General features: G+C 67.9%; 93 protein-coding genes and 1 pseudogene (2 of these 94 only partly in view). 61 read left to right on the plus strand and 33 right to left on the minus strand.

Going from position 1 to position 115,343, the window contains the following annotated elements; genetic code table 11:
- From ybgF to V5F26_RS08010, 19 genes are all read left to right on the plus strand, one after another.
- Window positions 1-71, plus strand: partial view of a tol-pal system protein YbgF gene (gene ybgF / locus V5F26_RS07920; RefSeq protein WP_394947578.1) — the 3' portion only. Its footprint begins 874 nt before the window's first position; only the last 71 of its 945 coding nucleotides appear in the window; the start codon falls outside the window, past its left edge; it ends in the stop codon at window positions 69-71.
- Window positions 46-1,071, plus strand: coding sequence for a tRNA lysidine(34) synthetase TilS (tilS, locus tag V5F26_RS07925; RefSeq protein WP_394947577.1), 1,026 nt, complete (start codon window positions 46-48; stop codon window positions 1,069-1,071). Before ybgF ends, tilS begins: the two co-directional genes overlap by 26 nt.
- Window positions 1,072-1,361: 290 nt before the next feature.
- Window positions 1,362-3,284, plus strand: coding sequence for an ATP-dependent zinc metalloprotease FtsH (gene ftsH, locus V5F26_RS07930; RefSeq protein WP_234051484.1), 1,923 nt, complete (start codon window positions 1,362-1,364; stop codon window positions 3,282-3,284).
- 980 nt (window positions 3,285-4,264) lie between these two features.
- A complete protein-coding gene (locus V5F26_RS07935; RefSeq protein ID WP_394947576.1) occupies window positions 4,265-4,753 on the plus strand; it encodes a GNAT family N-acetyltransferase in 489 nt (162 codons plus the stop codon).
- Between the two features lie 373 nt (window positions 4,754-5,126).
- The gene (locus tag V5F26_RS07940) at window positions 5,127-5,411 is read left to right on the plus strand and encodes a YtcA family lipoprotein (protein ID WP_394947575.1); all 285 of its coding nucleotides are present in this window, start codon (window positions 5,127-5,129) and stop codon (window positions 5,409-5,411) included.
- Window positions 5,412-5,413: 2 nt separating this feature from the next.
- Complete coding sequence (gene mdtN / locus V5F26_RS07945) at window positions 5,414-6,460, plus strand: multidrug transporter subunit MdtN (RefSeq protein WP_394947574.1); 1,047 nt, start codon at window positions 5,414-5,416, stop codon at window positions 6,458-6,460.
- On the plus strand, window positions 6,444-8,342 hold the full coding sequence (locus tag V5F26_RS07950; RefSeq protein ID WP_394947573.1) for an FUSC family protein: 1,899 nt from the start codon (window positions 6,444-6,446) through the stop codon (window positions 8,340-8,342). The genes mdtN and V5F26_RS07950 overlap by 17 nt, the downstream gene beginning before the upstream one ends.
- Before the next feature lie 230 nt (window positions 8,343-8,572).
- Entirely contained in the window at window positions 8,573-10,099 is a 1,527-nt protein-coding gene (locus V5F26_RS07955) for a TolC family protein (RefSeq protein ID WP_394947572.1), read from the plus strand.
- A 48-nt stretch (window positions 10,100-10,147) separates the two neighbouring features.
- The gene (locus tag V5F26_RS07960) at window positions 10,148-10,663 is read left to right on the plus strand and encodes a hypothetical protein (protein ID WP_394947571.1); all 516 of its coding nucleotides are present in this window, start codon (window positions 10,148-10,150) and stop codon (window positions 10,661-10,663) included.
- 511 nt (window positions 10,664-11,174) lie between these two features.
- Window positions 11,175-12,452, plus strand: coding sequence for an amidohydrolase/deacetylase family metallohydrolase (locus V5F26_RS07965; RefSeq protein WP_234051477.1), 1,278 nt, complete (start codon window positions 11,175-11,177; stop codon window positions 12,450-12,452).
- On the plus strand, window positions 12,449-13,306 hold the full coding sequence (locus V5F26_RS07970; RefSeq protein WP_394947570.1) for an alpha/beta hydrolase: 858 nt from the start codon (window positions 12,449-12,451) through the stop codon (window positions 13,304-13,306). Before V5F26_RS07965 ends, V5F26_RS07970 begins: the two co-directional genes overlap by 4 nt.
- Complete coding sequence (locus tag V5F26_RS07975) at window positions 13,303-15,696, plus strand: xanthine dehydrogenase family protein molybdopterin-binding subunit (RefSeq protein WP_394947569.1); 2,394 nt, start codon at window positions 13,303-13,305, stop codon at window positions 15,694-15,696. Before V5F26_RS07970 ends, V5F26_RS07975 begins: the two co-directional genes overlap by 4 nt.
- Window positions 15,693-16,571, plus strand: coding sequence for an FAD binding domain-containing protein (locus V5F26_RS07980; protein ID WP_394947568.1), 879 nt, complete (start codon window positions 15,693-15,695; stop codon window positions 16,569-16,571). Before V5F26_RS07975 ends, V5F26_RS07980 begins: the two co-directional genes overlap by 4 nt.
- Window positions 16,568-17,752: a xanthine dehydrogenase family Fe-S subunit gene (locus V5F26_RS07985; RefSeq protein ID WP_394947567.1), complete on the plus strand. Its 1,185-nt coding sequence runs from the start codon at window positions 16,568-16,570 to the stop codon at window positions 17,750-17,752. The genes V5F26_RS07980 and V5F26_RS07985 overlap by 4 nt, the downstream gene beginning before the upstream one ends.
- Before the next feature lie 65 nt (window positions 17,753-17,817).
- Window positions 17,818-18,969 carry an ABC transporter substrate-binding protein gene (locus V5F26_RS07990; protein ID WP_394055162.1) on the plus strand — a complete coding sequence of 384 codons (1,152 nt, stop codon included), beginning with the start codon at window positions 17,818-17,820 and terminating at the stop codon, window positions 18,967-18,969.
- Between the two features lie 271 nt (window positions 18,970-19,240).
- Window positions 19,241-20,113 carry a branched-chain amino acid ABC transporter permease gene (locus V5F26_RS07995; RefSeq protein ID WP_394054935.1) on the plus strand — a complete coding sequence of 291 codons (873 nt, stop codon included), beginning with the start codon at window positions 19,241-19,243 and terminating at the stop codon, window positions 20,111-20,113.
- Window positions 20,110-21,141 carry a branched-chain amino acid ABC transporter permease gene (locus tag V5F26_RS08000; protein ID WP_394054933.1) on the plus strand — a complete coding sequence of 344 codons (1,032 nt, stop codon included), beginning with the start codon at window positions 20,110-20,112 and terminating at the stop codon, window positions 21,139-21,141. Before V5F26_RS07995 ends, V5F26_RS08000 begins: the two co-directional genes overlap by 4 nt.
- Entirely contained in the window at window positions 21,138-21,935 is a 798-nt protein-coding gene (locus tag V5F26_RS08005; RefSeq protein ID WP_234051470.1) for an ABC transporter ATP-binding protein, read from the plus strand. Before V5F26_RS08000 ends, V5F26_RS08005 begins: the two co-directional genes overlap by 4 nt.
- Window positions 21,928-22,632, plus strand: a complete 705-nt coding sequence (locus V5F26_RS08010; RefSeq protein ID WP_394947566.1) for an ABC transporter ATP-binding protein — start codon at window positions 21,928-21,930, stop codon at window positions 22,630-22,632. The genes V5F26_RS08005 and V5F26_RS08010 overlap by 8 nt, the downstream gene beginning before the upstream one ends.
- Window positions 22,633-22,775: 143 nt before the next feature.
- Here the strand turns inward: V5F26_RS08010 and V5F26_RS08015 are convergent, their stop codons facing one another.
- The 8 genes from V5F26_RS08015 to V5F26_RS08050 all read right to left on the minus strand — a co-directional run bounded on the left by V5F26_RS08015 (window position 22,776) and on the right by V5F26_RS08050 (window position 32,542).
- A complete protein-coding gene (locus V5F26_RS08015) occupies window positions 22,776-23,579 on the minus strand; it encodes an ABC transporter ATP-binding protein (RefSeq protein ID WP_394055161.1) in 804 nt (267 codons plus the stop codon).
- A 17-nt stretch (window positions 23,580-23,596) separates the two neighbouring features.
- Complete coding sequence (locus tag V5F26_RS08020) at window positions 23,597-24,445, minus strand: ABC transporter permease (protein ID WP_394055159.1); 849 nt, start codon at window positions 24,443-24,445, stop codon at window positions 23,597-23,599.
- Window positions 24,446-24,507: 62 nt separating this feature from the next.
- Window positions 24,508-25,503, minus strand: coding sequence for an ABC transporter substrate-binding protein (locus V5F26_RS08025; RefSeq protein ID WP_394054929.1), 996 nt, complete (start codon window positions 25,501-25,503; stop codon window positions 24,508-24,510).
- Window positions 25,504-25,564: 61 nt separating this feature from the next.
- Window positions 25,565-27,040, minus strand: coding sequence for an aldehyde dehydrogenase family protein (locus tag V5F26_RS08030; RefSeq protein WP_394947565.1), 1,476 nt, complete (start codon window positions 27,038-27,040; stop codon window positions 25,565-25,567).
- Complete coding sequence (locus V5F26_RS08035) at window positions 27,037-28,650, minus strand: GMC family oxidoreductase (RefSeq protein WP_394947564.1); 1,614 nt, start codon at window positions 28,648-28,650, stop codon at window positions 27,037-27,039. Before V5F26_RS08035 ends, V5F26_RS08030 begins: the two co-directional genes overlap by 4 nt.
- Window positions 28,651-29,039: 389 nt before the next feature.
- Window positions 29,040-29,579, minus strand: a complete 540-nt coding sequence (locus V5F26_RS08040) for a MarR family winged helix-turn-helix transcriptional regulator (RefSeq protein WP_394947563.1) — start codon at window positions 29,577-29,579, stop codon at window positions 29,040-29,042.
- Between the two features lie 161 nt (window positions 29,580-29,740).
- Window positions 29,741-31,114, minus strand: coding sequence for a GGDEF domain-containing protein (locus tag V5F26_RS08045; protein ID WP_394947562.1), 1,374 nt, complete (start codon window positions 31,112-31,114; stop codon window positions 29,741-29,743).
- Window positions 31,115-31,642: 528 nt separating this feature from the next.
- Complete coding sequence (locus V5F26_RS08050; RefSeq protein WP_394947561.1) at window positions 31,643-32,542, minus strand: LysR substrate-binding domain-containing protein; 900 nt, start codon at window positions 32,540-32,542, stop codon at window positions 31,643-31,645.
- A gap of 132 nt (window positions 32,543-32,674) precedes the next feature.
- On the opposite strand from V5F26_RS08050, the gene V5F26_RS08055 reads away from it, so the two are divergent.
- The 5 genes from V5F26_RS08055 to V5F26_RS08075 all read left to right on the plus strand — a co-directional run bounded on the left by V5F26_RS08055 (window position 32,675) and on the right by V5F26_RS08075 (window position 36,942).
- Window positions 32,675-33,484: a transporter substrate-binding domain-containing protein gene (locus V5F26_RS08055; RefSeq protein WP_394947560.1), complete on the plus strand. Its 810-nt coding sequence runs from the start codon at window positions 32,675-32,677 to the stop codon at window positions 33,482-33,484.
- Window positions 33,485-33,519: 35 nt separating this feature from the next.
- A complete protein-coding gene (locus V5F26_RS08060) occupies window positions 33,520-34,182 on the plus strand; it encodes an amino acid ABC transporter permease (protein ID WP_394947559.1) in 663 nt (220 codons plus the stop codon).
- A gap of 5 nt (window positions 34,183-34,187) precedes the next feature.
- Window positions 34,188-34,838: an amino acid ABC transporter permease gene (locus tag V5F26_RS08065; RefSeq protein WP_394054918.1), complete on the plus strand. Its 651-nt coding sequence runs from the start codon at window positions 34,188-34,190 to the stop codon at window positions 34,836-34,838.
- Window positions 34,825-35,553 carry an amino acid ABC transporter ATP-binding protein gene (locus V5F26_RS08070; RefSeq protein ID WP_394054916.1) on the plus strand — a complete coding sequence of 243 codons (729 nt, stop codon included), beginning with the start codon at window positions 34,825-34,827 and terminating at the stop codon, window positions 35,551-35,553. The genes V5F26_RS08065 and V5F26_RS08070 overlap by 14 nt, the downstream gene beginning before the upstream one ends.
- A 138-nt stretch (window positions 35,554-35,691) precedes the next feature.
- On the plus strand, window positions 35,692-36,942 hold the full coding sequence (locus V5F26_RS08075) for an allantoate amidohydrolase (protein WP_394947558.1): 1,251 nt from the start codon (window positions 35,692-35,694) through the stop codon (window positions 36,940-36,942).
- Between the two features lie 193 nt (window positions 36,943-37,135).
- On the opposite strand, the gene aptA is transcribed toward V5F26_RS08075, so the two are convergent.
- Complete coding sequence (aptA, locus tag V5F26_RS08080; protein ID WP_394947557.1) at window positions 37,136-38,467, minus strand: omega-aminotransferase AptA; 1,332 nt, start codon at window positions 38,465-38,467, stop codon at window positions 37,136-37,138.
- 156 nt (window positions 38,468-38,623) lie between these two features.
- On the opposite strand from aptA, the gene V5F26_RS08085 reads away from it, so the two are divergent.
- The 7 genes from V5F26_RS08085 to V5F26_RS08115 all read left to right on the plus strand — a co-directional run bounded on the left by V5F26_RS08085 (window position 38,624) and on the right by V5F26_RS08115 (window position 47,656).
- Window positions 38,624-39,172, plus strand: a complete 549-nt coding sequence (locus V5F26_RS08085; RefSeq protein WP_234051679.1) for a cupin domain-containing protein — start codon at window positions 38,624-38,626, stop codon at window positions 39,170-39,172.
- 230 nt (window positions 39,173-39,402) lie between these two features.
- The gene (locus tag V5F26_RS08090; RefSeq protein WP_234051456.1) at window positions 39,403-40,965 is read left to right on the plus strand and encodes a cytochrome ubiquinol oxidase subunit I; all 1,563 of its coding nucleotides are present in this window, start codon (window positions 39,403-39,405) and stop codon (window positions 40,963-40,965) included.
- Window positions 40,931-42,115, plus strand: a complete 1,185-nt coding sequence (gene cydB / locus V5F26_RS08095) for a cytochrome d ubiquinol oxidase subunit II (protein ID WP_394947556.1) — start codon at window positions 40,931-40,933, stop codon at window positions 42,113-42,115. The genes V5F26_RS08090 and cydB overlap by 35 nt, the downstream gene beginning before the upstream one ends.
- An 11-nt stretch (window positions 42,116-42,126) precedes the next feature.
- A complete protein-coding gene (locus V5F26_RS08100; RefSeq protein ID WP_234051454.1) occupies window positions 42,127-42,378 on the plus strand; it encodes a hypothetical protein in 252 nt (83 codons plus the stop codon).
- 83 nt (window positions 42,379-42,461) lie between these two features.
- The gene (gene cydD, locus V5F26_RS08105) at window positions 42,462-44,225 is read left to right on the plus strand and encodes a thiol reductant ABC exporter subunit CydD (RefSeq protein WP_394947555.1); all 1,764 of its coding nucleotides are present in this window, start codon (window positions 42,462-42,464) and stop codon (window positions 44,223-44,225) included.
- Window positions 44,222-45,895 carry a thiol reductant ABC exporter subunit CydC gene (gene cydC, locus V5F26_RS08110; protein ID WP_394947554.1) on the plus strand — a complete coding sequence of 558 codons (1,674 nt, stop codon included), beginning with the start codon at window positions 44,222-44,224 and terminating at the stop codon, window positions 45,893-45,895. Before cydD ends, cydC begins: the two co-directional genes overlap by 4 nt.
- A 138-nt stretch (window positions 45,896-46,033) precedes the next feature.
- Entirely contained in the window at window positions 46,034-47,656 is a 1,623-nt protein-coding gene (locus V5F26_RS08115; RefSeq protein WP_394947553.1) for an ABC-F family ATP-binding cassette domain-containing protein, read from the plus strand.
- Between the two features lie 4 nt (window positions 47,657-47,660).
- Here the strand turns inward: V5F26_RS08115 and V5F26_RS08120 are convergent, their stop codons facing one another.
- Window positions 47,661-48,905, minus strand: coding sequence for an alpha/beta hydrolase family protein (locus V5F26_RS08120; RefSeq protein WP_394947552.1), 1,245 nt, complete (start codon window positions 48,903-48,905; stop codon window positions 47,661-47,663).
- Window positions 48,906-49,734: 829 nt separating this feature from the next.
- Between V5F26_RS08120 and V5F26_RS08125 the strand changes: the two genes are divergently transcribed.
- The 3 genes from V5F26_RS08125 to V5F26_RS08135 are packed head-to-tail and all read left to right on the plus strand — an operon-like array spanning window position 49,735 to window position 55,446.
- The gene (locus V5F26_RS08125) at window positions 49,735-50,991 is read left to right on the plus strand and encodes an efflux RND transporter periplasmic adaptor subunit (protein WP_394947551.1); all 1,257 of its coding nucleotides are present in this window, start codon (window positions 49,735-49,737) and stop codon (window positions 50,989-50,991) included.
- 28 nt (window positions 50,992-51,019) lie between these two features.
- The gene (locus V5F26_RS08130; protein WP_394947550.1) at window positions 51,020-54,169 is read left to right on the plus strand and encodes an efflux RND transporter permease subunit; all 3,150 of its coding nucleotides are present in this window, start codon (window positions 51,020-51,022) and stop codon (window positions 54,167-54,169) included.
- Between the two features lie 53 nt (window positions 54,170-54,222).
- Window positions 54,223-55,446, plus strand: coding sequence for an MFS transporter (locus tag V5F26_RS08135; protein WP_394947549.1), 1,224 nt, complete (start codon window positions 54,223-54,225; stop codon window positions 55,444-55,446).
- Between the two features lie 164 nt (window positions 55,447-55,610).
- Here the strand turns inward: V5F26_RS08135 and V5F26_RS08140 are convergent, their stop codons facing one another.
- The 4 genes from V5F26_RS08140 to V5F26_RS08155 form a co-directional block, all read right to left on the minus strand.
- The gene (locus V5F26_RS08140) at window positions 55,611-56,927 is read right to left on the minus strand and encodes an HlyD family type I secretion periplasmic adaptor subunit (RefSeq protein WP_394947548.1); all 1,317 of its coding nucleotides are present in this window, start codon (window positions 56,925-56,927) and stop codon (window positions 55,611-55,613) included.
- Window positions 56,924-58,651, minus strand: coding sequence for a type I secretion system permease/ATPase (locus tag V5F26_RS08145; protein WP_394947547.1), 1,728 nt, complete (start codon window positions 58,649-58,651; stop codon window positions 56,924-56,926). Before V5F26_RS08145 ends, V5F26_RS08140 begins: the two co-directional genes overlap by 4 nt.
- Before the next feature lie 130 nt (window positions 58,652-58,781).
- Window positions 58,782-61,943, minus strand: coding sequence for a cellulase family glycosylhydrolase (locus V5F26_RS08150; protein WP_394947546.1), 3,162 nt, complete (start codon window positions 61,941-61,943; stop codon window positions 58,782-58,784).
- Window positions 61,944-62,101: 158 nt separating this feature from the next.
- Entirely contained in the window at window positions 62,102-62,851 is a 750-nt protein-coding gene (locus tag V5F26_RS08155; RefSeq protein WP_394947545.1) for a hypothetical protein, read from the minus strand.
- Window positions 62,852-63,126: 275 nt separating this feature from the next.
- Between V5F26_RS08155 and V5F26_RS08160 the strand changes: the two genes are divergently transcribed.
- Together V5F26_RS08160 and V5F26_RS08165 are read left to right on the plus strand one after the other, a co-directional pair.
- Window positions 63,127-64,242: a histidine kinase gene (locus V5F26_RS08160; RefSeq protein ID WP_509210547.1), complete on the plus strand. Its 1,116-nt coding sequence runs from the start codon at window positions 63,127-63,129 to the stop codon at window positions 64,240-64,242.
- Window positions 64,227-64,955 (plus strand): LytR/AlgR family response regulator transcription factor, encoded by a 729-nt coding sequence (locus V5F26_RS08165; RefSeq protein WP_394947543.1) that lies wholly within the window; start codon window positions 64,227-64,229, stop codon window positions 64,953-64,955. The genes V5F26_RS08160 and V5F26_RS08165 overlap by 16 nt, the downstream gene beginning before the upstream one ends.
- Before the next feature lie 288 nt (window positions 64,956-65,243).
- Here V5F26_RS08165 and V5F26_RS08170 read toward each other — a convergent pair whose 3' ends face one another.
- The 6 genes from V5F26_RS08170 to V5F26_RS08195 form a co-directional block, all read right to left on the minus strand.
- A complete protein-coding gene (locus tag V5F26_RS08170) occupies window positions 65,244-65,942 on the minus strand; it encodes a LytR/AlgR family response regulator transcription factor (protein ID WP_234051443.1) in 699 nt (232 codons plus the stop codon).
- Window positions 65,930-66,967, minus strand: coding sequence for a sensor histidine kinase (locus V5F26_RS08175; RefSeq protein WP_394054883.1), 1,038 nt, complete (start codon window positions 66,965-66,967; stop codon window positions 65,930-65,932). Before V5F26_RS08175 ends, V5F26_RS08170 begins: the two co-directional genes overlap by 13 nt.
- A 205-nt stretch (window positions 66,968-67,172) precedes the next feature.
- Window positions 67,173-68,945: a methanol/ethanol family PQQ-dependent dehydrogenase gene (locus tag V5F26_RS08180; protein WP_394947596.1), complete on the minus strand. Its 1,773-nt coding sequence runs from the start codon at window positions 68,943-68,945 to the stop codon at window positions 67,173-67,175.
- Window positions 68,946-69,239: 294 nt separating this feature from the next.
- Window positions 69,240-69,713 carry a Cys-tRNA(Pro) deacylase gene (gene ybaK / locus V5F26_RS08185; protein ID WP_234051441.1) on the minus strand — a complete coding sequence of 158 codons (474 nt, stop codon included), beginning with the start codon at window positions 69,711-69,713 and terminating at the stop codon, window positions 69,240-69,242.
- 142 nt (window positions 69,714-69,855) lie between these two features.
- On the minus strand, window positions 69,856-70,878 hold the full coding sequence (locus V5F26_RS08190; RefSeq protein WP_394054881.1) for an LLM class flavin-dependent oxidoreductase: 1,023 nt from the start codon (window positions 70,876-70,878) through the stop codon (window positions 69,856-69,858).
- Window positions 70,879-71,035: 157 nt separating this feature from the next.
- Window positions 71,036-72,733 (minus strand): methyl-accepting chemotaxis protein, encoded by a 1,698-nt coding sequence (locus tag V5F26_RS08195; protein WP_394947542.1) that lies wholly within the window; start codon window positions 72,731-72,733, stop codon window positions 71,036-71,038.
- A gap of 447 nt (window positions 72,734-73,180) precedes the next feature.
- Between V5F26_RS08195 and V5F26_RS08200 the strand changes: the two genes are divergently transcribed.
- The 6 genes from V5F26_RS08200 (at window position 73,181) to V5F26_RS08225 (ending at window position 81,186) form a co-directional block, all read left to right on the plus strand.
- Window positions 73,181-73,270, plus strand: a complete 90-nt coding sequence (locus tag V5F26_RS08200) for a potassium-transporting ATPase subunit F (protein ID WP_234051438.1) — start codon at window positions 73,181-73,183, stop codon at window positions 73,268-73,270.
- 11 nt (window positions 73,271-73,281) lie between these two features.
- Complete coding sequence (kdpA, locus tag V5F26_RS08205; protein ID WP_394054878.1) at window positions 73,282-74,973, plus strand: potassium-transporting ATPase subunit KdpA; 1,692 nt, start codon at window positions 73,282-73,284, stop codon at window positions 74,971-74,973.
- Between the two features lie 8 nt (window positions 74,974-74,981).
- Window positions 74,982-77,024 carry a potassium-transporting ATPase subunit KdpB gene (kdpB, locus tag V5F26_RS08210; protein ID WP_394947541.1) on the plus strand — a complete coding sequence of 681 codons (2,043 nt, stop codon included), beginning with the start codon at window positions 74,982-74,984 and terminating at the stop codon, window positions 77,022-77,024.
- Window positions 77,025-77,037: 13 nt separating this feature from the next.
- Window positions 77,038-77,628: a potassium-transporting ATPase subunit KdpC gene (gene kdpC, locus V5F26_RS08215; protein ID WP_394947540.1), complete on the plus strand. Its 591-nt coding sequence runs from the start codon at window positions 77,038-77,040 to the stop codon at window positions 77,626-77,628.
- A 121-nt stretch (window positions 77,629-77,749) separates the two neighbouring features.
- Window positions 77,750-80,479, plus strand: a complete 2,730-nt coding sequence (locus tag V5F26_RS08220; RefSeq protein ID WP_394947539.1) for a DUF4118 domain-containing protein — start codon at window positions 77,750-77,752, stop codon at window positions 80,477-80,479.
- On the plus strand, window positions 80,476-81,186 hold the full coding sequence (locus tag V5F26_RS08225; protein ID WP_394054872.1) for a response regulator: 711 nt from the start codon (window positions 80,476-80,478) through the stop codon (window positions 81,184-81,186). Before V5F26_RS08220 ends, V5F26_RS08225 begins: the two co-directional genes overlap by 4 nt.
- Window positions 81,187-81,198: 12 nt before the next feature.
- Here V5F26_RS08225 and V5F26_RS08230 read toward each other — a convergent pair whose 3' ends face one another.
- Genes V5F26_RS08230 through V5F26_RS08255 form a run of 6 tightly spaced genes read right to left on the minus strand, consistent with a single transcriptional unit; the run spans window position 81,199 to window position 85,510 of the window.
- On the minus strand, window positions 81,199-82,398 hold the full coding sequence (locus tag V5F26_RS08230) for an MFS transporter (RefSeq protein ID WP_394947538.1): 1,200 nt from the start codon (window positions 82,396-82,398) through the stop codon (window positions 81,199-81,201).
- Entirely contained in the window at window positions 82,395-83,117 is a 723-nt protein-coding gene (gene arsH / locus V5F26_RS08235; RefSeq protein WP_394054868.1) for an arsenical resistance protein ArsH, read from the minus strand. Before arsH ends, V5F26_RS08230 begins: the two co-directional genes overlap by 4 nt.
- Window positions 83,114-84,169 carry an ACR3 family arsenite efflux transporter gene (arsB, locus tag V5F26_RS08240; protein ID WP_394947537.1) on the minus strand — a complete coding sequence of 352 codons (1,056 nt, stop codon included), beginning with the start codon at window positions 84,167-84,169 and terminating at the stop codon, window positions 83,114-83,116. Before arsB ends, arsH begins: the two co-directional genes overlap by 4 nt.
- 16 nt (window positions 84,170-84,185) lie before the next feature.
- Window positions 84,186-84,608: an arsenate reductase (glutaredoxin) gene (gene arsC, locus V5F26_RS08245; protein WP_394054865.1), complete on the minus strand. Its 423-nt coding sequence runs from the start codon at window positions 84,606-84,608 to the stop codon at window positions 84,186-84,188.
- Between the two features lie 7 nt (window positions 84,609-84,615).
- On the minus strand, window positions 84,616-85,155 hold the full coding sequence (locus tag V5F26_RS08250) for an arsenate reductase ArsC (RefSeq protein WP_394947536.1): 540 nt from the start codon (window positions 85,153-85,155) through the stop codon (window positions 84,616-84,618).
- The gene (locus V5F26_RS08255) at window positions 85,148-85,510 is read right to left on the minus strand and encodes an ArsR/SmtB family transcription factor (protein WP_234051424.1); all 363 of its coding nucleotides are present in this window, start codon (window positions 85,508-85,510) and stop codon (window positions 85,148-85,150) included. Before V5F26_RS08255 ends, V5F26_RS08250 begins: the two co-directional genes overlap by 8 nt.
- Before the next feature lie 295 nt (window positions 85,511-85,805).
- On the opposite strand from V5F26_RS08255, the gene V5F26_RS08260 reads away from it, so the two are divergent.
- Window positions 85,806-87,023, plus strand: coding sequence for an amidase family protein (locus tag V5F26_RS08260; RefSeq protein ID WP_394947535.1), 1,218 nt, complete (start codon window positions 85,806-85,808; stop codon window positions 87,021-87,023).
- 31 nt (window positions 87,024-87,054) lie between these two features.
- Here V5F26_RS08260 and V5F26_RS08265 read toward each other — a convergent pair whose 3' ends face one another.
- Window positions 87,055-89,148: a methyl-accepting chemotaxis protein gene (locus V5F26_RS08265; protein WP_394947534.1), complete on the minus strand. Its 2,094-nt coding sequence runs from the start codon at window positions 89,146-89,148 to the stop codon at window positions 87,055-87,057.
- Window positions 89,149-89,251: 103 nt separating this feature from the next.
- The gene (locus V5F26_RS08270; RefSeq protein WP_394947533.1) at window positions 89,252-89,617 is read right to left on the minus strand and encodes a SpoIIAA family protein; all 366 of its coding nucleotides are present in this window, start codon (window positions 89,615-89,617) and stop codon (window positions 89,252-89,254) included.
- Window positions 89,618-89,893: 276 nt separating this feature from the next.
- On the opposite strand from V5F26_RS08270, the gene V5F26_RS08275 reads away from it, so the two are divergent.
- The 9 genes and pseudogenes from V5F26_RS08275 (at window position 89,894) to V5F26_RS08315 (ending at window position 101,068) form a co-directional block, all read left to right on the plus strand.
- Window positions 89,894-91,216, plus strand: coding sequence for an ATP-binding protein (locus V5F26_RS08275; RefSeq protein WP_394054857.1), 1,323 nt, complete (start codon window positions 89,894-89,896; stop codon window positions 91,214-91,216).
- A 77-nt stretch (window positions 91,217-91,293) separates the two neighbouring features.
- Window positions 91,294-92,955 carry an efflux RND transporter periplasmic adaptor subunit gene (locus V5F26_RS08280; RefSeq protein WP_394947532.1) on the plus strand — a complete coding sequence of 554 codons (1,662 nt, stop codon included), beginning with the start codon at window positions 91,294-91,296 and terminating at the stop codon, window positions 92,953-92,955.
- A gap of 10 nt (window positions 92,956-92,965) precedes the next feature.
- On the plus strand, window positions 92,966-96,109 hold the full coding sequence (locus V5F26_RS08285; protein WP_394947531.1) for an efflux RND transporter permease subunit: 3,144 nt from the start codon (window positions 92,966-92,968) through the stop codon (window positions 96,107-96,109).
- 12 nt (window positions 96,110-96,121) lie between these two features.
- Window positions 96,122-96,508, plus strand: coding sequence for a hypothetical protein (locus V5F26_RS08290; protein WP_394947530.1), 387 nt, complete (start codon window positions 96,122-96,124; stop codon window positions 96,506-96,508).
- A gap of 78 nt (window positions 96,509-96,586) precedes the next feature.
- The gene (locus tag V5F26_RS08295; RefSeq protein WP_509210548.1) at window positions 96,587-98,284 is read left to right on the plus strand and encodes a multicopper oxidase domain-containing protein; all 1,698 of its coding nucleotides are present in this window, start codon (window positions 96,587-96,589) and stop codon (window positions 98,282-98,284) included.
- A gap of 1,040 nt (window positions 98,285-99,324) precedes the next feature.
- Window positions 99,325-99,450: pseudogene (locus tag V5F26_RS08300) on the plus strand (hypothetical protein); the annotation flags it as partial.
- A gap of 28 nt (window positions 99,451-99,478) precedes the next feature.
- Window positions 99,479-99,595: an HD domain-containing protein gene (locus V5F26_RS08305; RefSeq protein ID WP_394947528.1), complete on the plus strand. Its 117-nt coding sequence runs from the start codon at window positions 99,479-99,481 to the stop codon at window positions 99,593-99,595.
- Window positions 99,592-99,798 (plus strand): hypothetical protein, encoded by a 207-nt coding sequence (locus tag V5F26_RS08310; RefSeq protein WP_394947527.1) that lies wholly within the window; start codon window positions 99,592-99,594, stop codon window positions 99,796-99,798. Before V5F26_RS08305 ends, V5F26_RS08310 begins: the two co-directional genes overlap by 4 nt.
- Window positions 99,799-100,516: 718 nt before the next feature.
- Window positions 100,517-101,068, plus strand: a complete 552-nt coding sequence (locus V5F26_RS08315; protein ID WP_394947526.1) for a hypothetical protein — start codon at window positions 100,517-100,519, stop codon at window positions 101,066-101,068.
- 726 nt (window positions 101,069-101,794) lie between these two features.
- Here V5F26_RS08315 and V5F26_RS08320 read toward each other — a convergent pair.
- A complete protein-coding gene (locus V5F26_RS08320; RefSeq protein ID WP_394947525.1) occupies window positions 101,795-102,685 on the minus strand; it encodes a LysR family transcriptional regulator in 891 nt (296 codons plus the stop codon).
- Window positions 102,686-102,782: 97 nt separating this feature from the next.
- On the opposite strand from V5F26_RS08320, the gene V5F26_RS08325 reads away from it, so the two are divergent.
- Window positions 102,783-103,532 carry a sulfite exporter TauE/SafE family protein gene (locus V5F26_RS08325; protein ID WP_394947524.1) on the plus strand — a complete coding sequence of 250 codons (750 nt, stop codon included), beginning with the start codon at window positions 102,783-102,785 and terminating at the stop codon, window positions 103,530-103,532.
- A 330-nt stretch (window positions 103,533-103,862) separates the two neighbouring features.
- A complete protein-coding gene (locus tag V5F26_RS08330) occupies window positions 103,863-104,138 on the plus strand; it encodes a hypothetical protein (protein ID WP_394947523.1) in 276 nt (91 codons plus the stop codon).
- Window positions 104,139-104,370: 232 nt separating this feature from the next.
- Here the strand turns inward: V5F26_RS08330 and pcaF are convergent, their stop codons facing one another.
- The 3 genes from pcaF to V5F26_RS08345 form a co-directional block, all read right to left on the minus strand.
- Entirely contained in the window at window positions 104,371-105,573 is a 1,203-nt protein-coding gene (pcaF, locus tag V5F26_RS08335; RefSeq protein ID WP_394947522.1) for a 3-oxoadipyl-CoA thiolase, read from the minus strand.
- Window positions 105,574-105,660: 87 nt separating this feature from the next.
- Window positions 105,661-106,344 carry a CoA transferase subunit B gene (locus V5F26_RS08340; RefSeq protein WP_394947521.1) on the minus strand — a complete coding sequence of 228 codons (684 nt, stop codon included), beginning with the start codon at window positions 106,342-106,344 and terminating at the stop codon, window positions 105,661-105,663.
- On the minus strand, window positions 106,341-107,063 hold the full coding sequence (locus tag V5F26_RS08345) for a 3-oxoacid CoA-transferase subunit A (RefSeq protein WP_394947520.1): 723 nt from the start codon (window positions 107,061-107,063) through the stop codon (window positions 106,341-106,343). The genes V5F26_RS08340 and V5F26_RS08345 overlap by 4 nt, the downstream gene beginning before the upstream one ends.
- A gap of 143 nt (window positions 107,064-107,206) precedes the next feature.
- On the opposite strand from V5F26_RS08345, the gene V5F26_RS08350 reads away from it, so the two are divergent.
- The 3 genes from V5F26_RS08350 to benD all read left to right on the plus strand — a co-directional run bounded on the left by V5F26_RS08350 (window position 107,207) and on the right by benD (window position 110,682).
- Entirely contained in the window at window positions 107,207-107,968 is a 762-nt protein-coding gene (locus V5F26_RS08350) for an IclR family transcriptional regulator domain-containing protein (RefSeq protein WP_394947519.1), read from the plus strand.
- A 467-nt stretch (window positions 107,969-108,435) separates the two neighbouring features.
- The gene (locus tag V5F26_RS08355) at window positions 108,436-109,788 is read left to right on the plus strand and encodes an MFS transporter (protein ID WP_394947518.1); all 1,353 of its coding nucleotides are present in this window, start codon (window positions 108,436-108,438) and stop codon (window positions 109,786-109,788) included.
- Window positions 109,789-109,878: 90 nt separating this feature from the next.
- Entirely contained in the window at window positions 109,879-110,682 is an 804-nt protein-coding gene (gene benD, locus V5F26_RS08360) for a benzoate diol dehydrogenase BenD (protein WP_234051405.1), read from the plus strand.
- Window positions 110,683-110,817: 135 nt separating this feature from the next.
- Here the strand turns inward: benD and V5F26_RS08365 are convergent, their stop codons facing one another.
- Window positions 110,818-111,756, minus strand: coding sequence for a LysR family transcriptional regulator (locus V5F26_RS08365; protein WP_234051404.1), 939 nt, complete (start codon window positions 111,754-111,756; stop codon window positions 110,818-110,820).
- 164 nt (window positions 111,757-111,920) lie between these two features.
- Here V5F26_RS08365 and V5F26_RS08370 point away from each other — a divergent pair, with 164 nt between their 5' ends.
- From V5F26_RS08370 to benC, 4 genes are all read left to right on the plus strand, one after another.
- Window positions 111,921-113,105, plus strand: a complete 1,185-nt coding sequence (locus V5F26_RS08370) for a muconate/chloromuconate family cycloisomerase (protein WP_394947517.1) — start codon at window positions 111,921-111,923, stop codon at window positions 113,103-113,105.
- 122 nt (window positions 113,106-113,227) lie between these two features.
- Window positions 113,228-114,574: a Rieske 2Fe-2S domain-containing protein gene (locus tag V5F26_RS08375; protein WP_394947516.1), complete on the plus strand. Its 1,347-nt coding sequence runs from the start codon at window positions 113,228-113,230 to the stop codon at window positions 114,572-114,574.
- Window positions 114,575-114,582: 8 nt separating this feature from the next.
- Window positions 114,583-115,071 (plus strand): benzoate 1,2-dioxygenase small subunit, encoded by a 489-nt coding sequence (gene benB, locus V5F26_RS08380; RefSeq protein WP_234051400.1) that lies wholly within the window; start codon window positions 114,583-114,585, stop codon window positions 115,069-115,071.
- 31 nt (window positions 115,072-115,102) lie between these two features.
- Window positions 115,103-115,343 carry the 5' end (the start) of a benzoate 1,2-dioxygenase electron transfer component BenC gene (gene benC / locus V5F26_RS08385; RefSeq protein ID WP_394947515.1) on the plus strand. Its footprint extends 791 nt past the window's final position, so 241 of the gene's 1,032 nt are visible here — the first part of the coding sequence; its start codon is at window positions 115,103-115,105; its stop codon lies off the right edge, out of view.

Raw genomic sequence — 115,343 nt, forward strand, 5'->3', positions numbered from 1 at the left:
GCAAGTATCCGCGCGCGCCATCCGCCATCCGCCAGGCGGTGGAGCGTGAGCAAAAGCGTGTCGGCTGCTGAGGCCGCGCGCGCTCTCGATACCGCCGAGCGCGATCGCCTGCTCGCGGGGTTCAGCTCCTTTCCCTCTATCCTGATCGCTGTTTCCGGCGGGCCGGATTCCACGGCGCTGCTGTGGCTCGCCGCTCATTGGCGCGCCGCGCAGCCCGGGGGGCCGATCCTGTGCGCCGCCACCGTGGACCACGGCCTTCGCCCGGAGGCCGCGGCGGAAGCGCAGGGCGTGGCCCGTTTGTGCGCGGATCTGGGCGTGCCGCACCGGACCCTGGTGTGGGAGGGGCCGAAGCCGGCGCATGGCCTCCAGGCCGCTGCCCGAGACGCGCGCTACCGGCTGCTGTTCGCGGCGGCGCGGGAGGTGGGAGCACCAGCCATCGCGCTCGCCCATACGCAAGACGACCAGGCGGAGACCGTGCTGTTCCGCCTCGCCCGAGGTTCCGGCCTTTCCGGCCTGGCGGCCATGCGGGCGATTTCGGAACGAGAGGGCGTGGCGCTGCTGCGCCCACTGCTGGGGGTCGCCAAGGCGCGGCTCGTCGCGACCCTGGAGGAGCCAGGCGTGCCTTTCGTGCGCGACCCGGCCAACACTGATCCCCGCTTCACCCGCGCCCGCCTGCGCCAGCTCGCGCCGCAACTGGCGCAGGAAGGGTTGGATGCCCGCCGGCTGGGCCAGTTCGCGCTCCGCGTGGAGCGGCTCGACGCGGCCGCCGAGGTCGCTACCGACACGGCGGCGCTCGGCCTGATCCGTGAACCCGAAGCGTGGCACCTGCCCACGGAAGTCTTCTCAAGCCTGCCGGAGGAGGTGGCTTTGCGCCTTCTCGGCCGCTGCGTGGCCGCCATGGGGCGCGAGGGACCGGTGGAGCTCGGCAAGCTGGAGGTCCTCACCGACGCCCTGCGCGATCACCTTGCCGCGGGCGGCGGCGCTTTTCGTCGCACTTTGGCGGGGGCGCTGGTCGCCGTCCGGCGTGGGCGCGTAAGCGTGATGCCGGCCCCGCCACGCCGCGGAGCCTGATTACCGGGGCGATTTTCGCGTGAGGCAAGCGCGTGAGGCCGCCACCCACCCGCCTTCGAGCGGCGGCACCGGCTTGCCGGCCGCATCCTCATCCCTGTCCGGAACGCGCGATCGTCACCGCGATTTCACTCCCGATCGCGCCCCTTTGCCTTGGCAACGCCCGAGTGCGCACCTAAATTAACGGCAAGACGGTGCGGGAGGTGTCGCCGCCACGGGTGTCCTATGGGATATTCATTCCCTAAGGGTAGCTTGAGCGAAGCAGAGCTTTCGGCTGTCCCCACGAGGGTTCAATGAACGCCAACCTACGAAATTTCGCCCTTTGGGTGATCATCGTTCTGCTGCTGCTCGCTCTGTTCTCCCTGTTCCAGAGCCCGGGCCAGCGCACCAGCGCGAACGACATCTCCTTCTCGCAACTGCTCTCGGACGTGGATCTCGGCCGCGTGCGCGACGTGGTGATCGAGGGGCCGAACATCTCCGGCACCTTCACCGACGGCCGCCAGTTCCAGACCTATGCGCCGAGCGACCCCTCGCTGGTGCAGCGGCTGTATGGCAAGGGCGTGCAGATCACGGCCCGTCCCCCGTCGGACAATGTGCCGTGGTTCGTGAGCCTTCTGGTGTCGTGGCTGCCCTTTATCGCCCTTATCGGCGTGTGGATCTTCCTGTCGCGCCAGATGCAGGGCGCCGGCGGCAAGGCCATGGGCTTTGGCAAGAGCCGCGCCAAGCTTCTCACCGAGGCGCATGGCCGTGTGACCTTCGAGGACGTGGCGGGTATCGACGAGGCCAAGAGCGACCTCACCGAGATCGTGGAATTCCTGCGTGATCCGCAGAAGTTCCAGCGGCTTGGCGGGCGCATCCCGCGCGGCGTGCTGCTGGTGGGTCCTCCCGGCACCGGTAAGACGCTGCTGGCCCGCGCCATTGCGGGTGAGGCCAACGTGCCGTTCTTCACCATTTCCGGCTCGGACTTCGTGGAAATGTTCGTGGGCGTGGGCGCCAGCCGCGTGCGCGACATGTTCGAGCAGGCCAAGAAGAACGCCCCGTGCATCATCTTCATCGACGAGATCGACGCGGTGGGTCGCCACCGTGGCGCCGGCCTCGGCGGCGGCAATGACGAGCGCGAGCAGACCCTCAACCAGCTCCTGGTGGAGATGGACGGCTTCGAGGCGAATGAGGGCATCATCCTCATCGCCGCGACCAACCGTCCGGACGTGCTCGACCCGGCGCTGCTGCGTCCCGGCCGCTTCGACCGTCAGGTCATCGTGCCGAACCCGGACGTGGTGGGCCGCGAGCAGATCCTGAAGGTGCATGCCCGCAAGATCCCGGTGGCGCCCGACGTGAACCTGAAGGTGATCGCCCGCGGCACCCCCGGATTCTCCGGCGCGGACCTCGCCAACCTCTGCAACGAGGCGGCGCTGATGGCGGCCCGGCGCAACAAGCGCATGGTCACCATGCAGGAGTTCGAGGACGCCAAGGACAAGGTGATGATGGGCGCCGAGCGCCGCTCGCTGGTGATGACGGAAGAGGAGAAGATGCTCACCGCCTATCACGAAGGCGGGCATGCCATCGTCGCCCTCAACGTTCCGGCCACCGACCCGGTGCACAAGGCCACCATCATTCCCCGTGGCCGCGCGCTGGGCATGGTGATGCAGCTGCCGGAGCGCGACAAGCTCTCCATGAGCTACGAGCAGATGACCTCCCGCCTTGCCATCATGATGGGTGGGCGTGTGTCGGAAGAGCTGATCTTCGGGCATGACAAGGTCACCTCCGGCGCGGCTTCCGACATCGAGCAGGCCACCCGCCTCGCCCGCATGATGGTGACGCGCTGGGGCTTCTCCGCCGATCTCGGCACCGTGGCCTATGGCGACAACCAGGATGAGGTTTTCCTGGGCATGTCGGTGTCGCGTCAGCAGAACGTGTCCGAGGCTACCGCCCAGACCATCGACCGGGAGGTGCGCCGCCTGGTGGACGAGGGCTATGCGGAGGCCACGCGCATCCTGACCGAAAAGAAGCAGGACCTCGAAACCCTGGCCAAGGGGCTGCTCGAATACGAGACCCTTTCGGGCGATGAGATCGTGGACCTGCTGAACGGCAAGGAGCCGAACCGCGAGAGCGTGATCGAGCCGGCCAATCCGCGCGGCTCGGCCATTCCCACGCCGAAGAACCGGCCGCGCCCCGGCGGTGCCGGCGGCTCCATCGAGCCCCAGCCCCAGGCCTGAGGCTGCCTCCCACCGCCGCCCTTTGAGGGCCGTTGGGAGAGGGAATAAAAGGGGGCCGGCGAGCTGCATGCTCGCCGGCCCCTTTTCTTTGTCGCCGCTGTCGCCGCTGTCGCCGCTGTCGCCGCTGTCGCCGCTGTCGCCGCTGTCGCCGCTGTCGCCGCTGTCGCCGCTGTCGCCGCTGTCGCCGCTGTCGCCGCTGTCGCCGCTGTCGCCGCTGTCGCCGCTGTCGCCGCTGTCGCCGCTGTCGCCGCTGTCGCCGCTGATCCCGCGCCTGGCGGTGCGAACGGCGGGCCTTCGGGCGCGGAAGGCAGGAGATGGCCTCAAGCGCCCTTGGGGCACGAGCTCGTCCCGCTACGGCCGTTGGTCAATCGACACTCCGTACCCGAGAGGAGGCGTATTCCGGGCCCAGCTGTTTCCTATGCCGCGCCCCTTTCTTGCTCGCGTGGGAGAGCTGGGGAGGGGCGATATGTCCGGGACGGGGCACGGCTGGCGGCGCGGCGGAAGGGCGATGTGCACGGAAAATAAGCCCGCCCTGAACGCTCATCTTCTGCCCCATCGAGGGGGCCTGTCTCCCGGCCTCACCCTCGTCCGCAAGCTCAGGACGGAACGGGCCCTATGCCGGATCGGGTTCTGGAGTGTCCGTCGAGCCCGACCGCTGGCCCCCGGCGCGGAGGCTCTGCCGGGAAAATTCTTCATGGATTTTGTGTCCCTGAATTTGGGGCGGCGAACCCATGGCCCGCGCGGATGGAAGAATGGCCAAAGGCGCAACGGTGCGAATCCTCGTCCGGAGCAGTGCCGATGCCGTGCGGAAAGGGCCCCTTCTTGCCTTGGATCCGGGTTCCGTCTCCTCGTCCAGAGGCGAGCCTTCGCGCCTGGAATTGGCGGGTTGCCGCGCGTCCCCTGGCGCATCAAGCTCTGCGTCCAGCGCTATGGGATGGTGGGCCGGCCCGGCTGGCCGGGCGCGGCGGGAGGGGGGCGTCATGGAGGCAGGGCAGGCGGCCGGCGAACAGGAGATCACCCTGCGCCCTCTCGAACGGGACGATGCCGAGGGCCTTGCGCTGCTTCTCGCGCGCTATGGGGATGCGCTGCGCCATGCCCGCGAGCCGAGCGCGCCCGATGTGGCGGCCGCGGCGCGCTTGCTGGCGGATCCCGTCGCCGAAATCCTGGGGGCGTTCGTCCATGGCCAGCCGGTGGCGTTCGCCGTGTTCTTCGATCTGCCGGAGGCCATTTCCGGACAGCGGGCCGGGCAGCTGGACGACCTCTTTGTGATGCCCGAAATGCGTGGCCGGCGGCTGGCGGAGCGGCTGATTCAGGCGGTGGCGGCCGAAGGGCTGGCGCGCGGCTGGGTGCAATTGCGCTGGCTCGCGCCGCAGGACAATGACGGCGCCCGCCGCGCCTACGAACGCTTCGCCGAGGCGGCGCCGTGGGCGAGCTATGTGCTGTGGCTGGGCGACGGCGCCCGCTGGTGAGGGCGGCGCGCCGATGCCCGCGGGATGCGCTCCGCCAATGCGTCCCGCCACGAGGCGGCGGCGATTCGCGCGCCCATTCCCTTTGCTGGAGGGGAAGAGCCGGGGTCGGCTTCGGTTCGCCGGGCGGCTTTCAGGCCAGCATTTTCCTTCTGGCATTCGGGCGCTTGGCCCTCGGGGCCTTCGCCGGCAGGGAGGGGCGGCTTGTCCCCCCAGCCGGGTTCCGTTACCAATCCGTTAACGCTTGGCCGTTTTTCCGTCCGTTCATCTCCTGCCGAAGGTGCCTGTCCTGTCCGATCTCGCCCGCCGGGGAAAGCTTGGTGCCGCGCTGCCTGGCGCCGGACCTGAAATCGGGCGCCGCGATCCCGGCGTGCGGTTGAGGCGCCTCGCTCACCGGTTCACCCGCCAGTCGGTGCTGTTCGGCGCCGCGGGCTTCCTTGCGGGCTGCGCGCCGGCGGGGGCGCCATCCCTCCCGTTCTTCGGCGCCTATTTCCCCTCATGGCTTGCTTGCGCGCTCGCGGGAATATTGGGCGCCGTGCTGGTGCGCCTTGTGTTCGTGCGCATTGGGGTTGATGACGCATTGCCCTTCCGCCTGCCCATCTATGTGAGCATCGCCGCCGGCCTCGGCTTCCTGGTGTCCCTCCTGGGCTTCGGACGATAGCCATGGATGAGGACGTGAAACCCCATTCGCGCCGCCTGGGCATCATCATCAGCCTGGCCGCGGTTGCGGCCGCTGTGGTGTTCGGCTGGCGCTACTTCCGCAACGCGGAGTTGAACCCGCTGTCCCAGGATGCGGTGATCACCGCCGATGCCGCGAACATCGCCGCCGCCGTCCCTGGCCGCATCGAGAGTTTCGGGGTGAAGGAGAATGGCGCGGTGCGCAAGGGCGAGCTTCTGTTCGCCCTCGATCCCATTTCCTACCGCCTGCAGAAGGAGCAGGCGGCGGCCGACCTGAAGATGGCGGAAGCTGCCCTTGCCGATCGCCAGCGCGCGGTGGAGGCGGAGCGCTCCAACGCCATCATCGCGCGCGAGCAGGTGACGCGGGCCCGCTCCAACCTCGACCTCGCCACCCAGACCCTGGCGCGGCTCGAGGCATTGCGGCCCAAGGGCTATGTGAGCGCGCAGCAGGTGGACGACGCGGCCACCGCCAAGCGTGATGCCGAGATCAGCCTGAAGCAGGCGCTGCAGCAGCAGGCGGCGGCGGATGCCCTGGTGAGCGACGTGGCCGCTGCGACCGCTTTGGTGGAGGCGCGCCGCGCGGCCCTCGCCTTGGCCGAGCGGGCGCTGGCCAATACGCAGGTGCATGCGCCGTTTGATGGCAAGGTGGTGGGCCTTTCGGTCGCGGCCGGTGAATTCGTTCTGCCGGGCCAGTCGGTGTTCACGCTCATCGATACGGGGGCGTGGTTCGTCTCCGCCGGCTTCCTGGAAACGGAGCTGCCGGGTATCGCGGTGGGCGATTGCGCCACCGTCTATGCGCTGGCTGATCGCACCCGGGCCATTCGCGGGCGGGTGGAGGGCATCGGCTGGGGCGTGGCCTCCGAGGAGCTCATCAACCTGCCGCGCAAGATGCCCATCGTGCCCAAGACCCTGGACTGGGTGCGCGTGGCGCAGCGTTTTCCGGTGCGTATCCGCCTCATGGAGCCACCGGACGAGCTGATGCGCGTCGGCGCCTCGGCCACCGCGACCGTGCATCATGGCGGCGGCTGTTGAATCCCCCTGGCGGGGCGTCGCCCGCCAGGCCTGGCGCGATCTCCAGCCTTTCCCCGGCCGCTTCGCCCTGACCTGGCGGGTGGCGCTGCTGTGCGCCATCGTGGCCGGCATCGCCATGGTCTACAAGGTGCCGGAAGCGGCTATCGGCTGCTATCTGGTCATCTTCCTGGCGCGGCCCAGCGGGGCGGAATGCGTGGGGCAGGCCATCGGCCTCATCGGCCTTGCCAGCGTCGTGGTGCTGGCCATGGCGCCGGTCATCCAGCTCACCGCCGATTTTCCGCTGTTGCGCATCGTGGTCATCGCCCTCACCTCATTCGGCTTTGTGTATCTGGGCGCGGCCTCCCAGCTGGGCGAAACGGGCTCCATCATCGCGCTGGTCATCGGCTTCGTGCTCACCTTGGTGGACCAGCTCCCGGTGGGCGAGGTGGCGACGCGGGGCCTGCTCTATGCGTGGCAAATGGCCGTCATGCCCATGGTGGCGATGATCGCGTTCTATCTGGTGCTCGGCAGCTCGCCCCATCGCCTGCTGCGGGAGCTGGTGGCGCGCCGGCTCGCCGCCGCCGCCGAGGCTCTGGAGCGGCGGGAGCCGGAGCGTCTTGATGATGAGTTGACGGAGGGCCTCGCCGATGGCGACCAGCAGGTGATGCTTGCGCGCCTGTTCCACACTGCGCCGGCGGCCCGTGTGGCGTGGCTCGCCGGCGCGGCCGCCAGCAGCTATCGCCTGCTGCTGGCGGTGGCGGCGCTGCCAGCCGACCTTGCTGCGGAGGCGCGGGCGGGGCTCGCCGAGAGCTGCCGCGCCGCGGCCGCCGCCATTTCCGCTGGTCGCCGCCCGGCCGCCGCGGATGAGCCTGAGGCGGTGGATGCCGATGCCTCGCCCGCCGGCACGGCGCGGCGCCTGCTCGCCGGGTTCTCGCAGCCAAATGGGGGGACGGACGCGGTGGCCGCCAAGCCGCCTTTCCTGGCGCCGGATGCCTTCACCAATCCCGATTACCAGCGCTACGCGCTGAAGACGACGGCCGCCGCCATTTCCTGCTACATCATCTATTCGCTGATCAACTGGCAGGGCATCCACACGGCCATGATCACCTGCTACGTGGCGGCGCTGGGCACCACGGGGGAGACCGTGCACAAGCTGGCCCTGCGCATTTGCGGCTGCCTGGTGGGGGCGGGGCTGGGGTTCGCCTCCATCCTGTTCGTCATTCCCCATCTGTCGTCGGTGGGCGGGCTGATGGCGCTGGTGTTCGCGGGGGTGCTGGTTGGCGCCTGGGTGTCCACCGGCAATGAGCGGATTTCCTATGCCGGGGTGCAGGTGGGGCTCGCTTTCCTGCTCACCATCCTCAGCGGCTTCGCGCCGAGCCTGGACATGGATTCCGGGCGCGACCGGGTGGTCGGCATCCTGTTGGGAAATCTGGTGGTCTATGTGATCTTCACCGGCATCTGGCCGAAGAGCGCGGTGGTGGATGCGCGCGAGCATCTGGCGCAGGCCCTGCGCGGCCTGTCGCGCCTCGCCGCCATGCCGCCGGCCGCCCGCCGGATCGCCACAAACGACGCGGCCCTGGTCGAGACCGAGGTGGATAAGGCCTTCAGCCAGCTGCGCCTTCTGCCGTTCGAGCCGCGCTCGGAGCGCCCTTCGGCGGCGCAGCAGATACGGATGCGGGGGCTGGTGCGCGAGATCAAGGCCATGCTGCCGCCGCTGCTGTTCGCATCGGAGCTGGAGGAGGGGGTGTCGCGGCGTCTGGATCATCTGGCCGCCCGGGTTGCCCCCGGCGGCGGGGCGGAGCGCGGCGACGATGACACCGGCGCGGCGATGCGGGCCGAGACCGCGGAGCCGGGCGGGCCGATGCCGCATCTTGCGCAGATCGAACGGCTGGTGGCGGGGTGATGGCAATGGCGCGATCCGAGGCGCGGCCGTTACGGCGCCCGACGACAGGGAAGGACCCGCGAGGGGGCATCGGCGGATGCGCCGCGACCCCGCTCGGGGGCGCAGAGCGCGAGCGCGGCTGGGCGCTGCTCTGGCGCCAGGGCGAGCGGTTTCGGGCGAAGTGGATGCAGGTTTGCGTGAAGACGCCGCGCCAACTCAAAGCGCTCGGGCGCCTGCTGAGGGCGGGGGCGATGGCGGTTTCGTGCCTGGCGCTCGGGGCCTGCGCGCTGAGCGCGCTCGACAGCGCGCCGCAGTCCCCCTCCGAGCCCTGGACCCCACCGGGGGAGGCCTCCGCCGGGCCGGCGCCGGCCGGCGATGTCGACGCGGCTGCAAATGGCGCGGCGCCTTCCGCTCCGCCGGTGCGCGACTTCTCTGTGCGGCCAGACCCGCAGGTGGGCGAGGTGAAGGCCACGCCGGACATTCCGCGCGACAGGACGCTGAGCCTGCCGGAGCTGATCGATATCGCCCAGAACCAGAACCCGCAGACGCGGGTGGCCTGGCAGCAGGCGCGGCAGGCGGCGCTCGCGACCGGCATGGTGGAAGCGACCTTCCTGCCTTACATCTCGGCCAATGTGATCGGCGGCTACCAGAAGTTTTCGGCGCCCCTGCCGGTGGCGATCGGCGGCGTGAACGAGGCCAGCACCAAGATTAACGGCATCTCCCCGCAGATCGCCCTGCAGTGGCTGGTGTTTGACTTCGGCCAGCGCAATGCCCTGGCCGATGCCGCCCGCCACAATGCCGATGCCACCAACGTGCTGTTCAACGGGCTGCATCAGAAGATCATCTTCGATGTGACCCGCAATTACTTCCTCTATGGCGCCGCCCGCAGCCGCGTGGGGCTGGCCGAACAGAATCTCGCCAACAGCCGCAAGATCGAGGATGCGGCCAATGAGCGGATGGCGAAGGGGCTCGGCACCACGGTGGAGGTGGCCCAGGCCCGCCAGCAGGTGGCTCAGGCGCGCTTCGGCCTGGTGCAGGCGCAGGGGGGCGAGCGCGATGCCTATCAGGCGCTGCTCGCCGCCATGGGCGTTTCCCCCATGACGGACCTGAAGGTGCGGGCCGCGAGCGGGCGGCGCCTGCCGGAGAGCGTTGATGCGCCCACGGAGAAGATGATCTCCGCCGCGCTCGCGCAGCGGCCGGACGTGCTGGCGGCCTTTTCCGCCATGAAGGCGACGCGCTCGGGCATCACGGCGGCCGAGGCGGCCTTCATGCCCAAGGTGTTCCTGGGTGCGGTGGCGGCCACCGGCAACACCAATCTCAGCGCCACGGGCCTGCCCACCATCGGCCAGCAATCCGCCGCCTCGGGCGTGATGCTGGGCGCCACGGTGCCGCTTTATGATGGCGGGCTGCGCGCGGCGCAGCTCAAGAACGCGGAATCCCTCGCCGACGCCACCGAGGCCACCTACCAGAAGGCCAAGGACGCCGCCGCGCGTGAGATTGTGGTGAGCGCCAACACCCTGCGCTCGGCGCTCGCCTCCTACCGCGCCGCCACCGCGCTGGCGGATGCGGCCGCGGTGACCTACGACGCAGCCCTCGATGCCTATCGCACGGGAGTCGGCAACATCACCGTGGCGACGGCGGCCGATAGCGGCCTGCTGACGGCCCGGCAGGCCCAGGCCGATGCCCATGCCGCCTCCCTGGTCGCGGCCGCGAACCTTGCCTTCGTGCTCGGCGCCATGACCTCGCGCGAGGTACCGTCAACCCTGGTGGGGCCGTGAGCGCCCCCCGGCGGCGCCCGTCCGCGCGTGGGCGCGTGGGGAGGCGTCATGCCCGCTGATTCCGCGCCGCGCCGTCGCGGTCGCCGCAACCCGTTGTTCGCGCTGTTGCGGATCGCGTTCCGGATCCTCGTCGGCATCATCATCATCGTTGATGAGATCGTGCGGCCGCTCTACCAGCCGTTGGTGCGGCGCCTTGCGGCGCTGGGGCTGGTGCGCCGGTTCGAGCATTGGGTGTCGCGCCTGCCGCCGCTGGCGGTGCTGGTGCTGATCGGCGTACCCTATGCGGTGGTGGAGCCGGTCAAGTTCCTGGCCATGCTGCATATCGCCAACGGCCATGTGCGCACGGGCACCCTGGTGCTGCTGCTGGCCCATCTGGTGAGCTTCGTGCTCATCGAGCGCGTCTATTCGGCCGGTCGCGCCCAGCTGATGACACTGCCGGCCGCCGCCTGGGTCATCACCACGACCGGGATGGTGCGCGACCGGCTCTATGCCTCGCTGCGCATCGCCGAGCTGAAGGCGCGGGCCCGTGTGATCTGGCGCTGGGTGCGCCGCCACCTGCATTGATCGCGATCCGCTGATCCTGCCAACGCCCCGATCTGACGACCCGTAGGAGAGCATCGCGCCGGCGGGGCCGCGCGCGCGTTTGCCCCAGCCTTTGGCGGGTGTGGCCCGCCGCTGGCGCCGCCGCGACGGCTGGATTGCACGCTGTTCGGCATTGCTGCCTTCCTGGGCGCCAGTTTGCATAAAATTAGAGCAATTCAAGCTGCCCATACCCGCGCCAGCGCGGCTCGAGGCGCGCGTGGAGGGCGATGGCGCTCCGCGTTTGGAAACAATTTGCATGCTTGCGGGGCAAGGGTGCCGTGAGCGCGGGCAGCTGGAGCAAACCCCCGTCACCGCACCACCTTCAGGCCTCCGAGCCCGCCGTCACGTCGGCTGTCGCAGCGTCATCCGCGGCCGGTCTCAGCCCCTTTCGCTTGATTCATGTCAATCGTTGGCATGCCCCCTGCATATTGAGATGCGAAGCATGCTTCGTAATTGAGCGGTCACGGATCGCTCGCCGACGACGGAGAATTTTATGGTTAAGTCAGTGGGTTACGACATCCTTCTGAAGGGTGGGCGGGTGATCTGCCCGGCTTCGGGGCGTGATGGCGTGTTCGATGTGGCTGTGCGCGACGGACGGGTCGCCGCCATTGAGGAGACCATTCTTCCGGCGAGCGCCAACACCGTGATCGACGTCTCGGGCAAGCTGGTGCTGCCGGGCATGATCGATACCCACGGTCACTGCTACCAGTATGTGAGCGGCCGCTTCGGGCTGGATCCGGACATGGTGGGCGTGCACTCCGCCGTCACTTCGGTGGTGGATCAGGGCGGCGCCTCCTGCATGACCTTGCCGGGCTTCCGCAAGTTCATGGTGGAGCCGAAGAAGACCCGCGTTTATTCCTTCCTCTCCGCCTATCTCGTCGGTGGCCTGGAAGGCCATTACTATCCGAACCTCTACAGCCCTGAATGCGTGGATGTGGACGCCACCGTGCGGGCCGCCATCGCGAACCGCGACCTGGTGCGCGGCATCAAGGGGCATGCGGAAATCGGCGGCTTCGCCCGCTGGGGCATCAAGGTGATGGAAATGGCGGTGGAGATCGCCCGCCGCGCCGAGATCCCGCTCTATGTCCATTTTGGCGCCCTGTGGGGCCTGCCGGCGAGCGGCACCAATGGCGAGGATGCGGACACCATCCTGGACCGGGTCATTCCGCTCCTGAAGGAGGGCGACATCCTGGCCCATCCGTTCACGCGCAATCCGGGCGGCTTCGTGAACCGCGACGGCAAGGTGCACGACGTGATCAAGGCGGCCCTCGATCGCGGCCTGAAGATCGATGTGGGCCACGGCAGCCACTTCTCCTACCGCATCGCCAGGAAGGCCATCGCGGCCGGCGTGGTGCCCCACACGCTGGGCGCCGACATGCACGGCTACAACACCTATGTGCCGGCCCCTCCCGGCACCCCCGCCGAGCATCCCGACGACGAGAACCATCCCTTCAAGGGCCAGGCCCGCTTCAGCCTCACCCAGGCGATGAGCTCCATGATGGCCCTGGGCCTGCCGCTGGAGCAGGTGGTGCCCATGGTCACCGCCAACCCTGCCGCCATGCTCGGTCTTTCGGATCGTCTCGGCGCCCTCAAGGTGGGCTATGCGGCGGACATCTCGGTGCTCGACGACAATCGCGGCAGCTTCCTGCTGCGCGACAACGAGGACACCAAGGTGGTCACCGATCGCCTGCTGACGCCGGCCTTCTGCCTGCGCAATGGCGAGCGCTTCGACGCTGATGCGCCGATCCTGCCGGAAGTGGTGGCGGCGTGAGCGCGCCCGCCACGCAGAAGGCTCCGCAAGAGGTCTGGGACACCCTGTCCCAGACCGAGCGGGACGCCGCCTACAACAACAATGCCGCGGTGGCCGACAGCGCGGACTGGGTCGCCGCGCGCGATGTGGCGGCGGCCGCCTATCGCGCCGCGCGTCCGGAGGGGCTCGACATCGCCTATGGCCCCGGCGGGCGCCAGAAGCTGGACCTGTTCTCCGGCGCGGCCGGTGCCCCCACTCTCGTGTTCCTCCATGGCGGCTACTGGCAGCGCAATTCGCGCGAGGTGTTCGCCCATTATGCGCAAGGGCTCGCCGCTCACGGCTGGTCGGTGGTGCTGCCCAGCTATTCGCTGGCGCCTGAGGCGCGGCTGGCCGACATCGTGGCCGAGATTGGCGCCGCGCTCGATTTCCTGGCGCGCGAGGGTGGGCGGCTGGGTGTCACCGGGCCGGTGGTGCTCTCCGGCTGGTCGGCCGGCGCGCAACTGGCGGTGATGCAGCTCGACCATCCGCTGGTGACGGCGGGCCTCGCCATTTCCGGCGTGTATGAGCTCGCCCCCATCCGCGACACCTTCCTGAATGGGGCGCTTCAGCTCTCGGACGAGGAGATTGCGACCCTTTCTCCGCTGCGCCTTCCGGTCTGCAGCAAGCATCTCGCCATTTCCTACGGCACGGCCGAGGTGCCCGCGCTGGTGCACGATTCCGAAGCCCTCGCCGCGCGCCGCGTGGCGGCCGGCGCGCCGGTTTCGGTGCTGCCCATCGCGGGGGCCAACCACTTCTCCATCCTCGAAGAGCTGCGCGACCCGGAAGGTCGCCTGACGCGCGCGGCCCTCGATCTCGTCAGCGGAAGGACGGCATGATGAAGGACGTCACCCAGCCGGGCGAGGGCGTGGGCGCGCGCCTGCCCCGCAAGGAAGACGACCGGCTGATGCGCGGGCGCGGCCAGTATATCGCTGACATCCGCTTGCCTGGCATGCAGGACGTGGCCTTCGTGCGCAGCCCGCTGGCCCATGCGCGCATCCGCGGCATTCACGTGCCGGAGGACCTGAAGGGCCGCGTCTTCACCGCCGCCGACCTCGACGGGGTGAAGAACATCCGTGCCGTGTCCGGCCTGCCCGGCTTCAAGGTGTCGGAACAGCCGGTTCTGGCCACCGACAAGGTGCGCCAGGTGGGTGAGCTCATCGCCATGTGCGTCGCCCCCACCCGCGCCGAGGCGGAGGACATGGCCGCCCGGGTAGAGCTGGACCTGGAGGAGCTGCCGGCCCTCCACGACATGCTGGAGGCGCGGAAGCCCGGCGCCGCTCTGGTGCACGAGCATTGGGGCGACAACGTCTTCCTCGAATCCCTGGTGAATGTGAACATCGAGGCCGCCTTCGACGCCCCGGTGAAGGTGACGCGCACCATTTCCACGGCCCGCCAGTGCATGGCGCCCATCGAGGGGCGCGGCACGGTGGTGCATCTCGACCATCGCATGGACCAGCTTGTGGTCTATACCGCGAGCCAGATGCCCCACATCGTGCGCTCGGGCCTCTCCGAATGCCTGGAGCTGGACGAAGGGCAGATCCGCATCATCTCCCCCGATGTGGGCGGCGGCTTCGGCTACAAGGCCATTCTGCTGTCGGAGGATGTGTGCCTGGCCTGGCTCGCCCGCAAGCTCGGCACCCCCGTGCGCTGGCTGGAAGATCGCCGCGAGCACCTGACGGCCAACGCCAATTGCCGCGAACACCATTACGAGCTGACCCTCTATGCCGAGCGCGATGGCACGCTGCGCGGCATCGATTGCGAGGCCACGGTCGATAGCGGCGCCTATTCTGCCTATCCCTTCTCCGCGTGCCTGGAAGCCGCGCAGGTGGCCTCCATCCTGCCGGGGCCCTACGATTTCCCCTCCTATCGCTGCCGCACCTGGTCGGTGGCCACCAACAAGTGCCCGATCCTGCCCTATCGCGGCGTCGCCCGCACCGGCGTGTGCTTCGCGCTGGAAGTGGCGCTGGATGCGCTCGCGGCGGAGCTGGGCCTGCCGCCGGAAGTGGTGCGCCTCAAGAATCTGGTGCGTCCGGAGCAGATGCCCTTCGACAACATCACCAAGAAGCACTTCGACAGCGGCGACTATCCGGAAGTCCTGAAGCGGGCGCTCATCGCCATCGACCCGGAAAAGGTGCGCGCGCGCCAGAAGGCGGGTGAGCCGGATGGCCGGCGCATCGGCCTTGGCCTGTCCATCTATTGCGAGCAGGGAGCCCACGGCACCTCGGTCTATTCCGGCTGGGGCATTCCCATGGTGCCCGGCCACGAGCAGGCCGGCGCGCGCCTCACCCCCGATGGCGGGCTCGAATTGCGGGTGGGCGTCCACTCCCACGGCCAGAGCCTGGAAACCACCTTGGCCCAGGTGGCCCACGAGATTCTCGGCATTCCGGTCGCCCGCACCCGCGTGTTCTATGGCGACACGGCCATGACGCCCTATTCCACCGGCAGCTGGGGCTCGCGGGTGATGGTGATGGCCGGCGGCGCGGTGGCCACCGCCTGCACGGAGCTGTCCGAGCGCATCCGCCGCATCGGCGCCCACATGCTGCAGGCGGACCTCGCGGATGTGCGGTTCGAGAACGGGCGCGTCATCGGCCCCCATGGCGATGTGGGCGTGAACGAGATCGCCCACACCTGGTATCGCCGGCCCCAGGACCTGCCCGCCGACGTGGATGGTGGCGGCCTGGAGGTGACCTCCGGCTACAAGCCCCTGCGCGACAGCGGCACATTCAGCTATGCCACCCACGCGGTGGTGGTGGCGGTGGATCCCGAGATCGGCGAGGTGGAGCTGCTCGACTACGTCATCGTGGAAGACGGCGGCGTGCTGGTGAACCCCATGGTGGTGGATGGCCAGATCCTGGGCGGCCTCGCCCAGGGCATCGGCACCGCCCTCTATGAGGAAATGGCGTTCGACAGCTCCGGCCAGCCGCTGGCCTCCACTTTGGCGGATTATCTGCTGCCCGGGGCGCCGGAAGTGCCGGCCCCCTTCATCGGCCACATGGAGACGCCTTCGCCCTACACCCGCTTCGGCGTGAAGGGCATCGGCGAGGGTGGGGCCATCGCCCCGCCTGCGGCCATCGCCAACGCGATCAACGACGCGCTGCGTCCCCTGGGCGTGGAGATGATGCGCTCGCCCGTCACCCCCCGGCGGATCGTCGAGCAGGTGCTTGCCGCCCGCGAGGCCGGCCTTGCCGAGAAGCGGGGCGCCTCGGCCAACAGGAGCGCCGCATGAAGCCCGCCCCGTTCGAGATCGCCCGTCCCCGTGAGATCGAGGCCGCCGTGGCCCTGCTGGCGGAGGGCGCAGACGGCGCCAAGGTGATGGCCGGTGGCCAGTCCTTCGGGCCCATGCTCAATCTGCGCCTCGCCCAGCCGTCTCTGGTGGTGGACATCACCGGCATCGCCGCGCTCAAGAGCGTGCGCGAGGAGGAGGGGGCCATCGTCTATGGCGCTCTCGTCACCCATGCGGACGTGGAGGATGGGCGCGCGCCGGATGTGGGCGCCCATGTGCTGAGCCGCGTGGCCGCGGGCATCGCCTATCGGGCGGTGCGCAATCGCGGCACCATGGGCGGCAGCCTCGCCCATGCCGACCCCGCCGCCGACTGGGTGAATGCCCTTTCCGCCCTCGGCGCGGATGTGGAGATCGCCGGCCCCTCCGGTCGCCGCTGGCTGGGGCTGGGGGATTTCCTCACCGGCGCCCTGTCCACGGCGCTCGGCGCGGGCGAGATGCTGGTGGCGGTGCGCGTGCCCAAGGTGCCGGCAAGCGCCCGTTTCGGCTACGCGAAGCACTGCCGCAAGGTGGGTGAGTTCGCCCACGCCACCGGCGCGCTGCTGATCGATCCGCAAAAGGGCACGGCCCGCGCGCTGATGGGCGCCATCGACGCGCCCCCTCTCGTCATCGCCGATGCGCGGGAGCTGTTCGGCGGCCGCGTGGATGCGGCCTTCGCCGGCCGCTTCGATGCCACCGCCGCCGCCATCGCCCTGTTCGACGCGGGGGTGAGCGATCCGGTGGAGCGCCACATTCACGTGGAGGTGCTGCGGCGCGCGGTGCGGCAGGCCGATGGCCTCTTCTCCCCCCAGTCATCCCCCACTTCCAGGAGCGCCGCATGAACGCCCCCTTGCGTGCATCCGGCACCACCCGGACCGTGGCCCTGACCCTCAACGGACGCGCCGTGGCGGCCGATGTGGAGCCGCGCACCAATCTCGCCGATTATGTGCGCGACGCGCTCGACGCCACCGGCACCCATATCGGCTGCGAGCATGGGGTGTGCGGCGCCTGCACCGTGCTGGTGGATGGAGAGCCGGCGCGCGCCTGCCTCTCCTTCGCCGTCACCTGCGCCGGCGCGCAGGTGACCACCATCGAGGGCCTCGACGATGACGAGGTGACGAGCGAGCTGCGCGCCGCCTTCAATCGCGAGCACGCCTTGCAATGCGGCTTCTGCACGCCCGGCATGCTGGTGTCGTCGCGCGACCTGGTGCTGCGCCTGGCCGAGGCGGACGAGACGCGCATCCGCTACGGGCTGGCCGGCAATCTGTGCCGCTGCACCGGCTATGCGGGCATCGTGAAGGCGGTGGCCTCGGTCATCGCCGACCGGCGCGCCCGTGGCATCGCGCCGGTGAGCGACGCGCGGGCTTTGGGGCCGGTGGGTGCGCGCTCGGGCGAGGCGGTGGCGGCCGTGCCGCTGGTGGTGGAGAAGGCCGCGCAGCCGGCCGCCGCCACCGTGGCCATCGCCGCCGATTTCAAGCCCGCCAACAGTTTCGAGCAGAGCTTCGAACTCGCCTTCCCGCCCGAGCAGGTGTTCGCCTTCTTCGCGGACATTCGCGAGGTGGCGGCCTGCCTGCCCGGCGCGGTGGTGGAGGCCATGCCCGAGCCCGAGCGGGTCGAGGGCGGCATGAAGGTGAAGCTCGGCCCCATCTCCACCACCTTCCGTGGCACCGCGCGCGTGACCCGGGACGAGGCGACCCAGAGCGGCGTCATCCTGGGCGCGGGGGCTGACGGGCGCTCCTCCACCCAGGGCGAGATCCGCTACCGGGTGCTGGAGGGCACGGCCCCCGGCACGGCGCGGGTGGACCTGACGGTGGGCTACACGCTGAAGGGCCCGCTGGCCCAGTTCGGCCGTCCGGGCCTCGTTCGGGAGGTGGCGGGCCGGCTGATCGCGGAGTTCGCCGCCCATCTCGAGGCCCGGCTGAAGGGCGCCCCGGCGCCCGCGGCCTCCAGCGGCGGCGTCAATCCGCTGCGCCTCCTGTTCTCGCTCCTCGCCCAGCGCCTGAAGGCACTGATCGGCGGGTAGCGCCTTCATTCCCCTTTTCCAACCAAGTCCCCTTTGCCCCGAGAAACTGGAGTTCAAACATGCAGATGACCCGCAGGACGACGCTGGCCGCCATGGCCTTCGCGCTGATGTGCTCCACGGCCTTCGCCGCCGACGACACCATCAAGATCGGCGTGAACGAGCCGCTGACCGGCGCCTTCGCGGCTTCCGGCACCTATGTGACCAACGGCGCGAAGATCGCCGCCGACGAGATCAACGCCAAGGGCGGCGTGCTCGGCAAGAAGATCGAGCTGGTGATCGAGGACAACAAGAGCAACCCGACCGAGGCCGCCGCCGTGGCCGAAAAGCTCATCACCTCCGACAAGGTTCCGGTGATGATGGGCGCCTGGGGTTCCAGCCTGACGCTGGCCACCATGCCGAAGCTGGAAGAATACTCGGTGCCGATGCTGGTTGAGACCTCGTCCTCCGGCAAGATCACCACCCAGGGCAATCCCTATGTGTTCCGCATCGCCCCGCCGTCGGCGGTGGAGGCGGAGGCGTTCGGCCCCATCGCCACCAAGCTCGGCATCAAGAAGGTGGACTTCCTGGTCATCAACAATGACTGGGGCCGGGGCGCCGCCGCCGACTTCTCCAAGGTGCTGAAGTCCAAGGGCGTCGAGGTGGGTCTCATGGAGACCATGGACCAGTCGTCCCAGGACATGAGCGCCCAGCTCGCCAAGCTGAAGGCTTCCGACGCCGACACCATCATGATTACCGCGGCGGTGGATCAGCTCACCCTGCTGTTCAAGCAGATGGCGGCTCTGGGCCTGAAGAAGCGCATCATCACCACCGGCGGCTCGCAGAACCCGGACCAGATCGTGGCCCAGGCCGGCGCCACCGCCAACGGCACGATGCATCTCGTCACCTTCGCGCCCTGGTGGCCCGAGAAGAGCCCCAACCCGCAGGCGGCCGAATACTTCATCAACGAGTGGAAGAAGCGCGGCTACGACTTCGCCGGCACCACCGAGAGCTTCCGCGGCTATGACGGCATCCGCACCATCGCGGCCGCCATCCAGGCCGGCGGCGCCACCGATCCGGCCTCCATCGTCAAGGGCTTCTGGAAGGTGGACCTGAAGGGTCTCAACGGTCCCATCAAGTTCGAGAAGGCCGGCCCGGCGGGCAAGGAGAGCGGGCAGAGCAAGCCCGAGGTCTATCTGATCGAGATTTCCGAAGGAAAGATCTCGCCCGTCAAGCTCTGAGCCATCGCCGCTTCCCGCTCCCCGAAAGGGAGGGGAATGGGGCGAGGGGCGGCTCCCATGCCAACTGCCTGGCACGCGGCGCCGCCCCCTCGCTCTCCGCATTGCCCTTGCCGGCGCGGTTCAGCCGCCGCGCCGCGCTTGCCCCGAACGACCCTAGAACAGGCTCGGCAAGCACCGGTTCGCCGAACCTGTTCCAACTCACCGTGAGAGCGCAAATCCGAACGCAGCACCGCGTCATGCTTCTGCTGGATTGGCTCTAAGGACAGGCCGGATGGACCAATTTCTACAACACATCGTCAACGCATCGGTGCTTGGCGGCACCTATGCGCTCCTCGGCATCGGCCTCACCTTGATCTTCGGCATCATGAACGTGGTGAATTTCACCCACGGGGCCATTTATACCTTCGGTGCCTACGCCATGTATCTGGCGGCGGTGGCGCTGGGGCTCAACTTCTTCGTGGCGCTGCCGGTGGCGGTGGTGGCGGGCCTCATCATGGGCGCGATCATCGAATTTGCGCTGCTGCGCCCGCTGCGCCGGTCCGACATCGACACCACCATGCTGGTGATGATCGGCACAGGCATCATCCTGCAATCGGGCACCCTGTGGATCTTCGGCGGCGTCGCCAAGGCCGTGCCCACGCCCTTTCCCGCCGAGCCGCTGGTGATCGGGCCGGTCTCGCTCTCCTATGTGCGCCTGTTCGTGTTCTTCGCGGCGCTGGCGCTGATCGTGCTCACCTATTTCACCATCAACGGCACCAAGCTCGGCCGCGCCATGCGCGCCACCTTCCAGGATCATGACACGGCCGCGCTCATGGGCGTGAACGTGTCCCTCATCTACACGGCCACCTTCGCCATCGGCTCGGCGCTGGCAGCTGCGGCGGGTGCGCTGCTGGGCCCGGTCTATGTGGTGTTTCCGCAGATGGGCGACCTGGCCGCGGTGAAGGCGTTCGCCATCGTCATCCTCGGCGGGCTGGGCTCCATTTCGGGCGCCACCATTGGCGGCTTCATCCTGGCCTTCGCGGAGGAGATCGGCGCCGGCTACATCTCCTCGGGCTATCGCGACGCCATGGGCTTTCTCATCATCATCGCGGTGCTGCTGGTGAAGCCCACCGGCCTGTTCGCCCGCGCGGAGCGGATCGGATGACCAAGCTTCTCGCCCCCCTCTTCCTGGTGGCGGCGGCGCTGCTGCCGCTGGTCCTCAAGGATCCGTATCTGCTCAACGCCCTCATCATCACGGGCATCTTCACCATCTGCGCCATGAGCCTCAATCTGCTGCTGGGCTTCACCGGCCAGCTGAGCCTGGGGCACGTCGCCTTCTTCGGCATCGGCGCCTATGTGAGCGCGCTCACGGCGCTTGGGTTCGATGTGGGCCTGCCGTTCGGCCTCCGGGTGACCTATGAGGGCGGGGACCCCATCGTGGGCTTCCTGCTCGCCATCGTCATCACCGGGCTCACCGGCTTTCTCATCGGCCGGCTGTCGTTCCGGGTGCGCGGGGCCTATTTCGTCATCGTCACCATCTCGTTCGCCGAAGTGGTGCGGCTGGTGGCGCTGAACTGGGTGGAGCTGACCCAGGGGCCCCTGGCGCTCACGTCCATTCCCAACATGACGCTGCCGCTGCCCGGCCTCGGCGAGCTTACGCTGCGCTCGAAGGTGGAGAACTATTATCTGGTGCTGGTGGTGGCGGCGCTGAGCTATCTCGTGGTCGGCGGCCTCGTGGCCTCGCGCTTCGGCCGGGCCATGCGCGGGCTGAAGGAGAACGAGTCCCTGGCGCTGTCGCTCGGCATCAATGCCACGCGCACGCTCACCATCGCGGCCACCATCTCGGCGGCCATGGCGGGGGCGGCCGGCAGCCTCTATGCCCACTACATCCGCATCATCGATCCCGACGTGTTCCTGTTCTCCTACACGGTCACAATGGTCATCATGGTGGTGGCGGGCGGCAAGGGCACGCTGGCGGGGCCGCTGGTTGGCGGGCTCATCTTTGGCCTGCTGCCGGTGGCGCTGCGCCCGGTGATGGCGCCTGAGGCGCAGTGGATCGTCTATGGCGCCATCCTGATCGCCATCCTGTTCGTGATGCCCAAGGGCATCGTCCCGGCCCTTGAGGCCCTGACGCGCCGCAAGGCGCCCAAGGCGGCGCCGGGCAAGCCCCTCGAAGCGGGAGCCCGCCCATGAGCACCATCCTCAATGTGGAGCATGTGGGCATGCGCTTCGGCGGGCTCACGGCCATCTCGGACCTGCATTTCGATGTGCATGAAGGCGAGATCCTGAGCCTTATCGGCCCCAATGGCGCCGGCAAGACCACGGCGTTCAACATCATGTCGGGCTTCTTGAAGCCCACCCAGGGCCGGGTGGTGTTCCGCGGCCGCGATCTCGCCAAGACGCGGCCCAATGAGATCACCCGCCTGGGCCTTGCCCGCACCTTCCAGCGCACCAGCGTGTTCGCCGACGACACGGTGCTCGACAATGTGCTGATCGGCCTGCACCGCTTCGGCAGCCCGGGCCTCCTGGACCGCCTTCTGCCCACCCCCGGCGCCCGCGCCGCGGAGAAGGCGGCCCGGGCCCGGGCGGAGGAGATCATCGATCTCGTCGGCCTGTCCCATCGGGCGCAGGAGCTGGCCGGCTCGCTGTCCTATGGCGAGCAACGGCTGGTGGGCTTCGCTTTGGCGCTGGCCACCGAGCCGCGCATGTTGCTGCTGGACGAGCCGGTTTCCGGCATGAACGCGTCCGAGACCCAGGGCTTTGTGCGTCTCATCCGCAAGGTGCGGGGGGAGGGGGTCTCCATCCTCCTCGTGGAGCACGACATGCCCATGGTGATGGAGGTTTCGGACCGCATCGTGTGCCTCAATTACGGCCGCCTCATCGCCGAGGGCTCGCCGGCCGAGATCCGCAACAATCCGGCGGTGATCGAGGCCTATCTCGGCAAGAGCGCGGCGCGGCTGGAAGAGAAGGAAGCGGCCCATGCTTGAGATTTCCGATCTCGTCTGCGGCTACGGCCAGGTGACGGCCCTTCGGGGCATTTCGATCAAGGTCGAGCGGGGCCAGCTGGTGGCCCTGGTGGGGGCGAACGGGGCGGGCAAGTCCACCACGCTGCGCACCATTTCCGGCCTCGTTCCGGCCCGCTCCGGCACCATCCGCCTCGATGGCGAGGACGTGACCCGCGCCAGCCCGCAGAAGATGCTGCGCATGGGGGTTGCCCATTGTCCGGAAGGCCGGCGGGTGTTCCCGCACATGAGCGTGGCCGACAACCTCGCCATGGGCGCCTATCTCCGCAGCGGCGATTCCAGCCTGCGCGAGGACTATGAGCGCATCTATGAGAGCTTCCCGCGCCTTGCGGAGCGGCGCCACCAGATGGCCGGCACCCTTTCCGGCGGCGAGCAGCAGATGCTGGCCATCGGCCGGGCCCTCATGTCCCGCCCGCGCCTGGTACTGTTCGACGAGCCGTCCCTCGGCCTCGCGCCGAACATCGTGGAGCAGATGTTCTCCATCATCGGCGGCATCCGCGATGCGGGCACCACGGTGCTGCTGGTGGAGCAGAACGCCTTCGCGGCGCTGGAGCTGTGCGATTACGCCTACCTGCTGGAAGCCGGCAGCATCGTGATGGCGGGGCAGGGCGCCGAGCTCATCGGCGATCCCCACGTGCGGGCGGCCTATCTCGGCGGGTGACGGCCACGGCCGCGCGGCGCTGGAGCGGAACCAGGGGCGGGAGCGATCCCGCCCTTTTTCGTGCCCGGCCCCCGGCGCAAAAAAAAGCCGGCACCCGAGGGCGCCGGCCAGTCATGGGGGGTGATGAACGCGGAAGAGGGGTGTCAGGATGGCAGCCTTTGGGCCGCCTCGCGGATGGCCCGCAGAACCTTGTGCTGGAGGGCGAGAAAGTCCTCGCTCTCCACGATTTCCGGCGGACGCGGGCGGGGCAGATCCACCTGGAACGTCTCGCGCACGCGGCCCGGGCCGATGCCCATCACCACGATGCGGTCGGAGAGGTAGACCGCCTCTTCCACGTCGTGGGTCACGAACAGCACGGTCAGCTTGTGCTTCTCCCACACCTCGATGAGCAGCTCCTGCATCTGCTGGCGGGTGAGGGCGTCGAGGGCGCCGAAGGGCTCGTCCATGAGCAGCATCTTCGGGCGGTAGGAGAGGGCGCGGGCGATGGCCACGCGCTGCTTCATGCCGCCGGAAAGCTCCGCGGGATAGGCATCGGCGAAGTGCTCCAGCTTCACGAGGGCAATGTGCTCTTCCGCCACGCGGCGGCGCTCGGCCGCCTCCATGCCGGCGGCCTGCAGGGCGAATTCCACATTCTGCCGCGCCGTGAGCCAGGGCAGCAGCGTATAGGACTGGAACACCACGCCCCGGTCGAGCCCCGCCTCGAACACCGGCGCGCCGTCGATGTGCACCGGGGAATAGTCCCCGGTGCCGCTCGTGGGATCATCGAAGGTCTCGAGCCCGGCGACGATGGACAGCAGGGTGCTCTTGCCGCAGCCGGAGGTGCCCACCAGGGAGACGAACTCGTTGGTGGCAAGGTCGAGATTGATGTCGCGCAGGATCTCGATCTGCTGCGCGCCGGCGCCGAAGCTCTTGTTGAGATGGCGGATGGCCAGCTTTGGGGTGGCCATGGAGGTGGCGGGCGCGGTCATCGTCCCCTCGTGGTGTAGCGGAAGAGGTGGGTGGCGGCCGCCTTCATGAGCTGGTCGGTGAGAAGCCCGAGCACGCCCAGAAGCAGGATGTAGCCGAAGATGGTGTTGGTCTGGAAAAACCGCTGCGCCACCACGATGCGGTAGCCCAGGCCCGAGGTCGCGGCCACAAGCTCGGCCACAACCAGCCAGGTCCACGCCCAGCCGAGACTGATGCGCAACGTGTCCCAGATGCCCGGCATGGCGCTGGGCAGGATGATGCGGGTGATGATCTTGCGGTCCGGCAGGCCCAGCGTGCGGCCGAGGCCGATGAAGTCCTTGGGCACCCGCTTCACCACGTCCATCACCAGCAGGACCTGCTGGAAGAAGGTTCCGATCCAGATGATGAGGAACTTCTGCGCGTCCCCGGTGCCCACCCACAGGATGGAGAGCGGCACGAAGGCCACCACCGGCATGTAGCGCACGAAATCCACCAGGGGCTCGATGGCCGCTTCCCAGGTGAAATAGCTGCCCACCAGCAGCCCCAGCGGGATCGCCATCACCGAGGCGATGAGGAAGCCCACCATGATGCGGTAGATGGAAATGCCCATGTCGTTCCAGAGCGTGCCGTCGGCGGCGAGCTTGCCGAGCTGGGCGATGACGCTCATGGGCGAGGGCAGGAAGATGGGGCGCACCACACCCGCCGCCGCCGCCGCGACCCAGCAGAGCGCGATGGCGCCGAACACCAGCACCGCGATGCCGGCGAAGCGCCCACGGCTGATGGGCGCCCGCAACCCTCCGCGCCGCCGCTTGCGACGGCGCGGACCGGGCCGGATGGACGGCGGTGCGGCATTCGGGGTCGGGTTCATGGCGGAATGGGCCAATGTCGCCTCACCTGTGTTGGGGCCGCGAAGGCCGCCGTCCAGGGCCGTCACGGGACGGCCTTCACGAAGTCGACGATGATGAAGTCACCCGCCGCCACCGGCTTGTCCAACAGGCCGGCCTTCTGCGAGGCATCGGCCACGTCGCCCAGGGTCTTGGTGGCGAAGGAGCCGGGCAGGGCGTCCTTGTTCTGGGTCATGGAGTAGAACACCACGCCGTCGAAGGCGGTCTTCAGCTCGTCCACGCTGGCGCCCACCGCCTTGGCGATGATGGCGCGGCCACCGGCGACGTCGGCGTTGTAGTCCTTCAGCGCGGCGTCCCAGGCCTTGAGCAAAGCCAGGACCTGGCCGGGCTTCTTCTTCAGCACGTCCTCACGCACCACCAGCACGTCGGAGATGAGGCCGGGATTGACGCCGGCGGTGTAGAGCAGCTTCAGCTTGGGGTCCTGCTGCATGGCGGTGGACAGATAGGGCTCATAGGTCACCGCTACCGGCACCTGCCCGGCGATGAGCGCGCCACCGGCATTGGCGGCGGGCATGGGCACCTGCTCGATGTCGGTGATGGAAAGGCCGTTGGCGGCCAGCGCGTACTGCAGCAGCACGTCCGAGGTCGCGCCCTGCTCATAGGCCACCTTCTTGCCCTTCAGGTCCTTGATGGACTTGATGTCGGGGCCGGCCAGGATGGCGTCCGCGGTGGTGGAGACGTCGAGCAGCGCCACGATCTTGATGGGCAGGCCGGCGGCCTTCATGCTCAGCGCCGCATTGGTGGGCACCGCCGCCACGTCCAGCGCGCCGCTGGCCACCGCCGCGTTGATGTCCTTCTGCTCGACGAAGTTCTCGATCTTGACGTCGGTGAGGCCCTCTTTCTTGTAGAGGCCCTTTTCCGCCGCGATGTGCAGCGGGCCATAGCCGAGCCAGGGCTGCACGCCCACGGTGAGGGCGCCGGCCTCGGGCTTGGCCGGGATCTCGGCGGCGCGCGCGGGCAGCGCGGCCAAGGCAACGAACGCCGCGAAGAGGGCGCTCTTCATGATCGGGGCAGTCATCATGCGCAACGGTCCTGTGTTGAGGCTGCGCTCGGGCAGCTGGGGAAAGGATTGAGGTCAGGGGTCAGAAAGAAAATTCGCGCTGGCCCATCTGGATGGTGATCCACTTCTGCTCGGTCAGCTCTTCCCAGGACGAGCGCCCGCCTTCGCGGCCGAAGCCGGAATTCTTCACGCCGCCGAACGGCACATGGGGCTCGTCGGAAATGGTGCAGTCATTCACATGCACCATGCCGGATTCCAGCCGCAAAGAGAGGTCGAACGCCTTCTGCAGGTCGTTGGTGATGACGGCGGCGGACAGGCCATAGGCGGTGTCGTTGGCCACCTTCAGCGCCTCCTCGGCATCGGCCACGCGGATGATGGAGACCACGGGGCCGAAGCTCTCCTCGTGGTAGATCCGCATTTCGGGCGTGACGCCGGAGAGCACGGTGGGCTGGAAATAGCGGCCCTCATGGGTGCCGCCGGTGAGCACGTTCGCGCCCTTCTCCTTAGCGTCCGCAAGCTGGGTGTCGATGAAGGCGCACTGGCTCTCGCGGATCAGCGGGCCGATGACGGAGGTGGTGTCGCGCGGGTGGCCCACCGGCACCGTCTTCGCCTTGGCCACGAAGCGTTCCACGAAGGCGTCGAAGATGGGGGCTTCCACGATCACCTTGGAATTGGCCATGCACACCTGGCCCTGGTGCAGGAACACGCCGAAGGCGGCGGCATTCACCGCGTAGTCCAGGTCCGCGTCCTTCAGCACGATGAGCGGGCTCTTGCCGCCCATTTCCAGGCAGAACTTCTTGAGATGCTTGGCCGCTTCCACCGCCAGGTGGCGGCCGGTGCGGGTGGAGCCGGTGAAGGTGACGAGCTTCACCCGCGGGTCGGCCATCATGATGTCGCCCACCTCGGCGGGCACGCCCGGCACCACGTTCAGCACGCCGGCCGGCAGGCCCGCTTCCTCGAACAGATCGGCGATGAGGGCGCCGGAAATGGGCGTCTCTTCCGAGGGCTTCAGCACGAAGGTGTTGCCGGCCGCGAGCGCGAACGCGATCTTCTTCATGGAGAGCAGGAAGGGCGAATTGAACGGCGCGATGCCCGCCACCACGCCCAGCGGCCGGCGCACCGACATGGAGATCTGCCCCGGCTGGGTGACGGGCATGGTCTCTCCCATCACATGGCGCACGTCGCCGGCGGCACTGCGCAGGCAGTCGGTGACGTAGTCGATTTCCCACAGGGCCTTGTTGAACACCGAGCCGCACTCGTCGATCAGCATGTCGCGGATCTCGGGGGTGCGCTGCTCGATCACGTCGGCGACCTTCAGCAGCATCTTCTCGCGGGTGCTGGCGAGGCTGGAGCCCCAGGCCGCGAACGCCTCGTGGGCGGCCTCGATGGCGCACGTCACCTCGGCGGCGCCGGCCTGCTGGGTGCGGGCGAACAGGCTGCCATCGGCCGGATTGATGCTGTCCGCCGTGATGTTGCGGCTGGAAGCGACCCACTCGCCATTGATGAACAGCTTGTAGGTGCGAACGCCGTCGATGACGTCATAGGAAGCGGGATTCATGCGCAGGCTCCGTCGCGTTCCGGGGCTTTCAGGGAGGAGGATGAGGCAAGGTCGCGGGCGATGAGATCGGCCGCGCGCTCGCCGATGAGCACACAGGGCGCCAGCGTGTTGCCGCCGGCGATGGCGGGCATGATGGAGCCATCCGCCACCCGCAGGCCGGCAATGCCGTGCACCTTCAGGGAACCGTCCACCACGGCCATCTCGTCGCGACCCATCTTGGCGGTGCAGGTGGCGTGGAAATAGGTGCCGGCGGCATTGCGCAGGAAGGTCACCATCTCCGCCGGGTCCAGCGGGCCGGGCATCAGCTCGCGTTTCACGAACGGCTTCAGCGCTTCCGAATGGCCCATGGCGCGGCAGATCTCGATGCAGCGGATGAGGGCTGTCACATCCTCTTCCGCGCTCAGGAAATTGGCTTCGATGCGCAGCGGGTCGTCCGGGCCGGCCCCGGTCAGCAGCACCTGGCCCCGGCTCTTGGGCCGCAGCAGGCCGGGCGCGAGGGTGAAGGCGTGGGCGGGGTCCACCGGCAGATTGTAAGCGGGCCGGGTGATCTCGGAGCCGAAGGCGCACTCCTCCAGCATGGGCTGGAGATCCGGCGCGGGCAAAGACGGGTCGCTCTTGCAGAAGAAAGTGAACTCGGCCGAGTTGTTTCGCGGCGGCTCGGGGGTGCGATATTCGAACACGCAGCCCGCCACCAGGATGTGATCCTGAAGATTCTGCCCCACGCCCGGCAGATGCCGGGCCAGCGGAATACCGAATTGCTTCAGGTGCGCGGCATCGCCGATGCCGGACTGCATCAGCACCTTGGCGGTGTTGATGGCGCCTAGGGACAGCACCACCTCGTGCCGTGCCCGCACCGTGTGCACGGCGCCACCCTGATCGAACTCCACCGCCGTGGCGCGGCCATTCTCGATGCTCACGCGCCGCACGCGGGCGCCGGTCACCACAACGAGGTTCGGCCGGTGGCGGCGCGGGGCCACATAGGCCGAGGCGGTGGTGATGCGCGAGCCGTCGCGGGCGATGTTCACATTGGCGATGGCGGCGCAGCCGTCACCGGCCAGGGCCTCGGCATTGTGGTCCGCGACCTTGGGAATGCCCTGTTCCTCGGCCGCGTCCAACAGGCCGTGCACCACCGGAATGGGGTTTTCCGGCAAGGTGATGCGCATGGGGCCGCCCGTGCCGCGCAAAGGCGAGGCGGGGCCGTCCCAATCCTCGATGCGCTTATAGATGGCGACGGCGGATTCATAGCTCCAGCCTGCATCGCCGCTCTCCGCCGCCCACAGGTCGAAATCACTCTTGTGCCCGCGCGCCCACACCAGGCCATTGATGGCCGACCCGCCGCCCATCACCCGGCCCATGGGCAGGGGCGCGCGGCGGCCATTGAGGCCGGTGCAGGGCTCTGAGCGGAAGTCCCAATCGCGCTCCGAGGCGATGTTGCGCATCCAGATACGGGGGTTGCGCACCTCCTCAACGTCGCCTTCACCGCCGGCTTCCAGCAGCAGAACCTTGAGGTGGAGGTCGGCTGCGAGCCGCCCCGCCACCACGCATCCGGCGGCTCCCGCGCCGCAGACCACAATATCGAAGCCTTCCTGGAAGGCCGGCGCATCAAGCATGAGCATTTCCCTGCGCGATGTCCGCGTTCGCGGAAAATCATCAGTATACCGCCGAACTGTTGCATGCAGTGTGCCATTCATCCGGCCGGCGGCTAAAATGTAGATCCGGCAATGGCTTGCGCAGAAAGGTGAGGATGGGGGCCGGCGGCGGCGCTCAGCCGCGCGAGCTGCTCTGCTTACAAGATGCGCATAATGCGTCGCTTTTGCGTGCACGACGCGATGCCGTGGTGAAAACGGCGTCACCAGGCCGGGGCACGACGGCGTCCGCGCAGGGGCGTGGCGGTTGGGAACGCAGGTGGGAGAGCTGGCGGGCAAGCACGCGGCACGCCGCTCCGTTGGCGGTGCGGGGGCGGCTCAAGCCATAAGCGGGCGCGCCCGAAGCCTGGCGCTCAGGGCTCGCCGAGACCGCCCACGGGCGAGCGGCTGATGTCGTTATTGGCGGCCACCAGCAGGCGCAGGGACTTGAGGAAGCGCTCGCGCTCCTCGGGCGGCAGCGCGGCGACAGTGCGTTCATGGGCGCGGGCGGCGCTGTCCTGCACCCGCTCCAGCAAGGCGCGGCCGGTTTCGGTGAGGCTCACCAGCTTCATCCTGCGGTCGCGTGGCGAGATGGTGCGGGTGATGAGGCCGCGCGTTTCAAGGCGCGCCACCACATCGGCAATGTTGGTGCGGTCGAGGCCGACGGCGCGTGACAGGGCGATCTGTTCCACCGTCCCCATCTGGTCGAGGGCGGTGAGCACGGAATATTGCACGGGCGTGATGCGCTCGGCGGAGCATTCCTCGTTGAAAAGGGCCAGGTGGATCTGGTGCAGGCGCCGGATGAGGAAGCCCGGGCGCTCCTCCAGGTCCTGGATGCGCCACTCCCGCTGCGACGGGCCGCCTTTTCCGCCGCTCTTCGGGGTCTCGGCGTCTTCAGGAGAGGATTTCACCATGGGATCATCTTTTCCGCATGGACGGGAAAGGGGCGCGGCCCGCGGGCACTGCCAGGAGGATGAGTCCTGCCGTGCCGACGATGATCCACCGCTACAACGAAATGCCGCCGAGGGCCAGCGCCGCGCCCCTCGCCTGGCGCGGGGCGGCGCTGGCCAGTGGCCTACGCCACGCCGGCGGGAGCCTCCTGGGCGATGATGGTGCGGTTGCGGCCGCTGCGCTTGGCGGCATAGAGGGCGCGGTCGGCGGCATCCACAAGCTGGACGTAATCCGGGTGGCCGCCATAGGTGGCCACGCCGATGGAGGCGGTGACCTGAATGTGGCTGCCATCGGAAAGGCGCAGCTGGCGCTCGGCGAGGCGGGTGCGCACCCGCTCGGCGATGTCGAAGCCTTCCTCCACCTTGGCTTCCACCAGTGCGATGAGGAACTCCTCGCCGCCATAGCGGAAGACGAAATCGTTGAAGCGCACGGTGTCCATCACCACATCGGCCACCTGCTGCAACACCAAGTCGCCGGTGGAATGGCCCCAGCGGTCGTTGATCTGCTTGAAGTGGTCCACGTCCACCATGAGGATGGTGAACGGCGAACCGGTGGTGGCGGCGATGGAGATCTCGCGCCCGAGAATGGTGGGCAGAAAGCGCCGGTTGAGCGCGCGGGTGAGCGGGTCACGCCCGCCCTCGACCCCGGCGATGCCCTGAAACAGGTCTCCCAGCACGAACTTGATCTCATCCACCAGGGCGCGCAGTCGTGCCAGTTGCAGGCGCAGCTCCTCGCCGCCCTTGGTCCGCGCCTCATGCAGCTTGGGCAGCACGATGTTGTCGATCTGCTTCAGGTTGCCATAGATGACCTCAAGCCCCGGCGCACCCTGGAAGATGAGGCCCGCGCGGTGGTGGAACCACAGGCCGAAGGGCGATTTGCCGAGGGGCATAAGGTTGGCATTGGAGCTGGAATCGAGCAGCGGAAACAGCACCGATTGCAGCCATTCCATCAGGGCGGCATTCTGCGTTTCGCGCGTCACCGACACATCCTGCCCTACGGCGAACAGCCGGAACGCCTCGTCCACCTGGGCGCGGCGCATGGAGCCCTGCATGTAGGCCTCGCTCATGAGGCCCATGGCCCAGTCCATCCGCGCATCCACGAAGACCATGGCTGAGGCCAGGCCGGCACGGTCCAGGTCGCTTTTCACCAGAAGGTCGGCCATTTCGGCCTTCAACAGGGCCGCGCCCTTGATGACGAGGCCAAATGGCAGCTTGATGCGGGCATGCACCTCGCCGATCTTCCTCTGGGTCTCGGCCTCCGGGGTCGCGAACAGATCCAGCAGCCATTGCTTGAGGGAATGGACCAAGCGCGTTTCCACCATCTGGTGGCTCAGGAAGTTAGCGCCCTCCGGATCCTCCATGAACGTCTCATAGAAGATGCCCACCAGCTTCGTCGCATGGGTGGACATGAGCTTTTCGATGATGGCGTGCGTGTCCGAGGCGGCCTCCGGGCGCGCGTACCAGTTTGCCACCGGCCCGTTGAGATCGGAGCTCTGCATGGTGATGACCCTTATGTGGAGCGGCGGAAAACGGTGCCGGGCATCCGGAATGCCCCGCGCCACGCCGGTTCAAGTTGCGCAATATTTTCCCCTGACGATAGTTTTGCTCCATGGGGAAGCGCAAGCACCCAGCCGGAGCGCGGAAGGGGCGGCTGGTGGATCTGGTCGCGGCAAGCCGCCCGACCTCGTCCGCGGGTGCTGGGATCGGCTGGCAATGGCTGGTGGTGGCTTCACCCGCGGCCCCGCGTCGTCTTCCGCAGGCGATGTCTTTCGCGCGGCCGCGCCCCACTATGTCACCCGCAACCTTGCCCGGATGCCCCCGTTGCAGCACCATCGGAAAGGGTTGTTGTCGTGTGTGTCATGTTGATGTGGCTTATGTTTTGAGAATATATTTTATTTGATATGGATCAAACAAATATATTGAGTTTTTCCTCGTGTGAAAGTGACCATCTGCGCGCTTGTGTCTCAGGGCGATCACGGTCCATGTGGGTGATTACTTTACGGAAGTCAGCCAAAATTCGCGCCAGCTTAGAGTGATTCACTCCGCCAGCGCAGGAATTCGTGGACGGCGGGGGATTGCTCCCGCAGGCGGTAGATCATGTATACATCTGCCACCAAAACCGGCGTAACTGGGCGGAACACCACCTCGTCGCTGGTGAAGCGCGCGGTGGAGGATGGCACCAGGGCCACCCCGAAGCCGGCGGCGATGAGGCTGGGAATGGACTGGGAATCCACCACCTGCTGCGAAACCCGCGGCAGAAAGCCGGCTTCCACGCAGCTTCTCTGGATATAGCGCGCGAATTCCGAAGATTCAGGGTGCAGCATCACATGTTCGTCGTCGGCCAGATCCGCGAGGGCCACGACGGGCTGCGCGGCGAGCGCGTGGCCGAGGGGCAGGATGACCGAGATGCTCTCGCGCCAGGCGAGCGTGCAGCCCAGCTCCGGATGCCTCGCCACTGAGCGGTCCAGGCCGATGTCGGTGCGGTTGAAGCTGATGTCGGTGCGATGCTCCAGCACGTCTTTCACCTGCAGGGCGGGGGCCTGCTCATAGATCACGGTGCGCACCTGAGGCGCGTGGCGCCGATAGTCGGCGAGCCAGCGGGCGAGGCCGCCGCGCAAAATGGTGCCGGTGGCGCCGATCTCGATCTTGCCAGAGTGGCCCGCGCCCACGGACATCACCTGCTGCTGTGCCCGTTCCGCCTGGGCCAGCAGGGCGCGCGCCTGGGCCTCCATCTCCTGGCCGGCGGCGGTCAGCTCCACGCGCCGGCTGGTGCGGGCGAACAGGCGCGTCTTCAACCCCGCCTCCAATTGGGCGATGGCTTGGGAAAGGGGCGGCTGCGACATGTTCAGGCGCTGCGCCGCGCGGGTGAAGGAGAGTTCCTCCGCCACCGCCAGGAAATAGCGCAGCTGTCTCAGATCAATATCCATGGCATATCAATCTAGTTCAATCATATATTGGACATATTCATACGCCGGAGCGACAGTCGCATCAACGCTCGGCACCGAGGGGCATTCCCCCAGGCGACACGGGCGACCTTCCAGGCTGTTTCGGGGATAAGGATGTCTTCCATGAACATGGTCATGCGCGCTGCCGCCAAATGCACGGCTCTCGCCTTTGCCGGCGCGGTCTTCGCCTCCGCCGCTCTGCCGGCCCAGGCCGATACGCTCGCCGAGATCGAGAAGGCGAAGGTGATCCGCATCGCGGTGCCGCAGGACTTCGCGCCCTTCGGCTCGGTGGGGCCGGACCTTCAGCCGCGCGGCTATGACATCGACATGGCCAATTACATCGCCAAGCAATTGGGCGTGAAGGCGCAGCTCGTTCCCGTCACCAGCGCCAACCGCATCGCCTATCTGCAGACCCACAAGGTGGATCTGGTCATCTCCAGCCTGGGCAAGAATCCCGAGCGGGAAAAGGTGATCGACTTTTCCGTGCCTTACGCCCCCTTCTTTTCGGGCGTCTATGGCCTGAACGGTGACGGCGTGACGGCGGCGGCGGGCCTCTCGGGCAAGACGGTGGGCGCCACGCGCGGCGCCATCGAGGAACAGGAGCTGACCAAGCTCGCCCCCGCTGACGCCACGGTAAAGCGCTTCGAGGACAACAACGCCACCGTTTCCGCCTTCATTTCCGGCCAGGTGGACTATATCGCCACCGGCAATACGGTGGCCGCCACGGTGGCGGAGAAGAGCCCCAGCCGCAAGCCGGAGCTGAAGTTCGTCATCAAGGACAGCCCCTGTTATGTGGGTCTGAACAAGGATGAGCCGGCGCTGCTCGCCAAGGTGAATGAGATCATCACGAAGGCGAAGGCGGATGGCACGCTGGCCAAATTCTCTGAAACCTGGCTGAAGGCGCCCTTGCCCGCCAATTTTTGAGCCCGCACCCCAGCTGATCGCCAGGGAGCGGAGCCGTGATCCAGCAACTGAACTTTGGCGATCTTCTTCCCTATTGGGATGTGTTCGCCCGGGGACTTCTGTTCACCATCGTCCTCACCCTCACCTCCACCGTGGCCGGGCTTGCCCTCGGCACGGCGGGGGCCTGGGCCCGCACCTTTGGGCCCAAATGGGCCGGCGCGGTGACGCGGGTTTATGTGGAGATCATCCGCAATACGCCGTTCATCGTGCAGCTCTTCTTCATCTTCTTCGGGCTTCCGGCCCTGGGGGTGAAGTTGTCGGAAGATGTGGCCGCATTCATTGCCATGGTCATCAATCTCGGCGCCTATTCCACCGAGATCATCCGGGCCGGCATCGAGGCGGTGCCCAAGGGTCATCTGGAGGCAGGCGCCTCCTTGGCCATGAGCCGGAGGGAGATCTTCCGCCACGTCGTGCTGAAGCCGGCGCTCATGAAGGTTTATCCAGCACTGTCCTCGCAGATCGTCATTGTGATGCTCGGCTCGGCGGTGGTGTCGCAGATCTCGGCGGAGGATCTCACTTACGCGGCCAACTATATCCAGTCGCGGAACTTCCGGGCGTTTGAGGTCTATATCGTCGCCGCCTTTCTCTATCTCCTGCTCGCCATTGGCCTGCGCGCGCTTCTGCGCGGCATCGGCCGGGCGATGTTCCCGAAAGGGTGAGGGCCATGAGCGATTTCAGCTTCTGGATCATCCTGCAAAACCTGCTGCTGGCGACGCGCTGGACCATTCTTCTGTCGCTCATCGCCTTCGTCAGCGGCGGCTTCGTGGGGCTTTTGCTGCTGCTGGCCCGGGTCTCCCACAGCAAGACGCTGCGGGTTCTGTCCATCGGCTATATCGAACTGTTTCAGGGCACGCCGCTGCTCATGCAGCTCTTCTTGTTCTTCTTCGGCGTTGCCTTGTTCGGCATCGAGGTGAGCCCCTGGGTCGCGGCCTGGCTGGCGCTCACCTTCTGGACCTCCGCCTTCCTCGCCGAGATCTGGCGCGGCTGCGTGGAATCCATCCCCAAGGGGCAGTGGGAGGCCTCGGAGAGCCTGGCGCTCTCCTATTGGGAGCAGATGCGCTACGTCATCCTGCCCCAGGCGCTGAAGATCGCGGTGGCGCCCACCGTCGGCTTCTCGGTGCAGGTGGTGAAGGGCACGGCGCTCGCCTCCATCATCGGCTTCGTGGAGCTGACCAAGGCCGGCACCATGCTCAACAACGTCACCTTCCAGCCCTTCCTCGTCTACTCGCTGGTGGCGCTGATCTACTTCGCCCTTTGCTTCCCGCTGTCCTGGTATTCCAAACGTCTGGAGGGTCGCCTCAATGTCGCTCGTTAGCATCAGGGACGTGCGCAAGAGCTATGGCGCGCAAGAGGTCCTCAAGGGCGTGTCGCTGGATGTGGGGCGCGGCGACGTGGTGGCCATCATCGGCCGCTCGGGCTCGGGCAAGAGCACGCTCCTGCGCTGCATCAACGGGCTGGAGACCTATCAGGCCGGCGCCATCACGGTGGACGGAATGGCGGTGGGCGACGGCAAGACCGATCTGCGCACCCTGCGCCGCCACGTGGGCATGGTGTTCCAGCAATTCAACCTGTTCCCCCATTTGACGGCCGGCGAAAACATCATGCTCGCCCCGACCGTGGTGGTGAAGGAGCAGAAGGGCGAGGCCCGCGCCATGGCCGAGGCGCTGCTGGAGAAAGTGGGGCTGGCCGGCAAGTTCGATGCCTATCCCAGCCAGCTTTCCGGCGGCCAGCAGCAGCGCGTGGCCATCGCACGCTCGCTGGCCATGCGCCCCACCGTACTGCTGTGTGACGAGATCACATCGGCCCTCGATCCGGAGCTGGTGAACGAGGTGCTCAAGGTGGTGGAGCAACTCGCCAGTGAGGGCATGACCCTGATCCTGGTGACCCACGAAATGCGCTTCGCGCGCGAGGTGGGCACCAAGCTGGTCTTCATGCACCAGGGCCGCGTGCACGAGGAAGGCCCGCCCAAGGCGCTGTTCGCCAATCCCGCGACGCCCGAGCTGGCCCAGTTCGTCGGGCACCAGCACTAGGCGCGAACGACCGCCGGCAGTGCGCTGCCGCTTGAGGCCCAAGACATCGGCATCCGCTCCGCGCCTCACGCGGAGCGGCAAGGAGCCCTCGTGCCCCGAATGGAGAGGCAGGCCATGAACAGGGGAGGATATCGCACCATGGAGCGAGCGCATATGGCGCGGCCCGCCGAAATGGCGGCGCGCATCGTCCGCCGCATCGCGGAACTGGCCCGCATCTCGGAGCGGGAGGGGGAGGTGACGCGCATCGCCTTCTCGCCCGAGCACCGCAGGGCGGCAGACCTCATCCTCGGCTGGATGCGCGAGGCCGGCATGGCCGCGCGCCTGGACGAGATCGGCAATGTGGTGGGCCGGTATGAAGGCGATGCGCCGGGCGCGCCCGCGCTCATGGTCGGCTCCCATTACGATACAGTGCGCAACGCGGGCAAATGGGACGGACCCTTGGGCGTCATCACCGGCATCGAATGCGTGGCGGCGCTGGCGGCAGTGGGCACGCGCCTGCCTTATGCCATTGAGGTGGTGGGCTTTTGCGATGAGGAAGGCGTGCGCTTTTCCTCCACCCTGCTCGGCAGCCGCGCGGTGGCGGGTACCTTCGACGAAGGCACGCTGGAGGCCAAGGACGCCCACGGCGTTTCGGTGCGCGCGGCCATGACCGCCTTCGGCCTCGACCCGGCGCGGGTGGGCCGCGCGGCGCGGCGGCGTTCGGACGTGCTGGCTTATCTCGAACTGCATATCGAGCAGGGGCCGGTGTTGGAGGCGGAGGGGCTGCCGGTGGGCGTCGTCACCGCCATCAGCGGGGCCAGCCGTTTTCGGGTGGAGCTGGAGGGCATGGCGGGCCATGCGGGCACCGTGCCCATGACGCTGCGGCGCGATGCCCTGGCGGGCGCCGCCGAATGCGTGCTGGCGGTGGAGGAGCTGGCGCGCGCGGGGCTCGGCGTGGTGGGCACCGTGGGCCAGATGGAGGCGCTGCCCGGCGCCACCAATGTCATTCCCGGCCGCGCCGTCTTCACCATCGACATCCGCGCCGCCGACGATGCCCAGCGCCGCGAGACGGTGTCCGACGTGGTGGATGCCATTGACGAGATCGCCGCCCGCCGGGGCCTGAAGGCGCGCATCATCAAGACCCATGACAACGGCACCGCCCAGTGCGCCCCCTGGCTGCGCGCCCAGCTCGCCGAGGCGATCCGAGGGGCCGGCCACCGGGTGCTGGAGCTGCCCAGCGGGGCGGGGCATGACGGCATGGCGATGATCGACCTTACCGACATCGCCATGATCTTCGTGCGCTGCCGGGGCGGCATCAGCCACCATCCGGCCGAGCATGTGGATGAAGAGGATGTGGCCGCCGGCGCCGATGTTCTGCTCTCGGCGCTGGCGCATTTCGTGCCGCGATGAACGAAGCCCGGCCGCGTTTCCGCCGCCGGGCTCCAACTCTCACAACGCAGGGCGGGGCGGCTCACACCATCGGCCCCGGTCTTCGACCGTCGCCAGGCGGGTTACGCTCAAGCGCTGCGCGGGCTTAACCCAAGGCCCGAGATGAGAGGCCCATGACCCAAGGCTCATGACTCACGTTCACGGGCCTTTGGCATCAGGCTGTCCGGCGGATGGCGTCGGCCACGCGGTCGGCGATCTCCGCGATCTGCTGCTTCTCAATGATGAGGGGAGGGGAGATGGCCAGCACGTCGCCGGTGGCGCGGATGAGCACGCCCTTCTCGAAGCAATCCAGGAAAACCTCATAGGCGCGCGCGCCGGGCGCGCCGGGGCGAGGCTCCAGCTCGATGCCGGCGACCAGGCCGATATTGCGGATGTCGATGACGTGGGGCAGGCCCTTCAGGGCGTGCATCGTCTCCTGCCAGGTCTCGGACAGCTCACCGCCGCGGGTCAGCAGCTTTTCCTCGGCATAGACCTCCAGCGTGGCAATGCCGGCGGCGCAGGCCACCGGATGGCCGGAATAGGTATAGCCGTGGAACAGCTCGATGGCGTTTTCCGGCCCGGTCATCAGCGCATCGTGCACGCCGCGCTTCACGAACACGGCGCCCATGGGAATGGTGCCGTTGGTGATGCCCTTGGCGGTGGTGACGATGTCGGGCGTGACCCCGAAATAATCGGTGGCGAACGGCGCGCCCACGCGGCCGAAGCCGGTGATGACCTCATCGAAAATGAGCAGGATGCCGTGCCGGGTCGCGATCTCGCGCAGCCGCTCCAGATAGCCCTTGGCGGGCAGGATCACGCCGGCCGAGCCGGACATGGGCTCCACGATGACGGCGGCGATGGTCTCCGCGCCATGCAGCGCCACCAGGCGCTCAAGGTCATCCGCCAGCTCAGCGCCGTGCTCGGGCAGCCCCTTGGTGAAGGCGTTGCGGGAGATGTCGAGGGTGTGGCGCATGTGGTCCGCGGGGATCTGCGGGAACATGCGGCGGTTGTTCACCAGCCCGCCCACCGAGATGCCGCCGAAGCCGACGCCATGATAGGCCTTCTCGCGGCCGATGATGCGGGTGCGGGTGCCCTGGCCGATGGCGCGCTGATAGGCGATGGCGATCTTCAGCGCCGTTTCCACCGATTCGGATCCGGACCCGGTGAAGAACACGCGGTCCATCTGCGCGTCCGGCCCGCCGGGCGCGATGGCGGCCAGCTTTTCCGCGAATTCGAAGGCGATGGGGTGGCCCATATTGAAGCAGGGCGCGTAATCCATAACGGACAGCTGGCGCTCCACCGCCTCGGCGATGCGGCGGCGGCCGTGGCCGGCATTCACGCACCACAGGCCGGCGGTGCCATCCAGCATGCGGCGGCCGTCATCGGTGGTGTAGTACATGCCCTCAGCCGCCGCGAGCAGGCGCGGCGCCGCCTTGAACTGCCGATTGGCGGTGAACGGCATCCAGTAATTCGAGAGGCTCGGCGTGTTGGGCTTGCCGGTGGTCATGATGATCCCCTGGTTCGAGGTGGAGCAGGCAGACCACGCCGCAAAACGCGCAACAAGTCCTTTTTTCAAAATAAATAACCCGTTGAAAATACAAGGCCCAGGTGTAGCCTGTTGCGCATCACGCAACGACTGCAACAGCCGGCGGGGGACTTGGCCGTGGCGGAGGATCTGGGCGGGCGGCTGCGTTATGTGCGCGAGCTTCACAAGCTCTCGCAGCGGGAGCTCGCGAAACGGGTGGGGGTGGCCAATTCCACCATCTCCCTCATCGAAGCGAACAAGAGCAATCCCTCCGTCGGCGCCTTGAAGCGCATCCTCGACGGCATTCCCATCAGCCTGGCGGACTTCTTCGCCATCGTGCCCGCGCCGCCGAAAAAGGCGTTCTACCGGGCGGACGAACTGGTGGAGATCGGCAAGGGGCCCATCTCCTTCCGCTTGGTGGGGGAGAGCCTGTTCGGCCGCAGCCTTCAAATCTTGAAGGAATGCTACCAGCCCGGCGCCGATACCGGGGTGATTCCCCTGGAGCATGACGGCGAGGAGGGGGGCATCGTTCTCAGCGGACGACTGGAAGTGACGGTGGGAGCGGAGCGCCGCATCCTGGGGCCCGGCGACGGCTACTATTTCGAAAGTCGCCGGCCGCACCGCTTCCGCTGCGTGGGCCCGGTGCCGTGCGAAGTGGTCAGTGCCTGCACGCCGCCGACCTTCTGAGCCGCGCCTCTCCCGAAGCCGGCGAACAACCTGTGTTTGAAGCGCTATTTAAACTGCAAGCATCGCGTCGAGGCAAGCCGTCCCGATGACGCAGCTTAAAATGGTGTTAAGTGGTTGACGAATCCGAGAGGTATCACCCATTCTCCCGGTACGATCTGGGAGTCTTGTCATCCGTCCGGGGCCCTTTTTGGTCACCGGCGGGTACGCCGTCGCGCAAGGGGGGGCTTGTGATGGTGAACGACCTTGTCGTGGATTTGTCGCGGATTCAGTTCGCGGCCACGGCGCTCTACCACTTCCTCTTTGTGCCACTGACCTTGGGCCTCACCGTGCTGCTCGCGGTGATGGAAACGATCTACGTGACCACCGGTCGCGAGATCTACAAGTCGATGGCGCAGTTCTGGACCAAGCTGCTGCTCATCAACTTCGCGCTCGGCGTGGCCACCGGCCTCACCATGGAGTTCGAGTTCGGCACCAACTGGTCCTTCTATTCCAGCTTCGTCGGCGACACCTTCGGTGCCCCGCTGGCCATTGAGGGCCTGATGGCCTTCTTCCTGGAATCCACCTTCATCGGCCTGATGGTGTTCGGCTGGGACCGCATGTCGAAGGGGCAGCACCTGTTCGTCACCTACCTGGTGGCGCTGGGCTCCAACCTCTCGGCGCTGTGGATCCTGGTGGCCAACAGCTTCATGCAGCATCCGGCCGGTGCCAGCTTCAATCCGGTGACCATGCGCATGGAGCTCGACAGCTTCGGCGCCCTGTTCTTCAATCCGGATGCCCAGGCCAAGTTCGTGCACACGGTGCTCGCCGGCTACATCACCGCCGCGGTCTTCGTGTGCGGCGTCAGTGCCTGGTACATGCTGCGCGGTCGGCACCTGGAGTTCGCCAGGCGCTCCTTCCGCGTCGGCGCCATTTTCGGCCTGCTGGGCGCTCCCGGCGTCATCACCCTGGGTGACGCGCTCGGCTATGTGGGTGCCCACGTGCAGCCTACCAAGCTGGTGGCGATGGAAGCCCTGTGGACGGCCGACAAGCCGCCCATGCCGCTGACCCTCATCGCCTTCCCCGACCAGGAACAGCAGCGCAACCTGTTCCCGGTGGAGATTCCGGCGATGCTGTCGCTGCTGGTCACCCATTCGCTGAGCGGAACCCTGCCGGCCGCGGACCAGCTCGAAGCCCAGGCCATGGATCGCATCCGCAATGGCATCCCCGCCGTGAAGGCGATGGAGACCTTGAGCGCGAATCCCAACGACGCCGCGGCCCTGGCGCAGTTCCAGGCCCATGCGAAGGATGTGGGCTACGGCTTCCTGGTGCAGCGTTATGCGGCCGACGGCGATGTGATGAAGGCCACCGATGCCGACATTGCCCGTGCCGCGCGCGACACCATTCCCGAAGTGTGGCTGGTGTTCTGGTCGTTCCGCGTGATGGTGGGCATCGCCTTCCTGCTGCTGGCCTACATGGTCCTCGCGGCGCTGATGTCGCTGACCAACAAGGTTCAGACCCAGCGCTGGTTCCAGTGGATCGCGGTGCTCATGATCCCGGTCCCGTACATCGCCTGCGAGTTCGGCTGGGTGGTGGCGGAGGTCGGTCGCCAGCCCTGGACCGTGTATGAGCTGCTGCCCACCTGGCTGTCGGCATCGACCCATAGCGTCGGCTACATGGTCTTCTCGCTGACGGGCTTCGTGCTGCTCTACACGATCTTCGCGATCGTCGAGATCTTCCTGATGGTGCACTTCATCCGCAAGGGCCCCGAGGAGCCCGGGCATGTGGGTGCGGTTCGGCTGGCGGGGGCCTACTGAGATGGAAGGCTTTGCTTTCGAGGCGTATGCCGTTCTCAAGGTGCTGTGGTGGGTGCTGCTGGGCGTCCTGCTCACCGGCATCGGTGCCATGGTCGGCATGGACATGGGCGTGGGCACGCTGCTGCGCTATGTGGGCCGCACCGATGCCGAACGGCGCGTGGCGCTGAACATCATCGGCCCCCACTGGGACGGCAACCAGGTGTGGTTCATCCTCGGCGGCGGCGCCATCTTCGCCGCCTGGCCGCTGGTGTATGCCACCGCCTTCTCGGGCTTCTACATCGTCATGCTCGTGCTCCTATGGAGCATGATCGTGCGGCCTCTCGGCTTCGAGTATCGCAGCAAGATGCCGTCGGAGCGCTGGCGTACCGTGTGGGATGCCACGCTCTTCATCAGCGGCTTCGTGCCCATGCTGGTGTTCGGCGCCGCCATCGGCAACGTGCTGCAGGGCGTGCCCTTCCACTTCGACTGGCGGCTCACCTCCTACTATACGGGCAGCTTCATCTCCCTCTTCAACCCGTTCGCCATCCTGTGCGGGCTGATGTCGGTGTCGCTGGCCATCTATATGGGCGGCAGCTGCCTGGCGAGCGGCTCAACCGACCCGGTCTCGGCGCGGGCCCGCAAGGCCGCGATCACCTTCGGCATCGTGGCGCTGGTGGTCTTCTCCGTCGCTGGCCTGTGGTTCTCGACCATGAGCGGCTACGAGCTGGTGTCGGGTCCGGCGCCGGAAGCGGCGCAGACGCCCCTCCACCAGCAGGTGGCCTATGTACCCGGCGCCGCGCTGGCCAACTATTTCCGCCATCCGGTGCTGTGGGTGTTCCCGGGTCTCGCTTATGCCGCGATCATCGTGGGCGTGCTCGCTCACCTCGGTCGCCGGCCCCTGGTGGGCTGGTGGTTCGGCGTGCTGGCCTGGATCGGCGTCATGGGTACGGTGGGAGCGGCCATGTTCCCCTTCCTGATGCCGTCGATCTCGAACCCGTCGCATAGCCTCAGCATCTGGAACTCGGGTTCGAGCCTGCGAACGCTGTCGTGGATGCTCGGCTTCACGCTGATCTTCATGCCGCTCATCATCTGGTACACCAGCTGGGCGTTCTGGGTGATGCGTGGCAAGATCGATCCGAAGCAGATCGAAGCCTCCGACCACGCGCTCTGAGGAGACCAACCATGCTCCTGAATTACATCATCGCCCTGGTGGTCGCGGGTCTTGCCGTCCTGCTGGGGATCATCATCGGTGATTATGGGCCCTGGTACATGTGCTGGTTTCTCGGCACGGGCTTCATGATCCTCGTCGCCTCTTCCGCCGGCGTGCTGTTCGAGGCGCAGGAAGATGCGGCCAATGCCTCTGCCGAGGGGGATGTGGTGGGCGTCGTGGCGGGCAACGCCCCCACACGTCCGGTTGGCGGAACCCACGCCTGAACACCGCGGATCTCCCTTCCTCGGTCTCGCAGGACGCCTTGTCGGGCGCGGCCTCCGCCGCCGCGCCCCAAAACGCCGACGCCATGGCCGACACTTCGAACCCGCCCCATCGGCCGAGCCGGGTGGTCGAGCGGTGGCTGCGTGGGCAGGCACAGGCTGCCGCCGGCTGCTCGATCCGCCGGGCGGCGGTGCTCGGTGCGCTTGCGGCGGCGCTGGTGGTGCCGCAGGCGTGGCTGCTGGCGCACGCGATCACGCCTGTCGTCATGGCGGGTGCCGGTTTCGCATCGGTCTTGCCGTGGCTGTTGCCCATTCCGGTGATTTTGCTTCTGCGCTTCTTCCTCGCCTCCACGGCAGATCGCGGCGCCCTCGGGGCCGCCGCGCGGCTGAAGGCACAGGTTCGCGCCGACCTGCTGCGGCACCTTCAAGCCCTCGGTCCCGCCCGCCTTGCCGGGCGGGCGTCGGGTGAGGCGGCCACTTTGGTGGTGGAGGGGGTGGATGCGCTTGAGCCCTACGTGGCCCGCTTCCTCGCCCACGCCGGCATCCTGGCGGCGCTGCCACTGATCATCCTCGCTGTGGTGCTCCCGAGCGACTGGATTTCGGGCGTTGTGCTGCTGGTGACGGCGCCGGTCATTCCCCTGTTCATGGTGCTGCTGGGTCTTGGCGCGGAGCATGCGAGCCGCAAGCAATGGCGGCGCCTCACCCGGCTGTCTGCCCAGCTGCTTGATGGCCTGCAAAGACTGACGACCCTGAAAGCGCTCAATGCCAGCGGGCGCGAGGCGGAGCGTCTTGCGCAGGCTTCGGAGGATTATCGTGTCAGCACCATGGCGGTGCTGCGGATCGCGTTCCTGTCGTCGCTGGCTCTGGAATTCTTCGCAACTGTGGCCATTGCCCTGGTTGCGGTGCTGATCGGCTTTCGGCTGCTGGACGGGGATCTGGGCTTCGAGGCGGGTTTCTTCGTGCTGCTGTTGGCGCCTGAATTCTATGCGCCGCTCCGCCAGCTCGGCGTGGACTATCATGCCCGCATGGAAGCCCTGGCGGCCGCCGAGCGGATCGTCGACATTCTGAACGAAGAGCCCGAGCCGGAAGGCACCCTGCAGACGTCTCTTGCCGCGCCGCTCACGCTTGAAATGGAAGACGTCTCCTTCGCCTGGGAGCCCGGGCGGCCGGCGGTCGAGAACGTCTCGCTGCGCCTGGAGGCGGGCGAGATCACCGCCCTTGTGGGGCCAAGTGGGGCGGGCAAAAGCACGCTTCTGGCGTTGCTGCTTGGCTTTATCCGACCGCAGGCTGGGCGCGTGAGCGCCGCGGGCTACGATCTTGCCGCCATAGAGCCGGAATACTGGATGCGCCATGTGGCCCTGGTGCCCCAGCGGCCGCATATGTTCGCAGGCACCGTGCTCGACAATATCCGCCTCGGCGACCCTGCCATTACGGCGGAGGCCGCGCGTGCGGCTGCGGGCCTGGCGGCGGCGGACGGCTTCATCACCGCCTTGCCCCAGGGCTACGACACGCCATTGGGCGAGCACGGGCAGACCCTCTCTGGCGGGCAGGTGCAGCGCATCGCTCTTGCGCGTGCCTTCTTGAAGGCGGATGCGCCGTTGGCCGTGCTGGACGAAGGCACCGCAGGCCTGGACCGCGAGACCGAGGCCGTCGTCACTGAGGCCATTCGCCGTCTCGCGCCCAACCGGACGAGCTTGGTGATCGCCCACCGGCTGGCCACGGTCCAACTCGCGGATCGCGTGATCTTCATGGATGGCGGGAAGATCGTGGAGCAGGGCCGGCGCGAGGCGCTGGAGGCGGATGGCCACCGCTTCGCTCAGCTGTTGCGGGATGCGGGGTTGCAGTCATGAGCGCGGATGTGGCGATCATGCGCCGGCTCATCGGCCTCGCGCGGCCCTATCGTGGCTGGATGGTGCTTGCAGGCGTGGTGGCCAGCATCACCGTGCTGGCCAGTATCGGTCTCATGACCGTCGCCGGGTGGTTCATCGCGTCCATGGCCATTGCCGGGGTGAGCACCGGCATCATGAATTATTTCCTGCCGTCGGCGGGCATCCGGTTATTCGCCATCCTGCGAACCGGCGGGCGCTATGGCGAACGGCTGCTGAGCCACGAGGCGACCTTCCGGCTGTTGGCGGGCTTGCGATTGTGGCTGTTCCAGCGGCTGGAGCCGCTGGCGCCGGCCGAGCTGATGGACAAGCGCGGCGCCGACCTCGCCACCGGCCTTCAGGCGGATGTGGACACGCTGCAGCATGCCTATCTGCGCCTTGGCGCGCCGATCGCGGTGGCGGTGGCGTGCTGTGTGGTCGTGGTGGCGGTGCTGCTGGCGCTGCATCCCGCGACCGGCCTTGTGGTGGGTGCGCTTCTGGTTTGCGCCGGCGCGGTGGGGCCAGTGCTCGCCTGGCGCGCCGCGGCGGCGCCGGGGGCGGACGCGGTGGCGTTGCGGGCACAGTTGCGTGTGGCGGTGGTGGATGCGCTGCAGGGCGCTACGGATTTGCGGGCCGCGGGCGCGGTGGAGCGGCAGCTGGCGGCGATTTCGGCCCAGAGCGAGGCGCTGGTGGAGGCGCAGCGCCGCGCCTCCATTTCCGGCACATGGGCGGAAGCGGCAGTGGGGCTGTGCGCGGGCTTTGCGCTTTGGGCGGCGGCATTGCTGTCCGCGGCGAGTGTCGCGGCCTCGGGACTGGCGCCGGCCATGGTTCCGGCGCTGACCCTGGCGGCCCTCGCGAGCTTCGAGGCGGTGGCCCCGCTTCCGGCGGCCATGCAGCGGTGGGGCGAGGTGATGGCCGCCGCGCGCCGGCTGTTCGATCTTGCGGACCGCACCCCCGCCATCGTCGCCGGCCCGGAGCCTTCGCCGGTTCCGCAGGATGGCGGCCTGCATTTCTCGACGGTTCGCCTGCGCTATGGCGCCGACGCGCCGCTGGCGCTCGATGGGCTCGATCTCACCATCCCCAGCGGCCGCCATGTGGCCCTTCTCGGGCCGAGCGGCGCGGGCAAGAGCTCCGTCGGCCGGCTGTTGCTGCGGTTCTTCGAGTATGAGGGTGAGATCCGGCTGGGCGGCCATGATCTGAGGCGCTACCAGCCTGAGGATCTGCGCCGGCTGGTGGGTGTCGCGGCCCAGGATGCGCAGCTTTTCAACGGCACCATCCGCGACAATCTGCTGATCGCAGCGCCGGACGCGGACGAGGAGGCCATGGGGCGCGCGCTGGAGCAGGCGCAGCTTGCCGCTTTCGTGACGGAGCTGCCGGCCGGGCTCGACACCTGGATCGGCGAGGGCGGCGCGCGGCTGTCGGCGGGGCAGGCCCGCCGGCTCGTGGTCGCGCGCGCATTGCTTCGGGCACCGCTGATCCTGGTGCTTGACGAGCCCACCGAAAATCTCGATGCCACCACCTCGCGCCGCCTGCTCGCTTCGCTGGCCCAGGCCACGGCCGGGCGAACGGTGATCCTCATCACTCACGATCCGGTTGCGGCATCCGAGTTCGCGGACGAGATCGTGCGGATCGAGGCGGGGCGGCGCGTGGCGTGAACGCGCCTGCAGGCTGAGATCACGCCGTTCTGAATGCTGGCCCGCAACGCCGCCGGTGGGCGGGAGCCAGAGCTTGCCCTTTCCCCCGCGAGCTACATGGCCTATGGCCCGCGCCAACGTGTCCCGAGATTCCAGCCCATGATTCGCCTCGACAATATCGGCAAGCAGAACGGAAAGCAGATCGTCTTCATCGAGGCCTCGGCCGCGCTCCTGAAGGGCGAGAAGGTGGGGCTGGTGGGCCCCAACGGCGCCGGCAAGACCACCTTGTTCCGCATGATCACCGGCCAGGAGCCGCCCGACGAGGGACAGGTCTCCGTGGATCGGGGCGTGACCATCGGATATTTCAGCCAGGATGTGGGCGAGATGGGCGGCCGCAGCGCCCTCGCCGAGGTGATGGACGGCGCGGGCCCGGTGAGCGCCGTCGCTGCCGAGCTGAAGGAGATCGAGGCAGGCCTTGGTGATCCGGACCGCGCCGATGAGATGGAGGCGCTGGTCGAGCGCTATGGCGAGGTGCAGGCCCGCTTCGAGGAACTGGGCGGCTATGCGCTGGAAGGGCGCGCGGCCGAAGTGCTCGCGGGCCTCGGTTTCAGCCAGGAGATGATGGACGGTGATGTGGGCCGGCTTTCGGGCGGCTGGAAGATGCGTGTGGCGCTGGCCCGCATCCTGCTCATGCGCCCGGATGTGATGCTGCTCGACGAGCCCTCGAACCATCTCGACATTGAAAGCCTGATCTGGCTCGAAGCCTTCCTGAAGGGCTTTGACGGCGCGCTGATGATGACCTCCCATGACCGCGCCTTCATGAACCGCATTGTCAACAAGGTGGTGGAGATCGATGGGGGCGTGCTGAACAGTTATTCGGGCGATTATGAGTTCTATGCCCAGCAGCGCGCCATGAACGAGAAACAGCAGCAGGCGCAGTATGAGCGCCAGCAGGCGATGCTGGCCAAGGAGATCCAGTTCATCGAGCGCTTCAAGGCCCGCGCTTCCCATGCCGCCCAGGTGCAGAGCCGGGTGAAGAAGCTGGAGAAGATCGACCGGGTGGAACCGCCCCGCCGGCGCGAAAGCGTGGCGTTCGAGTTCGCCGCCCCGCCGCGCTCGGGCGAGGACGTGGCCAGCCTGAAGGGCGTGCACAAGAGCTATGGCAGCCGGGTCATCTATGAGGGGCTCGATTTCTCCATCCGCCGCAAGGAACGCTGGTGCGTGATGGGCGTGAACGGGGCCGGAAAATCGACCCTTCTGAAGCTGGTGGCGGGCGCGGCTGAGCCCGATCAGGGCCGTGTCGCCATCGGCGGCAGCGTGAAGATGGGCTACTTCGCCCAGCATGCCATGGATCTCCTGGACGGCGAGCGCACCGTGTTCGAGACCCTGGAAGACGCCTTTCCCCAGGCCGGGCAGGGGGCGCTGCGCACGCTCGCGGGCTGCTTCGGCTTTTCCGGGGATGATGCGGAAAAGCGCTGCCGGGTGCTCTCCGGTGGTGAAAAGGCGCGGCTCGTGATGGCCAAGATGCTGTTCGACCCGCCCAACTTCCTGGTTCTGGACGAGCCCACCAACCATCTCGACATGGCCACCAAGGAAATGCTGGTGGCCGCGCTGGCGGATTATGAGGGGACCATGCTGTTCGTCTCCCATGACCGCCACTTCCTGGCGGCCCTCTCCAACCGGGTGCTGGAGCTGACCCCGGACGGCATTCACAATTATCCGGGGGGCTATACGGAATACGTGGCGCGCACCGGCCAGGAGGCCCCGGGCCTCAGGACTTGAGGCGCTATAGGCTGTCGAACCACGCCTTCCACAGCGGCACCGCGGTGGCGTAGGTGCCGCGGTGGTCCGTCTGCCCGGTGGAGAGGGCCTCCACCCTCGTGTTACCGCGACCCATGGCGCGCTGATAGGTCATCACCAGCTGCCCAAGCCCGGGCGAGATGATCTCGTCGGCTTCGCCATAATAGTTGCGCACCGGGCTTTGGATGACCCAACGATAGGCGTGGGCCTTGTCTTTCAGCAGGCGCCCGTAGGCGGAGGCCGCAAACACCTCAGGCTTGAAGTATTCCCGCCGGATCAGCGTGTGCAGATCGGTTGGGATCTGCGCCTCTTCGTAAGGCTCGCGCTCGTAGATCTTGCGGGCGATGTCGTAGCTGTCTGCGGTGAACAAGGCGTGGGCAAGGCCGGGAATGCCGTAATAGTGCTCGTAGGAAAAGGCGGTGAGGATGAATAAAGTGGGCACCCAGCTCGCGTCATTCTTGCGCGGAAAGTTCAAAAAGCCGTTCAGCCCCAGGAAGATGTCCGGTGGGGCGCTGGCGGTGGCCGCACCGGCGACGGGCACCCCGGCGCTCTCCAGCTTCTCCAGCAACGCCATGGTCACGAACCCGCCCTGCGACCAGCCGCCAAGAACCAGCTTGGTCGTGGAGATCTTCAGGTGCGCCAGTACGGCGCGGGCGGCCATCAGCATGTCGAAGGTGGCCTGCTGCTGGCTCTCCTTCACCAGATAGCCCTCTGGCTCCTTGCTGACCCCCATTCCGAAATAGTCTGCCCCAATAACCACATAGCCCTGGCCGGCGAACTGGGCGAGGGCAAGGCGGGTTTCTACCGACTGGTCGGGGAAGGAGGGCACCTGCTCTTTCCCATACACGGTGCCGTGCTGGTATGAAAGTATGGGAAAGCTGGTCGCGGCGGTGTCGGGAATGGCGAGGAGGCCGCTCGCGACGATGGGCGCGTTGCCGCGCTCGGGCACCACCGATGTGTAGGAGACGCGATAGAGCCGCACCGCGTTGCGCGCCGGTGAGGTGGACACCTCCACGCCGAACTGTTGCGGGGCCTCTTGGGTGAGGATCTGGTTCAGCCGGTCCGCGTCCCAGCGGCCGATGAGCTGGTAGCTGACGCCGGATGTCACCTCGGTGGGCGGCGGTACAGCTGCTGCCAGGGTTTCCGCACCCCGGCCGGTGCTGGGGGCCAGCGTTGCCAGGGCTCCGAAAGCCAGGGCGGCGGCCGTGCACAATGTTCGCAACAGAGACATGAAACCTCCCGGGGCTCCCACATTTCTGTCTGATACCAGAGCGCGGTGGGGGTGGCACGCCCGGTTGCCGGTCTCCTCTCGGGGACTTTCCTTGCCAGAAATCGGGATGTCACTCCGGGCGGGGGCCGTTCTGAACCCGGCCCTTCAGCGCCCCGCACTGGCAGGGGGAGCCTTCCTCCAGCGGTGCCATGCCTGGGTGTGGCGGGGGCGGAATGGGGCAGGGCTTGGCTGCGGCCTGGCCCGATACGGCCACCGGAACGCATAGGGGCCGGGGGTGAAAATCGGGCCCGGGGCCCGCCCCCGGCTGAGCCAGCGCGGCGCCGGCCGCAAGGCACGCGCCGCCGAGGATAAGGAAGCGAAGCATCGGGTCAGCCTTTCCTGGAAGTCAGCCGGATAGCCTTCGTGGGCCGTCGCCGGGCGCCGCGAGAGGGCGTGTCCGTCGCCGGTGGTCAGCATAGCTGGCGCTGGGGAAAGCTGAAGAGCGGCTTTTGCGAAATAATGTAACTGGTGTTTCCTAACATTTCCGCCGCTCATGCTTTTCAAAATCAAGTAATATCCCATGCAGCGGGGCTGGTGGCTGCTGCGGTCGATGGCGGGGCGCCCGCGCGCGATGTCATCACCGTGACGCGTTGCAGGGCGGGACGACGCGCGGGGCATTCGCAACGGTTCCGCGCAGGAAAATGGGCCGATTGCACGCGGGTGTGCCATTTCCTGTGGCGAGAGGTAGGTGCGTCCATTAAGAGCTGTGACTTGGCTGGCATGTCAGGGCCGGCTAGGTCTTGGGCGGAGACCTCTCGTTTGACGGTGCAGCGGGACGGAGCTCGACGACATGAAGCGGGGGCATGGATTTGCGCGCACGGCTGGCGCCGGCGTGTTGGCGGCCGCGGCTGCGCTGCTGCTGGGCGGATGCAATGAGAAAAACGCCTATGAGGCGCCGCCCGCCGCGAAGGTGACTGTCGCCTCGCCGGTGCAGATGCCGGTGACGCTCTATTCCGAATTCACCGGCAACACGGTGGCGGTGAAGGCGGTGGACCTTGAGGCACGGGTGGAAGGCTTCCTGACCGCCATCGATTATCGCGACGGGGCGGTGGTCAAAAAAGACGCCGTGCTGTTCGAGATCGAAAAGGCGGAGTACGCGGCCAAGGTTGACCTGCAAAAGGCGGCGCTCGACAGCGCCCGCGCCACGCAGGCCAACGCCCAGCGCGAGTATGACCGCCAGGCGGCGCTTGGCGAGCGCGAGGTTTCCAGCGCCCGCACCGTCGATGTGGCGAAGACCGCGCTCGACACCGCCACGGCGCAGGTGGCCTCCGCCGAGGCCAGTCTGAAGCTGGCCGAGACCTCCTATGCCTACACCACGGTGCGCGCGCCCTTCGAGGGCGTGGTGACGCGGCATCTGGTGGATGTGGGCTCCCTGGTGGGCGGGACCGGGGCGACGAAGCTCGCCACCATTCTCCAGGTCGATCCCATCGACGTCTATTTCAACATCTCCGAGCAGCAGCAGCATGACCTGCTCGCCGACCTCGCCAGATCGGGCAAGAGCGCCCAGGGGATCCTGAAGGCGGAAGATGCGCTTCCGGTGGAAGTGGCCCTGCAGCCCGACCTCGCCTTCCAGTATAAGGGGCGGATTGATTATATCGCGCCGCGGATCGATGCCACCACCGGCACGCTGGAGGTGCGGGCCTCCCTGGAAAATCCGCAGCTGAGGCTCACGCCCGGCCTGTTCGTTCGCGTCCGGGTGGCGACCGGCACCATTGAAAATGCCCTGCTGGTCAATGACACCGCCGTTCTGTCCAACCAGGTGGGCAGCTATGTGATGGTGGTGGGCAAGGACAATGTGGTGGAGCAGCGCCAGGTCACCACTGGCCCGGTGGAAGGCCAGCTGCGCGTTATCACGAAGGGGCTGAAGGCCGATGACAAGGTGGTCATCGGCTCCATCCAGCGCGCCGTGGCCGGCAACACGGTGAACCCGGTGGCCGGCGCCATGGCCGCGCCGCCGGAAGGCCCCAAGCCCGCGCCCGCGGCGCTGAACGGTGCCGATGGCGGCCCCGGCGCCAAGACGAGCCCGGCCACCAAGACCACCCCCTGACATAACCGGCAATCTGGAAGGCGAAGCCATGTTCTCGCGCTTCTTCATCGAACGGCCGGTGCTGTCCAACACCCTGGCTTTTCTTATTGTTCTTCTGGGCGCTCTCTCCCTCATGAGCTTGCCCGTATCGCAATATCCCAACGTGGTGCCGCCCACGGTCTCGGTGACGGCGAGCTATCCGGGCGCCAGCGCCCGCACGGTGATGGACACCGTGGCCCTGCCGATCGAGCAGCAGGTGAATGGGGTGGAAGGCATGATCTACATGCAGTCCACCAGCGCTTCCGACGGCACCTATTCCCTGGTGGTCACCTTCGAGATCGGCACCGATCCGGACATGGCGCAGGTGCTGGTGCAGAACCGGGTTTCGCTGGCCACGGCGCAATTGCCCTCTGCCGTCTCCACCCAGGGGCTGACGGTCAAGAAGAAGTCGACTTCCATCCTTCAGTTCGTGAATCTCTATTCTTCGGATGGGCGCTTCGATAATCTCTTCCTCTCCAATTACGCCACCATCAGCCTGCAGAATGAGCTGGCGCGCCTGCCGGGCGTGGGGGATGTGACGGTGATGGGCGCGGGCGACTATGCCATGCGCATCTGGCTTGATCCCGACCGGCTGCAGAGCTTCGGGCTGACGCCGTCCGACGTGGTCACCGCCATCTCGCAGCAGAGCACGGAGGTGACCGCCGGCCTCGTGGGGGCGCCGCCCACGCCGGCCATGGTGAATTTCCAATATGTGCTGAACGTCACCGGCCGCTTCAGCGAGGCTAAGGACTTCGAGACCATCGTCGTCAAGGCCGCGAGCGGCAATGGCGGGCGCATCGTGCGGGTGGGCGACGTGGGGCGCGTGGAGCTAGGCTCGGCGGCCTACGGCCACACCGCGACGCTGAACGGCATGCCCTCCGCCGCCATCGCCATCTCGCAGCTCACCGGGGCCAATGCGCTCACGGTGGCGGAGGCGGTGAACGCCAAGATGAAGGAGCTCTCGAAGACCTTCCCGCAGGGGCTCGACTACAAGGTGTCCTTCGACAGCACCAAGTTCGTCACCGCCTCCATCGACGAAGTCTACGAGACCCTCATCATCGCCGCGGTGCTGGTGCTGCTGGTGATCCTTATCTTCCTGCAGGACTGGCGGGCCATGCTGGTGCCGGCCACCACCGTGCCGGTGACCATCATCGGCGCCTTCGCCGCCATGGCGCTCATGGGCTACACGGTGAACACCACCAGCCTGTTCGCCTTGGTGCTCGCCATCGGCATCGTGGTCGATGATGCCATCGTCATCGTGGAAGGCGTGGCGCGCCATATGGATGATGGCCTGTCCAGCCACGAGGCGGCGGTGAAGGCCATGGGTGAGCTCACCGGGCCCATCATCGGCATCACTCTGGTGCTGATGGCGGTGTTCCTGCCGGCGGCGACGCTGTCGGGGCTCACCGGCAAGATGTATCAGCAGTTCGCCCTCGTAATCGCCGCCACCGCGCTTATCTCGGCGGTGAATGCGGTGACGCTGAAGCCCACCCAATGCGCCCTGTGGCTGCGCAAGTCCGTGCCGCCGGAGGAGCGCAATATCGTCTACCGCGCTTTCAACGCCGTCTATGGGCGCTGCGAGGCCGCTTATACGGCGCTGGTGCGCCAGCTGGTGGCCTTCGCGCTGCCCACCACGCTGGTGGGGCTCGCCTTGATCGGCATCGCCTTTTACGGGCTCTCGCGGGTGCCCACGGGCTTCCTGCCGGAAGAGGACCAGGGCTATTTCATCGTCAATCTCAGCCTGCCCGATGCGGCCTCCTCGGCGCGCACCGACGCGGCTGTGACCGCGGCCGTGAAGCTGGTGGAAAAGGTGCCGGGCGTGGAGACGGTCATCGGCGTGTCCGGCATTTCGCCGCTGGACAACAATGCCACGCTCTACAATGCCGGCATGCTCTATGTGGTGCTGAAGGACTGGGACCAGCGCAAGACGGCTGATCTCAGCATCGCCAGCATTTCGGGCAAGGCCCGCGCCGCCCTCGATGGCCTGGACACGGCGGTGGCGCAGGTGATGCTGCCGCCCCCCATCCAGGGCGTGGGCAATGCCTCGGGCCTCACCATGATGGTGGAGCTGAAGGACGGCAGCTCGGACTTCGTGGCCCTGCAGAATGCCGCCCAGCAGATGGTGGAGAATGCCTCCACGCAGAGCGGCCTGTCCCACGTGGCCTCCACCTTCAACGGGCAGGTGAAGCAATTGCGCCTGGTGGTGGACCGCGTGAAGGCCGAGGCCCTGGGCCTCACCGTGGGCCAGGTGTTCCAGGCGGTGGAATCCTATATCGGCTCCACTTACGTGAACCAGTTCACCAAGTTCAACAATGTGTTCCAGGTCTATGTGCAGGCGGATGCCCCGTTCCGGCTCCAGCCCGGCGACGTATTGAAGCTGAAGGTGAAGGGCGCGGATGGGCGGATGGTGCCCCTCGGCACCGTGGCCCGCATCGCCGACGAGGCGGGCCCGGCTCTGGTCACGCTCTACAATCTCTATCCGGCCGCGACGGTGGTGGGCAGCCCGGCGGCGGGCTTCAGTTCCGGCGAGGCCATGACCCTCATGGGCGAAGTCGCCGCGAAGTCGCTGCCGCCCTCCATGGGCACGGCCTGGACCGCCATGTCCTATCAGGAACAGGTGGTGGGCCAGCAGATCTATTATGTGTTCGCCGTGGCTCTTCTGCTCGTCTACTTCGTGCTGGCCGGGCAATATGAAAGCTGGGTGCAGCCGCTGGCGGTGATCCTGGCCGTGCCGCTCACCTTGCTGGGTACGGTGGTGGCGCTCGATCTCACGGGGATGTCGAACGATCTCTACACGCAGATCGGCATCGTCCTGCTCATCGCGCTTGCCGCCAAGAATGCCATCCTGATCGTCGAATATGCCCGCGAGAAGCGCGCCGAGGGCCTGGAGCCCGCGGCTGCCGCGGTGGAGGCGGCGCGGCTGCGGTTCCGGCCCATCCTGATGACCTCGTTCGCCTTCATCTTCGGCATGCTGCCGCTGGTGTTCGCCTCTGGGGCCGGGGCCGGGGCGCGGGTGTCGCTGGGGGTTGCGGTGGTCAGCGGCATGCTGGCGTCCACGGGCCTTGCGGTGCTGTTCGTGCCGGCCTTCTTCACCGTGCTGGAACGGCTGCGGCCGGGGCGGAAGGCGGTGGGCTCAGACGTCACCGGCGGCGCGGGCTGACGGCCCGCGCTCCATCCTCCTTCGCCATCCCCTGCGCTGTTTGGAAAACTGAGATGACCGTGGACGCGACCAGTTCGTCGCCTTCTTCCCGTTCCTATCCGATGAAGGTGATGCTGGGTGCCTCCCTTGGCTTTGCCATGGATGGGTTCGATCTCCTCATCCTCGGCTTCATGCTCACGGCGATCTCGGCGGACCTGGGGCTTACGCCGGTGCAGGCCGGGGCTTTGGTGACCTGGACGCTGATGGGGGCGGTGCTGGGGGGCATCGGCTTCGGCCTGCTGGCGGATCGCCTGGGGCGCGTGCAGGTTTTGAGCTGGACTATTGTCCTGTTCGCGCTCTTTACCGGTCTTTGTGCCCTCGCGCAGGGTTATTACGACCTGCTCGCCTATCGGTTCGTGGCTGGGCTCGGCCTGGGTGGAGAGTTCGGCATCGGCATGGCGCTCGCGAGCGAGGCCTGGCCGGCGGCCAAGCGTGCCCGCGCTTCGTCATATGTGGCGCTGGGCTGGCAGGCGGGGGTTTTGGCGGCCGCTCTGGCGACGCCGCTTCTGCTGCCCGCCATTGGCTGGCGGGGTATGTTCCTGGTGGGCGTGCTGCCGGCCCTCGTCGCCTTCGTTGTGCGGCGGACCTTGTCGGAGCCGGAGATCTTCACTTCCTGCCCCCGGCCCACGGCGCCGGCCGCGCCGCTCCGCGCCCTGGTGAAGGACGCGCGCACCACGCGTGTCAGCATCGGCCTGTTCGTGCTCTGCGCGGTTCAGAACTTTGGCTATTACGGCGTCATGATCTGGCTGCCGAACTACCTGGCCAACGCCTTCGGCTTCTCCCTCACCAAGTCCGCCTTGTGGACTGCGGTGACCATCATGGGCATGGCGGTGGGCATTCTCGTCTTCGGCCAGCTGGCGGATCGGGTGGGGCGGCGGCCAACCTTCATGCTCTATCAGGTGGGGGCGGCGGTTTCGCTGCTGATCTATGCCCAGTTGTCCACGCCGGTGGGCCTGCTGGTGGGCGGCGCGGTCATGGGGCTGTTCGTGAATGGGATGATGGGGGGCTATGGCGCGCTGCTGTCGGAGCTATACCCCACCGCCGCGCGGGCGACGGCGCAAAACGTGCTGTTCAATCTGGGCCGTGCGGTGGGTGGGCTGGGGCCGGCGGTGATCGGCTATCTGGCGGGCCAGCACAGCTTCACCCACGCGCTTGCGCTGTTATCGGCCATCTATGTGCTCGATCTCGCGGCGACCCTCTACCTGATCCCCGAACGACGCGGCGCGGTGCTGGACTGAGCGGACGCATGGGGCCCGCAGCGGCCCTTGCCAGCGAGAGCGGCGTGCCTTGATGAGCGAGGCGCCCGCCGTGGAGGGCGGCGGGCGCGCTCTGCCGGCGCCAAGGGGATCGGCACCGGTGTTCTTCGCTCAAGTCGGACGGCTCAGTGCTCGCGGAATGCCTTTCAGCGCTCGCGGAACGCCTTGGCGATCTGGTCGTGCAGGGGCTTGGCGATGTATTCCAGCGGTGTGCGGTCCACGGTCTTCACGAACACGTCGGCCTGCATGCCCGCCGCCACGCCGTGGGGCGCCAGGCGTGCCAGCTCCTCTTTCGGCACCGCCACGCGGATGGTGTAGTAGACGGCCCCCGTCTGCTGGTCGCGGCTGGTGTCGGGGGCGATGCGCTCGACCTTTGCCTTGAGCTCCGGCGTGGTGCGCTGGTTGAAGGCGCGCACCTTCACATGGGCCATCTGGCCGGGCGCGATCTGGTCGATATCGGTGGGGTTCACGCGCGCTTCCACCTGCAGCGTGTCCTGGGCCGGCACGATGAGCATGGCCGGTTCCGCCGGGGCCAGCACGCCGCCCACCGTGTGCACGGTCAGCTGATGCACATAGCCCGTCACCGGCGCGCGGATCTCGATGCGCTTCAGCTGGTCCTCGGCGGTCACGCGGCGCTCGGTGAGCTCCGCAATCTTGCTCTCCACCTCCTGGAGTTCCTGCATGACGTCCTCGCGCAGGCCGGCATCAATCTGGATGATCTGAAGATTGGTCTCCGCGATCTTGCCTTCTGCCTCCGCCACCGCTGCGATGAGCCGTCCCTTCTGCCCGTCCAGCTCGGCGGCGTCGCGCTCCAGAACGGCCTTGCGGCTGATGGAGACGAGGTTCTTCTCATAAAGCCCGCGCACCCCTTCCAGCTCCTCGGCGATGAGCACGCTCTGGCGCGCGCCGGCCTCCTGCTGGGCCTTGAGGCCGGCAATCTCGTCGCCCAGCTGCCCGATGCGCTTGATGAGCTGCGCCTTCTGCCCCTCCCGCGCCTCCCGGCGGGCGGAGAAGAGGCGCTCCTCGGCGGCGATCAAGGCGGCGATGTCCGGGGCAGTGCCGCGCGGCTCCAGCTCGGGCACCGGGCCCATGGCCGCGCGGCCGTCGCGTTCCGCCTTGAGGCGCGCGCGGCGGGCGGACAATTCGTCGAGCTGGGTGGAAATCATCTGGAGATTGGCGCGGGGAATGGTGTCGTCGAGGCGCAGCACCACCGCGCCCTGCTGCACCAGGTCCCCCTCGCGCACCTCGAGGGCACCGACGATGCCGCCTGTGGGGTGCTGGATCTTTTTCACATTGCCATCCACCACGAACTGGCCGGGCGCGACCACTGCCCCCGAAAGGGGCGTGGTGACGGCCCACACGCCGACGGTGCCGGCGAACAGGGCGATGGCGGAGCCGCCGGCCAAGGCCAACCGCCGCAGGGCGCGGCTGGCCTCATGGCGGGGATCGTGCGGGTTGCTCATGAGGCCACCTTCGGCTGGGGGATGCGGGAGACGCCGGCCTGTCGCGCCAGGGCTTGCAGAACCTCGTCCTTCGGCCCGTGGCTCTTGATGGCGCCATCGGCCATCACCGCCACCAGGTCGACGCCGGCAATGGCCGCCTGCCGATGGGTGATGACGACGATGATGCCGCCGCGCCCGCGCACGCCCTTCACGGCGGCGGTCAGAGCCGCATCGCCATCCTGGTCGAGGTTCGAATTGGGCTCGTCCAGCACCACCAGGAACGGGTCCCCGTAAAGCGCGCGGGCAAGGCCGATGCGCTGGCGCTGGCCGGCGGAAAGGGCCGCTCCGCTTTCGCCGATGGGTGTGTCATAGCCCTGCTCCAGGCGCAGGATGAGCTCATGGGCGCCGGCCGCGCGCGCCGCCGCGACCACCGCCTGCGAGGCGGCATCGGGGGCGAAGCGGGCGATGTTTTGCGCCACCGTGCCGTCGAACAGCTCCACATCCTGGGGCAGGTAGCCGATGTGGCGGGCCTCCTCACCCCATTGATCGAGGGCGGCGCCGTCGAGGCGCACATCGCCCTTCAGCGCCGGCCACACGCCCACCAAGGCACGGGCCAGGGTGGACTTGCCGGAGGCGCTGGGGCCGATGACGCCCAGCCCCTGGCCAGCCTTGAGGGTGAGGCTCAGCCGCTTAAGGATGGGCGCCTGCCGGCCGGGCGCGGCGACGATGAGGTTTTCGACCGCCAGGTGCCGGCTGGGCGGCGGCAGGGCCAGGGGGCTGTTTGTGGCCAGGGCCGGCATGTCGAGGGTGCGCTTCAGGCGCGCAAGGCTCTGGCGGGCGGCGACGAAGCCCTTCCAATTGGCCACCGCGATCTCGATGGGCGCGAGGGCGCGGGACGTCATGATCGAGGCCGCGATCATGGCGCCGCCGGAAATCTCCCCCTCAATGGCGAGATAGGCGCCGAGGCCCAGCACCGCCGATTGCAGCGCCATGCGGAACACCTTCGCCGCGGCGCCGGCGGCGCTGGTGATGTCTGTGCCCGCAAGCCAGTCGCGCATGTGCCGGCCATTGGCCTCAAGCCAGAGGCGGGCGAAGGCGGGAGCCATGCCCATGGCGGTGATGGCCTCCGCATTGCGGCGGCTGGCATTCACCACGCTCTCGCGCGCCGCGCGGCTTTCGAGCTGGGCCCGGGTGGCGGCGCGGCTCTTCATTTCGGTGAGCGCGGTGAGGGCCAGGATGACGAGCCCGCCGAACAGCGCCAGCCCGCCGAGCCAGGGATGCAGCAGGAAGCAGCCGGCGATGAAGAGCGGCATCCACGGCATGTCGAACAGAGCGGTGGGGCCGAGGGAGGCCAGGAAGGCGCGGATCTGGTCGAGATCGCGCACCGGCTGGCCCGCCTGTTCCGAGCGCCAGCCGAGCACCGACAGCCGCCGCACCGCCTCGAAGGCGGCGGGGGCGACGTCCGCGTCGAAGCGGGCGCCGATGCGGGCCAGCATGCGCACCCGCACCGCATCGAGGAAGCCCTGCAGGGCAAAGGCGCACAGCAGCAGCGCCGACAGGCCGATGAGGGTGGGTACCGAATGGGAGGTCAGCACCCGGTCATAGACCTGGAGCATGTAGAACGAGCCCGACAGCATCAGCAGATTGATGACGGCGGAGAACACGCCGACCGTCGCCAGCGTCCCCCGGCAGGCGGCGAGGGCCGCGCCGACGCGCGAGGCGGGGGAGGGGGAAAGGGGCTTCAAGGGCGATCCTCCGGGGCGGGGGCGCGCCGTCTCCTCGCCGGTGCGCGGCGATCGCTCGGGAGGAGGCGGTGCGTGAAAAGGGTGGCCGGCGGCGCGAAAGCCGCCGGCCCATCCTGGCGAGGTGCGGGCCTCAGACCAGGATGCCAAACTGCGACGCGTCGAACCGGCCGGTGCCGGCGATGGAGAAGGTGAGATCGTCATTGGCGCCGATCACACCGTTGCCGTCCGTATGGCCCAGCACATAGCCATCGGCCGTGTGCGAGAGGATCTCGGCGCCGCTCACGCTTGTGATCTCGAACGGCGTGTCGATCTCCACGCTCCAGCCGGCGGTGGCCTCGCCCCCATTGTGCAGGGTCACGTCGGCCGTGAAGGCCGTGTCGCTGGTCGACAGGTGGGACAGGGCCGCCGTCAGCAGCACGTCGTTCGCCAGTTCGGCGGAGGTGGCCGCTAGGCTCGCCTCGCTGGCGATGGCGGCGCCGTTGACGGTGAGGCCGCTGGCGACCGCTTCCGCTCCGCCGGGCGAGGCCTGGAAGCCGAAGGTCACGGGGCTTCCCGCATCCACGTCGCTGTTCCAGGCGGCGTTGCGGATCACATAATGGTCGCCCACATGGCTGACGATCTCCGCGTTCCAGATGTTGGAAATGTCGAAATCGGCGTCGAAGGCCACGGTCCAGCCGTTGAGATCCGCTTCCGGGGTCAGCGTCATGCTGCCCACGAAGCCCGCGCCCCAATCGTCATTCACGGTGAAGGCGAGCTGGTCGCCCGTGCTTGCGGCCGCGTCGTCATTGACGATGGTACCGGTGGCGCTGCCATCGGCGATGGTGGCCCCGGTGGCGCCGGTGAGCACCACGGTGAAGCGCTCATTGGCTTCCACGGTGGAATCGCCGATCACCGGCACATGGATGGTGGCCTGCGTCTCGCCGGCGGCGATGGTGAAGGTGCCGTCCATGCCGGTATAGTCCACGCCCTCGGTCGCGGTGCCGCCGGCCGTGTGATAGCTCACGGTGATGGCCTCGTCGGAGGCGGACGAGAGGTTCACGGTGAAAGCGAGGGTGCCCGCCGCGCCGGCCTCGCCCTCCGCCACCTGGGCATCGGCGATGGAGAGGCTGGGCACGGTGGGACCGGCGCCGTCATCGTCGGCGATGGTCGCGACGCCTTCGGCCACGCCGATCACCGCACCGTCCGCATCGGTGAGCACCAGGGAGAAATGCTCGTTGCCTTCCACCGCCGTGTCGGCGGTCACGGGGATGCGCACCACCTTGGTGGTCTCTCCCGCCGCGAAGGTCACGGTGCCGCTCGACGCGGTGAAGTCACTGGAATCCGCCGTTCCGGCAACGGTGTGATAATCCACCGTGACGGTCTCGCTCGCCGCCTGTGAGAGGGAGATCACGAACAGCGCGGCGTTGGCATCCCCGCTTCCCACGTCGCCGGAGCCCGAGCCGTCGCCGAGGTCGAACTCGATGGGTTCGAGATAAGCGAGCTTTTCCGTGTGCACGGTGCGCCAGTCGTCGGCCAGGATGCCGCCGGTGTCGCCCGAATTGGGGTTCCACGACCAATAGGTCCAGCTGATGCCCTCGGCGCCGGCCGGCAGGTCGATGGTGCCGTCATTGTTGAAGTCGCCGGACAGATAGGAGGTCAGGGCCTCCAGCCAGGGCGCGTCCTTGGGGTCCTCCAGCTTGGTGCCGAACTCGCCGATATAGACCGGTGCGATGTTTTCTTCGTAGATATAGCCCCACATCTCCCGGAACTTCTCCGGCAGATCCGCCGCGAAGTCGGACGACTGGAACCAGGGCTGGGCATAGACGGAATTGCCATAGTCATGGGCCGAATAGACAAGCTTGTTGTCCACTTCGAGCGCGATGGGCCGGTCGCGCACGCCCATGAGATTGCCGCCCCACCAATAGCTTTCGCCTTCATAGGTGCCCACGCCCTCCACGAAGATGAGCCAGTTGGAATTCACCTCGCCAATAGCATTGCCGGCGCGCTCGGCCGCGGCCGCCCAGTCGTTCGCGCCGCCGCCACCCCAGGTTCCGTTGTAGGGCTCGTTGTGCAGATCGGCGCCGATGACGGCGGAATTGTCCGCATAGCGCTCGGCCAGCATCTGCCAGTCGGAGATCCATTGGGCCTCGGAATGCGCGCTGTCGTACCAAAGACCGTTTTCGGACGTGCCGGCGCCCGAGGACGAGCGATGGTGGTCCAAAATGATCTTCATGCCGATCTCGTCGGCATACTCCACGATCTTGTCCATGATCTCCAGGGGCGAGAGGCCCTGAAGATCGGGATTCTGCGAGTAATCGATGCCCGACGCCGTGGTGGCATGCAGCATGTCGGAGGAGAAGGGCAGGCGGATGGTGTTGAAGCCCAGCTCCTTCATCTGGTCCATCATGTCGGTATAGCTGCGGGTCCACAGGCCGTTCGGGGAATTGTTGGAGCCCTCGAAGCCGAACCAGTTGACGCCCGCGATCTTCACCGCATTGCCATCGGCATCCACGATCTGGTTGCCGGAGGTGGAGAACCAGCCATCGGCCGCATCGCCCGATCCGGTGCCGGGATTGCCCTCCACCACCGTGGTGCCGGACACCGAGACCGTGGGCAGCACGGCCGGCGGGGCGGCATCGTCATTGAGGATGGTGCCGGTGGCTGTGGCATCGGCCAGGGTGGCGCCCGTGGGCGCGGAGAGGGTGACGCTCAGCGTCTCATGGCCTTCCACCACGCTGTCGCCATTCACCGCCACGCGGATGCTCTTCGTGGTCTCGCCCGCCGCGAAAGTGAGGCTGCCGGACTGCGCGATGTAATCGCTGCCGGCGGTGGCGCTGCCGTCGGCGGTGGCGAAATGCACGCTGATATCGGACGTGGAGGCTGCCGAAAGGCTCACGGTGAAGGTGAGGTAGGAGGCGCCGTCGTCGCCCTCGGCCACCTGGGCGTCGGCGATGGCGAGGGACGGCAGCTGCGGCGTCGGATCGCCGCCGCCATCCACGGCGGTGCCATTGATCACGAAGTCGCTCACCGTGGCGCTGCCGCCGCCGGGAGAAGCCTGGAAGCCGAAGCTCACCGCGCCATTGGCCGCCACGGTGCCGTTCCAGGCGGCGTTGCGGATCACGTAATGGTCGCCCACATGGCTGACGATCTCCGCATTCCAGATGTTGGAGATCTCGAATGGGGCGTCGAACGCCACGGTCCAGCCATCGAGGGCGGCCTGGGCGGTCAGCGTCATGTCGCCCACAAAGCCGGCGGTCCAGTTGTCGCGGACGCTGAAGCTGATGGTGTCGGTGCTGTTGGTGTCGTCGTTCATGATGGTTCCGGTAGTGGTGGCGAGGCTGGCGCCGCTCGCGTCGGAGAGCGTCGGCGTAAGGCGCTCGTCGGCTTGTGCCGTCGTGGCGCCGATGGCGGGGATGGGGACCTCCGCCCGGATTTCGCCCGGCGCGAAGGTGAGGGGCCGGATTGGGCGGCCTAGTCGCTGCCGGCGGTGGCGTGCGCGGCGTCGCCGGATGGCGGCGCGCCGGTGCCGGCCGCGGTGGGCCAGCGCCCGGTGGCGATGGTGCGGTGCGCGATGACCTGCGTCTCCGGCAGCGCAGTGAGGCCGAGCTGGGACCAGACCTGGTCTCCCCGCGCCTGGGAGCCGGTGAAGAGGAAGGTGCCGGCGGACAGCTCCGCCATCTTCATGTGGCGCGGGACAAGGGGCTGGCCGGTGGCCGGGTCCCCGATGACGGAACCCCCGGTTCTGTCCATCGTGAACAACTGCTCGCGGCTGCCGTAAGTGCGGCAGTCCCCCAAGTCGGTGGCGGGATCGAAGGTGACGCGGTCCAGCTGCCCCGCCTTACGGGAGCGGGCATAGGCCGTGTGCGGGGCCGCCTCCTGGCCCTGTTCCCACGCCAGGGTGCCGCTGAGGCCCATGCGCAGATGGTGGTTTTTCACCGGCACGGAGCTGTCCACGGTGAGCCGGCCGAGCGACACGCCCTCGATCGGCACCGCCCGTCCGCTCCCGGGATCGGTGAAGGCGAGACCCTCGGCCCGGTCCTCGACGATCAGGTTGTGATCGGAACAGGAGCTAGGATCCGGCTTGTCCGCCGTGGGGTCGAGCGCGGTGATGGTGCTGAGCGGGCCATTGGTGGGCAGTGTCACGGAACCGATGCGACACGGCTGGCCCGCCGCGCTCGCGCCCGGCAGACCTTCAGGACCGCGCGCAGAAGTGTTCGCCATGTCCATCGCTGTGGTGCTCCGTTTCCTGTCTCGAAGCGAGCAGATGGCATGTCTTCCCCAGATGATCATCGCGCCGGGCCGCGCTAGTCGATGAGCGCGGCAGAAAAGTCGATGATCGCGGCAGGTGGCCCCATGGGCGGGCCCCGCGCACCAAAGGCGGCGATGGCGCCAGCGCGGCCTTTTTGTGGCGGGATTCGAGCAATTGACGCTGGTGGCGCTGGTGAATACTGATCGATGGGGGAGGTCGTCCGCATGCCGGGCGGCCCGGAGGGGCTGTGGTGGACGCTGGCGAAGTAACGGCAGGGGCGGCCATCGCGCCGACGCGGGAGCCGCGAGCCTCATTCTGGACCGCGCAACTGGTCGGCTGGGGCCTGTTCGCCGTGGTGGACCTGGTGAACCGCCAGCTGCTCTATGGTGCGCTGCCGGAAGCGGTGGTTCTCACCCTCATTGCCTATGCGGCGTGGGTGCTCCTGTCCGCGGGCCTGCGCTGGCTCTACGGGCGGTTGTGCGCCGAGGGCCAGCTGAACCTGCGCACGGTGGGCCTTGTGACGCTGTTCTCGCCGCTCGCGGCGGGGCTTGGGCTCGCGGGTATCGGCGTGGTGCGGAGCATCTTGGGGTGGCGCGTTCCCGATTGGGATCCCCTGGAGCAGGTGATCCTGCCCCTCGCGCACTATAGCCTGGCCTTCCTGGCCTGGAGCATCTGCTATCTCTGGGTGCGGGCGGAGCAGGCCAGGCAGCGCGCGCGTGAGCGGGCGGTGGCGGCGCGGATGGACGCGCTGAAGGCCGAGATCCGCTCCCTTCAGCTTCAGCTCGATCCGCACTTCCTGTTCAACGCCCTCAATGGACTGGCGGAGGAGGTGCCGGAACATCCCGATGCCGCCTTGGCCATGATCCGCGACCTCACCCAATATCTGCGCCACCTGCTGGCGGGCATTCGCCACCCGGTGGTGTCGGTCGCGGCGGAGGTGGAGGGCCTCTCGGCCTATCTGCGCATCCAGAAGGCGCGCTTCGGCGAGCGGGTACAGGCGGTGGTGGAGACGGATCCAGCGGTCGCCTCCTGGCCGATCGCCAACCTGCTGCTGCAGCCTTTGGTGGAGAACGCCTTCGAGCACGGCGACCGCTCGCGGCGGCTGGACGTGCGCGTGGCGGTGGCGGCGGAGGGGCAGGCGCTGCGGGTGGAGGTGTCGAACACCGGCCGCCTCGCTGCCGCCGGGGGTGCCGCGCGCCATCATGGCATCGGCCTTGCGAATGTGCGGCGGCGGCTTGACGTCCATTATCCCGGCCGCCACACTTTTGCGCTGCAGCAGACCCCCGGTGATGATGGCGCGCCCGGCGGAGGGCGCGTTGTCGCCGTGCTGCGACTGGAGGGGGAGCCGTGCTCCGCGTTCTGATTGCCGATGACGAGCCGCTGGCGCGGCGCGCCATGCGCCGCCTGGTGGCCGGGCGGGACGATGTGGAAATCGTCGGCGAGGCGGAGAGCGTGGCGCAGACGCTGGAGCTGATCGCCGCCACCCGGCCGCACCTCGTCTTCCTGGACATTCGCCTGAATGGCGGGGATGGCTTCGACCTGCTGGCGGCAGTGGACGAGCCGCCGAAGGTGATCTTCGTGACCGCCCATGCCGAATATGCGGTGGAGGCGTTCGCCGTGGATGCGGTGGACTATCTGCTGAAGCCGGTCGCGCCCGAGCGCTTCCATGCTGCCCTCGACCGCGTGCAACGCCAGCTCTCCGGCGAGCGCAGGGAGACCGGCGAGTTGATCGAGCTGCGATCCGCCAACCGCGTGGTGTTCTCGGCGGTGGCGGACATCGTGGCGGTGCGCGCGGAGGGGGATTTCAGCCATGTCCTCCTGTCCGCGCGGCCGGCGGTCATGATGCTGCGCAGCCTCGGCCAGTTCGAGACGCTGCTGCCGTCGCCCCCCTTCTTCCGGCTGGGGCGTTCGCTCATAGTCAATCGGGACCGCGTGCGCAGCGTCGATGCCCGCAGCCGCGACGCGGTGCGCGTGACCCTGCTGGGATTGGTGGAACCCCTTATTATCGGCCGGGCCGCCGCGGCACGCCTGCGCGAGGCCATGGACGGGGCGACCGGCGCGGGTCCGGAGGGCTGAGGCCGCGCTGTCGGGGCAGGGGACGCCCCCCGTTTGGATCCCTCTCATCACCCGCGCCAAGGGTGCCTGAATGCAGCGGTTCCGCCTCGCAGGCGCGCTTGAGCCGTTGCGGGACACTATTCCGGTCGCACTGCATTCGCGCGGGGCCCATGCCGGAGCACGCCCGCTTGGGCCGGGATGCGGCGCTCAGGCTGCTTCAGCGTTTCATGGAGACGTCGAAGCCACCTATCCTTCTGTTTTCGTGCGTATCCTTTATGCGAACCGGTTCCCGCGGCGCGCGGAAGGGCTCTAGGCGCCGGCGTCCTTCAGCCGGCGCGCGGCGGCCCGGCCGAGGGAGAGGCAATGGGCCTGCGGCCCGAGCACCAGCCGCGCGCGGCCGCCTTCCATGTTCTCCACCCGCTGCACCTGCCCCATATTGACGATGAGCGAGCGGCTGAGGCGGCGAAAGGGCGGGTCGGGCAGCTCGGCCTCGAACTGGCCGAGCAGGCGGCAGACCAGCAATTCCTTCTCGTCGCTCACGAGGATGCGGGTGAAATCTCCTTCCGCCGTGAGGGAGAGAATGCGGCTCTGCGCCACCATCACGTGCCGGCCTGGCATCTGGATGCGCAGCTTGCGCTCCTGGTCGGCCCGATGCGCGCGCCGCTCGCGCAGGCGCTGGAGGGTGAGGGCGAGGCGTTCCGGCTCCACCGGCTTCAGCAGATAGTCCGCCGCCTCCACCGCGAAGGCTTCCACCGCATAGCTGCTATAGGCGGTGACGAACACGATATCCGGTCTCACCTCGCCCTGGGTGAGAACCTCGAAGCCCTTACCGTCCCCCAGCTCCACATCGAGGAACAGGATGTCCGGGCGCACGCTGGCAAGGCTGTCGCGCGCTTCCGCGAGGCTGCCGGCCTCGCGCGCCACCATCAGGTCCGGATGGGCCGAAAGGAGCCGCTTGAGGCTGCGGCGGGCCGGCGGCTCGTCGTCCACCACCATCACGCGAAGCATATGGGTCCCTTGAGGCTCATGCGGGCCACCACCAGCGGCCCTTCCTGGCCAATGGCGAAGTGGTGCCCGCCCGGATAATGCAGCTCCAGCCGGCGGCGGATGTTGACGAGGCCGAGCCCCGAGCCGGGGCCGCTGCGCGGCGCATAGGTGCCCGGATTGGTGATGACCACCGACAGAACATCCTCATGCCGCCGCACGGCGACATCGATCCGCAGGGGCGCGCCGGTGGTGGGCCGAAGCCCATGCTTCACCGCGTTTTCCAGCAGCCCCTGGAGGATGAGGTGCGGCACCGGGAAGTCTCCGGCCTGCGGGTCGAGATCGACGGTGCAGGTCAGGCAATCGTCGAAGCGCAGCTCCTGGATGCGCAGATAGGAGCGCGCCGCCTCGATCTCGTCGGCGAGGGGGCAGACGGAGCGCTCCTTGTGGTCGAGGCAATAGCGCATGTAGCCGGCGATCCGCCGCACCATTTCCAGCGCGATTTCGGGCCGCTCGGGGATTTCGGCGGTCAGCGTGTTCAGGGCGTTGAACAGGAAGTGCGGATCGAGCTGCACCTTGAGCTGCTGCAGCTCCGCCCGCGCGGCCGCCGATTGCGCCTCGCTGCGCCGAAGATGCTCGGTGCGCGCGGCCACATCTGCGGTCAACCAGAAATAGCCCAGCGCCCAGCCCAGGAAGATGCTGGTGTAATACAGCATCGGCACGATGCGGCCGCCGAAGGCCCGCTGGAACTCCCCTTGGGAGAAGGACAGGGCCCGCAGCCCTTCCGCCGCCGCCATCTCCACCGCCCCGCCCGCGATTGCGGCGACGATGACCAGCGGAATGAGCCGAAACGCGGGAAATTGCGGCCGCGGCCGGCGGCTGAGGAATTCGTGGGCGAGGCTGGTGAGCACGAAGCCGATGGAATCCAGCAGCAAGGTGAGGATCACGGCGTCCGCGAAGCTGCCGAAGAACAGCGTTCGCGTGGCGATGCCGAGCATGGAGATGAAGAGCCAGGCGGCGAGATTGGCCTTCCAGAAGGGCGTGGACAAGGCTCCCGTCCCCGGGATGGGCACGCCCGCCTGCTGTCTGTCTGGCCACCCGCCCGCGACCGTCATCGGCAATTCCGCCCCGCGCCCCGGGCGCGCCCTTATGCGCCCGGCCTGTGTGCCTGCTCCCCTGTGTTAGTGCATGGCCGGCGGGTCTGCCAAGGTGTCGCGCAAGGCGTCGCGACTGTCGGGCCCGCCGGTGGGCGGCTCACTCGCCATCGGGCAGGGCGAACACCGTGAGCTGGCCGCCCAGCGCGGTGTAGCTGTTGAGCGCCGCATAGGCCTCGTTGGCACCCGAGCCGTCATCCGGATCGGTCAGCCCGGCCGCAAGGCCGATGCCGGCCCAGCCACCCACACCGGACAGCACCGCGATATATTGCCGGCCCTTATACATATAAGTGGTGACGTTGCCGACGATGCCGGAAGGGGTCTTGAAGCGGTAGAGCTCCTTGCCCGTGCGCGCATCCACGGCCTTCAGATAGCCTTCCAGCGTGCCGTAGAAGACCACGTCGCCGGCGGTGGCGAGCGCACCCGACCAGACCGAGAACAGCTCCGGATTGGACCATGCGGGCGCCCCTTTCGCATCGTCCCAGGCAATGAAGGCGCCGGTGCGCCCATCGCCGCCGGGCGCGGGATACATGGAGAGGGTGGCGCCGACATAAGGCTGGCCGGCGGTGTAGTCCACGTGGAACGGCTCGTAATCCATGCACATGCGGCTGGTCGGCACGTAGAAGAGCCGGGTTTTCGGCGAATAGGCCGCTGGTTGCTGGTTCTTGGTGCCGAGGGCGGCGGGGCAGATGCCGGAATAGGTCTCGTCCTCGCCCCGCGCCTGGGTGGAATAGGCCTCGTTCACTTCCGGGCGGCCATAGGTGGGGCTCGCTTTGTCCAGGTCGATGCGCGAGGCCCAGTTCACCGTGGTGTCGTACTTCTCCGCTCGCAGCAGGGCGCCGGTCTCGCGGTTCAGGGTATAGGCGAAGCCGTTGCGGTCGAAATGGGTGAGGAGGGGCGTGGGCTTTCCATCCACCGGCTGGTCGGTGAGGATCATCTCGTTGACACCGTCATAGTCCCACTGGTCGTGGGGCGTCATCTGGTAGACCCATCGCGCCATGCCCGTATCCGCGTCGCGGGCGAAGATGGACTGGCTCCATTTGTTGTCGCCCGGCCGCTGGGTGGGGTTCCAGGTGGAAGGGTTGGCGGTGCCGTAATAGATGAGGTTCAGCTTCGGGTCGTAGGCGAACCAGCCCCAGGTGGCGCCGCCGCCGGTCTTCCACTGGTCGCCCTCCCAGGTCTTGAGGGAAGAATCCTTGCCGATGGGGCGGCCCAGCTCCGTGGTTTTTTCCGGGTCCACCAGCATGTCTTGGTCGGGCCCGGTGGAATAGGCGCGCCACAGGCGCTTGCCATCCTTCAGGCTGTAGGCGGTGAGGTGGCCGCGCGCGCCGAACTCCGCTCCGGCGATGCCGACAATCAGCTTGTCTTTCACCGGCATGACGGTGGCGGTGTTGGATTCGCCCATCTTCGGGTCGCCATTCACGGCCGACCACCTTTTCGCGCCGGTGCGGGCGTCGAGGGCGACGATGGTCGTGTCGGCCTGATGCAGGAACACCATGCCCTGGGCATAGGCGAGGCCGCGATAGACGAGGTCGCAGCACATGACGCCGGCCACCTCGCGGGACTGCCGCGGCTCGTATTTCCACAGGATGCGGCCGTCATGGTCCAGATCGAGGGCATAGACCACGTTGGGGAAGGGCGTGTGCACATACATGACGCCGTCGACGATAAGGGGCGCGCCCTCATGGCCGCGCAGCACGCCGGTGGAAAAGGTCCAGGCCACCTTCAGCCGGCCGACATTGCCGGCATCGATCTGCGCCAGCGGCGAATAGCGCGTGTTGGCGTAATCAAGGGTTTGCAGCACCTGCTCCCGCCCTTCGGCGGTCCGCTCCAGCACGTCGTCATTGGCGTGGGCGCCGCCGGCGAGGGTCATGGCGATGGCAATGGCTGCCAGCGCCAGCCGGCGCTGAGAACGCAGTCTCCGGAAAATGGCCTCATCCTCCCGATTGCCGCGTCTTGAGCGCGCGGCTTTCAGTGTCATGCCACCGGCCCCGGCTTTCGCCCGGCGACGGGTGGGTTCGCTTGAGCGTCGCCAGGGCTGTCGGCCCATGAGGCTGTCCCACGGGGTTTGCTGGCCCTTGCGGCGCGGTGTCGAGGCCCGACTGTGGCGCCCGGCGGGCGGGCGCGCAATATCACGTAACGGAGCCTGGGCGGTTCCGCGCCCGGATCAGGCCACCACGGTGGCGACGGTGGCGTTGAGGACCCGCACCGCATCGCGGGGGTCTAGGCGCACCTGGAGCCCGCGTTGCCCGCCATTGATGAAGACATGGGGGTGGGCCAGGGCCTGTTCCTCCATCACCACCCGCGGCGGGCGCATCTGGCCGAAGGGGCTGATGCCACCCACCTTGTAGCCGGCGATCCGCTCGGCCTCGGCCGGCTTCATCATCTGCGCCGACTTGCCGCCGAAGGCCGCCGCCAGCTTCTTCATGGAGACTTCGCGGTCGGAAGGCACGATCACGCAGGCGGGGCGGCCATCCACCAGGGCCATCAGGGTTTTCAAAACCCGCTCGGGCGCCTCGCCGATGGCCTCGGCCGCCTGTAGCCCGATGCGCTCGGCATCGGGATCGTAATCATAGGTGTGCAGGGTGAAGGCGACTTTCGCCTGTTCCAGCATCTTGGTTGCGCGGGTCGCCTTGGACATGGCCTTGTCGAGAGCGTTGCCGAGCGAAGCGGGAACCGGCTCGCGTGAAGGAAACGCGTAAAAGCAAGAGGACGGACTGTTTCGGCGTGTCCGTGAGACACCGGAACAGTCTATTGCCCGCAGGCGCGCCCGCGCAAGCGGTTCAGCGCCAGCCGAGGGCCGGCGCCACGTGCTTCAGGATCATCTCGATGACATGGGCGTTGTAGTCGACGCCGAGCTGGTTGGGCACCGTCAGCAGAAGGGTATCCGCCTCGGCGATGGCCTCATCCTCCGCCAGTTGTTTCACCAGCACGTCGGGCGCGGCGGCATAGCCACGGCCGAAGACGGCGCGGGTCCGCTCGTCGATGAAGCCCACCTGATCGTGCTCCTGGCCACCGCCGCCGAAATAGGCGCGGTCGCGGTCGTCCACCAGAGCAAAGATGCTGCGGCTGACGGAGACGCGGGGCTCGCGGCTGTGGCCCGCCTCCTTCCAGGCGGCGCGATAGGCGCGGATCTGGCTGGCCTGCTGCACATGGAAGGGCAGGCCGCCTTCGTCGTCCTTGAGGGTGGAACTCTGCAGGTTCATCCCGATGCGGGCGGCCCATTCGGCCGTGGCGTTGGAGCCGGCGCCCCACCAGATGCGTTCCAGCAGCCCTTCCGAATGGGGTTCCAGGCCCAGCAGGCCCGGCGGGTTGGGGAACATGGGGCGCGGGTTGGGCTCGGCGAAGCCCTTGCCGCGCAGCATTTCGAGGAACACCTGGGTGTGGCGCCGGGCCATGTCGGAGGCGTTCTCGCCCTCCGCCGGCGCGTAGCCGAAATAGCGCCAGCCGTCGATCACCTGCTCCGGCGAGCCGCGGCTGATGCCGAGTTGAAGTCGTCCGCCGGCGATGAGGTCGGCCGCGCCCGCGTCCTCGGCCATGTAGAGCGGGTTTTCATAGCGCATGTCGATGACGGCGGTGCCGATCTCGATGCGCCGGGTGCGCGCGCCCACCGCCGCCAGGAGCGGGAACGGGGAGGCCAGCTGCCGGGCGAAGTGGTGGACGCGGAAATAGGCGCCGTCCGCCCCCAGCTCCTCCGCCGCCACCGCCAGCTCGATGGATTGCAGCAGCGCATCCGAGGCCGAGCGCGTCTGCGAGTGGGGGGAGGGCGTCCAGTGCCCGAATGAGAGGAAGCCGATCTTCTTCACGATGCGTCCGCGCGAAGGGGGAGGGGCGCGCAGGCTACGCCGGCCCGCGGGAAAATGCACCCGCGGGCGGCAAGCGATGCCGATATCGTGTTGCCCTGGCCCGTCTTGCCAGAGTGCCCTTCTTGCCAGGGTGCCCTTCTTGCCGGCGCAGGCCTTCTCAGGCGGCGGCGAGATCCTTCACGAAGGCGTCGACCACATTGCGCAGGTCGCTGGCCTGAGTGGACAGGCCGTTGGACAGGCCCAGCAGTTCGGCGGAGGAGGAACCGGTGGTTTCCGCCGCCTGGCCGACGCTGGTGATGTTCTGCGCCACCTCGCTGGTGCCGGCGGCTGCCTGCTGGCAGTTCTGGGCGATCTCCGAGGTTGCCACGCCCTGCTGCTCCACCGCGCCCGCGATGGCGGTGGCGGTCTCCTTGATGGTGGTGATGACGCGCATGATCTCGGCCATGGACGTCACCGTGCTGTCGGTCGCTTCGCGGATCTCGCGGATCTTGGAGGCGATCTCGTCGGTGGCCTTGGCGGTCTGGTCGGCCAGTTGCTTCACCTCGGTGGCCACCACCGCGAAGCCCTTGCCGGCATCCCCGGCGCGCGCGGCCTCGATGGTGGCGTTCAGGGCCAGCAGGTTGGTCTGGGCGGCGATTTCCCGGATGAGGTCCAGCACCTCGCCAATGTCGACGGCGGCCTTGGCCAGATTGCCGATATGGGCGTTGGAGGTCTCCGCCTCGGTGAACGCCATGTCGGCGACGCTGGCGGAGTGGGCCACCTGCCCGTTGATCTCGCGCACCGAGGCCGCCATCTCTTCCGAGGCGGAAGCCACCGTCTGCACATTGGTGGACGCCTCCTCGGAGGCCGCCGCCACGGCCTGGGCCTGGCGCGAGGTTTCCTCGGCAGTGGCGGACAGGTTCCGCGCCGCCGTCGCCACGTCGCCGGAGGAGTGCACGAAGCCGGCCACCAGTTGCTGCATGTGGGTGACGAATTCCTCGGCCAGCTTGCTGCGGCGAAGGATCTGCGCCTTGGACTTCTCCTCCGCCTCGGCCTGGGCGGCGCGCATGCGGGCCGCCTCCTGCAACTGACCGCGCAGGCCGACGAGGGACTTGGCGATGGCGCCGACCTCGTCGTGGCGATCGGCGTGGGGCACCTCCACGTCCAGGTTCCCGTGGCCCAGCGCGGACATGACATTCATGGAATCGGTGACGGGCGCGACGATGAAGCGCCGGGTGATGAGCACCGCCAGCAGCACAACCAGCAGGGTGCCGAGGCCCATGCCCACCGTCACCATCCAGGCGGTGCGGTTGGCGAGGGCGGTGGCTGCCGCGTTCTCCGCTTCCATCGCGGCGGTGAGGCGCTTGTTGATGCCGGTGGTGGAATTGGCAAGGTCGTCGATCTTGGGCGAGCAGGTGGTGCGCATCACCTGGCCGACACGGGCGATGTCCTCGGCGGAGCGGGCGGCGGCGGCGGCGCGCATGACCTCGCCGCAGTCCCCGTCCATGGTCTGCTTCACGCGCTCGACCACCCGTTCCATGTCCGGTGCGAAGGCGGGAGCTTCCGCTTTGATGAGGTCGGTGCGGGTCTTGTAGTCCTTCAGCACCTGCTCGATGAGCCGGTTGGCGGCGGCGTCCTCCTCCGGCGTCTGGCCCACGAGCAGGCGGTAGATGCCGATTTCCACCTGTCGCAGCAGCCGGTTGGAGCGCGCGAGATTGGCGATGGCGGGTGCCGGTCCCTCAATGATGTTCGTGCCGACGGCGTTGATGGCCGTCATCTGGGACGATGCGTAGAGGATCGCGCCGAACGACAGCACGGCCAGCAGCAAGAGAAGGCTGACGACCTTGCCCGTCAGCGACAAGTTCTTGAAAGACATTCCATCCCCCCAGGCCCGCCGAAGCCGGCCGTGAACCGCCCCATGATGGTGTCACGGCCCCTCGCCGCAACACCATGCAGCGCCCCTTGGCGGCGGGAAACCGAATCCACCCCGGCAACACCCGTCGTCCACAAGCTGCGCGGGCGCGGAGCCTAACGGAACGGCGGGGTCGCAGGAAGTCCGTGAAATACCCCATCGCCGGCCGGCGCGCGCATGTCGGGGCGCCTCTCCATGTCCGGGCGGCGCTCCGGGCGGCCGCTTTACGCCCGCGTTACGCATCCGGCGCGTTTCCACCTATCGCCTTTATGCGGGCGGGGGGTAGCTCCAGCAGCATCGGCAATGGAGCCATCATCATGGAAGCATTCATTTATTTCACCGGCGGGCTGGCCCTCTTCGCGCTCTGCTCCGCCGCTGTCCTGGCTGCGGACCGGTTGTAAGGCGGCGCCGATGCCTTTTGATCTCGTGCTCGGCCTGGGCGCCGCCGCCGCGCTGTTCGTCTACCTGCTCGTGGCGCTGCTGCGCCCGGAACTGTTCTGATGGGGATGGGCATGACCAGCGATCTCATCCAATTCGCCCTTTACCTGGCGGTGCTGACGGCCATCGCCCTTCCGCTCGGCGCCTACATGGCGGCAGTGTTTACGGACAAGGTCCGATTCCTGGCGCCGGTGGAGCGGGCGCTGCTCGGCGCGGCGGGCGCCGGAACCGTGGAGAGCCAGCGCTGGACCGGTTATGCGCTCGCGCTTCTGGCCTTCAATGGAGCCGGCTTCGCGCTCCTGTTCACCATCCTGATGCTGCAGGGCTACCTGCCCCTCAATCCGCAGGGCTTCGAGGGGCTCGCCGCGCCGCTCGCCTTCAACACGGCCATATCGTTCGTGACCAACACCAACTGGCAAGCCTATGGGGGCGAAACCACGCTCTCCAATTTCAGCCAGATGGCGGGCCTCACCACCCAGAACTTCCTGTCCGCGGCCACCGGCATGGCGGTGGCGGCGGCGGTGGCGCGCGGGTTCGCGGCGCGCCAGGCGCGGACGATCGGCAACTTCTGGGCCGATCTGGTGCGCGCGACCCTCTATGTGCTGATGCCGGGGGCCGTTCTGCTCGCCCTCGTCTTCGTGGCGTTCGGCATGCCGCAGACCCTCGCCGCTGCGTTCGATGCCACCACGCTGGAAGGGGCACGGCAGACCATCGCCCTTGGTCCGGTGGCGAGCCAGGTGGCCATCAAGCAGCTCGGCACCAATGGCGGCGGCTTCTTCAATGTGAATTCCGCCCACCCGCTGGAGAACCCGGACGCCATCACCAACTTCCTCTCCACCCTGGCCATCCTGGCGCTGCCGGCGGCGTTCTGCTTCACCTATGGCCGCATGGTGGGCGATCGCAGGCAGGGGCGCGCGCTGTTTGCCGCCATGGCGCTACTGTTCGTGGCCGGCTTCGCCGCCATCTACGCCGCCGAGGCGGCCGGCAATCCGCAACAGGCAGGGCTCGTCATCGCCGGCGCGGGCAACATGGAGGGCAAGGAGGTGCGCTTCGGCGTGCTCGGCTCGTCCCTGTGGGCGGCGGCCACCACCGCCGCGTCCAATGGCTCGGTGAACGCGATGCATGACAGCTTCACCCCGCTGGGCGGGCTGGTGGCCATGCTCAACATGCAGCTGGGCGAGGTGGTGTTCGGCGGGGCGGGCGTGGGGCTCACGGGCATGTTGCTGTTCGTCATCCTCACCGTGTTCCTGGCCGGCCTGATGGTGGGGCGCACGCCGGAATATCTGGGCAAGAAGATCGAGGCCCGCGAGATCAAGCTCGCGGCGCTGACGCTCCTCGTCATGCCTCTTGGCGTGCTGGTGCTGGCGGCGCTCTCCATCGCCGCGGGCACCGCAGCGGCCAGCGTGCAGGATGCCGGCCCCCACGGCCTTTCCGAGTTGCTCTATGCCTATTCCTCGGCCACCGGCAACAACGGCTCGGCATTCGCGGGCTTCTCCGCGAACACCGCCTGGCATGACACCTTCCTCGGCATCGCCATGATGCTGGGGCGGTTCGGATACATCATTCCCATCCTCGCCATCGCCGGCAGCCTCGCCGCCAAGAAGACGGCGGCGGCCACGGCAGGCACCTTCCCGACCCATGGCGCGCTGTTCGTGGCGCTTCTCCTCGCCACCATCCTCATCATCGGCGCGCTCACCTTCCTGCCAGTCCTCGCTCTCGGCCCCATCGCCGAGCAGGTGTCGCTGCTGGCGGGCAGAACCTTTTGAGGCCCCACATGAGCAAGCATTCTCCCGCCGAGTTCGGGCTGTTCGCGCCGCGCATCATCCTGCCGGCCATGGGCCACGCCTTTCGCAAGCTGGATCCGCGCGCGCTGGCGCGCAATCCGGTCATCTTCTCCACCGCGCTTGTCAGCCTCGTCGCGACCATCCTGGTGGCGCGTGAGGGGCTGCGCGGCGGGCCGGCCTTCGCCATTGGCCTCCAGATCACGGTTTGGTTGTGGTTCACGGTGCTGTTCGCCAACTTCGCCGAGGCGGTCGCGGAGGGGAGGGGCAAGGCCCGGGCCGACGCCTTCCGCGCCACCAGGTCCGCGGCGCGGGCCAAGGTGCTCGCCGATCCGGCGGACCGCTCCGCCATCACTGAAAAGGACATTGAGAGGGTGGAGGCGGGTGCCTTCATCCTGGTGGAGGCGGGCGACATCGTCCCCACCGATGGCGAGGTGGTGGAGGGTGTCGCCAGCGTGGACGAAAGCGCCATCACCGGCGAGAGCGCGCCGGTGATCCGCGAATCCGGCGGGGACCGCTGCTCGCTCACGGGCGGCACGCGGCTTGTGTCCGACTGGCTGGTGGTGCGCGTCACCGCCCGGCCCGGCGAGACGTTCCTCGATCGCATGATCGCCCTGGTGGAAGGGGCAAAGCGGCAGAAGACGCCCAACGAGATCGCCCTCGACATTTTGCTGGCGGGGCTCACCCTGGTGTTCCTGCTGGTGGTGGTGACGCTGCCGGTCTTCGCATCGTGGTCGGGCACGCAGATTCCGCTGGTCTATCTGGTGGCGCTGTTCGTCACCCTCATCCCCACCACCATTGGCGGGCTCATCTCGGCCATCGGCATTGCCGGCATGGACCGGCTGGTGAAGGCCAATGTCATCGCCAAGTCCGGCCGCGCCGTGGAAGCGGCGGGGGACATTGATGTGCTGCTGCTGGACAAGACCGGCACCATTACTTTCGGCAACCGCATGGCGGACGCCTTCGAGCCCGCCCCCGGCGTCAGCGAGCGGGAGTTGGCGGAGGCCGCGCTCCTCGCCTCGCTCGCCGATGAGACGCCCGAGGGCAAGTCCATCGTCGATCTCGCCGGCCGGCGCTTCAGCCTCGATGCCGGTGATGTGGAGGCGGCGGAGTTCGTGCCCTTCAGCGCCCACACCCGCATGTCGGGGGTGGACCTGAAGGGCGGCGCGGTGATCCGCAAGGGGGCCTCGGACGCCATGGCCGCCTTTACGGGCGCCGCCTTGCATCCGGCGGTGGACCAGATCGTGAAGCGCATCGGCTCTTCGGGCGGCACGCCGCTGGTGGTGGCCCGCGATACGCGGGTGCTGGGTGTCATCCACCTCAAGGACGTGGTGAAGCCGGGCATCCGCGCGCGCTTCGCCGAGCTGCGGCGCATGGGCATCCGCACGGTGATGATCACCGGCGACAACCCGCTGACCGCCGCCGCCATCGCGGCCGAGGCCGGCGTGGACGACTTCCTGGCGGAGGCGACGCCGGAAAAGAAGCTGGAGCTGATCCGCCGCGAGCAGGCGGAAGGCCGCCTCGTCGCCATGTGCGGCGACGGCTCCAATGACGCGCCCGCCCTCGCCCAGGCCGACGTGGGGGTGGCCATGAACTCCGGCACGCCTGCCGCCAAGGAGGCCGGCAACCTCATCGACCTCGACAGCGATCCCACCAAGCTCATCGAGATCGTGATGGTGGGCAAGCAGATGCTCATCTCGCGCGGGGCGCTCACCACCTTTTCGGTGGCGAACGACGTGGCGAAGTATTTCGCCATCCTGCCGGCGCTGTTCGTGGCCGCCTATCCGGGCCTTGCGGCGCTGGACGTGATGGGGCTCGGCTCGCCCCAGTCCGCCATCCTGTCCGCCATCATCTTCAACGCGCTCGTCATCGTCGCGCTCATCCCCATCGCGCTGAAGGGCGTGCGCTACCGGCCGGCGCCCGCCGCCACGCTGCTGGGGCGCAACCTGCTCGTCTATGGCATCGGCGGGCTTGCCGTGCCCTTCCTCGGCATCAAGGCGATCGACCTTCTCGTCGACCTGCTGCATCTCGCGTGAGCGGAGAACAGACATGAACACTTATGCTCGCCCCGCTTTGGTCCTGCTGCTGCTGTTCACGGCACTCACCGGCCTGGCCTATCCGCTCGCCGTCACGGGCCTCGCGCAGGCGGCGTTTCCGCGCGCCGCCAATGGCTCGGTGGTGGAAGCCGGCGGCCGGGTCGTGGGGTCGCGCCTCGTGGGCCAGTCGTTCACGTCCGAGCGCTATTTCCATGGCCGCCCCTCAGCCACCACCGCTCCCGATCCGCAGGACCCCGCGAAGAGCCTGGAGAGCCCGTACAATGCCGCGAGCTCCTCGGGCTCCAACCTCGGTCCCAGCTCGGCCGCGCTCGCGGAGGCGGTGAAGGCGCGGGTGGCGGCGCTGGGCGGGGGCCCCGTTCCCGCCGATCTGGTGACCGGCTCGGCCTCCGGGCTCGATCCCGACATCACGCCGGCGGCGGCCGCGTTCCAGGTGATGCGGGTCGCTCGGGCCCGGGGGATCGATGAAGCCCAGGTGCGCGCGCTCGTCCGCCGCAATACCATGGGGCGGGCTCTCGGCCTGCTGGGTGAGCCGCGGGTCAATGTCCTGGCGCTCAACCTTGCTCTCGACGTGCTGAAGCCATAGGGCGCTTCCGGGGGTGCCGGGAGCAGGTTCAGGTGAAAAACACGCGTATAAACAAAATGATAATCCACATCCGTGTCGCTGGGGCACACGGATGTGGTGCAGCACACGGGGCCACGGTTTCATGGTGAGCACAGCCGATGAGCGCCCGGCACCCGAGGCCTTTCTGGAGGAGGCCCGCACCGAGGCCCGCGGCCGGGGTGCGCCCGGGCGGCTGAAGATCTTCCTGGGGGCCGCGCCGGGCGTGGGCAAGACCTTCGCCATGATCGAGGAGGCCCGCGCGCGCCAGCAGGCGGGGGAAGACGTGGTCGCGGCCCTGGTGGAAACCCACGGCCGCGCCGACACGGCCGGCCTTCTCGGCACCCTGGAGCAATTGCCGCGGCGGCCGGTGGCGTATCGCGGGCAAAGCTTGAGCGAGCTTGATCTTGACGCCCTGCTCGCCCGCCACCCGCAGCTTGCCCTCATCGACGAGTTCGCCCACACCAACGCGCCGGGATCTCGCCATCTCAAACGCTGGCAGGATGTGCTGGAGGTGCTCGACGCGGGCATCGACGTGACGACGACCCTGAACATCCAGCATATCGAGAGCCTCAACGACATCGTCGCCCGCATCACCGGCGTGAAGGTGGCGGAGACGGTGCCCGATCATGTGCTCCAGCGGGCGGATGTGATCGAGCTCATCGACCTGCCGCCGGAGGAGCTCATCAAGCGGCTCAAGGCGGGCAAGGTCTATGTGCCGCAGCAGGTGGGGCGGGCTCTGGAGAACTTCTTCTCCAAGGGCAACCTGACGGCGCTGCGCGAGCTCGCATTGCGCACGGCGGCGAGCCGGGTGGATGCCGACATGCTGGCCTACATGCAGGCCAATGCGGTGAAGGGCCCCTGGCCGACCCAGGAGCGCCTGCTGGTCTGCGTCAACGAGGCGCCGGTGGCCAAGGCCCTGGTTCGGGCCGGAAAGCGCATGGCCGAGCGCGCGAGGATCCCCTGGATCGTCGCCACCGTGGTCACCCCGCGCCACGAGGCCATGCCGCCCGAGGCGCGCGCCGCCACCCGCGAAGCGCTGCACCTGGCCGAAACCCTGGGCGCGGAGACGGTGACGCTCCACGCGGAATCCGACGTGGTTGCCGAGCTGCTGCGCTACGCCCGGGGGCGCAACGTTTCCCGCGTCGTCATGGGGCGCGCGCGTTCGCGCGGCTTCTGGCGGCAAGGGCTGGCGGGCCTGTTCCGTGAGCGGGTGGCCGACCGCCTGCTGGATGCGGCCACCGATTTCGAGGTCACCCTGGTCACGGCCCATGGGCGACCGGGGCGGCGGCCCCTGGCCCACGCCCGCCATCTCAAGCCGGAATGGCGGGGCTATGTGGCGGCGGTGGCCGCTATCGCCATCGCCAGTCTCATCGCGTGGCCCATTGGCCTGTGGGATGCGCTGCCGGGCGGGGCGATCTCGGCGATCTATCTCACCGCCGTGCTGGTGGTGGGGGCCCGGCACGGGCTGGGCGCCTCGCTGGTGGCCACGGTCCTCGGCTCCATGGCCTACAATTTCTTTTATACCGAACCCTATTACACCCTTTCGGTGAGCAATCCGGAGGACGTGGTCTCCATTCTGGTGTTCCTGGTGGGGGCGGTGTTCACGGGTAGCCTCGCCGGCCGGCTGAAGGCGCAGGTGGAGACCATGCGCGCCACCCAGCGGCGCACGCAGACCCTCTACGATTTCGCCCGCAAGATCGCTTCCGCCGGCAATGCCGACGATGTGCTCTGGGCCGGCGCCTACCACATCGCCGCAACGCTTGACTGTCAGTCCCTCATCCTGATGCCCGATGCGGAGGGGACCCTGCAGCAGGTGCAGGGCCATCCCACCATCGAGGATCTCGACGCGGGCGCGGAGGCGGCGGCGCGCTGGGCGTTCGAGAAGAACCAGCCGGCGGGCTCGGGCACCGCCACCCTGCCCATGAGCGCGTGGCTGTTCGTGCCGCTGGCGGCGGGTGAGCGGCCCCTGGGTGCGATCGGCGTGCGGTTCCGCGACCGCGGACGCGGCCTGGATCCGGAAACCCGGCGCCTGCTGCTGGCGGTGGAAGACCAGGTGGCGGTGGCCATCGAGCGGGTCCGCCTCGCCGGGGAGCTGGCGGATGCGCGGGTTTCGGCCGAGAGCGAGCGGCTGCGCGGGGCGCTGCTCAATTCGGTGAGCCACGACCTGCGCACGCCGCTGGCCACCGTTATCGGCACCGTCTCCACCCTGGCGGAGAATGACGATGGCAGCATCGGCCCGGCCGACCGGCGGGAGCTCATCCTCACCGCCTTGGACGAGGCGCGGCGGCTCGACCGCTATGTGCAGAACCTTCTCGACATGACCCGCCTCGGCCACGGCGCCCTCAGCCCCAAGCGCGCGCCGGTGGAGCTCGGGGAGATCGTGGGGCGCGTGCGCACGGATCTGGCGCGGGTGCTCGCGGCCCACACGGTCGTGGTCAGCATCCCGCGTGATCTGCCGATGCTGGATGTGGATCCGGTGCTGATCGGCCAGGCGCTCACCAATGTGCTCGAAAACGCTGCGAAATATGCCGCGCCGGGCACCTCCATCCTGCTCTCTGCGCGAGCCGAGGGCCGCGATGCGGTCGTCACCGTGGCCGATGAGGGGCCCGGCATTCCAGAGGGCGAGCGGGAGAAGGTCTTCGATCTCTTCCACCGCGTTACCCAGGGCGATGCGCGGCCGGCGGGCACGGGGCTGGGCCTTGCCATCGTGCGGGGGCTTGTGGAAGCTCACGGCGGACAGGTGAAGGCGGAGGCGGGACCGGGCGGGCGCGGGGCGGCCATCACGCTCCGGCTGCCGCTCGCCCCGCAGTCCCCCTTGGATGACGGTACATGACCCAAGCGAGCCCAGCCACGAGCCCAGCCACCCGCATTCTGGTGATCGAGGACGACGCGCCCATCCGCCGCTTCCTGCGGATCGCGCTGGCGAGCGGTGGCCACGACATGCTGGAGGCTGAGCGTGGGCGCCAGGGGATCGAGCTTGCGGCCACCTCCGCGCCCGATTGCGTGGTGCTCGACCTCGGCTTGCCGGACATGGACGGCAAGGAGGTGATCGCGGCCATTCGCGGCTGGTCACGGGTGCCCATCCTGGTCCTGTCCGTGCGCGACGGCGAGGCCGAGAAGATCGCCGCCCTCGACGCCGGGGCCGATGACTACGTCACCAAGCCCTTTTCCACCGGTGAGCTTCTGGCGCGCCTGCGCGCGCTGCTGCGCAACCGCCTTGATCGGCCCAGCGAGCCGCCCGAGCAGGTGATAGGCCCCTTGAGCGTCAACTTCGCCAGCCGGACGGTGCGGCTGGAGGGGCGCGAGGTGAGGCTGACCCGCAAGGAGTTCGACGTGCTGGCGCTGCTGGCGCGCCATCCCGGGCGGCTCATCGCCCACCGCCAGTTCCTGTCCACGGTGTGGGGCCCCGCCCACGCGGACGACACCCACTATCTGCGCATCGCCGTCGGCCATATCCGTGACAAGCTGGGGGATGACGCCACCAATCCGCGCTTCATCATCACCGAGCCCGGCGTGGGTTATCGGCTGCAGGGGACATGAGCGGGCCGCGGCTCAATGCGCGCGCCACAGCAGGGCGAGCAAGGCGGCCGCGACCAGCCAGAGCGCAAGCAGCGCAGCCAGCACCGCGCCGGCGCCGCCCGTGGCCATGAGCTGGGCCGCCACCAGGGGCGCGAGGGCCTGGGCCAGCAGGGCCGGGCGCGCAAGCCGGCCGGCGAGCACCGGGTAGCGCTCGGCTCCCAGAACCGCCAGCGGCACCGTGCCCTTCGCGATCGAGAAAATGCCGTTTCCCGCGCCATAGGCGGCGAGCGCGATGGCGATGATGGGCAGCCCCAGTGCCAGCAGCATAAGCCCGAGGCCGATCAGCGCCACGGCCCACACCATGGTCCATAGCGGGTGGTGCCGCCCGCCGCTGAGCTGCTCGATGATGCGTGCGAACACCTGCGCGGGCCCGATGGCCGCACCCGCCGCCACCGCCTCCGCGAGGCTGAAGCCACGGGATTGCAGCAGCGCGAGCACCTGCACCGACATGGCGGAGGCAATGGCGCCGGCCAGCGTGATGATGCCAGCCAGCAGCAGGAACGCCTTCAGATCTCTCCCCCGCAGCGCTCCGGCCGGCCGCGGTGCGGCGGTGCCGGCCACCGCGCCGCGCGGGGCGATGGCGGGGATGTACGTGGCCACCAACGGCAGGCACAGGACCACGTGCAGCCCCGCATAAGCGAGGCAGGTGCCGCGCCAGCCGATCTTCGTTTCCAGAAAGGCGGAGAGCGGCCAGCATACGGTGCTGGCAAAACCGCCCCAGAGGGTGAGCAGGGTGATGGGGCGCCGGGCCGTTGCGCCGTGCAGCCGGCCCAGGGTGGCGAAGGCGGCGTCATAGAGGCTTGCCGCCATGCCCGCGCCCATCACGCACCAGCCGAGGGCGAAGATCGCCGGGTTTGGCGCAAGGGCGAGAATGACGAGCCCCGCCGCCAGCAGCGCGCACCCGGCGCCCAGCACCGGCCGGCCGCCATGGGCCTCGATCAAGGCGCCGATGCGCGGCGAGACGAGCCCCGCCACCAGGAGCCCCAGGGAGAGGCTGCCCATCACCCATTGCGCCGGCCAGCCGGTGTCGCGGGCGATGGGCGCCGCGAGCACCGCCAGCAGGTAGAAGGAGGAGCCCCAGGCGAAGATCTGGACGATGCCGAGGGCGGCGATGAGCCGGCGCCCGGCGGTCGGCTCCGGGCCGGGGGACACGACGGGGGCGGCTGTGCTCACCGCACGGCCGCGCCGAGGGCCAGCCTCTCTTCCAGCTTCGCGGCCTCTTCCTTGCGCTCGCTGTAGCGGTCGGTCAGATAGGGGGAGATGTCGCGGGTGAGGAGGGTGAACTTCATCAGCTCTTCCATCACGTCCACCACCCGGTCGTAATAGGCGGAGGGCTTCATCCGCCCCTCGTCGTCGAACTCGGCATAGGCCTTCGCCACCGAGGACTGGTTGGGGATGGTGAGCATGCGCATCCACCGGCCGAGAATGCGCATCTGGTTGACCGCGTTGAAGGATTGCGAGCCGCCGCACACCTGCATCACGGCCAGGGTGCGGCCCTGGGTGGGGCGGATGGCGCCGAGGGACAGGGGGATCCAGTCGATCTGCGCCTTCATCACCGCGCTCATGGCGCCATGCCGCTCCGGGCTGCACCACACCTGGCCCTCGGACCAGAGCACCAGTTCACGCAGCTCCTGCACCTTCGGGTGCTCCACCGGCTCTGCGTCCGGCAGGGGTAGGCCATCGGCGTGGAACACCCGCGTCTCGGCGCCGAGGCGGCGCAGCAGGCGCTCCGCCTCCAACGTCAGGAGGCGCGAATAGGAGCGCTCCCGCAGCGAGCCGTAGAGCAGCAGAATGCGCGGGGGATGGCGCGAGGGCGCCGCGGGGATCAGCCGGTCGAGGGTGGGGATGTCGAGCAGGGCGGCATCCACATTGGGCAGGGTGTCGTGGGTCACTGCGTGCTCCTCGCGGGCGCGCGGGTTGCGGCCTCGCCTTCATACCAGCGCTTGGAGCGGTTCACGATCCACACCACGGACAGCATCACCGGCACCTCGATCAGCACGCCCACCACCGTGGCGAGCGCCGCGCCCGATGTGAAGCCGAACAGCGAGATGGCCGCGGCCACTGCCAGCTCGAAGAAGTTCGAGGCGCCGATGAGGGCGGACGGGCCCGCCACGCAGTGCGCCTCGCCGGCCATGCGGTTCAGCACATAAGCGAGGCCGGCATTGAAATAGACCTGAATCAGGATCGGCACCGCCAGCAGCGCGATGACCAAGGGCTGGGCGATGATGGCCTCGCCCTGGAAGCCGAACAGCAGCACCAGGGTGGCGAGCAGCGCCACCAGCGACAGCGGGCCGAGCCGCGACAGGAGCCGTTCCAGCGCCTGCGGGCCCCCATGCGCCAGCACCCGGCCTCGCAGCAGCTGCGCCACGATCACCGGCACGACGATGTAGAGCACCACGGAGAGCACCAGCGTGCCCCACGGCACGGTAATGGCGGAAAGGCCCAGCAGCAGGCCCACGATGGGCGCGAACGCCACCACCATGATGGCATCGTTGAGGGCGACCTGCGACAGGGTGAAGTGCGGCTCGCCCCGGGTCAGGTTCGACCACACGAACACCATGGCGGTACAGGGCGCCGCCGCCAGCAGGATGAGGCCGGCGATATAGCTGTCGATCTGGTCCGCCGGCAGCAGCGGGCGAAACAGCCAGCCGATGAACAGCCAGCCCAGGAATGCCATGGAGAAGGGCTTCACCGCCCAGTTGACCAGCAGCGTGACGCCGATGCCGCGCCAGTGCTTGCCCACCTGACCGAGGGCGGCGAAATCGATGCGCAGCAGCATGGGCACGATCATCAGCCAGATGAGCACCGCCACCGGCAGGTTCACCTGCGCCACCTCGACAGCGCCGATGGCCTGGAACACCGCCGGGGCGAGATGGCCGAGGATGACGCCGGCGACGATGCACAGGCCCACCCACACGGTGAGATACCGTTCAAACAGGGACATGCGTGTCTCCTTGGGATCAGCCAGCGATGCGGTCGCCGGCCGCGTCCACCACCTGTTCGCCGTCTTCCTTGGTGAAGGCGCCCTGCTGCGGTGGCAGCAGCTCCAGCACCAGCTCGGACGGTCGGCACAGGCGCACGCCCTTGGGGGACACCACGAGGGGACGGTTGATGAGGATGGGATGGGCCATCATGGCATCCAGCAGCGCCTCGTCGGACAGGGCCGGGTCGCCGAGGCCGAGCTCTGCATAGGGCGTGCCCTTCTCGCGCAGCACATCGCGCACCCGAAGGCCGGCGCGGGCGATGAGCTGCCGCAGCAGCTCACGCGCGGGCGGCGTCTTCAGATATTCCACCACGTGCGGCTCAATGCCGGAATTGCGGATCATCGCCAAGGTGTTGCGCGAGGTGCCGCAGGCCGGGTTGTGATAGATGACCACATCCATGGCGGCCTCACGCGACATGGGGGCGGGGCGCGGTGGCGCCGTCCAGCTGGCCGATCTCGCGCAGGCGGCTGCCGAGAGCGAGGCGGTCCAGCTTGGCAATGGGCAGTGCGGTAAACGCCGAAATGCGGTTCTTCAGATAGCGGAAGGCGGCATTGAAGGCCGCCTCCTTCTGAATGTCGGTGCCCTCCACCGCGGCGGGGTCCTCGATGCCCCAATGGGCCGTCATGGGCTGGCCCGGCCAGATGGGGCAGGCCTCGCCGGCGGCGTTGTCGCAGACGGTGAAGACGAAATCCATCACCGGCGCGCCCGGCTCAGCGAACTCCAGCCAGCTCTTGGAGCGAAAGCCCTCGGACGGGTAGCCGGCCGCCCGCAGCGCCCGCAGCGCGAATGGGTTCACCTCTCCCTTGGGGGCGCTGCCCGCGGAAAAGGCGCGGAAGTGGTCCGCGCCATCGCGGGCCAGGATGCTCTCGGCAAGGATGGAGCGCGCGGAGTTGCCGGTGCACAGGAACAGCACATTGTAGATGCGCGGGGGCGTGGCGTCAGGCATGGGTTTCCTCGGCCTCGGGTTCACAGGAGCACGAAAGGGCGGCGACAGCGGGGGTGCAGACGTCCGGATGGCCGTTGCAGCAATCCTTCATCAGGAAGGCGACGAGGTCCGACAGCGCCGGATAGACCGCGCTGTAGATGATGGAGCGGCCCTCCCGGCGCGAGCGCGCCAGACCCGCCTGCTCCAGATGGGCAAGATGGAAAGACAGGCGCGAGGAGGAGGCGCCGCCGATGGCCTCGCCGATGGCGCCGGCCGCCAGACCCTCCGGCCCGGCCTGCACCAGAAGGCGCACGATCCGCAGCCGCGTCTCCTGCGACAGCGCGGCAAAGGCGGCAAGGGCTTGAGCTTCGTCCATTCCTCAATATCTCAATTGAGATTGAATTATTGAATTCATATGCCGTTCTCGGCCGCCGCGCAAGAGGCCGAGGCAAGAGGCCCCGGCAAGAGGCCCCGGCAAGAGGCCGGGGGAGGGGCCGGGAAGCGGCCGGCAGGGGCGGGAACAGCGGGCCCGTTGCCGCCATGCGGGATGGAGCGGAGCCCCTGTGCTGCGCTATAGCTCCATGCCCTGACCGTGGTGGGCATTCTCCCCCTCGGCCGCCCTGTCGGTCGGCGCGGGGCCATGCGCCGCCTGCCCAAAGCCCAAGGCCGAGATGCCCCAGCTGCCTTCCGCCCCCGATCCGTCCGGATCCCTTGTCGAGCGCCTGTCTCTCCCGCCCTATCGCGCGGGGGCCCTCGACGGGCTCGCCTTCACGGTGAAGGACAATATCGACATTGCCGGCCATCGAACCTCATTTGGCAGTCCGGCGTGGCGCGACGCGCATCCGGCACCGCGCCACCATGCGCTGTGCGTGGACCAGCTGCTGGCGGCGGGCGCGCGATGCGTGGGCAAGGTGGTGGCCGACGAGTTCACCTACAGCCTGGACGGCGAGAGCGCGTTTTTCGGAACGCCGCGAAACGCCAGGGCCCCGGAACGCATTCCCGGCGGCTCCTCCAGCGGGTCGGCGGCATCGGTGGCGAACGGGATCGCGGATTTTTCCATTGGCACCGATTCCGGCGGCTCCATCCGCGTGCCGGCCAGCCTCTGCGGCCTCTGGGGCATGCGGCCTTCCCTGCACCGGATCTCGGAAGCCGGGGTCCTGCCCTTCATGCCCAGCGTGAGCACTGTGGGGGCGCTGGCGTCGCGCTTCGATATTCTTGAGCGGGCGATGCGGGTGCTGCTGCGCAGCTGCGCGGGCTCACTGGCGCCCCTGCGGCGCATCGTGGTGTTGCAGGATGCCCTCGACATCGCCGACGCGGCCGTGCGCGAGGCCGCCGAGCGGCTGCTGGCGGGCTGCGCGGCGCGGACCGGAATCCGGTTCGAACGGTTGACGTTCGCGCAGATCGCCAATGTCGGGATGAGCCTCTCCGACTGCAACGAAAGGGCCCTCAGGGATCTGCAGACGGCGGAATTTCAGTGCACGGTCAGCAACTGGATCGAGAATGAGCAGCCGGAGCTCGGCTTCACCTTCTCCATGGCCTATCAGAACGTGCTGAAGTTCGATCGCATCGCCGCGCTCGACAGCCTGGCGCGGTGCGAGCAGCTGTTCGCGGCCATCAACGCCTTTCTGGCCGCGGGCACCGTCATCTGCTTCCCCACCACGCCGGTGATCGCGCCGCTGAAGGGCTCGCTTCGCACCCTGGAGGCGGTCGGCGATTTCTATGGGCGAACCATGGCGATCACGGCCTTTGCCGGTGTCGGCCGTCTGCCGGAGATCTCGGCGCCGCTGCTGAGCGTCGAGAATTGCCCGGTCGGCTTGTCCTTCGCCGCGGGCCATTACCAGGATGAATTCCTGCTACGCGCGGTGCGGGAGATGGTCGCCACCGGGTGAGCGAGGACTGGCCCCGCCCACCCGGTCCGGTTCACGCGGTGCGGATGGTCTGCAGGAAGCGTCGCATCTGCGCCTCGAGCTGGGTGGCCTGGTCGGAGAGGGCGGCCGCAGCGGTGAGCACGTGGCCGGCGGATTCGCCCGTCTCGTCGGCGGTCTGGGCCACCTTGGAGATGTGGGCGCTCACGGTATTGGTGCCGGTGGCGGCCTGATCCACGTTGCGGGCGATCTCGCGCGTCGCGACGCCTTGCTCCTCCACCGCGGCGGAGATGCTGGAGGCGACATCGTTCATTTTGCGGATCTGGCTGCCGACGGTCTCGATGACCTGCACGGCGTGCTTGGTGCTGGCCTGGATGGCGCCGATCTGGCTTTCGATATCCTCCGTCGCCTTCGCGGTCTGGGTGGCGAGGGCCTTCACCTCGGAGGCGACCACGGCGAAGCCCTTGCCGGCATCTCCGGCGCGGGCCGCCTCGATGGTGGCGTTGAGGGCGAGCAGGTTGGTCTGCCCGGCGATGCTGGAGATGAGGCCGACAACGTCGCCGATCCGCGAGGCGGCCTGGGCGAGGTCCTGCATCGCCTGTCCGGTCTTCTCCGCCTCGGCGACGGCCACGTCGGACATCTGGGCGGACTGCTGCACCTGGCGGCCGATCTCGTCCACGGAGGAACCGAGCTCCTCGGCCGAGGAGGCGACCATCACCACATTGGTGGAGGCCTGCTCGGCGGCGGCAGCGACGGCGGTGGACTGCTCCGACGTGCGGCGCGCGGCCTCCGCCATGGCGCGGGCGGTGCCGTGCAGCTGGCCGGACGCGGAGGCGACGCCGCCGATGATGGCGCCGACCGCGCTTTCAAACTCGCCGGCGAGCTTCATCATGCTCTCGCGGCGCTCCAGTTCGGCCCGCTCGCGGGCCGCGCCGGCCTCGGCCTCAAGTGCGGCGTTGCGGGCCATTTCCTCCTTGAAGACGAGCATGGCCTTCGCCATGCCGCCAATCTCGTCGCGGCGTTGGGTGTTGGGAATGGCGATGGAGAGCTGGCCCCCCGCGAGCGCCTCCATGGCGGCGGTGAGATGGGAAATGGGGCGCGTTACCCGCTCGACGACCACGAACAGCCCCACCAGTCCCACGCCCAGCGCCAGCACCAGAAGACCGGCATAGGACAGCAGGGTGGACCAGGAGTGCGCGGCGATGGCGCCGGCCTCGTCGGCGAGGCTGTCCATGGCCGCCAGGCCCACGGCGGCCAGGTTCTCCAGCGAGGCGATGGACTTGGAGCGCCACACTTCGGTGTCGATGTTGGGCAGCGTGCCGGCGGAAAGCTCCTCGGTCAGCTTCTGCCGCAGGGCCGCCGTCTCGCCGGAGAAATAGACCTCGTCGGCGGCGCCGATGGCGGTCTTCAGCGTCGCCGGCATGTCCGATCCCTCGGCCATGGACTGCACTTCGCTCCACGCGGTCTGAACCTTCGCGTTCTGCTCGGCCAAGGCGAGGCTCTTGGCGGTGGTGAACGGGGTCTTGGTGCGCAGCGCGGCGCTGATGAGAAGGGAGGCGTCACCCGCAGCCACGCGCGCAGTGCCGGCGGCGGAGCGCAGCACGATAAAGCGCAGCAGGCTGGGCTCCAGCCCGCGAATTTCGCGCTCCACGGCCACCGTGGCCTGCTCCAGCTGGCCCAGAATGGCATGGGATTCGGTGATCACGCGGCCGGCGAGCTTGGTGTCCCGGGCCTCGACCGGCAGCCGCAGGGCGGCATCCACTTCCGAGCGCTGCCGGCCGATGGCCGAAACGATGGAATTCAGGCGTTCCGCCACGGCCTGCGCGGCGGGCTGATCGATCTCGTTGAGCTGGGCGAGGGCTTCGCTGAGGCCCTTATCCGCGGTGGCGCGGCGCTCCATCATCTTGCTGATGACGGGCTGCGCCTTGTCCGCCGACAGCGGCAGGACCGAGCCCACATCCGCGCGCTCCACCCGATAGGCCGAATAGGCGCTGAACAGGCCCTGGTCCGCGCGCACATAGGTGGCGGCGGCATCGGCGCTCTGGTTGCGGCCATATGCGGAGATGAGCGAACTGACGCTGATGGCAGCCAGAATCGCCGCGATCGCCGAGAAAAGGACGATCAGCGTAGTCTTGATCGAAAAATTCATGCCCTGTCTCCCCCTACTTAAGCAGGTAGGGGGCAGGGCTGTCCTGAGGCTTGCGTTCACCCCGGCCTCGCGGCCCGCGTGAGGGCGGGCCATGGGGCTGCCGTCAGGCCGCGCGGATCCAGTCCTTGGCGACTTCCGCATCGGCAAGGGCGAACACCTTGACCTCGGCCGGCATCATGAAGCGGAAAAACTCGGTCGCCTGCCGCAGCCACGCGACGTCGGTAACCACGGCGACCTTGTCCCAGCCGGTGAGATGGGCCATCCCCATCCTGAAGTCGGCCCACATGGCGCCGGGTTCGAAACCGGAGAAGTCGCCACCCACCTCATAATAGACGCGGACCTTGGCCTGGCCCGCGAAGGCGGCCTCGATCCTTGGCGTCAGCACGGCATCGTAATCGTGTTTGGTGACTTCGCCGGACGCGCGGATGGCCACGACGTTCAAGGGGAAGCCTTCGAGCAGCTCGATCATTCCACCCTCCCTTTGTCCGCCGGCTGCGCTTGCGAGCCGGCCCGAGGCAGATGCGGCGGGAAGCACTATCCCCCTCCCGACGCGGGCGGCAAAGTCAAATTGCGGGTGGCGGTAGCGGTCACGGGGGCGGGTCCTCGGCGGGTGGCGCCGTGGCGTATCGGGCGGGCGGCGAATATGATCGTCTTTCCGCTTCAGGAGAGGCGAAAAGGGAGGCGCGGAGAGCGCGCGGGCCTTGCGGCGCGCGGGCGACCTTTCTTCCGCGGAAGTGGAGTGGGCGTGATCCGTCGTTTCGACAGTCTTGCGACGCGCACCGCGGTGGTGGCGGTGGTGGGCATCGTCGCGGTCCATCTGGCCAGCCTGTGGACCTACCAGCACGCCATGGAGCGCGAGCGCCACGTCGCCCACACAGCGCGGCTGGCGGAGCAGCTGGCCTCGGTGAAGCGGGCGCTGGCCCTCGTGCCTCCCGCCGAGCGGGAGAATGTGGCCCATGACCTCTCCGGCGGCGCCATCGATGCCCATTGGAGCCGTGACCCCATCGCCGCGGCGGGCCGCCCGCTGCGGCCCGCTGAGCAGAGCCTGGTGGACGAGGTGCACGCTCTGGTGCCCGAGCTGGCACCGGATGATGTGCTGATCGGGGCCGGGGCGGACCCCCATCTGGCGGTGGCCTCCCTGCGCCTGCCGGACGGAAGCTGGGCCAATGTGCGCCTGTTCGCCTCGCCGCCGCAGGTGGATGCCGGCCATGGCTCAGTGCTGTCCACGAGTCTCATGGCGCTGGGCGTCCTTCTCATCTCGCTCGCCATCTCGGCCTGGCTCACCCGGCCGCTTCGGGCCATGGCGGGCGCGGTGGCGCGGGCGCGGGCCGATCGCCCGCTCGCGCCGCTACCGGAGACCGGCCCGCGGGAGGTGCGCGAGCTGGCCCACGCCTTCAACGGAATGCAGGCCCGCATCGCCGACCTGATCCGCCGGCGCACCCAGGCCCTGGCGGCGGTGTCCCATGACCTGCGCACGCCCATGACCCGCCTGCGCTTCCATGCGGAAGACGTGGCGGACCGGGCCCTGAGGGATGCGCTGGTGGCCGATATTTCCGAGATGGAGCAGATGGTCGAGGCGACGCTCTCTTATCTGCGCGGGGAGAGCGCCGACGAGCCCGCGCGCCCCATCGATCTCGTCGCCCTGCTGGACACCATCGTCAACGACGCCCATGACCAAGGGCGGGACGTCACCCTCGACGCGCCGGCAACGCTGGTGGTCGCCGGCCGTCTCATCGCCTTGAAGCGGGCGCTGACGAACCTTGTGCAAAATGCCCTTGCCTATGGCGGCTGCGCCCGTCTCGAGCTGAGGCAGGAGGGTGCGGATGCGGTGCTCACCATCCGCGACGAGGGGCCCGGCATTCCCGAAGACCAGCTCGCGGCGGTCATGGAGCCGTTCGTGCGCCTCGAAAGCTCGCGCAGCCGCGCCACCGGCGGCGTCGGCCTCGGTCTCACCATCGCCCAGGCGGCGGTGCGCAGCCATGGGGGCACCCTCACCCTCGCCAATCGCCCCCGGGGCGGGCTCGAGGTGAGGGTCGTGCTGCCCAAGGGGCGCGTTGAAACAAACTGATACAGAAGCGATACGCGGCGTGACAGGCCGCGCGCTATCAGCCTTCCGGACGGACCAGCAAACGGACGGATCAAGGCATGGTGCGACAGTTGGCGCGGTGGTCGGCGCAAGCCTGGGGTGGCGTGATTGGCGCCCTGCTCGTGGCGGCGAGCCTGGCGGGAAGCGCCCGCGCCCATGAAGGGCACGACCACGGCCCGCCGCCGCCCGCCGCCTCCCAAAGCCTCGCGCCGCGCGCTGAAGCGGCCTCCGCCGCCTTCGAGCTGGTGGCCGTGCTGCGGGGCAATGAGCTGCGCATTTTCCTCGATCGCTTCGCGGACAATGCCCCGGTGGAGGGCGCCACCATAGAGGTGGATACCCCCGCCGGCACCACGACGGCGCGGCCCGCCGCGCCGGGCACTTATGTGCTGCCCGCGGGCGCCCTCGCAGCGCCGGGCGCGCATGATCTCGCCTTCACCGTCACCGCGGGCGACGCCGTGGACCTCCTGGCCGCCACGCTCACGGTTCCCGCCGCCAAGGAGAGCACGACATCGCCCCCGTCACCGCCGGAACGGGCCGCGCTGGCGCAGATGGGCGGGCAGGGCCTCAGCCTCCTCGCCGGGGTGGGGATCGGCTTTGTTGCCGGTGTGCTGCTGATGGCGCTGCGGCGGCGGACGGCGGCGCTCCTGCTCCTCGCGGGCCTCATCACCCCCCTCAGCCTCTTGTCCCCCTTGGCCCGCGCCGCCGACAGCGCGCCGAAGGCGGTGCCCCGCGATGCCGCCCAGAGGCTTGCCGATGGCGCGGTGCTCCTGCCGAAGCCGAGCCAGCGCATTCTCGGAGTGCGCACCCTCGTCGCCTCCGCCGGCGACTTCCCCCGCGTGGTGGAGCTGCCGGGCCGGGTGATCCCCGATGCCAATGCCAGCGGCCTGGTGCAGACCGCCGTGGGCGGGCGCCTCGCGCCGCCGGAAGGCGGTTTCAAGGCCCTGGGCACGCGGGTGAAGGCGGGCGACGTGCTGGCCTTTGTCCATCCGCCCATCGCCGCATCCGACCTCAAGGACCTGCAGCAGCAGGGCTATGAGCTGGACCAGCAGCTCGCCATCGTGCAGCGCCGCTATGACCGGCTCTCCGCCATCAAGGACGCGGTCACCGCCCGGGAGGTGGAGGAGACGGAACTGGAGCTGAAGGGGCTGAAGACCCGCCGCGCCAATCTGGAGCGGGTGCAGCGCGAGCCCGAGGCGCTGCGCGCGCCGGTGGCCGGTGTCATCGCCAGCGCCGATGCGGTGGCCGGCCAGATGGCTGATCCCAACACGGTGGTGTTCCGCATCATCGATCCTGATCGGCTGTGGGTGGAGGCCCTGAGCTTCGAGCCCGATGCGGGCCGCGACGGCGCGCAGGGCCGACTTGCCGATGGCCGCCCGGTGGCGCTGGCTTTCCTTGGCGCCGGGCTGTCGGACCGCAATCAGGCGATGCCGATCCAGTTCGCCATCACCCATGACAGCCAGGGGCTGCGGGTCGGCCAGCGCCTCACGGTGCTGGCGGCGTCCGGCGCGCCGCGCACGGGCATCGCCCTCCCGCGCGAGGCGGTGGTGCGCGGGGCCAACGGCGAGGCCGTCGTCTACGAGCACACGCGCGCCGAGCTGTTCGTGCCCCGCGAGGTGCGGGTGGAGCCGCTGGATGCCACCCGCATGCTGGTGGTCGCCGGGCTGGAGCCCGGCCGCCGCGTGGTGACCGCCGGCGCCGAGCTCATCGGCCAGGTCCGCTGAGGTCGCCGCCGTGTTCACATTCCTGGTCTCCCACTCCTTGCGCAACCGGCTCCTGGTGCTGGTGCTCGCCGCCGTCCTCGTGCTCTACGGCGCCTTCGCGGCGACCCGCCTGCCGGTGGACGTGCTGCCCGACCTCAACCGCCCCACCGTCACCATCATGACGGAGGCGGAAGGCCTTGCGCCCGCAGAGGTGGAACAACTCGTCAGCGTGCCGCTGGAAACGGCACTGGCCGGCCTGCCGGGGCTCATGCGCCTGCGCTCCATCTCCGGGGTCGGCCTGTCCGTGCTCTATGTGGAGTTCGACTACGGCACCGACATCTATCGCAACCGCCAGCAGATCGCCGAGCGCCTCGCTCTGGTGCGCGACCGGCTGCCGGCGAACGTGGCGCCGCAGATGGGGCCCATCAGCTCCATCATGGGGCAGATCCTCATGTTCGCGGTGACCAGCAAAACGGCGTCGCCCATGGCGGTGCGGGAGGTGGCGGATTTCGTTATCCGCCCGCGCCTGCTCTCCATTCCCGGCATCGCCCAGGTGATCCCCATGGGGGGAGAGGTGCGCCAGTTCCGCGTGTCTCCGGACCTCGCGGCCCTGCGGGCCTATGGCATCTCGCTCGACGCGCTGGAGGCGGCGCTCAGCCGGTTCGGCACCAATTCCGGCGGTGGTTTCGCCGACCAGAGCGGGCGGGAATTCCTGATCCGCAACCTCGCCCGCACCCTGAGCCTCGACGATCTCAAGGGCCTGGCGCTGCCCCGGCCCGGCGGCGGCACCGTCTATCTCCACCAGATCGCGGAGGTGGATTATGGGGCCCGGCTGAAGCGGGGGGATGCGGGCTATATGGGCCAGCCGGCGGTCATCCTCTCCGTGGAGAAGCAGCCGGAGGTGGACACGCTGGCGCTGACCCGCGCCGTGGAAGATGCGGTCGCGGACCTCAACCGCACCCTGCCGGACGGCATCCGCATGTCCGCGCCCGTGTTCCGGCAGGCGGATTTCATCTCCGCCTCCATCGGCAATGTGGAGAAAGTGCTGGTGGAGGCCATGGCGGTGGTGGCCGTGGTGCTGTTCGCCTTTCTGCTCAACTGGCGCACCACCTTCATCTCGCTCACCGCCATCCCGGTCTCGATCCTCACCACAGCCATCGTCTTCCACGCCTTCGGGCTCACCATCAACACCATGACCCTGGGCGGCCTCGCCATCGCCATTGGCGAGCTGGTGGACGATGCGGTGGTGGACGTGGAAAACATCTTCCGCCGCCTCAGGGAGAATGCGGCGGCGGCCGTGCCGCGCCCGGTGTTCGATGTGGTGGTGGCGGCGAGCCGCGAGGTGCGCTCGGGCATCGTCTATGCCACCCTCATCATCGTCCTGGTGTTCGTGCCCCTGTTCGCCTTGCCGGGTATCGAGGGGCGGCTCTTCGCCCCGCTCGGGCAGGCCTATATCGTCTCCATCCTGGCGAGCCTGTTCGTCTCCATCACCCTCACGCCGGTGCTGGCCTTTTACCTGCTGCCTGCCATCGCCCGCCGGAGCGCCCATGGGCAGCGCGATGGCGCCCTGGTGCGCGGCCTGAAGCGGGGCTATGGCGCTGTTCTGTCCCGGGCTTTCCGGCGCCCGCGCCTCGTGATGGGGGCCACGGCCGTGCTCTTCATCGCCGCGCTGGGGGCGGCGGCCAGCCTGCCGCGGGCCTTCCTGCCCCCCTTCAACGAGGGCTCGCTGACCATCTCCATGTCGTTCCGGCCGGGCCTGTCCCTGGCCGAAAGCAACCGCATGGGGCTGGTGGCGGAACAGCTCATCCTGGAAGTGCCGGAGGTGAAGGCCGTGGGCCGCCGCACCGGCCGGGCGGAGCTGGACGAGCACGCGGAGGGCGTCCACGCCTCGGAGATCGAAGTGGATCTCGCCCCCTCCGCCCGCAGCCGCGCCCAGATCACCGCCGACATCCGCGACCGGCTCGCGGTGCTGCCCGCCGCCTTCAATGTGGGCCAGCCCATTTCCCACCGGCTCGACCACATGCTGTCGGGCGTGCGCGCCGAGATCGCGCTCAAGCTGTTCGGCGATGATCTCGACACCCTGCGGGCCAGCGCCGAGGAGCTGCGCACCCGCCTCGCCGCCATTCCCGGCCTCGTGGATCTGCAGGTGGAACGCCAGACGCGGGTGCCCGAGCTGGCAGTGCGCGTGGATTATGAGCGCGCCGCCCTCCAGGGCCTCCAGCCGGCCCAGGTGACGGGCGCGCTGGAGCGGCTTTCCAATGGCCGCGTGGTCTCCCGCCTCGTGGACGGCACCCGCAGCTTTGACCTGGTGCTACGGCTCAATGACGGGGAACGCACCACGGCGGGCCTCTCTGGCCTCCTCATCGAAACCCCCTCGGGCTGGGTACCCATTTCCGAAATGGCGGAGGTGAAGGAGACGGACGGGCCAAACCAGATCCTGCGCGAGGGTGGGCGTCGGCGCATCGTGGTGCTTGCCAACACGAACGGCACCCGCGACATGGCCGCCATCGTCGCCGACATGCGCCGGGTGCTGGCGGCGGCGGCGCTGCCTCCGGGTGTGTCCGCCAGCCTGGAGGGCACCTTCGCGGCGCAGGAAGAGTCCATGCGCACCATCGGCGCGCTATCGGCGGTGTCGCTGCTGCTGGTGTTCGCGGTGCTTTATAGCCGCTACCGCTCGGCGCTGTTCGCTTTGGTCATCATGGGCAGCGTGCCGCTGGCGCTCATCGGCGCGGTGGTGGCCCTGTGGCTCGCCGGCCAGCCGCTCTCGGTCGCGAGCATGATCGGTTTCGTGACGCTGACGGGCATCGCGGCGCGCAACGGCATCCTCAAGATCAGCCACATCATCAATCTCGCCATCGAACACGGCATGACCTTCGGCCCCGAGCTCGTCCGGCGCGGCAGCCTGGAGCGCCTCACGCCGGTGCTGATGACCGCCACTTCGGCCGGCATCGCCCTTGTGCCGCTCATGAGCGGGGCGGAGGTGCCCGGCAAGGAGATCCTCCACCCGGTGGCCATCACCATCTTCGGCGGCCTCGTCAGCGCCACGCTGCTCGACGCCGTGCTCACCCCCGTCCTCGTCCTGCGCTACGGCCGCGCCTCCCTGGAGCGGCTCGTGGCGGCGGCGCCGCCGGCCACCCCTTCCGCCGCGCCGGCGACGCCCGCCGACGCCTTCTGACCGGAGCCTTCCATGACCCGCCGCATCCTCCCCGTTTTCGTCGCCGTCGCGCTTTTCGCCGCGCCGCTTGTCGCTCCTCCCGCCTTCGCCCATGAGCCGGGCGCGGGCGCCCATGGCGGGGTGCGGGTGGATGCGGGCCATCTCCATGCCGAGCTGGTGGCCGACGGCAGCCCCGCCGTCTCGGTCTTCCTCTCCAATGGGGCGGACAAGCCCATTTCCGCCGAGGGCTACAAGGCCAACGCCATCCTGCTGGTGAATGGCAAGACGCAGCGCTTTGCCCTCACCCCCGCCGGTGACGGCCGCCTGTCGGGCACGGCGGCCGAGCCCGTGCCCCATGGGGTGAAGGGGGTGGTGCAGATCACCGCGCCCGACGGCTCCACGGCCCAAGCCAAGTACTGAGGCCAAGTATCGAGGCCAGCTTCTAAGCCCATCCCTCCCTTTGCGGGCGCCTTCAGGGCCCTGCCGGAGACCGCTTCCATGTCCACCGATCCGCATGCCCCCCTCGCTCTGAACCGCCGCCAGCTTCTCATCGGCGGCGGCGCCCTTGGCGCCCTGGCGCTGGCCGGGCCTCTGCGCGCCCGCGCCCAGGTGCCCCCGCTGCTCACCGCCGAGAGCACGACCATCGAGGTGAAGGGCAAGGCGGCCAAGGTGTTCGTGGTGCGCGGCCCCTCCGGCGAGGGCATCTTCGCGAAGGAGGGCGACCGCCTCTCCGGATCACTCGTCAATGCCTCGGGCACGCCCCTGCAGATGCATTGGCACGGGCAGATCTTCGCGCCGCCGGAGCAGGACCGCGCCCGGCCGGATGGCACGCCCCTCGCCCCCGGTGGCACCGATGCGGTGGACTATCCGCTCACCCCCGGCACCCACTGGATGCACTCCCATTCCATGACCGAGCAGCAGCTGCTCGCCGCCCCGCTCATCACCCGCGAGGCGGATGCGGGCGAGGCGCAGGACGTGGTGGTGATGCTCCACGACTTCGCCTTCCGCAGCCCGCAGGAGATTTTGGCCGAGCTCGGAGCGGCGGGCGGCCACGGCGCCCACGGCGCCGGCCCTATGCCGTCGCAGGCAATGGGCGCCCCCGGCATGGGGCAGCAAGGCATGGGCCATGACGGCATGGGCCATGACGGCGTGGGTCACGGGGCCATGGGTCACGGGGGCATGGGGCAAGCGGGAATGGGGCAAGCGGGAATGGGGCAAGCGGGAATGGGGCAAGCGGGAATGGGGCAAGCGGGAATGGGGCAGGCGGGGATGGGCCCCGCGAGCATGCCCACTCCGCCCATTGGCGCCGGTTACGGAATGGGCGCCGGCCACGGAATGGGCGCCGGCATGATGGGCGGAACCGCGATGGGCGGCGCGGGAATGGCCGGAATGGCGCATGCCAATGATGTCGCCTACGACGCCTACCTCGCCAACCGGCGCACTTTGGCCGATCCGGAAGTCGTCCGGGTTGAGAAGGGCGCCGCGGTGCGCTTGCGCATCATCAATGGCGGCACCGCCACCGCCTTCTTCATCACCGTGCCGGGGCTAGAGCCCCGCTGCGTGGCGGTGGATGGTTCTCCCTGCGTGCCGGTGCGGGCGCTGGCCTTCCCCCTGGCGCAGGGGCAGCGCATCGACCTCGTCGTGGACATTCCCAAGGAAGGGGGCGCCTTTCCGGTGCTGGCCCAGGTGGAGGGCGCCACCGCGCGCACCGGCCTCATCCTGGCCACTGCCGGCGCCACCATCCCGCGTGTGGCGGAAGCGGCAGAGCAGGCCCAGGGCCTGCTCGATCTCTCCTTCGAGAGCACGCTGGCCGCGACCCGGCCCCTGGCCGTCCGGCCGGCGGACCGCGCCTTTCCCGTGATGCTGGGCGAGGAGCCGGGCTATCGCTGGACCATCAATGGCCGCGTCCATGGCGAGGATGTGCCGTTTGACGTCCGCCAGGGCGAGCGGGTGGAGATGACCTTCATGAATCCCACCATGATGAGCCACCCCATGCACATTCACGGCCATCATTTCCAGGTGGTGGGCCTTGGTGGCCGGCGCTTTTCCGGGCCCGTGCGCGACACGGTGATCGTGCCGCCACATGTGCCGGTGACCATCGCCTTCGATGCTGGCCCGAAGGGCGAATGGTTCCTGCACTGCCACCACCTCTACCACATGGCCGGTGGCATGATGACGATGGTGCGGGTGGCCTGAGCCGCCGCTTCTGCACGCCGGGTGGGGCGGGGCCGTGCGCCTCCGTCCCGTGCCGCCAGGGGCATGCCCGCCACGCGCGGGCGCCTTCGAAGCGGGGCCGGTCCTCCGGCGCCGCGGGCCGCCCGTTTTCCCCGGCCGCCGAAAGCCGGCCAAAGGCTTGTGTGGCAGGGCAGGGGCCGGCGCCGCTGGCATGAAGCGAACGCGCTTTCCCGACCCGCGCCAGTACCCACGTTGCTCGAAAGGGCGTTAGACCGCGCGCACCTTCATCACCTGATCACTGAGAGGGTTGAATGACCTTCACCGCCCCCCGGCCGCTCCCGTGCCGCGGGAAGGGGCGCGAGCGGGCGCGGCGCAGGCTTTCCCAGGCCTCCTGGTCGACCTCCGCCTTCAAGGTGGTCTTCGGCGCCTTGTCGGGATCAGCGGTGCCGGAAAAGTCAGCGTAGCGAACGCGGAACGGTCCATCCCCGCGCAGGCGGGGGAGCCGCGTCGGCGGTGTCCTCCGGCTGCATCATGCAAGGTCCATCCCCGCATGGGCGGGGGAGCCTGTTGGCTCTAAAATATTGATTTTCAAGCGCTACCAAGAAGCTGAAATGTGGCGGATTGCCCTGCCACACAGAACCCAGAGCCCCGTCAAGGTCCGCCAGTCGTCGCGGTGGGGTGCCGAGGGCTTCGCCGCCGGCTTGCTTGTCGTCGCGCCGGCCCGAGGGGACGGGGGCCTGGAGCAGCGCCGGCTGGTCCGGCGGGGGCTCTTCCAAATCCGCCTTGAGGCGGGCCAGCGCACCAAGCTGGCACGGAAAAGCGTGTCACGCATGGCGTTGGCGCGGCCGCAGCGCACGGAAGGCTCGCCACCTCGTCCCGCAGCAAAGCGGCATAGGGATCGGGAAGGGTGAAGGGCTGCTCGTTAGCCTTGCGATCAAGGATGCGAATACAGGCAAGGTCCAGTGCATTCGGCATGTATGAGCATTCCAGTTGCCTTCTCACTCTGGTTGCAATCGATCTTGACTCGTCCTCATGCGTCAACTTGGACCCCGTGACGGACCATGGATCTCCCCCTTCGCGCCGGCGCCCTGTGGGGCAAGCTTTTTCCCCGTCGGGCGCCGTTCCAGGCATGGGACCCGCTGGCGGATCATTGCGCCGACGTGGCGGCGGTGGCGCTTTTGATGCTGCGCCTGATCCAGCGCCGGCTGGCTGCTCTTGCCGGCGTGGCGGACGTGCCGCGCGGTCCGGACCGCGCGGCTTTGCGCCCTCGCTTTCCTTCATGATTTCGGCAAGGCCAACCACCGCTTTCAGCGCGGTGACGGGGCCATGTGACCGAGGCCATCTACGTGGCGGCCGATCGCTCCCGCCGCCAGCAAACCGGCCTGGATGCCGCCGAGCCCCGGGCCGCCAATGGCGTGCATTTGCTGGCGATCATCCTCGGCCACCATGGCGAACCCCCTGATTTCCAGGCCCGCGCGCCATTCGGGCCGTTCTGGGCTCCGACGCTGGAGCGCAATCCAATCACGGCCGTGTGAACGCTGATCGATACCGCGCGGCACGGATGGCCCGCGGCGTTTGAGCCGGGAGGCCCCTGCTTCCCAACCTCCTGAAACCGGCGCCGTTCTGGCACGCTTTCCTGGGGCTGCTGCAGCTCGCTGACCGGCTGGGCTCCGATAGCGCCCCGGATGCCTTCCCTTTTTCCGAGGCGGGAGCACCGTAGCGTCTCGACCTGTCGCGGGTGCGCGCCGGTGATCTGGTGGAGCGGCTCGGCCTCGACCCCAGGGAAAATGCGGCATCTTCTGCCTGCTGTATTCGATTTTTCCGCCATCGGCCCCTATCCACCCTCGCCCCTCCAACTGGCGGTCGCAGAGCTGGCGGGCCGATCGTGGGCCTGGAGGCCGAAACCGGCTCAGGCAAGACCGAGGCAGCGTTCCGGCGCTTCGCCCACCCGTTTGCCGACAGCATGGTGGACGGGCTTTATTTCGCCCTGCCGACGCGCGGTGCTGCGATTGCCAAGCATGCCCGCATTCAAGCCGCATGCGACCGCCTGCTGGGGAAGGGCAGCTGGACGTGGTGCGCTCTCGCTGCCGGTGACACCCGCTGCGCCCGCCGCCGGACTTCGGCGCCCAATGGACGGACGACCCCGACGAGGACACAAAGCGCTCCCGCTGGGCCGCCGAGAGGCCGAAGCGCTTTCTCGCCGCGCCAGTGGCGTTGGGCACCATTGACCCGGCCCTGCTGGGCATCGTGCGGGTGAAGCGCGCCCAGATGCGCAGCTTCTGCCTCTCCCGCTCGCTGCTGGCGGTGGACGAAGTCCATACTTCCGACGCTTATATGAGCGCACTGCTCGAACGGCTGCTGGAGCAGCATGTTGCCGCTGGCGGTCAGGCGCTGCTTTTGTCGGCAACCCTCGGCGCAGTGGCGCGCGCCCGCCTGCTCGCGCCGGGAACGCGCCACACTCCGCTTCCTGCGCTCAACGACGTGATCGCCATGCCTCACCCAGCCCTGTCGCAGGGGGGCGCGGGCGACCCGGTGATGCGGCTGGCCATCGGGCAAAGCCGATCGAAGCGGGTGGAGGTCGTGCCATCCAGCACCATCGGACAGCCCGGGGAGATCGCCAAAAGGGCCCTCGCGACCGCCCGCGACGGCGCGAAAGTGCTGGTGATCCGCAATCTGGTGCGCGATGCGGTGGTGACCCTCGCGGCCTTCGAAGACCAAGACGGTGGCGATCCCATCCTGTTCTGCGTCGATGGCATCGCTCGCATGGGAATTGGGCGATGGCGATCCGCAGTGGAGCTCCGTTGAGGCCGACAGCATCGGACGCCTTTTCGCCCGCAGGAGCACGGCCGCCCTGGCCGTGGTGGACTGGCGCAGGTCCTGCCCGACTTCAGGGTGGAGAAGGATGAGATCATTGGAACGCGGCTGGGCGTGAGCGACCGGGAGATTCACTTTATCCCTCTGCTACGGGTCCTTTCCCGAGCGCGCCGGTTGTCCACCGGCTGGTGCTCCCGAACCACCTCGCTGGCGCGGCGGAGCCCCAAGCGGAGCCCACGAGCATTCAGCAGGCCGATCGCGGCCTCGAGTTCCAATTCGCCAGCAGAGCCCTTCTGTCTGATCGCTTCGGCCTGCGTTCCAAGCCCGTATGACCAATGCCGTGAAGGGCTTACAGCAGGCATTCCCAAGTTCCTCTTCGCCACCGCGCAGCCCGCACCCTAGGCTCAAGGTTCATGCGTCAGAGCCGAAAGGCGACGGAGATCGCGATGCAAGTGGCGTAGAAAAAGGAGTGGCCACCTCGGTCCTCGCGCGTGGCGATGCGCCGCCTGACGAGAACAAGCGCCGCAATATCTCAGTATAATCGGCAGTCGGAGCCTTTCCTGCCATGCCTGATCCATGGGCCGGAGCATCGGTTTCGACAGGGCGGCGAAAGGGGCGAGCTGGGCGCCGCTGATGACCAGGGTCATGGCGCGCGTCGCCGCTTGGCACGCAATGGACCAGGACGGGATTGCCTGACGGGGAGCGTGTCAGGTCGCCTCAGAGGTAAGGGTTCGAGGTCACGTGGTCGAACAGGCTGAGCGCCGCGGGGGTCAATTCCGCCTCGTTGCGCACACAGGCCGAAAGCTGGCGGGTTGCCCAGTCGTCAGAAAGCCGCGCGAAATCTATCCGCGCCGATCGCTTCCAATGCCGCGCCGCCTTTTCCGGCACGATGCCGATACCGACGCCCTCGCCGGCCATACGGCAAATGCCTTCGAAACTGCGGAGCGCCACGCGCAGCTTGATCCTGGCGCCCAGCCGCGCCGCCTGCATCTCGATATGTTTCTGCAGGGCACCATCCATCAGGCCGATGAAATGATAATCAAGCACATCGGCAAAGCGAAGCCGTCGCTTTCCAGCGAGAACGTGATTGGCCGCACACACGACGCCGAGCCGGTCGATGGCAAACGGGCGCAAGATCAGCCCCTCGGTCCCAGCTGCATTCGACAGAATGCCGATCTCAGCAAAGCCTGAGGCAATACTTCGCGCAATCTCGAAACTCTGCCGCTCCTTCAGTTCGATGTCGATCTGGGGATTGACCATCATCCATGGAGCAAGTCGCTCCGGCAGGAACTCGGAGACGGCCGCCGTATTGGCGAGGATGCTGATATTGGCGCGCAGTCCCTTGGCGTAACGTCCGAGTTCGCCGCGCATCTGCGCCATTTGGCGCAAGATCGTGCGCGCATGATGAGCGAGGGCCTCACCGGCCTCAGTCAGCTCGACGCCACGGCGGCCTCGATGGAGCAGCAGGACTTCGCCCACCGCCTCCATATCCCGAAGCCTCTCGCTGGCAGCTGGCAACGACATCCCGGCATCGACCGCGCCGCGCGTGATGCTGCCAGCATCCGCAACGGCAACAAACAGGCGAAGATCGGTGAGGTCGAAGCGCATGAGGGCAGAATAGTCGATCTTCAGCCTTCGGCCTATCCGAAGTCTGTTATCGCGAGATCCGCATTGTCGATAGCGCCCGATAAGGTAGCCCTCTGGGATGTTTGATCTTCCGATAGCAACACTCGCCGCCGTCCTGGCGGCCTTCTTCGCCGCAGGACTCGTCAAGGGCGTCACCGGAATGGGCCTTCCGACCGTCGCGATGGGCGTGCTCGGCGCCTTCATCTCCCCATTGGCGGCCGCAACCCTGCTGATCGTCCCGTCCTTCGTCACCAATGTGTGGCAACTCGCGGCCGGACCGAGCTTCGCCTCGCAATTGCGGCGACTGTGGCCGATGATGCTGGCGATCGTCGCGGGAACCCTGCTCGGATCGAGTTGGATCGCCAGCGGCGATGCTGAAGTGACGACGACGTTGCTCGGCGTCGCCCTCATTGTCTATGCCGCCTATACGCTATTCGCTGGACAGTTCAGTGTTTCCCGCCGCGCTGAAATCTGGCTGTCGCCGCTCATCGGCGGGGTTACTGGCGCAGTGACGGGAGGAACGGGCGTATTCGTCATTCCGGCCGTGCCCTATCTGCAGGCGCTCGGGCTCGCGAAGGATGATCTGGTGCAGGCGCTTGGCCTGTCTTTCACGGTGTCGACGATTGCGATGGCGGTTGGTCTTGGCGCGCATCGAGCCTTTCAGAGCGAGCATCTCGCGCTGTCAGCCCTATCCGTGGTCCCTGCGCTGGCTGGCATGTGGGTGGGGCAGCGCGCTCGCAACCGGATCAGCCCCTTGGCCTTTCGTCGTGGGTTTCTGGCCTGCCTGCTGCTGCTCGGATGCGAAATGGCGGCGAGGCCGCTGCTATGACCGCCCTCAGCATTCGCGAACAAAGACAGTTCAGCGCAGATCGGAAAGGGGACCTTAGCGGGCGAACGGCGGCCATTGGCGGCAAATCATTCGCCAAATCGGCAAATGTGGCATCGGTGGCAGCGAGCAACCGTGGAACTGTATCCCGCGGGCGTTCAGGGGCGTCCGGGAGGCCATTTGAAATATAACAGAAGCTGTTAATTGCGTTCCATCGGCGTCGGCCTGAAGCCGGGGCAGCGGGCCCACAATGGGTGGACTGAACTCCGGGCTGCACATGGTCTGCGCGGAGAAGGGCCAGGCCGTCGTCGCGCCTTTTTAACCGAACGCCTGATGAGCGACCGCAAGGGCGCGCGCATCCTGTTCAAAGCCCTGCCACCGGCCAAGGTTCTCATCGCCGACAAGGCCCTCACGACGCGCATTCCCCCATCGGGAAGCCGCAGGCGTCCCTATCCCAATGACCGCGGTTTCTGTCACCAACGCCACGGGATCGAGAACCTGGTCGCTGAGCTGAAAGACTGGGGCCGTATCGCTACACGCTATAACCGATGCGCCCACACCGTCTTGTCGGCCATCTGCATCGCCGCAACCATCGCATTCCGACTCTGATCGATGAGTCCTGAGCGCCGCCATCGGCGGCAGCGACGACAACGCCCTCCTGGGGGATCGATGAACTCGACAGGGCCGAGCTCATACATGGGCAGCAGGCCTGGCGAGAACATCCCGCCGGCCGAAGCCGAAGAACACGCTCGGCTCGACCAGCGGAAGAGAGCTGCAGGGTTCACACAACGGGGCCTCCGGTACACCGGAGGCGTTTCGCCCAAGGGTGCGAGGAGACGCCTCAGACCCGCTCCAGGGCCACCGCGATGCCCTGGCCCACGCCGATGCACATGGTGCTCAAGGAGCGCTTGCCGCCGGTGAGGGCGAGCTGCAGCGCCGCCGTGCCGGTGATGCGGGCGCCCGACATGCCCAGGGGATGACCCAGGGCAATGGCGCCGCCGTTCGGGTTGACGCGTGGATCATCGTCCGCGATCCCGAGATCGCGCAGGGTGGCGAGCCCCTGCGAGGCGAAGGCCTCGTTCAGCTCGATCACGTCGAAATCCGCCGCCGTGAGGCCCAGGCGCGCCATCAGCTTCTTCGAGGCTGGCGCCGGACCGATGCCCATGATGCGCGGCGGCACGCCGGCCGCCGCACCGCCTAGCACGCGGGCGATGGGCTTGAGGCCATGCCGCGCCGCCGTGGCTTCATCGGCGAGGATGAGCGCGGCCGCCCCGTCATTCACGCCAGAGGCATTGCCCGCCGTCACCGATCCGCCCTTGCGGAAGGGAGTGGGCAGCTTTGCCAAGGCCTCCAGTGTGGTGGCGCGGGGATGCTCGTCGCGGTCCACCACCACGGGCTCACCCTTGCGCTGCGGGATGGTGACGGGGACGATCTCCCGGGCAAGGCGGCCATCCTGCTGCGCGGCGGATGCTTTGGCCTGCGAGCGCAGGGCGAAGGCATCCTGGTCGGCGCGGCTGATGGAGAAATCCTCCGCCACGTTCTCGCCGGTCTCAGGCATGGAATCCACGCCGTATTGCGCCTTCATCAGCGGATTGACGAAGCGCCAGCCAATGGTGGTGTCGTGAATCTCGGCATGGCGGGAAAAGCCGGTTTCGGCCTTGGGCAGGACGAACGGTGCGCGCGACATGGATTCCACGCCGCCGGCAATCATCAGCTGTGCCTCGCCCGCCTTGATGGCGCGGGCGGCGGTGATGATGGCATCCATGCCGGAGCCGCACAGCCGGTTGATGGTGGTGCCCGACACGCCCAGGGGCAGGCCGGCCAGCAGCAGCGACATACGGGCCACGTTGCGATTGTCCTCGCCCGCCTGGTTGGCGCAGCCGAAGATCACATCATCCACCGCGCCGAAATCCATTCCCGGATTGCGGGCCATGAGGGCCTTCAGCGGAACGGCGCCGAGATCGTCGGCGCGGACGGATGCAAGGGCGCCGCCAAAACGGCCGATGGGCGTGCGGATGTAATCGCAGATGAAGACGTCGTTCATTGCGGACTCCCAAAGCATTTCCGCCAGAGAAATGCGTTAAAGCAAGGATCGCGGGCCGTGTGCCGTTTCGATGAAACGAGGCCCGCCCTAGAGTTCAGGCACAATCAGGTCGCCCACCGGGCCGGTGGTGACAAGCTGGGCACCGGTGAGGGACTGCAGCTTCTCCAGCGTGAGGGAAGGCAGCTTCTCGCGCAGCACGAAACGCCCGTTCTCGATGTCGATGACGGCGAGGCTGGAATAGACCCGCGTCACGCAGCCGACGCCGGTGAGCGGCAGGGTGCAGCGCTCCACGAGCTTGGGCTCGCCGCTCTTGGTGACGTGCTCGGTGATGACCGCCACGCGCTTTGCCCCATGGACAAGATCCATGGCACCGCCCACGGCCGGCACACCCTTGGCGCCCACGCTCCAATTGGCGAGATCGCCATTCTGCGCCACCTGATAGGCGCCGAGAATGGCCACGTCGAGATGGCCGCCGCGCACCATGGCGAAGCTGTCGGCATGGTGGAAGAAGGAGGCCCCCGGCTTCAGCGTCACCGCCTTCTTGCCGGCATTGATAAGGTCCCAGTCCTCCTGCCCCTCGGGCGGGGCCTGGCCGAAATCGAGAATACCGTTTTCGGTGTGGTAGATCACCTCGCGGCCGGGCGGCTGATAGCGCGCCACCATCTCGGGAAAGCCGATGCCCAGATTGACATAGGCGCCGTCGGTGATGTCCTGTGCCGCGCGCCAGGCGATCTGCGCGTTGGAAAGCTTGATGTCGTCGCTGGCGGTCATGGATAGGTTGCTCCGGCGCGGTTCAGCAGTTCCTCCTGCTGCGGGTTCGGCACCTCGACCAGCTGGTCGACGAAGATGCCCGGCGTGACCACGTTCTCGGGGTCGATGTCGCCGGCGGGCACGATGCGCGAGACCTGGGCGATGGTCTGGCGCGCGGCCATGCACATCAGCGGGTTAAAGTTGCGAGCCGCCTTGCTGTAGGTGAGGTTGCCGCGCGGATCGCCAAGCTGGCCTTTCACCAAGGCGAAATCCGCCTTCAGCCAGCGTTCCTGCACATAAGGCCGCCCCTCGAACTCCTCCACCGGCTTTCCCTGCGCCAGCTCGGTGCCGTAGGAGGTCGGCGTGTAGAAGGCCGGGATGCCGGCGCCGCCGGCGCGGATGCGCTCAGCCAGCGTGCCCTGGGGCACCAGCTCCAGCTCGATCTCGCCCGCCAGATACTTCTCGGTGAAGACCCGCGGGTCCGCCGAGCGCGGAAACGAGCAGATGAGCTTCGTCACCATGCCCACCTCGATCATGGCGGCGAGCCCCACATGACCATTGCCGGCATTGTTGTTGACCACCGTGAGGCCGCGCGGGCTGCCCGTCTTCACGAACCGGTCGATCAGGGCGTGGATGAGCTCGATCGGCGCGCCGGAGCCGCCGAAGCCGCCGATCATGACCGTGGCACCGTCCCCGATACCGGCCACCGCCTCGGCGAGTGTGGCGATCGTCTTGTCCATGGGTGTCCCTGTTGCGCCATTTCGGCGTTCGTTTCGGATGCCCCGATGAATAGGAACCGCCCCGCTCGACGGCAACGGGATTTGTGCGATATAGCTTATTTGTTGACATATCGCACAGAACAGACAGGCCGAAGGGCAGCGCAATGAGCATCAGCCAACGGGACACCATGGGCGGCCTCGCCAAGGGGCTGGCGGTGATCGAGACCTTCACGGCCGAGCGCCCGCGCCAGTCCATCACCGAGGTGGCGGAGGCGAGCGGGCTCGACCGGGCGACGGCGCGGCGCTGCCTGCTGACCCTCGCCCATCTGGGCTATGCGGATTATGACGGCAAATTCTTCACCCTCACCCCGCGCGTGCTGCGGCTGGGCACCGCCTGCCTTGCCGCCATGCCCCTGCCACAGGTGGTGCAGCCCTGGCTTGACCTGCTCTCCGCAGAGCTGGAGGAGAGCACCTCCGTCTCCATCCTGGACGAGGACGAGATCGTCTATGTGGCGCGGGCGGCCCAGCGCAAGGTGATGTCCATCGCCCTCATGCCGGGCTCGCGCCTGCCGGCCTATTGCACCTCCATGGGCCGGGTGCTGCTGGCGGCGCTGCCGGAAGCCGAAGCGCTGCGGCGCCTGTCCCTGCGCCCGCTGGTGGCCCGCACCCCCCACACCCTGACCGCTCCGCAGACCATCATGGCCCGGCTCCGGCTGGCCCGCGAGGAGGGCTATGTGGTGATCGACCAGGAGGTGGAGCTGGGCCTGCGCTCCATCGCTGTGCCCCTGCTCAATGCGCGGGGCGTCACGGTCGCGGCGCTCAATCTGGGGCTGCCGGTGGTCGGCGGGGAGGCCGAAACCCTGGTCACGAAATATCTTCCCGCCTTGCGCCGCGTTCAGGGAGAGATCAGGAAAATCCTGCGCTAGTCGCCGCTATGCAATATTTCTATTGCGATGCACAATTTCCACCGCTGCGTGTGCGATAAGACGAGTGCGACAAGACGAGACTTCAGCGCAATATACTCGTCCGGTATCAAATTATACCGAGTTGATCTTAGATCAGGCGAGAGGGCCGGTATAGCCTGAAGCTGGGAGCTGTTGCCTTTTCACCGGCATCACAAGCGCTCCTTCCTGGATCACTTCAGCCAGCGTCGGAAAGGGTCATGCCGGTCTTTTGTCGGGCCAATTCCACGGCCAGTTCCATGGCCGATGCCGCGCGCCACCGCCCCCGCGCCTCTTCCGCGAAGGGCATGGCAAGCGGGCATGTGCCGTGCCCGCCCCTCCCGCAGCAGCCGCGAGGGGGCGACGCCGAGACTTAAGCAGCCCCCCGGCGCGCGTGGTGAAACGCCGCCAATAGCTTTCAAGAACCAAGAAACCTCTGAGGAAATGCCCCGATGCCAAACAGTCTTCCGCTGACGCGGGATGTGAAGCAGATCATCGATGCGGGATCCATGACAGGCCGCAGGTGGGCAGTCGTCGGCCTGTGCTTCGTCATCGCTTTGCTCGACGGCTTCGATACCCAGTCCATCGCCTTCATCGGCCCGGCGATCGCCCAGGACTTCCACATGACCCCGGCGGACATGACCTGGGTCATCACCGCCAGCATCATCGGCATGGCCATCGGCGCCATGGGGCTGGGAAGCTTCGGCGACCGGTTCGGCCGCCGCAAGGCGATCCTGATCGCGGTGTTCCTGTTCGGCCTGTTCTCGCTTGCCGGCGCGTATGCCACCTCACCCACGCAGATCATCGTGCTGCGCTTCCTCATCGGCCTCGGCATGGGCGGCGCGACGCCCTCGGTGCTGGCATTGGCGGGTGAGTACAGCACCGCATCGAAGCGGGGCCTCATGCTCACCGGCGTGCTGCTGGGCCTGCCCGCGGGCGCCATGCTGGGCGGGCTGATCGCGGCGAGCTGGCTGCCGCTCCTGGGCTGGCGCGGCATCTTCCTGCTCGGCGGCGCCGTGCCCCTCGCACTCATGGTGGTCATCTATTTCCTCCTGCCGGAATCTCCCGCTTACCTCGTTTCCCGCAAGGACATGCGCGGACAGGACCAGGCCCGGCGCCTGCTGGAGCAGATGACCGGCCAGGCCATTGCCCGCGACGTGCAGCTGGTGAGCCCCGCTGATGTGGAGCACGGCGGCTCCATCGCCGGCCTGTTCGAGGCGCGCTATCGTGGCGTTACCCTGGCGATCTCGGCCATCTATCTCTTCAATTGGATCGCCTGGTTCCTCCTGCTCCAGTGGTTGCCCACGGCGCTGACGACCCTGGGCCTGGAAAAGGCCCACGCCGCCTATGGCACGGTGGTGGTCAACGCCGCCTTCATCCTCATGGCGCTGCCCCTGTCCTCGCTGCTGCCCAAGGTTGATCCGCGCAAGCTGCTCATGGTCATGTTCATGGTCGGCATCGCCGTGGCCATCGGCCTGGGGCTGGCGGGAGACCGCTGGCCGGTGGTGTTCACCCTGATCGCCGTGGCCGGGTTTGGCATCGGCGGCCAGCAGCTGGTGCTCAACTATCTGATCGCCAACGCCTATCCCACCCAGCTGCGCGCCACCGCCACGGGCTGGGGCATCGGCATCGGGCGTTCGGGCGCCATTGTGGGGTCGGCCATTGGCGGGCAGCTGCTGTCCGGTGCCGGGCCGTCGGGATACTTCATCGCCCTGGCTATCCCCCTCGCCGTGGCCGCGCTCGCCACCTTGAGGGTGCGCCGCTCCGACAGCGACGAAGCCGCCGTGCCCGTGGTCACCCACTAGCGGCTTGTCGAGTGAAGCGGATCGGGCCGGAAAACGCGCCCGATCCGTCGGCGACGAACTCAACGAGACAGCACAGGAAGGGAGATACGCGTGTCAGATCAGAGCAGCCGCCCCCGGCGCTTCGAGGGCAAGAGCTTGGTCGTCACCGGCGCGGCACAGGGCGTGGGCAAGCAGGTGGCGCTCGACGCCGCGGAGGACGGCGCCAGCCTGCTGCTGGTCGACCGCTCGCCCATCGTCGACGAGGTGGCGAGCGCCATTAACGCCGCCCATGGGGCCGGCCGCGCCGTCGCCATGGTGGAGGATCTCGAAACCTATGCCGGCAACGCGTCCGTCATGGCGCGCGCCAAGGCGGCGTTCGGCAAGATCGATGTCCTGGTGACGAATGTGGGCGGCGCGATCTGGATGAAGCCGTTCCAGGAGTTTGACGAGCGCCAGATCACCGCGGAAATCAGCCGCTCCTTGTTCCCCACCCTGTGGGGCTGCCGCACCGCTTTGCCCCATATGCTGGAACAGGGCCACGGCACCATTGTGAACGTGTCGTCGGTCGCCACCAGGGGCATCAACCGGCTGCCTTATTCCGCCGCCAAGGGGGGCGTGAACGCGCTCACGGTTTCCCTCGCCTTCGAGCTCGCGGGCACGGGCATCCGCGTGAACGCCGTTGCTCCCGGCGGCGTCAGCGCCCCGCCGCGCCGTGTTCCCCGTGGAACCGATCCCTTGTCCGAACAGGACAAGAGCTGGATGCAAGAAGTTGTCGACCAGACCCTCGACTCCACCCATCTCAAGCGATACGGCGAATTGCGCGAGATCGCTGCGGCAATCCTGTTCCTCGCCTCCGAGGAGGCGTCCTACATCACCGGAACCGTCCTGCCGGTCGGCGGCGGCGATCAGGGCTAGATCTGGTCGATCTCAATGAAGGCGCGAGGCCAAGCCCGTCACATCGGCCGCGACCTCAGCCCTCTTACCCAGCAGCTTCCTCTCTCGCCTGCGCGGGAGGGCAGGGGGCGCGAGTGCGAGCCTAGAACGAGTGGCTCAGGTGAAAGACGGGCGCGTGGCGAGATTGTGCTCGCCACTGAGCCACGGCGGGTTCTCCGCATACATCTCCTGGATCAGGTCCTTGACGAGATTGATCTGGACCGAGTTGTCACCGACCCTGTGATACAGGATCACCGGCGAGTTCGTCCGCTCGCCTTCCAGCAGCCGGTAATGCACATCCGACCGCATCTGTTGTGCGGATGAGGGAATGATGCACAGGCCCGCCTCCGCGGCGACCAGCCCCAAAGCGGTCTGGAGTTCACGAACCTCCTGCACCTCCGCCGGCCGGGCGCCGTGGCCATGCAGCAGGTTGAGCACATGGTCCGCGTATCCCGGCCGCGGCTCCTTGGGATAAACGATGACCCGCTCACCCGTCAGGGCGCCGACCGGCAGGGGGCCGTGTTCCTGCGCGAGGGGGGTGCCCTTGGGGATCGCCACCACCAGGCGCTCTTCCCGCAGAACAATACCCACGACACTCGCGTCCGCGTGATGCATGCGGCCGAAGCCGATGTCGATGCGCCCTTCCTTCAGCGCCGGAATCTGCTGCACGGAGGCCATTTCCAGCACCTGGATCTCAGTCTCCGGCGCCCGTTGGCGCAGCTTGCGCACCAGCGACGGCAGTCCGCCGTAAAGGGTGGAGGCCACGAAGCCGATGGACAGCACACTGTTCTGGTTTAGCCCCACGCGTCGCGTCGCCGCTCGCATTTGCTCGACGCGCCCGAGAACCTGCAGCGACTGCTCGTAGAACAAGCGGCCGGCTTCTGTCAGGCGCACGGGCCGGCTGTTGCGGATGAGAAGGGCCACGCCCAGCTCTTCCTCCAACGACTGGATCTGTCGGCTCAAAGGCGGCTGGGCGATGTTCAGCAGCTGAGCCGCGCGCGTGAAGCTGCGCTCGCGAGCGACGGCAGTGAAGTAGCGAAGCTGGCGAAGATCCATGGCCGCAGCCCTCCCTTGGCATAAAAGTTTCCATCGATTTTGGTATGTTGCGTCGCGGCAAGGCACAGAATATCGTTATTTTTTCGTCTTTCATACCTTATACGCATAATTGGAAACGTAAAAGGTTTTGGACGTCCGGCCGGTCCCCGTCGCAAGGTGTTCCCATGAGCGCCACCTTTGCACACGTCATCTCCACAGCTTCGCCCCTCGGCCCCGTGGTCGAGCGGGTGGAGACCATGCTCGTCGACCTGCCGACCATCCGGCCGCACAAGTTGTCGGTCGCGACCATGAACGGCCAGACCCTGATGCTGGTGAAGATTCACTGCAGCGACGGGATCGTCGGCATCGGCGAGGGGACCACGATCGGCGGGCTGGCCTATGGCGGCGAGAGCCCCGAAGGCATGAAGCTTGCCATCGACACCTATTTCGCACCCCTGATGGTGGGGCAGGATGCCACCGCGGTGCGCGCGCTCACTGCGCGCATCGGCAAGATGATCAAGGAAAACCGCTTCGCGAAATGCGCGGTGGAAACCGCCCTGCTCGACGCCCACGGCAAGCGGCTCGGCCTGCCGATCAGCGAGCTGCTGGGCGGTCGGCTCCGCAATCGCCTCCCCGTGGCCTGGACCCTTGCATCCGGCGATACCGGCAAGGATATCGCGGAGGCGGAAAAGATGCTGGGGCTCCGCCGGCACAATATCTTCAAACTAAAGATCGGTGCGCGCACGCCCAGCGCCGACGTGGCCCATGTGGCGGCCATCAAGCGCGCTTTGGGCAGCCGCGGTGCGGTGCGCGTCGACGTCAACATGGCCTGGAGCGAAGCCCAGGCGGCTTACGGCATGGCGGCGTTGGCTGATGCCGGTTGCGAGCTGGTCGAACAGCCGGTCGCCTCCGCCTCGGCGCTGGGGCGGCTGGTGCGGCGCTTTCCGGTGGCGCTGATGGCGGACGAGTCCCTGCACGGGCCGGAGACGGCATTCGAAATCGCCAAGACCGCCGGCGCCGATGTGTTTGCCGTCAAGATCGAGCAGAGCGGCGGGTTGTTCAATGCGCAGCGTGTGGCGGCCATCGCCGATGCAGCGGGCATCGGCCTTTATGGCGGAACGATGCTGGAAGGCGCGGTGGGCACCATCGCTTCGGCCCAGCTCTTCTCCACTTTCGCCAATCTGCAATGGGGCACCGAACTGTTCGGCCCCCTGCTCCTGACCGAGGAAATCCTGGCCCAGCCGCTCGACTATAGCGACTTCGAGCTGACGGTTCCGCGTGGGCCGGGGCTCGGCATCGAGCTTGATGACGACCGCGTGGCATTCTTTAGCCGCGACAAGATCCGCACCGCCACCAGCGTGGCTCTTTGACGACCAGAACAAGAAGGCCAACGAGCCGCGCACACCAGATGCGGGTGAAACTCTGAGGGGCTTGTGCTGCAGGTCCCCCATCCCGCCACCGGTTGAAGCGCTCCATTTAGGGAGGGAAAGCCATGTCCGCCATCGCTGAAAAACCCGCCGATCTCGACGATCTGCTGGCAAACGCCGTGCAGGACGACAAGGAAGCCGGTGTCTTCCGCTGCCGCCGCGATATCTTCACGAATGAAGAGCTCTTCGAGCTGGAGATGAAGCACATCTTCGAGAGCAATTGGGTCTACCTTGCTCACGAAAGCCAGATCCCCGAGAAGGGCGATTATTACACCACCTATATCGGCCGCCAGCCGGTGGTCGTCACCCGCGACAAGGCCGGCGAGCTCCACGCGCTTATCAATGCCTGTTCCCATCGCGGCGCCATGCTGTGCCGGCGCAAGCACGGCAGCAAGAGCACGTTCACCTGCCCCTTCCACGGCTGGAGCTTCTCCAACACCGGCAAGCTGCTCAAGGTGAAGGACGAGAAGACCACCCAATATCCGCCCCAGTTCGGTCAGAACGGATCTCACGATCTCAAGCGCGTGCCGCGTTTTGTGAACTATCGTGGCTTCCTGTTCGCCAGCCTGAAGGAGGATGTCTCCTCGATCGAGGATCATCTCGGCGAAACGAAGACCATCATCGACCACATCGTCAGCCAGGCTCCGAATGGGCTCGAAGTGGTGCGCGGCAACTCGTCCTACATCTATGACGGCAATTGGAAGCTGCAGATGGAGAACGGCTGCGACGGTTATCACGTCAGCTCCGTTCACTGGAACTATGCGGCCACCATGGGACGCCGCAAGGAAGAGGGTACCAAGGCGGTCGACGCCAATGGCTGGAGCCGTTCCGTCGCCGGCGTCTACGGGTTCGAGAATGGCCACATCCTTTTGTGGACCAACACCATGAATCCCGAGGTCCGCCCTGTTTATGGACATCGCGACGAGATCGCCGCCCGCGTCGGCGCGGACAAAGCGGACTTCATCGTCAACCAGACCCGCAATCTGTGCATCTATCCCAATGTCTTCCTGATGGACCAGTTCAGCACGCAGATCCGCGTGACCCGCCCCATCAGCGTCGACAAGACCGAGATCAGCATTTTCTGCTTCGCTCCCAAGGGCGAAAGCGCGCAGGACCGGGCCACCCGCATTCGCCAATACGAGGATTTCTTCAATGTGTCCGGCATGGGCACGGCCGATGACCTTGAAGAATTCCGCGCCTGCCAGGCGGGCTATGCCGGCATCGCCGCGCCCTGGAACGATCTGTCCCGTGGCGCACCTTTGTGGATCGAGGGGCCCGACGACAATGCCAGGCGCATGGGCCTTCATCCGCTGCTGTCCGGCGAGCGCAGCGAGGACGAAGGACTGTTCGTTCGTCAGCACGAATACTGGGCCAAGGTGATGCGCGACGCGCTCTCCGCAGAGAAGAACTGAGCAGACCGATGAGCATCTCCTCCGAAGCCGCTCAGGCCCTTTTCTATCGCGAAGCCCGGCTGCTGGATGATCGCGCCTGGGATGAATGGCTCGCCTGCTATGCGCCGGACGTCACCTATTGGATGCCGGCGTGGGACGACGATGACAAGCTCACGGAAGATCCGCAATCGCAGATCTCCCTGATCTACTATCCTAACCGCGACGGCCTTGAGGATCGGGTCTTCCGCATCAAGACCGAGCGCTCCAGCGCCTCCATGCCGGAACCGCGCACGAGTCATTACGTCAGTAACGTCGAACTGCTCGCGACGCGGAGCGAGGAGGCGGATTTTCGCTACAATTTCCTCACCCTGAGCCACCGGTACAAGGTCACTGACCAGTTCTTCGGTACTGCATTCGTGACCTTGCGTGACGTCGCCGGCCAACTGCTCATTTCAAACAAGAAGATCGTCCTCAAGAACGACTACATCCGCCAGGTTATCGACATCTATCACGTGTGATGGGTGTCGCTGCGGAGCTAGGGAGTGTTCCATGTCCAGCTACAGGATCGCACTGAATTTCGAAGACGGGGTGACCCGTTTTATCGACTGTAAAGCCGGTGAAAAGGTGCTCGACGCGGCCTTCCGTGCCAAGATCAATCTGCCGATGGACTGCTCCGACGGCGTCTGCGGCACCTGCAAGTGCCGCGCGGAAAGCGGCACTTACGATCTCGGCACCGATTATATCGAGGACGCGCTGACCGAGGACGAGGCCGCAGAGGGGCTGGTGCTGA

Source organism: Xanthobacter variabilis (assembly GCF_043831965.2).
In the GTDB taxonomy this organism is placed as follows: domain Bacteria; phylum Pseudomonadota; class Alphaproteobacteria; order Rhizobiales; family Xanthobacteraceae; genus Xanthobacter.

Coding starts and splice junctions, on each gene's coding strand:
- V5F26_RS08345 (WP_394947520.1), bottom strand. CDS start 107,063: ATGGACAAGACGATCGCCACACTCGCCGAGGCGGTGGCCGGTATCGGG.
- V5F26_RS08030 (WP_394947565.1), bottom strand. CDS start 27,040: ATGAATCCCGCTTCCTATGACGTCATCGACGGCGTTCGCACCTACAAG.
- V5F26_RS08010 (WP_394947566.1), top strand. CDS start 21,928: ATGCTTGAGATTTCCGATCTCGTCTGCGGCTACGGCCAGGTGACGGCC.
- V5F26_RS08320 (WP_394947525.1), bottom strand. CDS start 102,685: ATGCGCTTCGACCTCACCGATCTTCGCCTGTTTGTTGCCGTTGCGGAT.
- kdpC (WP_394947540.1), top strand. CDS start 77,038: ATGAACACTTATGCTCGCCCCGCTTTGGTCCTGCTGCTGCTGTTCACG.
- V5F26_RS08325 (WP_394947524.1), top strand. CDS start 102,783: ATGTTTGATCTTCCGATAGCAACACTCGCCGCCGTCCTGGCGGCCTTC.
- V5F26_RS08135 (WP_394947549.1), top strand. CDS start 54,223: ATGACCGTGGACGCGACCAGTTCGTCGCCTTCTTCCCGTTCCTATCCG.
- V5F26_RS08045 (WP_394947562.1), bottom strand. CDS start 31,114: ATGCAGAGCTCCGATCTCAACGGGCCGGTGGCAAACTGGTACGCGCGC.
- V5F26_RS08290 (WP_394947530.1), top strand. CDS start 96,122: ATGACCCGCCGCATCCTCCCCGTTTTCGTCGCCGTCGCGCTTTTCGCC.
- V5F26_RS08075 (WP_394947558.1), top strand. CDS start 35,692: ATGGAGCGAGCGCATATGGCGCGGCCCGCCGAAATGGCGGCGCGCATC.
- V5F26_RS08330 (WP_394947523.1), top strand. CDS start 103,863: ATGAGCGACCGCAAGGGCGCGCGCATCCTGTTCAAAGCCCTGCCACCG.
- V5F26_RS08155 (WP_394947545.1), bottom strand. CDS start 62,851: ATGGCGAACACTTCTGCGCGCGGTCCTGAAGGTCTGCCGGGCGCGAGC.
- ybaK (WP_234051441.1), bottom strand. CDS start 69,713: ATGTCCAAGGCGACCCGCGCAACCAAGATGCTGGAACAGGCGAAAGTC.
- arsB (WP_394947537.1), bottom strand. CDS start 84,169: ATGTCCCTGTTTGAACGGTATCTCACCGTGTGGGTGGGCCTGTGCATC.
- V5F26_RS08370 (WP_394947517.1), top strand. CDS start 111,921: ATGAGCGCCACCTTTGCACACGTCATCTCCACAGCTTCGCCCCTCGGC.
- kdpB (WP_394947541.1), top strand. CDS start 74,982: ATGAGCAAGCATTCTCCCGCCGAGTTCGGGCTGTTCGCGCCGCGCATC.
- V5F26_RS08150 (WP_394947546.1), bottom strand. CDS start 61,943: ATGAACGACGACACCAACAGCACCGACACCATCAGCTTCAGCGTCCGC.
- pcaF (WP_394947522.1), bottom strand. CDS start 105,573: ATGAACGACGTCTTCATCTGCGATTACATCCGCACGCCCATCGGCCGT.
- benB (WP_234051400.1), top strand. CDS start 114,583: ATGAGCATCTCCTCCGAAGCCGCTCAGGCCCTTTTCTATCGCGAAGCC.
- cydD (WP_394947555.1), top strand. CDS start 42,462: ATGGCCGACACTTCGAACCCGCCCCATCGGCCGAGCCGGGTGGTCGAG.
- V5F26_RS08015 (WP_394055161.1), bottom strand. CDS start 23,579: ATGGCCACCCCAAAGCTGGCCATCCGCCATCTCAACAAGAGCTTCGGC.
- V5F26_RS08350 (WP_394947519.1), top strand. CDS start 107,207: ATGAGCATCAGCCAACGGGACACCATGGGCGGCCTCGCCAAGGGGCTG.
- V5F26_RS08115 (WP_394947553.1), top strand. CDS start 46,034: ATGATTCGCCTCGACAATATCGGCAAGCAGAACGGAAAGCAGATCGTC.
- V5F26_RS08295 (WP_509210548.1), top strand. CDS start 96,587: ATGTCCACCGATCCGCATGCCCCCCTCGCTCTGAACCGCCGCCAGCTT.
- V5F26_RS08020 (WP_394055159.1), bottom strand. CDS start 24,445: ATGAACCCGACCCCGAATGCCGCACCGCCGTCCATCCGGCCCGGTCCG.
- V5F26_RS08280 (WP_394947532.1), top strand. CDS start 91,294: ATGGTGCGACAGTTGGCGCGGTGGTCGGCGCAAGCCTGGGGTGGCGTG.
- cydC (WP_394947554.1), top strand. CDS start 44,222: ATGAGCGCGGATGTGGCGATCATGCGCCGGCTCATCGGCCTCGCGCGG.
- V5F26_RS08140 (WP_394947548.1), bottom strand. CDS start 56,927: ATGAGCAACCCGCACGATCCCCGCCATGAGGCCAGCCGCGCCCTGCGG.
- V5F26_RS08000 (WP_394054933.1), top strand. CDS start 20,110: ATGACCAAGCTTCTCGCCCCCCTCTTCCTGGTGGCGGCGGCGCTGCTG.
- V5F26_RS08170 (WP_234051443.1), bottom strand. CDS start 65,942: ATGCTTCGCGTGATGGTGGTGGACGACGAGCCGCCGGCCCGCCGCAGC.
- mdtN (WP_394947574.1), top strand. CDS start 5,414: ATGGATGAGGACGTGAAACCCCATTCGCGCCGCCTGGGCATCATCATC.
- V5F26_RS08050 (WP_394947561.1), bottom strand. CDS start 32,542: ATGGATATTGATCTGAGACAGCTGCGCTATTTCCTGGCGGTGGCGGAG.
- ftsH (WP_234051484.1), top strand. CDS start 1,362: ATGAACGCCAACCTACGAAATTTCGCCCTTTGGGTGATCATCGTTCTG.
- V5F26_RS07985 (WP_394947567.1), top strand. CDS start 16,568: ATGAACGCCCCCTTGCGTGCATCCGGCACCACCCGGACCGTGGCCCTG.
- arsC (WP_394054865.1), bottom strand. CDS start 84,608: ATGGATGTGGTCATCTATCACAACCCGGCCTGCGGCACCTCGCGCAAC.
- cydB (WP_394947556.1), top strand. CDS start 40,931: ATGTGGGTGCGGTTCGGCTGGCGGGGGCCTACTGAGATGGAAGGCTTT.
- V5F26_RS08025 (WP_394054929.1), bottom strand. CDS start 25,503: ATGATGACTGCCCCGATCATGAAGAGCGCCCTCTTCGCGGCGTTCGTT.
- V5F26_RS08065 (WP_394054918.1), top strand. CDS start 34,188: ATGAGCGATTTCAGCTTCTGGATCATCCTGCAAAACCTGCTGCTGGCG.
- V5F26_RS08220 (WP_394947539.1), top strand. CDS start 77,750: ATGGTGAGCACAGCCGATGAGCGCCCGGCACCCGAGGCCTTTCTGGAG.
- V5F26_RS08250 (WP_394947536.1), bottom strand. CDS start 85,155: ATGCCTGACGCCACGCCCCCGCGCATCTACAATGTGCTGTTCCTGTGC.
- V5F26_RS08200 (WP_234051438.1), top strand. CDS start 73,181: ATGCCTTTTGATCTCGTGCTCGGCCTGGGCGCCGCCGCCGCGCTGTTC.
- V5F26_RS08005 (WP_234051470.1), top strand. CDS start 21,138: ATGAGCACCATCCTCAATGTGGAGCATGTGGGCATGCGCTTCGGCGGG.
- V5F26_RS08195 (WP_394947542.1), bottom strand. CDS start 72,733: ATGTCTTTCAAGAACTTGTCGCTGACGGGCAAGGTCGTCAGCCTTCTC.
- V5F26_RS08090 (WP_234051456.1), top strand. CDS start 39,403: ATGGTGAACGACCTTGTCGTGGATTTGTCGCGGATTCAGTTCGCGGCC.
- V5F26_RS08040 (WP_394947563.1), bottom strand. CDS start 29,579: ATGGTGAAATCCTCTCCTGAAGACGCCGAGACCCCGAAGAGCGGCGGA.
- V5F26_RS08365 (WP_234051404.1), bottom strand. CDS start 111,756: ATGGATCTTCGCCAGCTTCGCTACTTCACTGCCGTCGCTCGCGAGCGC.
- V5F26_RS07960 (WP_394947571.1), top strand. CDS start 10,148: ATGCCCGCTGATTCCGCGCCGCGCCGTCGCGGTCGCCGCAACCCGTTG.
- aptA (WP_394947557.1), bottom strand. CDS start 38,467: ATGACCACCGGCAAGCCCAACACGCCGAGCCTCTCGAATTACTGGATG.
- V5F26_RS08270 (WP_394947533.1), bottom strand. CDS start 89,617: ATGATCGAGCTGCTCGAAGGCTTCCCCTTGAACGTCGTGGCCATCCGC.
- V5F26_RS07995 (WP_394054935.1), top strand. CDS start 19,241: ATGGACCAATTTCTACAACACATCGTCAACGCATCGGTGCTTGGCGGC.
- V5F26_RS07935 (WP_394947576.1), top strand. CDS start 4,265: ATGGAGGCAGGGCAGGCGGCCGGCGAACAGGAGATCACCCTGCGCCCT.
- V5F26_RS08120 (WP_394947552.1), bottom strand. CDS start 48,905: ATGTCTCTGTTGCGAACATTGTGCACGGCCGCCGCCCTGGCTTTCGGA.
- V5F26_RS08340 (WP_394947521.1), bottom strand. CDS start 106,344: ATGACCGCCAGCGACGACATCAAGCTTTCCAACGCGCAGATCGCCTGG.
- V5F26_RS08070 (WP_394054916.1), top strand. CDS start 34,825: ATGTCGCTCGTTAGCATCAGGGACGTGCGCAAGAGCTATGGCGCGCAA.
- V5F26_RS08260 (WP_394947535.1), top strand. CDS start 85,806: ATGCCCCAGCTGCCTTCCGCCCCCGATCCGTCCGGATCCCTTGTCGAG.
- V5F26_RS08035 (WP_394947564.1), bottom strand. CDS start 28,650: ATGCTTGATGCGCCGGCCTTCCAGGAAGGCTTCGATATTGTGGTCTGC.
- V5F26_RS07980 (WP_394947568.1), top strand. CDS start 15,693: ATGAAGCCCGCCCCGTTCGAGATCGCCCGTCCCCGTGAGATCGAGGCC.
- V5F26_RS08180 (WP_394947596.1), bottom strand. CDS start 68,945: ATGACCCTCGCCGGCGGCGCCCACGCCAATGACGACGTGCTGGAGCGG.
- kdpA (WP_394054878.1), top strand. CDS start 73,282: ATGACCAGCGATCTCATCCAATTCGCCCTTTACCTGGCGGTGCTGACG.
- V5F26_RS07955 (WP_394947572.1), top strand. CDS start 8,573: ATGGCGGTTTCGTGCCTGGCGCTCGGGGCCTGCGCGCTGAGCGCGCTC.
- V5F26_RS07990 (WP_394055162.1), top strand. CDS start 17,818: ATGACCCGCAGGACGACGCTGGCCGCCATGGCCTTCGCGCTGATGTGC.
- V5F26_RS08375 (WP_394947516.1), top strand. CDS start 113,228: ATGTCCGCCATCGCTGAAAAACCCGCCGATCTCGACGATCTGCTGGCA.
- V5F26_RS07965 (WP_234051477.1), top strand. CDS start 11,175: ATGGTTAAGTCAGTGGGTTACGACATCCTTCTGAAGGGTGGGCGGGTG.
- V5F26_RS08355 (WP_394947518.1), top strand. CDS start 108,436: ATGCCAAACAGTCTTCCGCTGACGCGGGATGTGAAGCAGATCATCGAT.
- V5F26_RS08255 (WP_234051424.1), bottom strand. CDS start 85,510: ATGGACGAAGCTCAAGCCCTTGCCGCCTTTGCCGCGCTGTCGCAGGAG.
- V5F26_RS08265 (WP_394947534.1), bottom strand. CDS start 89,148: ATGAATTTTTCGATCAAGACTACGCTGATCGTCCTTTTCTCGGCGATC.
- V5F26_RS08130 (WP_394947550.1), top strand. CDS start 51,020: ATGTTCTCGCGCTTCTTCATCGAACGGCCGGTGCTGTCCAACACCCTG.
- V5F26_RS08225 (WP_394054872.1), top strand. CDS start 80,476: ATGACCCAAGCGAGCCCAGCCACGAGCCCAGCCACCCGCATTCTGGTG.
- V5F26_RS07975 (WP_394947569.1), top strand. CDS start 13,303: ATGATGAAGGACGTCACCCAGCCGGGCGAGGGCGTGGGCGCGCGCCTG.
- V5F26_RS08125 (WP_394947551.1), top strand. CDS start 49,735: ATGAAGCGGGGGCATGGATTTGCGCGCACGGCTGGCGCCGGCGTGTTG.
- V5F26_RS08055 (WP_394947560.1), top strand. CDS start 32,675: ATGTCTTCCATGAACATGGTCATGCGCGCTGCCGCCAAATGCACGGCT.
- V5F26_RS07950 (WP_394947573.1), top strand. CDS start 6,444: ATGGCGGCGGCTGTTGAATCCCCCTGGCGGGGCGTCGCCCGCCAGGCC.
- V5F26_RS08100 (WP_234051454.1), top strand. CDS start 42,127: ATGCTCCTGAATTACATCATCGCCCTGGTGGTCGCGGGTCTTGCCGTC.